At 54.8% G+C, this 115,343-nt stretch carries 104 protein-coding genes and 5 tRNA genes (2 of these 109 cut by a window edge); 61 read left to right on the top strand and 48 right to left on the bottom strand.

Annotated features, from left to right (window positions below; translation table 11 throughout):
* The 3 genes from QEN58_RS15305 to QEN58_RS15295 form a co-directional block, all read left to right on the top strand.
* On the top strand, window positions 1-513 hold the 3' portion of the coding sequence (locus QEN58_RS15305) for a SprT family zinc-dependent metalloprotease (protein WP_280104476.1). The gene continues 36 nt to the left of window position 1, outside the view; only the last 513 of its 549 coding nucleotides appear in the window; the start codon falls outside the window, past its left edge; the stop codon is at window positions 511-513.
* A 184-nt stretch (window positions 514-697) separates the two neighbouring features.
* Window positions 698-2,647 (top strand): acetate--CoA ligase, encoded by a 1,950-nt coding sequence (acs, locus tag QEN58_RS15300; RefSeq protein WP_280104475.1) that lies wholly within the window; start codon window positions 698-700, stop codon window positions 2,645-2,647.
* A 276-nt stretch (window positions 2,648-2,923) separates the two neighbouring features.
* Window positions 2,924-3,586, top strand: a complete 663-nt coding sequence (locus tag QEN58_RS15295) for a response regulator (protein ID WP_007113812.1) — start codon at window positions 2,924-2,926, stop codon at window positions 3,584-3,586.
* A 26-nt stretch (window positions 3,587-3,612) separates the two neighbouring features.
* Here QEN58_RS15295 and QEN58_RS15290 read toward each other — a convergent pair whose 3' ends face one another.
* The 4 genes from QEN58_RS15290 to QEN58_RS15275 all read right to left on the bottom strand — a co-directional run bounded on the left by QEN58_RS15290 (window position 3,613) and on the right by QEN58_RS15275 (window position 10,363).
* The gene (locus QEN58_RS15290) at window positions 3,613-7,554 is read right to left on the bottom strand and encodes a hybrid sensor histidine kinase/response regulator (protein WP_280104474.1); all 3,942 of its coding nucleotides are present in this window, start codon (window positions 7,552-7,554) and stop codon (window positions 3,613-3,615) included.
* A 127-nt stretch (window positions 7,555-7,681) separates the two neighbouring features.
* Window positions 7,682-8,191 (bottom strand): hypothetical protein, encoded by a 510-nt coding sequence (locus tag QEN58_RS15285; RefSeq protein ID WP_280104473.1) that lies wholly within the window; start codon window positions 8,189-8,191, stop codon window positions 7,682-7,684.
* Window positions 8,192-8,314: 123 nt separating this feature from the next.
* Window positions 8,315-10,096: a sodium:solute symporter family protein gene (locus QEN58_RS15280; protein WP_280104472.1), complete on the bottom strand. Its 1,782-nt coding sequence runs from the start codon at window positions 10,094-10,096 to the stop codon at window positions 8,315-8,317.
* A 6-nt stretch (window positions 10,097-10,102) separates the two neighbouring features.
* Window positions 10,103-10,363: a DUF4212 domain-containing protein gene (locus tag QEN58_RS15275; protein ID WP_280104471.1), complete on the bottom strand. Its 261-nt coding sequence runs from the start codon at window positions 10,361-10,363 to the stop codon at window positions 10,103-10,105.
* 708 nt (window positions 10,364-11,071) lie between these two features.
* Here QEN58_RS15275 and QEN58_RS15270 point away from each other — a divergent pair.
* The 3 genes from QEN58_RS15270 to ttcA all read left to right on the top strand — a co-directional run bounded on the left by QEN58_RS15270 (window position 11,072) and on the right by ttcA (window position 14,605).
* A complete protein-coding gene (locus tag QEN58_RS15270) occupies window positions 11,072-12,916 on the top strand; it encodes a DUF294 nucleotidyltransferase-like domain-containing protein (RefSeq protein ID WP_280104470.1) in 1,845 nt (614 codons plus the stop codon).
* Between the two features lie 5 nt (window positions 12,917-12,921).
* Complete coding sequence (locus QEN58_RS15265) at window positions 12,922-13,575, top strand: 3'-5' exonuclease family protein (RefSeq protein WP_280106950.1); 654 nt, start codon at window positions 12,922-12,924, stop codon at window positions 13,573-13,575.
* A 109-nt stretch (window positions 13,576-13,684) separates the two neighbouring features.
* Entirely contained in the window at window positions 13,685-14,605 is a 921-nt protein-coding gene (ttcA, locus tag QEN58_RS15260; protein ID WP_280104469.1) for a tRNA 2-thiocytidine(32) synthetase TtcA, read from the top strand.
* Here ttcA and fnr read toward each other — a convergent pair.
* The 11 genes from fnr to ccoN form a co-directional block, all read right to left on the bottom strand.
* Window positions 14,598-15,344 (bottom strand): fumarate/nitrate reduction transcriptional regulator Fnr, encoded by a 747-nt coding sequence (gene fnr / locus QEN58_RS15255; RefSeq protein ID WP_280104468.1) that lies wholly within the window; start codon window positions 15,342-15,344, stop codon window positions 14,598-14,600. The genes ttcA and fnr overlap by 8 nt on opposite strands.
* Before the next feature lie 84 nt (window positions 15,345-15,428).
* On the bottom strand, window positions 15,429-16,862 hold the full coding sequence (hemN, locus tag QEN58_RS15250; RefSeq protein WP_280104467.1) for an oxygen-independent coproporphyrinogen III oxidase: 1,434 nt from the start codon (window positions 16,860-16,862) through the stop codon (window positions 15,429-15,431).
* Between the two features lie 75 nt (window positions 16,863-16,937).
* Window positions 16,938-17,633, bottom strand: a complete 696-nt coding sequence (locus tag QEN58_RS15245) for a sulfite exporter TauE/SafE family protein (protein ID WP_280104466.1) — start codon at window positions 17,631-17,633, stop codon at window positions 16,938-16,940.
* Complete coding sequence (ccoS, locus tag QEN58_RS15240) at window positions 17,630-17,866, bottom strand: cbb3-type cytochrome oxidase assembly protein CcoS (RefSeq protein WP_280104465.1); 237 nt, start codon at window positions 17,864-17,866, stop codon at window positions 17,630-17,632. The genes QEN58_RS15245 and ccoS overlap by 4 nt, the downstream gene beginning before the upstream one ends.
* A complete protein-coding gene (locus QEN58_RS15235) occupies window positions 17,863-20,310 on the bottom strand; it encodes a heavy metal translocating P-type ATPase (RefSeq protein WP_280104464.1) in 2,448 nt (815 codons plus the stop codon). Before QEN58_RS15235 ends, ccoS begins: the two co-directional genes overlap by 4 nt.
* Window positions 20,307-20,840, bottom strand: a complete 534-nt coding sequence (locus QEN58_RS15230; RefSeq protein ID WP_280104463.1) for a FixH family protein — start codon at window positions 20,838-20,840, stop codon at window positions 20,307-20,309. Before QEN58_RS15230 ends, QEN58_RS15235 begins: the two co-directional genes overlap by 4 nt.
* Before the next feature lie 6 nt (window positions 20,841-20,846).
* Window positions 20,847-22,283, bottom strand: coding sequence for a cytochrome c oxidase accessory protein CcoG (gene ccoG, locus QEN58_RS15225; RefSeq protein ID WP_280104462.1), 1,437 nt, complete (start codon window positions 22,281-22,283; stop codon window positions 20,847-20,849).
* A gap of 218 nt (window positions 22,284-22,501) precedes the next feature.
* Complete coding sequence (gene ccoP / locus QEN58_RS15220) at window positions 22,502-23,431, bottom strand: cytochrome-c oxidase, cbb3-type subunit III (protein ID WP_280104461.1); 930 nt, start codon at window positions 23,429-23,431, stop codon at window positions 22,502-22,504.
* Entirely contained in the window at window positions 23,428-23,652 is a 225-nt protein-coding gene (locus QEN58_RS15215) for a cbb3-type cytochrome oxidase subunit 3 (RefSeq protein WP_280104460.1), read from the bottom strand. The genes ccoP and QEN58_RS15215 overlap by 4 nt, the downstream gene beginning before the upstream one ends.
* A gap of 3 nt (window positions 23,653-23,655) precedes the next feature.
* Entirely contained in the window at window positions 23,656-24,264 is a 609-nt protein-coding gene (gene ccoO, locus QEN58_RS15210) for a cytochrome-c oxidase, cbb3-type subunit II (protein WP_280104459.1), read from the bottom strand.
* A gap of 19 nt (window positions 24,265-24,283) precedes the next feature.
* A complete protein-coding gene (ccoN, locus tag QEN58_RS15205) occupies window positions 24,284-25,708 on the bottom strand; it encodes a cytochrome-c oxidase, cbb3-type subunit I (RefSeq protein ID WP_280104458.1) in 1,425 nt (474 codons plus the stop codon).
* 164 nt (window positions 25,709-25,872) lie between these two features.
* On the opposite strand from ccoN, the gene QEN58_RS15200 reads away from it, so the two are divergent.
* The 6 genes from QEN58_RS15200 (at window position 25,873) to QEN58_RS15175 (ending at window position 27,382) form a co-directional block, all read left to right on the top strand.
* Complete coding sequence (locus QEN58_RS15200; RefSeq protein ID WP_280104457.1) at window positions 25,873-26,685, top strand: alpha/beta fold hydrolase; 813 nt, start codon at window positions 25,873-25,875, stop codon at window positions 26,683-26,685.
* Window positions 26,686-26,755: 70 nt separating this feature from the next.
* A tRNA-Val gene (locus QEN58_RS15195) sits at window positions 26,756-26,831 on the top strand.
* A gap of 76 nt (window positions 26,832-26,907) precedes the next feature.
* Window positions 26,908-26,984: transfer RNA gene (locus QEN58_RS15190), tRNA-Asp, on the top strand.
* Window positions 26,985-27,024: 40 nt separating this feature from the next.
* A tRNA-Asp gene (locus tag QEN58_RS15185) sits at window positions 27,025-27,101 on the top strand.
* Window positions 27,102-27,153: 52 nt separating this feature from the next.
* Window positions 27,154-27,229: transfer RNA gene (locus QEN58_RS15180), tRNA-Val, on the top strand.
* Between the two features lie 76 nt (window positions 27,230-27,305).
* Window positions 27,306-27,382 (top strand) — tRNA-Asp (locus QEN58_RS15175).
* A 125-nt stretch (window positions 27,383-27,507) separates the two neighbouring features.
* Here QEN58_RS15175 and QEN58_RS15170 read toward each other — a convergent pair.
* From QEN58_RS15170 to glcD, 4 genes are all read right to left on the bottom strand, one after another.
* Window positions 27,508-27,912, bottom strand: a complete 405-nt coding sequence (locus tag QEN58_RS15170; protein WP_280104456.1) for a heme-binding protein — start codon at window positions 27,910-27,912, stop codon at window positions 27,508-27,510.
* A 91-nt stretch (window positions 27,913-28,003) separates the two neighbouring features.
* Window positions 28,004-29,236 (bottom strand): glycolate oxidase subunit GlcF, encoded by a 1,233-nt coding sequence (gene glcF, locus QEN58_RS15165; protein WP_280104455.1) that lies wholly within the window; start codon window positions 29,234-29,236, stop codon window positions 28,004-28,006.
* A 14-nt stretch (window positions 29,237-29,250) separates the two neighbouring features.
* On the bottom strand, window positions 29,251-30,345 hold the full coding sequence (gene glcE, locus QEN58_RS15160; RefSeq protein ID WP_280104454.1) for a glycolate oxidase subunit GlcE: 1,095 nt from the start codon (window positions 30,343-30,345) through the stop codon (window positions 29,251-29,253).
* A gap of 58 nt (window positions 30,346-30,403) precedes the next feature.
* Window positions 30,404-31,903, bottom strand: a complete 1,500-nt coding sequence (glcD, locus tag QEN58_RS15155) for a glycolate oxidase subunit GlcD (protein ID WP_280104453.1) — start codon at window positions 31,901-31,903, stop codon at window positions 30,404-30,406.
* 233 nt (window positions 31,904-32,136) lie between these two features.
* Between glcD and glcC the strand changes: the two genes are divergently transcribed.
* Window positions 32,137-32,916 carry a transcriptional regulator GlcC gene (glcC, locus tag QEN58_RS15150; RefSeq protein ID WP_280104452.1) on the top strand — a complete coding sequence of 260 codons (780 nt, stop codon included), beginning with the start codon at window positions 32,137-32,139 and terminating at the stop codon, window positions 32,914-32,916.
* Between the two features lie 4 nt (window positions 32,917-32,920).
* Here glcC and QEN58_RS15145 read toward each other — a convergent pair whose 3' ends face one another.
* Window positions 32,921-33,604 (bottom strand): GntR family transcriptional regulator, encoded by a 684-nt coding sequence (locus QEN58_RS15145; RefSeq protein WP_280104451.1) that lies wholly within the window; start codon window positions 33,602-33,604, stop codon window positions 32,921-32,923.
* 193 nt (window positions 33,605-33,797) lie between these two features.
* On the opposite strand from QEN58_RS15145, the gene QEN58_RS15140 reads away from it, so the two are divergent.
* The 9 genes from QEN58_RS15140 to QEN58_RS15100 all read left to right on the top strand — a co-directional run bounded on the left by QEN58_RS15140 (window position 33,798) and on the right by QEN58_RS15100 (window position 44,415).
* Complete coding sequence (locus QEN58_RS15140) at window positions 33,798-34,259, top strand: GlcG/HbpS family heme-binding protein (protein WP_280104450.1); 462 nt, start codon at window positions 33,798-33,800, stop codon at window positions 34,257-34,259.
* Window positions 34,260-34,572: 313 nt separating this feature from the next.
* On the top strand, window positions 34,573-35,550 hold the full coding sequence (locus QEN58_RS15135) for a TRAP transporter substrate-binding protein (RefSeq protein WP_280104449.1): 978 nt from the start codon (window positions 34,573-34,575) through the stop codon (window positions 35,548-35,550).
* 66 nt (window positions 35,551-35,616) lie between these two features.
* Window positions 35,617-36,177: a TRAP transporter small permease gene (locus tag QEN58_RS15130; RefSeq protein ID WP_280104448.1), complete on the top strand. Its 561-nt coding sequence runs from the start codon at window positions 35,617-35,619 to the stop codon at window positions 36,175-36,177.
* A gap of 9 nt (window positions 36,178-36,186) precedes the next feature.
* Complete coding sequence (locus QEN58_RS15125) at window positions 36,187-37,470, top strand: TRAP transporter large permease (RefSeq protein WP_280104447.1); 1,284 nt, start codon at window positions 36,187-36,189, stop codon at window positions 37,468-37,470.
* Between the two features lie 24 nt (window positions 37,471-37,494).
* Window positions 37,495-38,301 (top strand): enoyl-CoA hydratase/isomerase family protein, encoded by an 807-nt coding sequence (locus tag QEN58_RS15120; RefSeq protein WP_280104446.1) that lies wholly within the window; start codon window positions 37,495-37,497, stop codon window positions 38,299-38,301.
* A gap of 41 nt (window positions 38,302-38,342) precedes the next feature.
* Entirely contained in the window at window positions 38,343-39,530 is a 1,188-nt protein-coding gene (locus tag QEN58_RS15115; RefSeq protein ID WP_280104445.1) for a CaiB/BaiF CoA transferase family protein, read from the top strand.
* Window positions 39,531-39,630: 100 nt separating this feature from the next.
* Window positions 39,631-40,842 (top strand): pyridoxal-phosphate-dependent aminotransferase family protein, encoded by a 1,212-nt coding sequence (locus QEN58_RS15110; RefSeq protein WP_280104444.1) that lies wholly within the window; start codon window positions 39,631-39,633, stop codon window positions 40,840-40,842.
* Window positions 40,843-40,860: 18 nt separating this feature from the next.
* On the top strand, window positions 40,861-43,863 hold the full coding sequence (locus tag QEN58_RS15105) for an FAD-binding and (Fe-S)-binding domain-containing protein (RefSeq protein WP_280104443.1): 3,003 nt from the start codon (window positions 40,861-40,863) through the stop codon (window positions 43,861-43,863).
* A gap of 27 nt (window positions 43,864-43,890) precedes the next feature.
* A complete protein-coding gene (locus QEN58_RS15100; RefSeq protein WP_280104442.1) occupies window positions 43,891-44,415 on the top strand; it encodes a gamma carbonic anhydrase family protein in 525 nt (174 codons plus the stop codon).
* Window positions 44,416-44,511: 96 nt separating this feature from the next.
* Here the strand turns inward: QEN58_RS15100 and QEN58_RS15095 are convergent, their stop codons facing one another.
* Window positions 44,512-46,203, bottom strand: coding sequence for an L-lactate permease (locus QEN58_RS15095; RefSeq protein WP_280104441.1), 1,692 nt, complete (start codon window positions 46,201-46,203; stop codon window positions 44,512-44,514).
* Window positions 46,204-46,573: 370 nt separating this feature from the next.
* Between QEN58_RS15095 and QEN58_RS15090 the strand changes: the two genes are divergently transcribed.
* From QEN58_RS15090 to QEN58_RS15080, 3 genes are all read left to right on the top strand, one after another.
* A complete protein-coding gene (locus QEN58_RS15090) occupies window positions 46,574-47,266 on the top strand; it encodes a glutathione S-transferase family protein (protein ID WP_280104440.1) in 693 nt (230 codons plus the stop codon).
* Window positions 47,267-47,381: 115 nt separating this feature from the next.
* Window positions 47,382-48,071 carry a glutathione binding-like protein gene (locus QEN58_RS15085; protein ID WP_280104439.1) on the top strand — a complete coding sequence of 230 codons (690 nt, stop codon included), beginning with the start codon at window positions 47,382-47,384 and terminating at the stop codon, window positions 48,069-48,071.
* A gap of 181 nt (window positions 48,072-48,252) precedes the next feature.
* A complete protein-coding gene (locus QEN58_RS15080; protein WP_280104438.1) occupies window positions 48,253-48,609 on the top strand; it encodes a phasin family protein in 357 nt (118 codons plus the stop codon).
* A 92-nt stretch (window positions 48,610-48,701) separates the two neighbouring features.
* On the opposite strand, the gene uraD is transcribed toward QEN58_RS15080, so the two are convergent.
* Complete coding sequence (uraD, locus tag QEN58_RS15075) at window positions 48,702-49,241, bottom strand: 2-oxo-4-hydroxy-4-carboxy-5-ureidoimidazoline decarboxylase (protein ID WP_280104437.1); 540 nt, start codon at window positions 49,239-49,241, stop codon at window positions 48,702-48,704.
* A gap of 143 nt (window positions 49,242-49,384) precedes the next feature.
* On the opposite strand from uraD, the gene uraH reads away from it, so the two are divergent.
* From uraH to QEN58_RS15060, 3 genes are read left to right on the top strand one after another with little or no spacing between them, the layout of a single operon-like run.
* The gene (gene uraH / locus QEN58_RS15070) at window positions 49,385-49,738 is read left to right on the top strand and encodes a hydroxyisourate hydrolase (protein WP_280104436.1); all 354 of its coding nucleotides are present in this window, start codon (window positions 49,385-49,387) and stop codon (window positions 49,736-49,738) included.
* Window positions 49,739-49,753: 15 nt separating this feature from the next.
* Entirely contained in the window at window positions 49,754-50,956 is a 1,203-nt protein-coding gene (locus tag QEN58_RS15065) for a urate hydroxylase PuuD (RefSeq protein ID WP_280104435.1), read from the top strand.
* 18 nt (window positions 50,957-50,974) lie between these two features.
* Window positions 50,975-51,709, top strand: a complete 735-nt coding sequence (locus QEN58_RS15060) for a GntR family transcriptional regulator (RefSeq protein ID WP_280104434.1) — start codon at window positions 50,975-50,977, stop codon at window positions 51,707-51,709.
* Between the two features lie 88 nt (window positions 51,710-51,797).
* On the opposite strand, the gene QEN58_RS15055 is transcribed toward QEN58_RS15060, so the two are convergent.
* From QEN58_RS15055 to QEN58_RS15025, 7 genes are all read right to left on the bottom strand, one after another.
* Complete coding sequence (locus tag QEN58_RS15055; RefSeq protein WP_280104433.1) at window positions 51,798-52,094, bottom strand: type II toxin-antitoxin system RelE/ParE family toxin; 297 nt, start codon at window positions 52,092-52,094, stop codon at window positions 51,798-51,800.
* Window positions 52,094-52,348, bottom strand: a complete 255-nt coding sequence (locus QEN58_RS15050; RefSeq protein WP_280104432.1) for a type II toxin-antitoxin system ParD family antitoxin — start codon at window positions 52,346-52,348, stop codon at window positions 52,094-52,096. Before QEN58_RS15050 ends, QEN58_RS15055 begins: the two co-directional genes overlap by 1 nt.
* A gap of 112 nt (window positions 52,349-52,460) precedes the next feature.
* Window positions 52,461-52,919, bottom strand: a complete 459-nt coding sequence (locus QEN58_RS15045) for a GIY-YIG nuclease family protein (protein WP_280106949.1) — start codon at window positions 52,917-52,919, stop codon at window positions 52,461-52,463.
* A 110-nt stretch (window positions 52,920-53,029) separates the two neighbouring features.
* On the bottom strand, window positions 53,030-53,785 hold the full coding sequence (locus QEN58_RS15040; RefSeq protein ID WP_280104431.1) for an abortive infection system antitoxin AbiGi family protein: 756 nt from the start codon (window positions 53,783-53,785) through the stop codon (window positions 53,030-53,032).
* 473 nt (window positions 53,786-54,258) lie between these two features.
* Window positions 54,259-55,728, bottom strand: coding sequence for an NCS1 family nucleobase:cation symporter-1 (locus QEN58_RS15035; protein WP_280104430.1), 1,470 nt, complete (start codon window positions 55,726-55,728; stop codon window positions 54,259-54,261).
* Between the two features lie 29 nt (window positions 55,729-55,757).
* Complete coding sequence (locus tag QEN58_RS15030) at window positions 55,758-57,116, bottom strand: NCS1 family transporter (RefSeq protein ID WP_280104429.1); 1,359 nt, start codon at window positions 57,114-57,116, stop codon at window positions 55,758-55,760.
* A 153-nt stretch (window positions 57,117-57,269) separates the two neighbouring features.
* A complete protein-coding gene (locus tag QEN58_RS15025; protein ID WP_280104428.1) occupies window positions 57,270-58,025 on the bottom strand; it encodes an aspartate/glutamate racemase family protein in 756 nt (251 codons plus the stop codon).
* Window positions 58,026-58,347: 322 nt separating this feature from the next.
* Between QEN58_RS15025 and puuE the strand changes: the two genes are divergently transcribed.
* The 13 genes from puuE (at window position 58,348) to QEN58_RS14960 (ending at window position 69,704) form a co-directional block, all read left to right on the top strand.
* Entirely contained in the window at window positions 58,348-59,286 is a 939-nt protein-coding gene (gene puuE, locus QEN58_RS15020; protein ID WP_280104427.1) for an allantoinase PuuE, read from the top strand.
* Between the two features lie 22 nt (window positions 59,287-59,308).
* Window positions 59,309-60,184 carry a MurR/RpiR family transcriptional regulator gene (locus QEN58_RS15015; protein WP_280104426.1) on the top strand — a complete coding sequence of 292 codons (876 nt, stop codon included), beginning with the start codon at window positions 59,309-59,311 and terminating at the stop codon, window positions 60,182-60,184.
* Between the two features lie 309 nt (window positions 60,185-60,493).
* Window positions 60,494-61,348, top strand: coding sequence for a transporter substrate-binding domain-containing protein (locus tag QEN58_RS15010; RefSeq protein WP_280104425.1), 855 nt, complete (start codon window positions 60,494-60,496; stop codon window positions 61,346-61,348).
* Between the two features lie 8 nt (window positions 61,349-61,356).
* A complete protein-coding gene (locus tag QEN58_RS15005) occupies window positions 61,357-62,034 on the top strand; it encodes an amino acid ABC transporter permease (protein WP_280104424.1) in 678 nt (225 codons plus the stop codon).
* On the top strand, window positions 62,031-62,687 hold the full coding sequence (locus QEN58_RS15000) for an amino acid ABC transporter permease (RefSeq protein ID WP_280104423.1): 657 nt from the start codon (window positions 62,031-62,033) through the stop codon (window positions 62,685-62,687). The genes QEN58_RS15005 and QEN58_RS15000 overlap by 4 nt, the downstream gene beginning before the upstream one ends.
* Window positions 62,668-63,396, top strand: coding sequence for an amino acid ABC transporter ATP-binding protein (locus QEN58_RS14995; protein WP_280104422.1), 729 nt, complete (start codon window positions 62,668-62,670; stop codon window positions 63,394-63,396). Before QEN58_RS15000 ends, QEN58_RS14995 begins: the two co-directional genes overlap by 20 nt.
* Window positions 63,397-63,505: 109 nt before the next feature.
* Window positions 63,506-64,351, top strand: coding sequence for a bifunctional allantoicase/(S)-ureidoglycine aminohydrolase (locus QEN58_RS14990; RefSeq protein ID WP_280104421.1), 846 nt, complete (start codon window positions 63,506-63,508; stop codon window positions 64,349-64,351).
* 139 nt (window positions 64,352-64,490) lie between these two features.
* Complete coding sequence (locus QEN58_RS14985; RefSeq protein ID WP_280104420.1) at window positions 64,491-64,979, top strand: ureidoglycolate lyase; 489 nt, start codon at window positions 64,491-64,493, stop codon at window positions 64,977-64,979.
* A gap of 118 nt (window positions 64,980-65,097) precedes the next feature.
* Entirely contained in the window at window positions 65,098-66,573 is a 1,476-nt protein-coding gene (gene pyk, locus QEN58_RS14980; RefSeq protein ID WP_280104419.1) for a pyruvate kinase, read from the top strand.
* Entirely contained in the window at window positions 66,560-67,345 is a 786-nt protein-coding gene (gene modA / locus QEN58_RS14975) for a molybdate ABC transporter substrate-binding protein (protein WP_280104418.1), read from the top strand. Before pyk ends, modA begins: the two co-directional genes overlap by 14 nt.
* Before the next feature lie 13 nt (window positions 67,346-67,358).
* Window positions 67,359-68,027 carry a molybdate ABC transporter permease subunit gene (gene modB, locus QEN58_RS14970; RefSeq protein ID WP_280104417.1) on the top strand — a complete coding sequence of 223 codons (669 nt, stop codon included), beginning with the start codon at window positions 67,359-67,361 and terminating at the stop codon, window positions 68,025-68,027.
* Entirely contained in the window at window positions 68,020-69,168 is a 1,149-nt protein-coding gene (locus QEN58_RS14965; protein ID WP_280104416.1) for an ABC transporter ATP-binding protein, read from the top strand. The genes modB and QEN58_RS14965 overlap by 8 nt, the downstream gene beginning before the upstream one ends.
* Window positions 69,169-69,170: 2 nt before the next feature.
* On the top strand, window positions 69,171-69,704 hold the full coding sequence (locus QEN58_RS14960; RefSeq protein ID WP_280104415.1) for a DUF192 domain-containing protein: 534 nt from the start codon (window positions 69,171-69,173) through the stop codon (window positions 69,702-69,704).
* Window positions 69,705-69,723: 19 nt separating this feature from the next.
* Here the strand turns inward: QEN58_RS14960 and QEN58_RS14955 are convergent, their stop codons facing one another.
* Both QEN58_RS14955 and QEN58_RS14950 read right to left on the bottom strand, forming a co-directional pair.
* Window positions 69,724-70,458, bottom strand: coding sequence for a ParA family protein (locus QEN58_RS14955; RefSeq protein ID WP_280104414.1), 735 nt, complete (start codon window positions 70,456-70,458; stop codon window positions 69,724-69,726).
* A gap of 117 nt (window positions 70,459-70,575) precedes the next feature.
* Window positions 70,576-71,430: a DMT family transporter gene (locus QEN58_RS14950; RefSeq protein ID WP_280104413.1), complete on the bottom strand. Its 855-nt coding sequence runs from the start codon at window positions 71,428-71,430 to the stop codon at window positions 70,576-70,578.
* Between the two features lie 292 nt (window positions 71,431-71,722).
* Here QEN58_RS14950 and QEN58_RS14945 point away from each other — a divergent pair, with 292 nt between their 5' ends.
* The 11 genes from QEN58_RS14945 to QEN58_RS14895 all read left to right on the top strand — a co-directional run bounded on the left by QEN58_RS14945 (window position 71,723) and on the right by QEN58_RS14895 (window position 85,598).
* Window positions 71,723-72,733, top strand: a complete 1,011-nt coding sequence (locus tag QEN58_RS14945) for a DctP family TRAP transporter solute-binding subunit (RefSeq protein WP_280104412.1) — start codon at window positions 71,723-71,725, stop codon at window positions 72,731-72,733.
* 61 nt (window positions 72,734-72,794) lie between these two features.
* Window positions 72,795-73,274 (top strand): TRAP transporter small permease, encoded by a 480-nt coding sequence (locus tag QEN58_RS14940; RefSeq protein WP_280104411.1) that lies wholly within the window; start codon window positions 72,795-72,797, stop codon window positions 73,272-73,274.
* The gene (locus tag QEN58_RS14935) at window positions 73,264-74,571 is read left to right on the top strand and encodes a TRAP transporter large permease (RefSeq protein ID WP_280104410.1); all 1,308 of its coding nucleotides are present in this window, start codon (window positions 73,264-73,266) and stop codon (window positions 74,569-74,571) included. Before QEN58_RS14940 ends, QEN58_RS14935 begins: the two co-directional genes overlap by 11 nt.
* 323 nt (window positions 74,572-74,894) lie before the next feature.
* Window positions 74,895-75,875 (top strand): TAXI family TRAP transporter solute-binding subunit, encoded by a 981-nt coding sequence (locus QEN58_RS14930; RefSeq protein WP_280104409.1) that lies wholly within the window; start codon window positions 74,895-74,897, stop codon window positions 75,873-75,875.
* A gap of 137 nt (window positions 75,876-76,012) precedes the next feature.
* On the top strand, window positions 76,013-78,607 hold the full coding sequence (locus tag QEN58_RS14925; protein ID WP_280104408.1) for a TRAP transporter permease: 2,595 nt from the start codon (window positions 76,013-76,015) through the stop codon (window positions 78,605-78,607).
* Window positions 78,608-78,618: 11 nt separating this feature from the next.
* Window positions 78,619-79,047 carry a universal stress protein gene (locus QEN58_RS14920; RefSeq protein ID WP_280104407.1) on the top strand — a complete coding sequence of 143 codons (429 nt, stop codon included), beginning with the start codon at window positions 78,619-78,621 and terminating at the stop codon, window positions 79,045-79,047.
* A gap of 323 nt (window positions 79,048-79,370) precedes the next feature.
* Entirely contained in the window at window positions 79,371-80,189 is an 819-nt protein-coding gene (locus tag QEN58_RS14915) for a DUF2189 domain-containing protein (RefSeq protein WP_022522289.1), read from the top strand.
* Window positions 80,190-80,354: 165 nt separating this feature from the next.
* Window positions 80,355-80,852 (top strand): putative pterin-binding protein, encoded by a 498-nt coding sequence (locus QEN58_RS14910; RefSeq protein WP_280106948.1) that lies wholly within the window; start codon window positions 80,355-80,357, stop codon window positions 80,850-80,852.
* Window positions 80,842-83,106, top strand: a complete 2,265-nt coding sequence (locus QEN58_RS14905) for a hybrid sensor histidine kinase/response regulator (protein WP_280104406.1) — start codon at window positions 80,842-80,844, stop codon at window positions 83,104-83,106. The genes QEN58_RS14910 and QEN58_RS14905 overlap by 11 nt, the downstream gene beginning before the upstream one ends.
* Entirely contained in the window at window positions 83,087-84,253 is a 1,167-nt protein-coding gene (gene nosP / locus QEN58_RS14900; RefSeq protein WP_280104405.1) for a nitric oxide-sensing protein NosP, read from the top strand. The genes QEN58_RS14905 and nosP overlap by 20 nt, the downstream gene beginning before the upstream one ends.
* Window positions 84,222-85,598 (top strand): hybrid sensor histidine kinase/response regulator, encoded by a 1,377-nt coding sequence (locus QEN58_RS14895; protein ID WP_280104404.1) that lies wholly within the window; start codon window positions 84,222-84,224, stop codon window positions 85,596-85,598. The genes nosP and QEN58_RS14895 overlap by 32 nt, the downstream gene beginning before the upstream one ends.
* Before the next feature lie 10 nt (window positions 85,599-85,608).
* Here the strand turns inward: QEN58_RS14895 and QEN58_RS14890 are convergent, their stop codons facing one another.
* On the bottom strand, window positions 85,609-86,286 hold the full coding sequence (locus QEN58_RS14890; RefSeq protein ID WP_280104403.1) for a response regulator: 678 nt from the start codon (window positions 86,284-86,286) through the stop codon (window positions 85,609-85,611).
* A gap of 115 nt (window positions 86,287-86,401) precedes the next feature.
* On the opposite strand from QEN58_RS14890, the gene exaC reads away from it, so the two are divergent.
* Window positions 86,402-87,922, top strand: a complete 1,521-nt coding sequence (exaC, locus tag QEN58_RS14885; protein ID WP_133729813.1) for an acetaldehyde dehydrogenase ExaC — start codon at window positions 86,402-86,404, stop codon at window positions 87,920-87,922.
* A gap of 120 nt (window positions 87,923-88,042) precedes the next feature.
* Window positions 88,043-89,071, top strand: a complete 1,029-nt coding sequence (gene adhP, locus QEN58_RS14880) for an alcohol dehydrogenase AdhP (protein WP_280104402.1) — start codon at window positions 88,043-88,045, stop codon at window positions 89,069-89,071.
* 112 nt (window positions 89,072-89,183) lie between these two features.
* Here the strand turns inward: adhP and dauA are convergent, their stop codons facing one another.
* The 3 genes from dauA to QEN58_RS14865 form a co-directional block, all read right to left on the bottom strand.
* Complete coding sequence (dauA, locus tag QEN58_RS14875) at window positions 89,184-90,911, bottom strand: C4-dicarboxylic acid transporter DauA (protein ID WP_280104401.1); 1,728 nt, start codon at window positions 90,909-90,911, stop codon at window positions 89,184-89,186.
* Window positions 90,912-91,062: 151 nt separating this feature from the next.
* Window positions 91,063-93,111 (bottom strand): choline BCCT transporter BetT, encoded by a 2,049-nt coding sequence (gene betT, locus QEN58_RS14870; protein WP_280104400.1) that lies wholly within the window; start codon window positions 93,109-93,111, stop codon window positions 91,063-91,065.
* Between the two features lie 211 nt (window positions 93,112-93,322).
* Complete coding sequence (locus QEN58_RS14865; protein WP_280104399.1) at window positions 93,323-93,733, bottom strand: hypothetical protein; 411 nt, start codon at window positions 93,731-93,733, stop codon at window positions 93,323-93,325.
* 149 nt (window positions 93,734-93,882) lie between these two features.
* Here QEN58_RS14865 and QEN58_RS14860 point away from each other — a divergent pair, with 149 nt between their 5' ends.
* Window positions 93,883-94,833, top strand: a complete 951-nt coding sequence (locus QEN58_RS14860) for an alpha/beta hydrolase fold domain-containing protein (protein ID WP_280104398.1) — start codon at window positions 93,883-93,885, stop codon at window positions 94,831-94,833.
* 13 nt (window positions 94,834-94,846) lie between these two features.
* On the opposite strand, the gene QEN58_RS14855 is transcribed toward QEN58_RS14860, so the two are convergent.
* From QEN58_RS14855 to QEN58_RS14835, 5 genes are all read right to left on the bottom strand, one after another.
* The gene (locus QEN58_RS14855; RefSeq protein ID WP_280104397.1) at window positions 94,847-95,347 is read right to left on the bottom strand and encodes a hypothetical protein; all 501 of its coding nucleotides are present in this window, start codon (window positions 95,345-95,347) and stop codon (window positions 94,847-94,849) included.
* 163 nt (window positions 95,348-95,510) lie between these two features.
* A complete protein-coding gene (locus tag QEN58_RS14850; RefSeq protein ID WP_280104396.1) occupies window positions 95,511-96,206 on the bottom strand; it encodes a response regulator in 696 nt (231 codons plus the stop codon).
* An 88-nt stretch (window positions 96,207-96,294) separates the two neighbouring features.
* A complete protein-coding gene (locus tag QEN58_RS14845; RefSeq protein ID WP_280104395.1) occupies window positions 96,295-97,701 on the bottom strand; it encodes an ATP-binding protein in 1,407 nt (468 codons plus the stop codon).
* Window positions 97,701-100,823, bottom strand: coding sequence for an efflux RND transporter permease subunit (locus QEN58_RS14840; RefSeq protein ID WP_280104394.1), 3,123 nt, complete (start codon window positions 100,821-100,823; stop codon window positions 97,701-97,703). Before QEN58_RS14840 ends, QEN58_RS14845 begins: the two co-directional genes overlap by 1 nt.
* Window positions 100,820-102,034, bottom strand: a complete 1,215-nt coding sequence (locus QEN58_RS14835; protein WP_280104393.1) for an efflux RND transporter periplasmic adaptor subunit — start codon at window positions 102,032-102,034, stop codon at window positions 100,820-100,822. Before QEN58_RS14835 ends, QEN58_RS14840 begins: the two co-directional genes overlap by 4 nt.
* A 220-nt stretch (window positions 102,035-102,254) precedes the next feature.
* Here QEN58_RS14835 and QEN58_RS14830 point away from each other — a divergent pair, with 220 nt between their 5' ends.
* Window positions 102,255-102,848: a TetR/AcrR family transcriptional regulator gene (locus QEN58_RS14830; RefSeq protein ID WP_280104392.1), complete on the top strand. Its 594-nt coding sequence runs from the start codon at window positions 102,255-102,257 to the stop codon at window positions 102,846-102,848.
* Window positions 102,849-102,885: 37 nt separating this feature from the next.
* Here the strand turns inward: QEN58_RS14830 and QEN58_RS14825 are convergent, their stop codons facing one another.
* Window positions 102,886-103,896, bottom strand: a complete 1,011-nt coding sequence (locus QEN58_RS14825) for a zinc-binding alcohol dehydrogenase family protein (RefSeq protein WP_280104391.1) — start codon at window positions 103,894-103,896, stop codon at window positions 102,886-102,888.
* A 127-nt stretch (window positions 103,897-104,023) separates the two neighbouring features.
* Between QEN58_RS14825 and QEN58_RS14820 the strand changes: the two genes are divergently transcribed.
* Window positions 104,024-104,908 (top strand): alpha/beta fold hydrolase, encoded by an 885-nt coding sequence (locus QEN58_RS14820; protein WP_280104390.1) that lies wholly within the window; start codon window positions 104,024-104,026, stop codon window positions 104,906-104,908.
* 61 nt (window positions 104,909-104,969) lie between these two features.
* Here QEN58_RS14820 and fabF read toward each other — a convergent pair whose 3' ends face one another.
* Window positions 104,970-106,241, bottom strand: coding sequence for a beta-ketoacyl-ACP synthase II (gene fabF, locus QEN58_RS14815; protein ID WP_280104389.1), 1,272 nt, complete (start codon window positions 106,239-106,241; stop codon window positions 104,970-104,972).
* An 81-nt stretch (window positions 106,242-106,322) separates the two neighbouring features.
* On the opposite strand from fabF, the gene QEN58_RS14810 reads away from it, so the two are divergent.
* Together QEN58_RS14810 and QEN58_RS14805 are read left to right on the top strand one after the other, a co-directional pair.
* On the top strand, window positions 106,323-106,964 hold the full coding sequence (locus tag QEN58_RS14810; protein WP_280104388.1) for a TetR/AcrR family transcriptional regulator: 642 nt from the start codon (window positions 106,323-106,325) through the stop codon (window positions 106,962-106,964).
* 181 nt (window positions 106,965-107,145) lie between these two features.
* Complete coding sequence (locus tag QEN58_RS14805) at window positions 107,146-109,329, top strand: OsmC domain/YcaO domain-containing protein (protein WP_280104387.1); 2,184 nt, start codon at window positions 107,146-107,148, stop codon at window positions 109,327-109,329.
* An 82-nt stretch (window positions 109,330-109,411) separates the two neighbouring features.
* Here QEN58_RS14805 and QEN58_RS14800 read toward each other — a convergent pair whose 3' ends face one another.
* The gene (locus tag QEN58_RS14800; RefSeq protein WP_280104386.1) at window positions 109,412-110,317 is read right to left on the bottom strand and encodes an alpha/beta fold hydrolase; all 906 of its coding nucleotides are present in this window, start codon (window positions 110,315-110,317) and stop codon (window positions 109,412-109,414) included.
* Window positions 110,318-110,403: 86 nt separating this feature from the next.
* Between QEN58_RS14800 and QEN58_RS14795 the strand changes: the two genes are divergently transcribed.
* Window positions 110,404-110,817 carry a MerR family transcriptional regulator gene (locus QEN58_RS14795; protein WP_280104385.1) on the top strand — a complete coding sequence of 138 codons (414 nt, stop codon included), beginning with the start codon at window positions 110,404-110,406 and terminating at the stop codon, window positions 110,815-110,817.
* Window positions 110,818-110,851: 34 nt separating this feature from the next.
* On the opposite strand, the gene QEN58_RS14790 is transcribed toward QEN58_RS14795, so the two are convergent.
* Complete coding sequence (locus QEN58_RS14790) at window positions 110,852-111,754, bottom strand: LysR family transcriptional regulator (protein ID WP_280104384.1); 903 nt, start codon at window positions 111,752-111,754, stop codon at window positions 110,852-110,854.
* Window positions 111,755-111,853: 99 nt separating this feature from the next.
* Here QEN58_RS14790 and QEN58_RS14785 point away from each other — a divergent pair, with 99 nt between their 5' ends.
* Window positions 111,854-112,069 carry a DUF2798 domain-containing protein gene (locus tag QEN58_RS14785; RefSeq protein ID WP_280104383.1) on the top strand — a complete coding sequence of 72 codons (216 nt, stop codon included), beginning with the start codon at window positions 111,854-111,856 and terminating at the stop codon, window positions 112,067-112,069.
* A gap of 42 nt (window positions 112,070-112,111) precedes the next feature.
* Here QEN58_RS14785 and QEN58_RS14780 read toward each other — a convergent pair whose 3' ends face one another.
* The 4 genes from QEN58_RS14780 to QEN58_RS14765 form a co-directional block, all read right to left on the bottom strand.
* Complete coding sequence (locus QEN58_RS14780; RefSeq protein ID WP_280104382.1) at window positions 112,112-112,984, bottom strand: DMT family transporter; 873 nt, start codon at window positions 112,982-112,984, stop codon at window positions 112,112-112,114.
* A 153-nt stretch (window positions 112,985-113,137) separates the two neighbouring features.
* Window positions 113,138-114,070, bottom strand: coding sequence for a LysO family transporter (locus tag QEN58_RS14775; RefSeq protein ID WP_280104381.1), 933 nt, complete (start codon window positions 114,068-114,070; stop codon window positions 113,138-113,140).
* Window positions 114,071-114,805: a hypothetical protein gene (locus QEN58_RS14770; protein WP_280104380.1), complete on the bottom strand. Its 735-nt coding sequence runs from the start codon at window positions 114,803-114,805 to the stop codon at window positions 114,071-114,073.
* Between the two features lie 78 nt (window positions 114,806-114,883).
* Window positions 114,884-115,343 carry the 3' portion of a 2-hydroxyacid dehydrogenase gene (locus tag QEN58_RS14765; protein WP_280104379.1) on the bottom strand. The gene runs 476 nt beyond the window's last position, so only the last 460 of its 936 coding nucleotides appear in the window; the start codon falls outside the window, past its right edge; its stop codon occupies window positions 114,884-114,886.

Here is a 115,343-nt window from a genome sequence, read left to right as displayed (position 1 = left end):
GAATTGGCAGCTATGTCAGAAACAGCGTTGCACCAGGCCGCGCGTTCTCGCGTTGAGCAAGCGTGGCAGCGCTGCTGTGAAGTGTGCCCGGCGCTGCCAGCACCAAAGGTGTGGTTTAACCTGCGCGGTGCTTCGGCTGGACAGGCGCATCTTGGTCACGGCGGGTTACGCTTGAACCCGGTGCTGCTGAGTGAGAACCGGACGGCGTTTTTTGATGAGGTGATCCCCCACGAAATGGCTCACTGGCTGGTGTTTCATTTGGACAACGGCCCGCGTTTAAAACCCCACGGCCGCGAGTGGAAAACGGTGATGCGCGACCTCTTCGGCTTAGTTCCTAGTGTGACCCATCGATTTGATATTAAGCAGGCGCAGTCCGCACCTTATCGTTACCAGTGCGATTGCCGGTTTCATCAATTTACCCCGAGACGTCATGCTTTAGTGGTAAACGGGCGTCATTACCGTTGTCGACACTGTGCTAAGACATTGGTCTACAGGCCGGAAGTTGATTTGTGATTCGTTTATAAATGTCTGTTTTTTAAATAAAAAATGATAATACCAATGTCTAAAGGGAAGCCCGCGCGAGGAGGTTTATGCTAGGGGAACATTAATGGCAGTCGATACGCCCAATAAGCCCCATAAATCATCGTATCGACTACAGTTTCTTAGAGAGTGCATTTTCACGGACAGAGGCAATTTTATGAGCGATCAACAGAACGTCTATCCGGTGCGCGACGATTTCGCCGCCAATGCCTGGGCCGATAAAGCCAAATATGAGGCCATGTATCAGCAGTCGATAGACGACCCGGAAGGCTTCTGGGCTGAACAAGCCAAGCGGCTCGACTGGATCAAAGCGCCCAGCAAAATCAAAAATACCTCCTTTGCGCGTGACAATGTCGATATTCGTTGGTTTGAAGATGGCCTGCTGAACGTCAGCGCCAACTGCCTTGACCGCCATCTGGATAAGCGTGGTGATCAAACGGCGATCATCTGGGAAGGCGACAACCCCGATGAGTCCAAGCATATTACCTATCGCGAACTCTATGCCCGTACGAATCAGCTGGCTAACGCGCTGAAAGAGCTGGGCATCGGTAAAGGCGATACCGTCACGCTGTATATGCCGATGATTCCCGAAGCGGCCATGGCGATGCTTGCCTGTTCGCGCATTGGGGCCGTTCACTCGGTTGTCTTTGGCGGCTTCTCGCCGGACGCCGTTGCCCAGCGGGTGATTGGCGCCGACTCCAAACTGGTGATTACCGCCGATGAGTCGGTGCGCGGCGGCAAGCATGTGCCGCTTAAGGAGAACGTGGACGCCGCGCTGACCCGTGACGGCACCGATGTGTGCAAAAACGTCCTTGTAGTGAAGCGCACCGGAGGTGAGATTGATTGGAAAGAGGGCCGCGATGTCTGGTTTGACGAGCTGGTCGACAAGCAGTCCAGCGAGTGTGAACCAGAAGCCATGGGCGCCGAAGACCCGCTGTTTATTCTCTACACCTCGGGTTCTACCGGTGCGCCTAAAGGCTTGAAACACACCACCGGCGGCTACTTGACCTATGCCGCCATGACCCACCAGTACGTGTTTGACTATCAAGAGGGCGAAATTTACTGGTGCACCGCAGACGTTGGCTGGGTCACTGGCCATAGTTATATCGTTTATGGCCCCTTGGCCAATGGTGCAACTACCCTGATGTTTGAGGGCGTCCCCAGCTATCCCAGCCATGGCCGTTTGGGGGAGATCGTTGATAAGCACAACGTCAACATTCTCTATACTGCGCCCACCGCAGTGCGTGCTCTGATGGCCCATGGCGACAATGTTATGGACTCTAGCAAGCGCGATAGTCTGCGTCTGTTGGGCTCAGTGGGTGAACCGATTAACCCGGAAGCCTGGGAGTGGTTCTACCGCGTTATCGGCAACGAAAATTGCCCGATCGTGGATACCTGGTGGCAAACCGAAACCGGCGGCATCATGATTGCGCCGCTACCGGGTGCTACGCCGCTTAAACCTGGTTCTGCGACCGTACCGTTCTTCGGCGTGAAGCCCGCGCTGGTCGATAACGAAGGGAATAAACTGGAAGGCGCTACTGAAGGTAATCTGGTGATTCTTGACGCCTGGCCGGGTCAGGCGCGCTCAATTTGGGGTGACCACGAGCGCTATGTCCAGACCTACTTCTCGACCTACGACGGTATGTACTTCACGGGTGACGGTTGTCGCCGCGATGAGGATGGCTACTACTGGATCACGGGTCGTGTGGATGATGTTCTGAACGTGTCTGGTCACCGCATGGGCACCGCAGAGATTGAGTCCTCTCTGGTAGCACATAGCGCCGTTGCGGAAGCAGCCGTGGTTGGCTTCCCTCACGATATTAAGGGACAAGGCATCTATATCTATGTCACCCTGAATGATGGTATCGAGGCGACAGACGAACTCAAAAAAGAGCTGACCCAGTGGGTGCGCAAGGATATCGGCCCGATTGCTTCACCCGATGTCATCCAGTGGGCGCCAGGTTTGCCGAAAACCCGCTCGGGTAAAATCATGCGCCGTATCCTGCGCAAGATTGCCGCCAACGAGTGTGATGGCTTGGGCGATACCAGTACGCTGGCCGATCCTTCGGTGGTCGATGAGCTGATTGAGCATCGCGCCAACCAATAATGGCGACAACGCTTTAGGCTATTTAGCCCAATAAAGCTTGTTTGCCGACTCAAAACCGTGCCGACCTGAGTAGGTCGGCACGATTGTGTTTATATATATGGGTTTATAGATATGCGTTTATAGATACGCGTTTCACTTGTATGAACGATCTATTATAAATTGTGCATGTGATGCTTGGGCATGATGAAGCCCATGGGGTACCATGCTTCACAACCGTAAGAGCCTAGCGTCGCGGCGGCAGACAACCCCGCTGCTCGAGGAACCGGAGGAATATCCATGGCAGTAGCTCATAAGTTTATCGTCGCTGACGATCACCCGCTGTTTCGTGCAGCGCTGACCCAAGCGTTACGCCAGTTGGCCCCCCAGGCGGAAATTGTCGAAGCGGATACCATGGAAGCCACCACCGACGTGGTGAATCGCCACCCAGATGCCGATTTGATTCTGCTGGATCTGCACATGCCGGGAGCCCACGGCTTCTCAGGTTTGATCCAACTGCGTGGTCAGATGCCTGATATACCCGTCGCAGTAGTGTCTGGCAGTGATGAACCCTATGTGGTGCGTCGTGCTATTGACTACGGCGCGTCGGGTTTTATCCCTAAATCGTCCTCACTGCAGCTGATTGCCGAGGCCGTCGGCGAAATTCTGCAGGGCGAAGTGTGGCTGCCTGAGGCATTAGCCAACGTGCTGGAAGAGACCAGTGAAGAGGAGTCGCGCTTTGCCGAGGCGATCGCTTCATTAACGCCCCAGCAGTTTCGCGTGCTGAATATGCTGACCGAAGGTCTGCTGAACAAACAGATCGCTTATGAATTGAGCGTTTCTGAAGCGACCATCAAGGCCCACGTTACGGCGATTCTACGTAAGCTGGGCGTGCACTCGCGTACCCAAGCGGTTATCGCAGCTCAGAAACTTGAAGTAGAGCCACCAAAAGTCGTTTCCTAAGCACCACTAAATGAACCGCGGCGCGTTTAACGCGCCGCGCGATTGGCCTGCAGCGTGCGCGTCAATAGCGCACGCAGTGCCGCCGGTTTGACGGGCTTCAGCAGCAGTTGATAGCCTGACCGTTTGATCTCTTCGGCCACCGCTTCGGTACGGTCAGCGGTAATCACGATTCCCGGTACCGCCCCCTCAAAACGCTCGCTAAGCGCTTCTAACGCCATTAACCCCGTGACTTCGTTATCCAGGTGGTAGTCCGCCAGAATAGCGTCAGGGTCGCCATCCATATTGCGTAGGATCGATTTGGCCCCACCGATACTGGTGGCGGTAAACACCTCGCAGCCCCAGCCGCTAAGCATGGCGGTCATGCCTTCCAGAATCAGCGTCTCATTGTCGATACATACAATCCGTGTACCGCTAAGCTTATGGCTGCCGCGTCGGGCGTGTGGCTCAAGCTCGTTACTACTGGCTTCGTGGGCAGCCACAATCGGCACGTTAACCGAGAAAACGGCGCCTTTGCCTACCGTCGAGCGCACTTTGATGGGGTGATCCAGCACCCGGCTCATACGGTCGGCAATGGAGAGCCCCAGCCCTAGGCCTTTCTCACTCTCTTTGTGGCGGGAGACCTGATCCAGGCGGCGGAATTCCTGAAAAATCTCGCTCAATTTAGATTCGGGAATGCCGGGGCCGCTGTCCCACACTTCAATAGAGAGCCAGCCGTTTTGGCGGCGGCAGCCCAGCAGTACGCGCCCCTCTTGGGTGTAGCGAATGGCATTAGACAAGAAATTCTGCACGATACGGCGCAGCATCTGGGGGTCTGAGTCTACCCAAAGCCGGGTAGTCACGACTTCTAAGTCCAATCCGCGGTCGTCCGCCATGACCTCAAACTCGGCGCGTAAGGGGCGGAAGATATCGGCTAGGGCAAAGTGACTGCGGCGTGGCGTTAAGGCGCCTGCGTCCAGCTTGGAGATATCCAGCAGGGTGCTGAGCAACTCTTCGGCAGCTTGCAGCGAGTTATCGATATGGCCAACGATGCGTTGGGTATCGGTGGTGGTCACGTTTTGCATTAGCGCGGAGGTAAATAGCCGTGCCGCGTTAAGCGGCTGCAGTAAGTCGTGGCTCGCCGCGGCCAAAAAGCGAGTCTTAGACGCGTTAGCATCTTCCGCGAGCTGCTTAGCCTGGCGCAGGGCGAGCTCCGCCTCGGCGCGTACCCGGTTCTCCTGGCGCAATGCCGCGTTGGCTTCAGAGAGCGCCTGGGTGCGTTCGCGCACGCGCTCCTCCAGCGTTTCGTTGGTCTCTTTAAGGGCAATCTCGGCCTGACGGCGTTCGGTAATATCCTGATAAAGTGCAAAAAAGCCCAGGATCGCCTGACTGTCGCCAAAGTGCGGCGTGTAAGTGACCAGCATATAGCGCATGGCCCCATTCACCCGTAGTGAAACCTCAAAACTCACCCGTTCGCCTTTCAAGGCGCGCGCGACCCATGGCGCACGCTCTTCCGCCTGCTTGATTTGCAGCACATCTTCAAAGCGGCGACCAATGACGGCATTGCGGTCAATGTTGAACGCCTGCTCGTAGGCGCGGTTGGTAAATAGGTAACGGCACTCTTTGTCGAAGTAGGCAATCAACGCGGGCACATTGTCGGTATAAATACGGATATTGTTTTCCGAGCGAATCAGCGCCTCTTCGATCCGCTTTTGCTGGGTAATATCCTGATAAGTATACACAAAGCCGCCGCCGGGCATGGGGTTACCCTGAACTTCCAGCACGCTGCCATCCTGGCGATAGCGCACGTAGCGGTGGGGTTGGCCTTCGCGAATGTTGTCGAGCAGTAGCTGGACATGCTCTTCCGGATCACCCGGGCCATACTCACCGTTGTGGGCGTTGTAGCGGAAGATACGGTCTATCGGTGCACCAACGCGGATCAGGTGGTCAGGGAAGCGGAAAAGCTCCAGATAGCGCTGGTTCCAAACCACCAGGCGCAGGTTCTGGTCGACCACGCTGATGCCCTGATTGATATTCTCGATGGTGGCCTGGAGCAACGCGCGGTTGAACTCCAGCACCTGTGAGGCTTCATCGACAATCGAAATCACATCTGAGATGCCGATACCGCGCCCCTGAAGCGCCGAATTAACCACGATGCGTGCTGATGAAGCGCCCAGCACCGAGGCCAGAAAGCGTTCGGTGAACTGAATAATATCGATTGAGGCACGAGTGCCGTCGTCCAGCGGCTTACCCACTCGGCGAGCGTAGTCTTCAAAGGCACGATCTACCTGACCCGCACCGAGAAAGCGCTCGCAGAGGACTTTTAAATCGCCGACGGTGGTCGCGCCGGTCCAGGGGCGGTTCACCGAGGTTTGACGTGTCTCCACGCTGTCCACAAATAGCGAGGCCTGAATACGCTCAACCACTCGCTGCGAGGTCACCTGGGAAACGAAAATGTAGCAGAACAGGTTAACCCCGAGGGATAGCATCACGCCGTGGGTAAAGCTGTCACCCAAATTGAGGCCGAACAGCGTCGTAGGTGATAGCCAATTAAGCCCCAATGGGCCGCCGTCAAGCCAAGCGGTTGGAAGCACGCCCGCATTGATCATCGCGGGCATTAGCAGGCTATAGGCCCAGATGGCGAAGCCCGCATTCATGCCGACGATGACCCCAAGCCGGTTACCGCGCTTCCAGTAGAGCCCGCCAATCACTGCGGGGGCAAATTGGGCGGCGGCAGCAAACGAGAGCATGCCAATCGAGGCCAGCGAGGTAAATTCAGCAATCAGCTGATAGAAGCCATAAGCCATGGCCAGTACGGCGACAATCGTTAAACGCCGCGCGCGCAGCACCAAGCGACCATAATCCCGCGCCTTGGTATCAAACCAGCGTAGTCGGAACAGCGCAGGAATAACGATTTCGTTGGAGATCATGATCGACACCGCCACGGCGGCGACAATTACCATGCCCGTGGCCGCCGAGAAACCACCGATAAAGGTGAGTAGCGTTAACCACTGGTGGCCCGAGGCCATGGAAAGTGCCAGTACGTAGGTGTCGGGCTCTACGCCGCTTTCGGAAAACAGCAGCAAGCCAGCGGCGGCCAATGGCACCACGAAAAAGGCAATGGCCAGCAGGTAGAGTGGAAATAACCAGCGCGCTTTCGTGGCATCGTCAGGGTGAATGTTCTCCACCACCGCCACGTGGAACTGGCGAGGTAGACACAGAATCGCCAGCATGGCGAGCAGCGTTTGTGCCCAGAAGCTCTGGCCAAAATCTTGATTGGCCAATTGGCGCTGGAGTTCGAGCTGACTTTCGGCATGCCCCATCAGCTCACCCAGGCCATCGAACATACCCCAGGTAACAAAGACGCCAAGCACCACGAAGGCGAGCAGCTTGACTAACGATTCAAAAGCTACGGCGTGAATTAACCCTTCGTGGTGTTCTGTGGCATCGGTGTGGCGTGTGCCAAATAGAATCGCGAAAATCGCCATCACAATAGCCACATAGAAGGCCGTATCGCCAAACAGCGGCGTATGGGTCACATCGGTGGCATCGGTAAGAACGCTAAAAGTAGTGGAAACTGCTTTTAGCTGCAGGGCAATGTAGGGCAGGGTGCCGACCAGGGCGACCAGACTGGCAAAGGCAGCCAGCGACTGGGTTTTACCGTAACGGGAGGCAATAAAATCGGCAATTGAGGTGACGTTCTGATGCTTGGCAACGCGAATCATCTTGGCCAGCACCGGCCAGAACAACAAAAACGTCAAAATCGGCCCGACGAAGATGCTTGCAAACGACCAGCCCGCAGTAGCTGCCTGGCCAACCGCGCCGTAAAACGTCCACGAGGTGCAGTAGATTGCCAGCGCCAGGCTATAGATGATCGGACGTCGGCGGGTGGCGCCGTGGGTACGCGCGCGGCGGTCACCATACCAAGCGATGCCGAATAGAACGGCAATATAGAGTAACGAAACCGCTACCAGTAGCCCGCCGTGAAACATGCCTTTCTCCCCGCCAGAGTGTGCTACCCACTAAACGTGCGCTAATAAAAAAGGTTTCATTCTAGGCGAAATGGAGGGCCGTGTACGACCATTCTCTAAGCTTGTTTACACCCCAGGCTTTATTTGTCTATGTGCACACGTTGTTGAGCAGCGGAGAGGTTTCACGCAGCGTACGTATCTCTTCGAGAATAGGTTCGCGAGACTCTTCGTCCAGTGGGACCAGCTCCCGGTTCTCACAATTGAGAACGTAGGGCTGAGTTATCAAAATATCGGTGTGATGACGTTCAAACTGATAAAGAATAAATTCTGCTAAGCGGGCGCCGTCCTGCTCGCTAATGCGAATATTTTCGCTATCGACCATGCTGAACTTAGTGGTCATGGGAAAGGCAAAGGTCCATGGACGCCATACCGCCGTGCTACTTTCGGTTGAAATGACTTTGGCGGTCTCAGGAAGCTGCGCCTGCTTATGCTCAAACCAGCTGTACTCGACCTGAACTTGATAGCCCAACATTCCCAGCGCGCCAAACACCGGCACTATCCACGTGGGCAAACGTTTGCCGCTCAACTTGCGCAGTATCAGACCAATCCCGGCAGCCGCAAGGCCTGCAAAAACGGCGGCGATCAAATGCCAAATCATAAATTATCCCTTCAAAAAGCCGTCTATATAAAGCCATCGGGCCTCCCGAAGGAAGCCCGATGGTGAGGTCGATTCCAAAGCGTTATTGCCGCATGGCAATAACGCGTCAGGAACGAGTATGACTTAGTGATCTACTGCCATGCCAGCACCTTTCGGATAGCGAACGCTTTCCACCAGGTCCTGAATTTCCTGCGGCGGTGCAGCTGTCACTCTGGAGACCGCGAAGGCAACGGCGAAGTTGATCATCGCGCCTACGGCACCAAAGGAGAGCGGCGAGATACCGAAGATCCAGTTATCCGGCGTGTTGGCCAGCATATTGGTCTCAGGTACGAAGAACCAGCCCAGGTAAGTGAAGATATAAAGCAGAGTACAAATCAAGCCCGCCAGCATACCGGCAACCGCACCTGAACTGTTCATCCGCTTGGAGAATATACCCATCATCAACGCAGGGAACAGCGATGCACCGGCGATACCAAAGGCCAGCGCCACCGTTTGTGCCGCAAACCCAGGCGGATTAAGCCCCAGATAGGTGGCCAATAGAATGGCCCCACCCATGGAGATTCGCGCCGCCAACATCTCGCCTTTCTCGGTGATCTTGGGATTGATCATGGTCTTGATCAAATCGTGACTGATCGCCGACGAGATCGCCAGTAGCAAGCCTGCTGCGGTAGACAGTGCCGCCGCAATACCACCTGCTGCGATCAAACCAATAACCCAGCCGGGCAAATTGGCAATTTCGGGGTTAGCGAGTACCAGAATGTCGTTATTAACGGTTAGCTCGTTGCCTTCCCAGCCACGGTCAGAGTAGTCGGCAGAATCGTTATAGAGCTGAATGCGGCCATCGTTGTTGAGATCGTTGAAGCTGATAAGGCCTGTTTCTTCCCATGTGCGAACCCAGTCTGGACGCTCTTCGTACAGGATCGGGTTCTGCGCCGCCTCTTCATAGTTTTCAGTCTGACCAGCCATCTCTGGGTACACGGTTGTCGCCAAGTTAAGGCGTGCCATCGAACCTACCGCTGGGGCGGTGAGGTAAAGCAGTGCAATGAATACCAGTGCCCAGCCTGCAGACCAGCGCGCATCGGCGACTTTCGGTACGGTGAAGAAGCGAATGATAACGTGAGGAAGACCAGCAGTACCGACCATCAACGACAGGGTGAACAGCACCATATTGAGCTTGTTGTCCACGTCAGCAGTGTAGTCCCGGAAGCCAAGTGCATTGACCACATCATTTAACTTGGCCAGTAAAGGCATGCCGGATTCGGTGTGGGTACTGAACATACCGAACATCGGAATCGGGTTGCCGGTTAGTTGGAAGGCAATGAACACCGCAGGAATGGTGTAAGCGATGATTAGAACGATGTACTGGGCCACCTGGGTGTAGGTGATGCCTTTCATGCCGCCAAATACGGCGTAGAGGAAGACGATCAGCGCGGCTAACCAGATACCCCAAGTGTTGCTGACTTCAAGGAAGCGTGAGAACGCCACACCCGCACCGGTCATTTGACCGATAACGTAGGTAACCGACGCCACAATCAAGCACACGATCGCCACTAGGCGAGCAGTGTTGCTGTAGAAACGGTCACCGATGAAGTCGGGCACGGTGAACTTACCAAACTTACGCAGGTAAGGTGCTAGCAGCATCGCTAGAATAACGTAGCCACCGGTCCAGCCCATCAGGAAGGTGGAGTTAGCGTAGCCACCGGAGGCCAGCAAACCCGCCATGGAAATAAACGACGCCGCTGACATCCAATCTGCTGCGGTGGCCATCCCGTTGGTAATTGGGTGAACCCCACCCCCAGCGACGTAGAAGTCTTTCGTTGAGCCGGCGCGCGCCCAAATCGCAATGCCTATATACAAGGCAAAGGAAGCGCCGACGAACAGTAAGTTAATTGCAAACTGGCTCATACCGGCTTACTCCCCAAGGCCAAATTTTTGATCGAGCTTATTCATCTTCCAGGAGTAGAAGAAGATCAGCACGATAAACGTTAGGATTGAGCCCTGTTGTGCAAACCAGAAGCCAAGATCAGTGCCGCCAACAGGAATGCCAGCGAGCAGTGGGCGGAAAAGGATAGCGCATCCGTAAGAAACAAATGCCCAAACGGCCAGGCATCCGAAAATTAAGCGGACGTTTGCTTTCCAGTATTCAGCAGCATTGGTTTTGTCGTCTGCCATTGTGTTGCTCTCCACTTGTGTTTTTTAAGGTTGGGAAAGTTCACGAGGAATAGCGTGTGACCCATCAGGGCAATCGCACGTCTGAAGCCACTCAATCGTTAGGAGTGGTGAGTCAGCTTGTTTGGCACGTCACCTTATTATTCGATATGAAGTTTCGAGTTAGTTAGTGACGTGCGATTACCCTGCATGACTCATTGTTAATACTGGGCAATAAACGTCAAAAAATAAATCCCAGACTTTGGTATCAATAAACAGCTTAATGGCTTTTTGCGATCTGCATGTTGTTGAAAATTAGAGTTTTTAGACGCCATTTAAGCGAAATTTGTAGGCGTTACCAGGGCTATGGGACGATAGTCTAGTAAGCAAATAAAAGCAGTTATTGGCTACTTTAAATACATATGCTGGGTTTGATGGGTAGTGACGGTTAGTTAGTGTCGATACTTTGGTCGTGTATCAAAAGTCGCTTCGACCTTAGCGTGATAGCTAAAGGTATAACAACGTTCTACTTGCTACATGGGAAGTGAATCCTTTATACCCGTACAGCCACCTTCACATAATAATCGATAAACGTTTTTGAAGCGCTGGAGTAGGTCAGTTTATGTGGTTCAGTATTGAATCATGATATTTATTTGTTATTTCTTATGTCTGCTTGCTCGCCATTAGGCAAAATCCGGTTAGTCGCAGTCTCGTTTAATGAGGTCATACGCCATGGTCGATGTGGATCTATCCCAACTGCCGTTTACGCTCCTTGACGATGAGGGGCGTGACCACATTCGTCGTGGCATTGACCTAGCCTATTTTGATCGTGACGAAATCATTTTAGAGTCCGGTCAAGCGGGAGAGTTTGTTTTTTTGATTCATAAAGGCGAGGTCGCGGAAATCGACCCGACGCTGCCCTCATCTACCTCCCGCATTGGCCATTACACGGCGGGGGATCTATTTGGCGCGATCAGTATTCTCAATGGTAAAAGCCGCTACCGCTTTAAGGCTGAGCAGGAGTGTCTTTGTTACCTGCTACCCAAAGCACTGTTTCAACAGTTGTGTCGCCAATACCCTGATTTCAGCAATTTCTTTCGCCAGTCACTGACCCATAAGGCACGTTTGCTGACCGAAAAGCGCGCCGAAGGTGGCGTTACCATGGCGGGTTTTATGCTTGCCAAGGTGAGCGAATGCATGCGCGAGCCGTTGCTGATGTCGGCGGCGACCGATATTGCCAGCGCTGTAAAACAGCTTAACGAAAGCCACGCCGATAGCCTGCTGGTGGAGACCCAAGACACACTGGGCATAGTGACCAAAACCGATCTACTCAACGCGCTAGTGTTGGATGGCCACGCTATAACATCATCGGTGGATGAGATCGCCCATTTTAATCTAGTGACCGCCGCACCGGATCAGTATTTATTTGAAGTTCTGGTACTGATGACCCGCCATAAAGTGGCGCGAGTGGTCGTGTTGGAGCAAAACGCCTTGAAAGGCGTCGTCGAGCTCACCGACGTGCTTAGCTACTTCTCAAGCCGCAGCTATGTGGTGAGCCTGCAGGTGGAGCAGGCGAACAGCTTAGAGGCGCTTTCGGTCGCCAGCCAGCGCACCCCAGAACTGGTCAAAGCGCTGATGGCCCAGGGCGTGAAGCTACGCTTTGCAATGGATCTGCTCGCGGCACTGAACGGTCGTATCATGAGCAAAGCCTGGGATTTCACTATCAATGAGCGCTACCACGAGCAGAGCTGCATGATGGTGATGGGTAGCGAAGGGCGCGGTGAACAGATTCTAAAAACGGATCAGGATAATGGCTTGATTCTTGCCGATGACACCCAGTGGCCTGAACTTGCCAGCCACATGCAGACGCTCACCGATACCTTGATTCAGCTCGGTTACCCGCCGTGCCCCGGCAATATTATGGTGTCTAACCCCGAGTGGGTGGCTACGGTAACTCAGTGGAAAGGCAATATTGCCAAGTGGGCCAGGGAGCGTGACGGCGATAGCCTAATGAAGCTGGCAATTATGCTTGATGCCCATGCCGTAGCGGGCAATCCCAGCCTGCTTGAAAGCGTCCGCGATGAGCTTTTTGAACGCTGTTCGGGCGATGAGCTGCTGCTCTCCTATTTTGCCCGCACGGCGCTACGTTTCTCGACGCCGCTAACGTTGTTTGGTTCGTTGAAAAAGCCCCAACACGGTATTGATATTAAGAAAGGCGGTATTTTTCCTATCGTTCACGGTGTGCGCACGATGGCGCTTGAACGGAGCATCAAAGCCACCTCGACGTTTGATCGCTTGGATGCCCTGGCGGCTGATGGCCGGTTGGATCGCCGTTTTGCCGATGACCTGGGGGAAGCGTTGGCACTGTTTTCCGAGCTGCGCCTTAAGCAGCAGCTAAGTACGCTGGAAACCGCTGCGGACGCTAAAGAAGCTAATTCTCAAAACAGCAGCCGCGCTAACCGTGTTGTGGTGCAAAACCTCTCTTCCCTGGAGCGCGACCTACTGCGCGAAGCGATGCATATTGTCAAAGACTTTAAGCAGCGGCTTTCCCATCGTTACCATTTGGAGTATTCGTGAGCGGAATGCGGCTGTTAGATCGACATATGACGTTATTTAGCGGCTCGTTACGCACCTTGCTAAGACGTGAAAGTGACCGGCGCCGCTGTGCAGATTCCCCCTATGCCTGGCTGTTTCAGCCCTATATGGGCGAAGAGTTGGTGTCGCTCGCCTGTACTGTAACGCCTACTCAATCATCGCCTGTGATCAGTTTGGCGGCAGTGGTACTTAGCCAGCAACAGGTGCATACCAGTCGCGCTTTTGTGATAACCCTAAGCAGTGCGAAGCCGCCCGATAGCGCATCGCTGCGCCGCCATCACTTGCTTTGCGAGGCGGGGGCGGTGCTAACGTCAAACAGTGATAACTTAGGCGCCTTAGTAGAGTTTATCGGCAATCGACCCATCGTTGGTTGGCAGTTAGAGCAGCGGCTCGGCGCATTAAATGCACTGCTCAGTAAGCGGCTGAATTTTGCCCTGCCCAATGCCCAGGTCGATGTGGCAAAACTGCATCAGCGCCAGCTGCGGCGCCTGCATCCGGAGGTCGAAGCGCCCAGCAACTTCGCCCAAGCGTTGGCGTGCTGGCAAGTACCCGCCATGGCCGTGCAGAGTGTGCTTGGAGAGGCTACCGCCAGCGCACTGCTGTATATACGCTTGCAGCGCATTATGGCGCAGACTGCTTAGAGGGAGTGACGAGGAGTTGGGTCCAGGCGAAGAGTGTTGTTAGAATAGCGCTCAATTATTTCTGTGTAGCGCCCCTTCTCTTCACCACACCCTCGGCAGTGCTTATACCATGCAATCTCTTGATCACTTTGATCCTGCTCACCTTGACACGGTTGGAGCCCCCCCAGCTAACGCTGAGCACGACCAGCCAGAGCTGGCTGATGCGAAGCAGAAGCGTGAGTTTAACAAGCTACAAAAGCGCCTACGCCGAGAAGTGGGTAACGCGATTATTGATTACCAAATGATCAATGAAGGCGATCGCGTGATGGTTTGCCTCTCCGGCGGAAAAGACAGCTACACGATGCTAGAGATTTTGCGTAACTTACAGCGCAATGCGCCGGTCAATTTTTCGCTGGTGGCGGTCAACCTGGATCAAAAGCAGCCCGGCTTTCCCGAACACGTGCTGCCCGCGTATCTGGATAAGCAGGGCGTGGAGTACCACATTGTCGAGCGCGATACCTACTCGGTGGTGAAAGAGAAAACCCCCGAAGGCAAAACCACCTGCGCGCTATGTTCACGTCTGCGGCGCGGCTCGCTTTATGGCTTCGCCGAAGAGATTGGCGCCAATAAGATAGCTCTAGGCCATCACCGGGAAGATATTCTCGAAACGCTGTTTCTCAATATGTTCTTTGGCGGCAATCTGAAAGCGATGCCGCCAAAGCTGTTATCCGATGATGGTAAGAATATCGTCATTCGGCCGTTGGCCTACTGCAAAGAGGCTGATATCGCCGAGTTTTCGCGGCTGATGGCGTTTCCGATTATCCCCTGCAACCTGTGCGGCTCCCAGCCCAATATGCAGCGCCAGGTGGTCAAAGAGATGCTCGCTGAGTGGGACAAAAAGTTTCCAGGCCGTCTGGAAAGCATGTTCAAGGCCGTCACCAACATTGCCCCTTCCCAGTTGGCTGACCGCAGCCTGTTCGATTTTGAAGGTCTAGAGGCCAAGCAAGAAGAGCTGCTGGCGGGTCGTATCCAGGCCTTTAACGTCAGCTAACCGTTTGCTCTTCTTCTTCGGCGAGGGTAATCAAACGCTGCATATCGAGAATGTTGACCTCTCGGCCGGAGACCGCCACCACATTCTGCTGCTGAAAGCGGCTTAGTATGCGGCTGACCGTTTCCACTGCTAAGCCCAGGTAGTTGCCGATATCGGCTCTGGGCATCGAGAGGCGAAAGCTGAAAGGTGAGTAGCCTCGGCGACGAAAACGATCCGAAAGGGTAATCAAAAAGCTCGCCAGTCGCTGATCGGCGGTTTTGCGCGAGAGTAGCCGCATCATACGGCGGTCATCGCGCAACTCCTTACTCATGCTGCGATACAGCTGACCACGCAGTTCGGGCAGTTCCTCCGAGAGCAAATCCAGGCGGTCGAAAGGGATCTCGCAAACAGTGGTGGTTTCCAGGGCGATCACGCTACCGGGATACTGCTCTTCGTCAATGCCATCCAATCCCACCAGTTCACTAGGCAGGTAGAAATTGGTGAGTTGCTCACTGCCGTTACCTTCAGCGGTGATCTGTTTCAAACTACCCGAACGGACTGCGTAAACGCTGGTAAAGGCGTCACCCTGACGAAATAGGGGTTCGCCTTTTTTCAGCGGCGCCCGGCGACGAATAATGGCATCAAACTGCCCCACATCATCCAGCTCCAGGGCAAGTGGTAGGCACAGTGAGCTCAAACTGCAGGTTTGGCAGCGGGCTTCATGGAGTAGCGAGCGCCGACGGCTCATCGGTTCCAACATGCGTTGCTCCTTGAATGGGTCATGCGTATCAATTAGAAAATCCTTACTTATTGTAATTGCTTTAGCATGCCTACCGTAAGGTTATTAAACAATCTTAGAGTATCGTTGCCCTGTTTGCCCAGAAAGATGGGCGTCAAACGCCATGGCTATATGGCGAATCAGCAGGTGTCCCATCGGCGTAGCTTTAAGCTGATCACCGCTACGGGTCAATAGTCCATCCTGTTCGGCGCTCTGCAGGCGCTCAAGCGCTGGCGCAAAGTAGCGGGGGGCATCAATGTTCCAGCGTTGGCTAACGGCGGCCAGGTCAATGCCCATATCGCACATCAGCCGCTCAATCACGTCCCGGCGGATCAGGTCGTCATCATTTAAGCGAATGCCGCGCACGGTGGCAAGCTGCCCCTGGTCCAGCGCCGCTTCGTAGCGGGCCAGGTCGCTAGGATTCTGCGCATAGACATCGTCTATACGGGAAATCGCTGATACGCCAAGTCCTATTAAGTCGCACTGAGCGTGGCTGGAGTAGCCCTGGAAGTTGCGCTGCAGTGAGCCTTCGCGCTGGGCAATAGCCAGGCTATCATCAGGTCGGGCAAAGTGATCCATACCAATATGCACATAGCCTGCTGCGGTGAGCATTTCGATGGTGATACGCAGAATCGCCAGTTTCTCATCGCTACCCGGCAAGTCGTCGACATTAATACGTCGCTGTGGGGCAAAGCGCTCGGGCATATGCGCGTAATTAAACACGGAAAGGCGCGCCGGGTTGAGCTCGATCACCTGGCGTAGAGTGTCGGCAAAGCTTTTTTCAGTCTGAAAGGGCAAACCGTAAATTAGATCGAGATTGAGCGAGCGAAAGCCCAGGCGATGCGCCTCATCCATCAGCGTTTCGGTAAGCACTCGAGGTTGAATGCGATTAATCGCTTTCTGCACCAGTGGACTTACGTCCTGCACGCCCAGGCTGATGCGATTAAAGCCGAGGGATTCGAGATGGCGCAGAGTAAACACATCCGCTTCGCGAGGATCTATTTCAATCGCGTAATCGCGGTTAGCAGACGACGAAAGGCCAAAGCGTGCATCCAGTCGATCAATCAGGTCACCCATCTGGTTCAAGCTGAGAAACGTCGGTGTGCCACCGCCCCAGTGCAGTTGTTCCACCGGTCGTGATGTATCCAAATGGCGTGCGGTCAGCACCATTTCGCGGTCAAGCCGGGCTATATAGGGCTCGGCCAGGGCGGTGTTTTTGGTGGCGATTTTATTACACGCGCAGTAGAAGCAGATTTTGCGGCAGAAGGGCACGTGAACATACAGCGAGAGCGAACGCTTGCTAGCATTACTACGCTCCAGCGCCTGGGTCAGGTCGTCAGGCGTAAATTGGTTATGAAACGACAGTGCCGTGGGGTAGGAGGTATAGCGTGGGCCGCTGGTGTCGTAGCGGCGCAGTAACGCTTCATCCCACACCGGCTGCATGGGGGCTGCGGCAGCTGCGGGTGCAAGGGGCAATGCAGCGGGGGCATGAACGGGCATAAAGGAGCGCTCCGACGTTAGGAAATGCCGCTAGCCTAAACCGTGGTCGGGAGGTAAATGTTGAGCCACGTCATGCTAATAGACGTTGTGTGCGGTGAGCGTCCACAGCTGCCACAGCGCAAAAGCGATAATTGTCAGCGCTGCCACACTTCGGGTCGCGGGGTGGCGTATCAAATGGCTGAGTTGGCGGGCAGCGAGGCCAGTGGCAAGTAGTGCAGGCAGGGTGCCAAGCCCAAAGGCGCCCATGAGTAGCGCGCCCTGAAGCGGGTCGGCAATCGCCAGGCTCCAGGCCAGCATGGAGTAGACCAGCCCGCAGGGGAGCCAGCCCCAGAGTGCCCCCAGGGCGAAGGCTTGGGGAAGATGGACTACGGGCATCAAGCGACGCCCCACGGGCTCAATAAAGCGCCATAGCCGTCGACCCACGGCCTCAATTTTGAGCAGGCCTTTCCACCAGTTGGCGATATACAGTGCCATTAAGATCAGCATCAGCGCGGCAAATACCTGAAGCAACAGGCGTGCCGTAGCAGAAAGCGAAAACAGCGTGCCTAGCAGCGCAACCAGTGCGCCTGCGCTCATATAGCTAATAATACGGCCTGCGTTATAGCTGAGCAGCAGTCCTCCCATGCGTGCCGGGTGGCGCATGCTAGGGGGGACTGCAAAGGTGAGCGCACTCATAATGCCGCCACACATGCCGATACAATGGGCGCCCCCCATCAAGCCGAACACAAACGCCGCCATGAGCGGCGGCAGATCAAGCCCTGTCGGATTCATGAACGGGGCTCTGGGTCGTCGGGTGTGTCTTGATCAGTTGGCGCAGCAGATTTTTGCTTGGTTTTCTGGCGCTGCTCGGGGCTGAGGTCGTTTTCATCCTCATCAAATAGAATGCGGTATGCCGGGCCTTCTAAGTCGTCGAACTGATCATTTTTCACCGCCCAGAAAAACGCCCAGACGGCGAGGCCGAGCAAAATCAGCGAGAGTGGAATGAGCAGGTATAGAATCGTCATGCGGTTACCGGTGTTGAAGTGTCGAGCGTTGGCGCAGGCTGGGTGCGCCAGCGAGACAGTCGCAGCGCATTACCCACTACCACTAACGAACTCAGCGACATACCAATCGCGGCTAGCCAGGGCGGCACCAGCCCCATTGCTGCCAGCGGCAGCGCCGAAAAGTTGTAGCACACTGACCAAATCATATTCTGGCGCATGATACGCCGGGTGGCGCGGGAAATCTCGATGGCCTCAAAAATACGCATCAGGCGCGGGCTGAGTAGCACCGCGTCCGCGCGGGTGCGGGCCAGATCCGTTGCGCCATTCATTGCAATCGCGACATCGGCTCCGGCTAACACCGGCACGTCGTTGATGCCGTCACCAATCATCACGACGGTTTCGCCTGCGGCCTGAAGCTCCTTCATCCGTGCCAGCTTGCCTTCCGGGCTGGTGCCTGCGTGCCAAGTGGCGATGTTGAGCTGATCAGCCAGGCTTTCCACGGCATCCTGGGTGTCACCGGAGAGTAGCTCCACGCTTAAACCTTGGGCCTGGAGGGCTTTAATCGTGGCGGCAGCGTCATCGCGAATGCCGTCGTGCAGGCCAAACCAGGCACGGGGCACACCATCTTCGCTAAGCAGCAGCCACTGGCCTTTGGCAGGCGCCGCTATGCCCCCCTCCAATGCAAATTCGGGCTTGCCCAACCGCCATCGGGCGTCGTTTAAGCTGCCTTCGAGCCCCTGCCCGGTGTAGCTGTGAATGTCTTTGGCTTGCAGGGTAGCATCGCGGAACGGTCGAAAGGCTCGGGCGATCGGGTGTTCCGAGTTGGCCTCAAGAGCGGCAGCAACTGCCCGGGCTCGCTCGGCGGTGAGTTCGCCAAGAGTCTGGGTTTGGGTAAGGTACATCTCGCCGCGGGTCAGGGTGCCGGTTTTATCAAAAATCACCCGGGTAACCTTAGAGAGCGTCTCCATGGCATCGGCTCGGGTAATCAATACGCCGCGCTTTCGCAACTGGCCGTGACCAGCGGTTAGTGCCGCTGGGGTGGCCAGCGCCAGAGCGCAGGGGCAAGTCACCACTAACACCGAAAGTAGCACCCAGAGCATCCTTGAGGGGTCGATAAACCACCAGGCGATAGTCACGCAGGCTGTGACTATTAGCAGGCGTAGCACGAATAGGTGCGCCATACGTTCAGCCATCTGGGCTAGCCGCGGACGGCTGGCAAAGGCACGGTCGGTAAGGTCGACGATACCCGCTACCCGGGCATCGCGCCCGGCATGGGTCACCCTGATTACCAGAGGGTTTTCCATGTTTTGGCTACCGCCAGTAATCGGGTCGCCCACCCGGCGAGTAACCGGTAGGTATTCACCGGTCAACATCGATTCGTCCAGGCTCGATTCGCCCTCCTCGATGATGCCATCGGCGGGCACGCCATGGCCGGGCTTGATCAATACGCGATCACCGGGGGAAAGTTCGCTGGCGGGCAGAATGCGCTCGCTGCCATCGCTTTCTAACCGCGTGGCCGAAATCGGCAGTACGCCGCTCAGTGCATTGCCGCTATGCCCGCTGCGGCGTCTGGCACGGCCTTCCACGTAGCGGCCAAACAGTAAAAAGAAGGTGAACATGGCTACCGAGTCAAAATAGACCTCGCCGACGTTGAATAGCACGGCATAGCTGCTGGCAAGATAAGCGCCACCAATGGCTAACGAGACCGGTACGTCCATACCCAGTACGCCAGTGCGCAGGTCGCGCAGGGCGTTGCGGAAAAACGGCTGGGCGGAAAAAAACACCACCGGCGTGGCTAGTGCAAAGGAGAGCCAGTGAAACAGCGCGTAGAAGTCGTCGCTGATTTCACCGGGGCCGGAGACATAGATTGGGATAGAGAACATCATCACCTGCATCATGCCGACAGCGGCGATGATTAGCCGACGCACGTTCATACGCTCTTCGTGCTGCATGCGCGTCTGAGCCTGGTCTGGCTCGTAGGGCTGGGCGTCGTAGCCAATGGCGGCAAGTTCGGCCAGCAGTTGTGAGAGTTTTAACTGCTGGGGATCCCAGCTCACCCGCAGACGGTGGTGAGTTAAATTCACCGCGCTGGAGGCAACGCCGGTTAAGGCATTTAAACGGTGTTCGATCAGCCAGGCACAGGCGGCACAGGTAATGCCTTCGATGGCGAGGGTAGCTTTGACATTGCCCTCATCACCGTCGGGGTGAACAAACTGCGCCTGCAGGCCGGGGTCGTCAAACACCGACCAGGTATCGGCCTTGGCAGCCTGGCGCTCATCCGGTCGTTCGGGCAGTTCGGTGCGGTAGCGGTAGTAACTTTCTAAACCACCGTCGACGATGGCATGGGCCACCGCTTCGCAGCCGGGACAGCAGAGCGGGTGGGCATGATCATCAAGGGTAATCGACCAGGGAGCCCCAGCGGGCACCGGGTTACCGCAGTGGTAGCAGGGCGCGTCGTTGCTCATTCGCTTTCTGTACGCCCTCCTGGTAGTAGCGCGACGCTGTTTTCATCGGGGAACGTAGCCTCACCGGTAAGGCGCCATTCTGCATCTTCTTGCGCAGGCTGAATCTGTAGATACCAGCGGTAGCGAAGATTATCTGGGCCTTGGGTGATGTAGCGGCCTTCACGAACATGCTCAAGTACGAAGGATTGATCGCGATCATCTTCGGTCGGGAATATGAGATCCAAATAGAGTTTGTCTGGACGTGCATCGCCGCTTAAATCAATCACAATATCGCTGGTGAGTGGATCAAGGCGTAAATCTGCACTTAGGTTTAACTCTCGGGCACGGTCTTGCTTGGCAAGCACCATATTGATGGCTTTACCATGCCTGTAATAATCCTCCTGAACAACCATGCCATCGAAGCTCTTAACCGACATAACGGCATAGGTAATACTAAACATTATGGACGAGAGCAGAATGCCGATTAAAAACCACGGCCAAAACTGTTTATACCAAGGCGTCACCTTATCGCCAGAAGGTAGGGATGACATAGTTGCTTATCTCCTAATATTGCCCAGGAAGCTGGTTTCGCGCTCGAGGTGAATATCCGCATCCTGTTGAGCCTGCAGCGTGAATACAATGGGATGGCTGGGTTGCTGTAAATCGTCGGGATCGGCGTTCACGGTGACGGCTTCGAAGCGCGACTCCCCTGCAGGTACACTAATCGTACTGCTGTCTAGAGTGAGACTAGGCAATCCAGCAACGCTTAGCTGGTAGGTGTGGTCTTGATCATCGAGGTTACGAATGGTCAGGCTAAACACATTGCTAATCTGGCCGCCGCGAGTCATTTGGTAAAGCTGGGTACGTTCTCGCTCGGCCTCAAAGTCTAGTGGCATGCGGTCGTTAACAGCCCAGACAAAGGTGCCGATCATTACCAACAGAGCTGCGAAGTAAGCCAGTAAGCGAGGTCGCAAAATATGGCTCTTTTTACCTTCAAGAGCATTTTCGGTGGTGTAACGCACCAAGCCGCGTGGGTAGCCCATTTTATCCATCACGCTGTCGCAGGCATCAATACACGCAGCGCAGGTTATGCACTCATACTGTAGCCCGTCTCGGATATCGATACCGGTGGGGCAGACCTGCACGCAAAGGTCGCAATCGATACAGTCGCCATAGCCTGCCTCGCGGGCTTCTAAATGGCTCAGGTTTTTTTTGCGATGGCCACGGGGTTCGCCCCGTGATTCATCGTAGGAGACGATCAATGTGTCGCGGTCAAACATGACCGATTGGAAACGCGCGTAGGGGCACATGTAGATGCACACCTGCTCGCGCAGCCAACCCGCGTTGAGGTAAGTAAATACCAGGAAAAAGCCAACCCAGAAGTAGGACCAGCCATGGGCCTCAAAGGTGGGCAATTCCGCCACTAAATCACGAATGGGCGTGAAGTAACCCACAAAGGTGATGCCGGTAGCGAGGGCTATGAGCAGCCAGGCGGTGTGCTTGGCCACTTTGCGCCAAGCTTTGTCGGCACTCATCGGTTGGTTGTCGAGCTTTATGCGCCGATTGCGCGTGCCTTCAATGCGATGTTCAAGCCAAATAAACAGGAAGGTCCAAACGCTTTGCGGGCAGGTGTAGCCACACCATACCCGGCCAGCAAAAACGGTTATGAAGAACAGCCCAAAGGCGCAGATAATCAGTAACCACGACAGCAGTATGAACTCCTGTGGGTAAAACGTGGCGCTAAAAATATGAAATTCACGATTAGGTAGGTCGAAGAGAATTAACGGCCGACCACCAATGTTAATCCAGGGTAATAGGAAAAATGCCAGCATTAACGCCCAGTTGGCACTGCGCCGAAGCTTCTGGAAAACGCCTTTGATTTCGCGCACATAAATGTGGCGACGCTTGGCGTACATTTCCCGGGTAACCGTTTCAGAGGGAGTGTGATGCCCTACCGGGTTCGGCGTGACGTCTTGGCTTGGTATCTTTTCCATGGTGATATTCCCGGCTCAGAAGGCAGGAGAGACTGCACCCATTGCTCTATTGAACTGATGCTCCGTTAAGCTAGGTGCTTAATTAAATTAGACGCTTAGATAGTCTGGATGTTTCGGTAATATTGTATCGGGTTGGGTATAAAGAAAGGGTGCGGTTTGGGGCCGCACCCTTGCTTGGCTAGCGTTGCTGACGGTAATCGCTCTTCGTCAACGATCTATCATTCCGCTAAGCGCAGGCTATACACGTAGGCCGCGACCAGATGAACACGTTCTTCACCGATATAGGCCGCTTGTGCAGGCATATGGCCGTTACGGCCGTTACGCAGTGTTTGACGGATAGAGTCACCGACATCCTGGCCGGGTGCCAGATAAAGCCAGGTGTTATCTGTCAGGTTGGGTGCGCCGAGAGCCGTGTTACCCGTGCCGCTGGGGCCGTGGCAGGCTGCACATACCGCCCCGAAGGTGCTTTCGCCGCTCGCTGCGCGCTCAGCGTCGTGCTCTTCTTCAGAAAGGGACAGAACATATTGCGTCAGGTTCCCAATATTCTCCTGCCCCAACTGCTGCCAAGAAGGCATATTGCCGTTACGGCCTTGGTTGAGGGTGGTCAGAATATTTTCAGGTTCGCCGCCGTACAGCCAGTCGTCATCGGTCAGGTTAGGGAAGCCGTAACCGCCCTGTGCGTTGGAACCGTGACACACCGCACAGTTATTCTGGTAAATCCGCTCTGCGACCTGCATCGCTTCGGGATCTTCAGCAAGCTCAGGAATAGGCACTTCCTGATACTGGGCAAAAATCGGCGTAAAGCGTTCTTCCGCCTGAGCGACTTCCTCTTCCCACTGACCCTCCTGCGACCAGCCTAGTATCCCTGCGTAGTTGCCCAAGCCGGGGTAAAGCACCAAGTAGCCCAGCGCAAAAACTACCGTCAAGACGAATAGCTGGAACCACCACTTCGGCAGTGGGTTGTCATACTCTTCGATGCCATCGGCGGCGTGGCCGGTGGTTTCTACGTTGCCGTCTGCGTCAGGCGTCTTGTCGGTGCGCCGGTTAGCCAGCAGTATCCATACGCTTAGCGCAATCGTGCCAAGTGTAATGATAATGATCCAGGCGCTCCAGAAGCCGGATAGGGAGTCACCCCATAAATTATTCATATATTCTTATCTCCCCTGTCGTCGCGGGAATGCGCTTCGCTGTCGCGTTCACGCGAAGCGTGCTTGTCACTGGTCGGTTGCTCATCGTCGTCGGCAAAGGGCAAATTAGCCGCTTCGTCGAAATCTGGTTTGCGTCGCTTGGAATACGCCCAGAGGGCGATTCCGATAAAAGCGAAAATCAAGACCAGCGTGATGAGACCGCGAAAAGTTCCCGTATCCATAGCTTAACGAGTGCCCTCGAGCACGGTTCCGAGCTGCTGCAGGTAAGCGACCAAGGCGGTGATTTCCTGGGTGCCGCTTACGTCGTCAGTAGCGTTGGCGATATCTTCGTCGGTATACGGCACACCCAGTTGACGCAGCGTGCGCATCTTCTTGGGAGTGGCATCACCATCGAGGGTGTTTTCAAACAGCCAGGGGTAAGCAGGCATCACCGATTCAGGCACTACATCCCGGGGATTGTAGAGGTGAGCACGATGCCAATCATCGCTATAGCGACCGCCAACACGTGCTAGGTCTGGCCCGGTACGCTTAGAGCCCCATAGGAAGTTGTGCTCATACACTTGCTCGCCTGCCACGTTGTAGTGGCCGTAGCGCTCGGTTTCGGCGCGGAATGGCCGCACCATTTGCGAGTGACAGCCCACACAACCTTCACGGCGGTAGATGTCCCGGCCTTCCAACTCAAGCGCCGACAGCGGCTCCAGGCCTTCAACCGGCTCGGTGGTCTGCTTCTGGAAAAGCAGCGGAACGACCTCAGCCAAACCACCGAAACTGATCACGACAAGGATCAACACGGCAAGCAGGCCAACGTTCTTTTCGACAATCTCGTGTTTCATTGGTCTCAACTTCCCCGGTTTAAGCAGCTTGTGGCGCTGAATGGCTGATGGCCTCACGACGCTTAACTGTCATGTACACATTGAACGCCATGATCAGCATGCCGGTGACCCAGAAGAGGCCGCCGATTAAGCGAACAAAGTAGCCCGGCCCGCTGGCTTCAACGGCTTCGACAAAGGTGTACATCAAGGTGCCGTCAGGGTTGATCGCACGCCACATCAGGCCCTGCAGAATGCCGTTAACCCACATGGAGGCGATGTACAGTACGGTGCCGATCGTGGCTAGCCAGAAGTGCACAGCGATCAGGTTGACCGAGTACATTGCCGTGCGACCAAAGACGCGCGGGATCAGGTGGTACATCGAACCGATGGTGATCATTGCGACCCAGCCAAGCGCACCAGAGTGAACGTGACCAATGGTCCAGTCAGTGTAGTGCGACAGCGCGTTGACGGTCTTAATTGCCATCATCGGGCCTTCAAAGGTGGACATGCCGTAGAACGACAGGGCAACCACCAAGAAGCGTAGCGTCGGATCCGTACGCAGCTTATGCCAAGCCCCTGACAGGGTCATCATGCCGTTGATCATGCCGCCCCAGGAGGGAGCCAGCAGAATGATGGACATGATCATACCCAGCGACTGTGCCCAGTTAGGTAGTGCGGTGTAGTGCAGGTGGTGAGGGCCTGCCCACATGTAGATCATGATCAATGCCCAGAAATGGACGATTGATAGGCGGTAGGAGTAGATCGGACGCTCTGCCTGTTTCGGCACGAAGTAGTACATCATGCCCAGGAATCCAGCGGTCAAGAAGAAGCCTACCGCGTTGTGTCCGTACCACCACTGCACCATCGCATCCACCGCACCGGCGTAAATCGAGGTGGAGTACATGGGGGTTACAGGGATGGCCGCGTTGTTCACGATGTGTAGCACAGCAACGGTCAAAATAAACGCCGCGAAGAACCAGTTCGCCACATAGATATGCGACGTGGTGCGTTTTTTGATCGTCATTAAGAAGACAATGGCGTAGCTGATCCATACGACCGCGATCAAAATATTGATCGGCCATTCTAGCTCAGCGTACTCCTTGGTCGTGGTGTAACCCATAGGCAGTGACACGACTGCTGAGATAATGACCGCTTGCCAGCCCCAGAACGTAAAGGCCGCTAACTTGTCAGAGAAAAGCCTCGTCTGACAGGTGCGCTGGACAACGTAATACGACGTGGCAAAGAGCGCCGAACCGCCAAAGGCGAAAATTACGGCGTTAGTGTGTAACGGACGCAGGCGCCCAAAGCTAGTCCAAGGTATGCCAAGGTTCAGTTGCGGCCAAACCAGCTGCGAGGCGAGGATGACACCAATGGTCATCCCCACAATGCCCCACACAACGGTCATAATCGCGAACTGCCGAACTACCTTGTAGTTGTAGGTCGGGTGTTCAAATGCTGTGCTCATGTCATGTTCCCATCGAACGCGGTTAGGGGGTTACCCGTGGCATTTTGCACGGGTGCGGCCACCCGCTTGATGATGCAGGTCAAGATCCGACCAAGATTCTAGCGCAGCCAGGGCTTAACCTGAACACACCAATTGGTTAAAGACTGAATTATCAGGAGCAGTAAGTGTCACATTACACTTTGTCTGGATATATCGAAGTGTCTCCCAGGGGGTTGAAAGAGGCCCTTAAGCGCCAGCCAAATGTTGCTTTCCTGGTGCAGGGCATGGGGCCGTTGGCCGTCCATGGTCAAGCCAGGCTAGGTCGCTTGCTGTTTGCCCATGGTGCCGGGGCGGGCCAGCAGTCTCCTTTCATGCGTCAATTTGTCACCTCTCTGACGGCTCAAGGCGTTCAGGTTCTATGTATTGATTTCCCCTATATGCAACTGATGCAGGAAACCGGCAAACGCCGACCACCGCCACCTATTGCCCAAACTCTTGCCCAGTTTGCCGAGTGGTACGCGCTACTTGATCCCCTGTTTGACGGGCCGCTCTGGATTGGGGGTAAATCGATGGGCGGTCGCGTGGCTACCTTATTTGCCAGTACACAATTTGCCAGTACACAATCTCCCAGTGATCAGCCAGCCAGTGAACAGCCGTTTATTAGCCCGGTGCCCGGTGTGGTGGTGGCAGGTTACCCGTTTCATCCAATCAAGGCGCCTGACAAACTGCGTTTGGATCATTGGCCCGCGATTGCCTGTCCTATGCTGATTTTACAAGGCGAGCGTGATCCTTTCGGTAGTCGGGAGGAGGTTGCAGGCTATACATTGTCACCCAACGCGCAGCTCGCTTGGCTGAAAGATGGCGATCACGATTTTAAGCCGCGGCGCTTTTCTGGCGTGACACAAACGGTTTTGATTGACGAGGCCACCCAGGTTGCGGCATCCTTCGTCCGCGCTCATGGCCCAGGCCTTACGAGAGAGAGCAACGCGCTGGTTTAAATCGCAAATTTTAACCCTGTGTATTGACATCCGGTAAGCCTTCTGTAGAATGCAGCGCCACGTGACCAGCGGGTGGTTAGCTCAGTTGGGAGAGCACCAGCCTTACAAGCTGGGGGTCACTGGTTCGAACCCAGTACCACCCACCATCTTATGCTATTTAAAAAGATGGCCTGGAAATGTGAAAAGCAGTACCTAGTATGACCTGTATTTGATGCGCATAACGGACCGGTAGTTCAGTCGGTTAGAATGCCGGCCTGTCACGCCGGAGGTCGCGAGTTCGAGTCTCGTCCGGTCCGCCATCATCAAATCAACGTCTGCTAACAGTTGTTATCGCTATTCGGACCGGTAGTTCAGTCGGTTAGAATGCCGGCCTGTCACGCCGGAGGTCGCGAGTTCGAGTCTCGTCCGGTCCGCCACGATAACTGCTAAGCTGAATTGGTAAGGACAATAAGTGCTTATCAATGGATTGGGTGGTTAGCTCAGTTGGGAGAGCACCAGCCTTACAAGCTGGGGGTCACTGGTTCGAACCCAGTACCACCCACCATCATCTAACTTTAGAAGTGCCTCTGAACCACTTCGATAGCTAGTTTTTGATGGTTGTTGTAAAAGTGCTTTTACGTGGACCGGTAGTTCAGTCGGTTAGAATGCCGGCCTGTCACGCCGGAGGTCGCGAGTTCGAGTCTCGTCCGGTCCGCCATTAAGCATTTGTATTATTAGTTTTGTATTGCTAGTGAAGATATCGGCATTAGCCGAAAGAATTCCAAAAAGCCCGGATCAATGATCCGGGCTTTTTTCGTATGTCGGCGTGTTAGTTTGCAGCTTTTAGCCCGTAATCGCGGCAACACCTGCTTTGGCAACCTGCACATCCTGGTCGGGTTTTACGCCGGAAATGCCCACGGCGCCTACCACATGCCCGTCAACCGTAATCGGTACGCCGCCTGAAAGCAGGCCTTGCAGCGGGGCGGTGACAAAAGCAGTGCGGCCGCCATTAATCATTTCTTCAAATACCTGGGTCTCTTTACGACCTAGTGCCGCACTGCGCGCTTTGTGCGTAGCGACTTCGGCGCTGAAAGGGGCCGCGCCATCCAGACGGCGCAATGCCAGCAGGTGGCCGCCGTCGTCGGTCACCGCAATGGTCACCGGCCAGCTGTTGCTGTCAGCCTCTTTCTGCGCGGCGTCGAGTACGTTGGTCACATCGCTCTGAGCGAGAATAGCCTTTGTTTGCATGCTTAAATCCTTGTTAAAGGAGGGGTGAAGTAGCCGCGCTTTTAAAAGCCTGCGCGGCCTGGGGTTAAGGGTGGCACGTTAGTTTGAAGCGTTAAGTGAGCGCCGCATCGACGATCTCTACCCAGTGGCGTACCGGAGTGCGATTGGCGCCCGCCAAGTGGGTCTGACAGCCGATATTCGCCGTCACGATCACCTCTGGGTCACCGGCTTCCAGCGCATTGAGCTTATTGTCGCGCAGTTGGGTGGCCAGTTCGGGTTGGGTGATCGAATAGGTGCCTGCCGAGCCGCAGCAAAGATGCCCATCCTGCACCGGGGTTAACGCAAAACCAAGCTTGCTCAGCACGCCTTCGACCGCACCGTTGAGCTTCTGAGCGTGCTGCAGCGTACAAGGGCAGTGGAACGCCAGCCGTTGTGACGCTTTAACGTTCAATGCGTCTAACGGCTCATCGCGCAGAATTTCGACAATATCTTTGGCCAGGGTGCTGACCTTCTGCGCTTTAATAGCGTAATCGGGGTCATCTTTTAGCATGTCGCCATACTCTTTGACAAAAGCCCCGCAGCCACTGGCGGTTTGCACAATGGCTTCGGTGCCTTGTTCAATGTACGGCCACCAGGCATCGATGTTCGCGCGCATACGGGCTCGTCCGTCGTCCTGGGCGTTGAGGTGGAAATCAACGGCGCCGCAGCAGCCCGCTTCAGCCACAGGCGTTACGCTAATACCGAGCCGGTCAAGAATCCGCGCGGTGGCAGCATTGGTATTGGGTGACAGCCCCGGCTGTACGCAGCCTTCCAACATTAACACCTGCCGGGTATGGCGGTTGGTATCAGGGCGCATGCCGGCATCGACCGGGGCGGCGGGCATTTTATTGCGTAGCTTGCTGGGCACCAGCGGCTTAAAGGTTTGCCCCAGTTTTAGCAGTGCCTGGAAACGTTTAGGCTCAACCATCATTTTTCGCAGGGCATAGCGCTGGGCCCGCTCACCTGCTGGGCGGGGCACGCGGCGCTCAATTTCAGCACGGCCAATGTTGAGCAGCTTGTGGTACTCCACGCCCGAGGGGCAGGTGGTTTCACAGTTCAGGCAGGTCAAGCAGCGATCGAGATGCAGGCGTGTTTCCTCGGTGACCTGATCGTCATCGTCACGGCTCTCCAGCAGCTCCTTCATTAGATAGATACGCCCGCGGGGGCCATCGCGCTCATCGCCTAACAGCTGGTATGTCGGGCAGGTGGCGTTACAAAAACCGCAGTGAACGCAGGTACGCAAAATGCGATCTGCTTCTTGAAGATGCGGCTTCTGAAGGTCGGCATCGGTAAAGTGCGTCTGCATGTCAGCTCTCCTGATTAAAACGCCGCATAAAGACGACCGGGGTTAAAAATGCCATGGGCATCCAGCTCCGCCTTTAGATTACGATGATATTTTTCCACTACGGCATTGAGCGGTGTGAACGGCTCTGCGACGCCGCCTTGCGCCTGCGGGGTATAGCAGGTGGCATGACCACCCACTGCGCTGCAGGCATCGCGCAAAGTGCTGGCATCCAGGGTGGTTTTCACCCAGCGCTGGCTGCCCGCCCAATCGTAAAAAATATCGGCCTCGGGAATATCCAGCCCCAGCGGTGCGGTGTTGGGCGGTAGTGACAACCGCCATAGCGCTTGGCCGTCGTTACAGGCGAAGAAAGCGTGACTATGGTCGCGCAGCTCGCGCCAGAAACTAGCATCAAGCGGCTCGCCGCCTAGGCTTGCCTGGGTTGCGGCCACAGAGCTTTTGCCGCCTTCCAAGCGCAGAAACAGTTCGCCGTGGTGCCAGGCGGCGGCGGTAATCGGCAGTGGTTTTCGACCCAGCTCGGCAAGTTTTTTAAGCGCTTCATCCAGCCCAACGGCTAAGCGAAGGCTGTGAGTTGCAGTGGGGATAGGCAGCACTTTAAAGGAGATGTCGGTCAATACGCCGAGCGTTCCCTGGGCGCCTGCCATCAGTCGCGACAGGTCGTAACCGGCAACATTTTTCATCACTTCCCCGCCAAAGCGGAGCAGCTTGCCCTCTTGGGTGATGATGCGCGTGCCCAGCACAAAGTCACGGGCTGCGCCTGCCCAGGGGCGGCGTGGGCCGGAGAGGCCGGTGGCCACGGCGCCACCAATGGTGGAAGCCTCACCAAACATGGGGGGCTCAAAGCCCAGCATTTGGTGTTTCTCAGCCAGCACTTCCTGTAGGTCGCTAAGCCGCGTGCCAGCACGCACGGTCACCACCAGCTCCACCGGATCGTAGCTGACAATGCCACTGTGTTCGGCCATTTGTAGCGCTTGGCCTTCTACCGGTCGGCCATAAAAGGCGCGGGTATCTCCACCTACAATGCGTAGCGGTGTGCGTGCGTCATAGGCGCTGCGTACCTGTTCACACAGGGCATCAGCGATATCGCTGTCAGCAATCGCTCGTTCGGTCATGGTCTTTCCCACTTTTAATCTTGGCTAATTATTGTCTTAGCTTCGGCTTGGCTCACTGCTAGAAGCGCGGTAGCTCCGGGTGCGGTAGTTCGTTGTTATGCACATGCATAGCACCAAACTCGGCACAGCGCGCCAGCGTCGGAATGTTCTTGCCCGGGTTGAGCAGTCGCTGTGGATCAAACGCGGCTTTCAAGGCATGAAAAACGCCGATCTCATCCGGCTGGAACTGACTGCACATCTGGTTGATCTTTTCGCGCCCAACGCCGTGCTCACCGGTGATCGAACCGCCTGCGGCTACGCAGAGCTCAAGAATCTTGCCACCCACCTCTTCGGCAAGCGCCAGCTGTCCCTCTTTATTGGCATCAAACAGGATTAGTGGGTGCATATTGCCATCGCCGGCGTGGAACACGTTCGCCACCGCCAGGCCGCTCTCCTCGGAAAGCGCGGCAATGCCTTTAAGCACACGGGGCAGCTCGCGGCGGGGGATAGTGCCATCCATACAGTAGTAATCCGGCGACATACGACCCACCGCTGGGAAGGCGTTCTTACGCCCGGCCCAGAACTTGGCGCGCTCGGCTTCATCGCGAGCCTGCTGAATATCGGTGGCACCCGCGGCTTCCAGTACGCGACGTACGGTATCGCAGTCGTCGTCCACGTCGGCTTCAACGCCGTCCAGCTCACAGAGCAGTATCGCCTCGGCATCGAGAGGGTAGCCTGCTTTGACAAAATCTTCGGCGGCTTTGATGGCGAGTTTATCCATCATCTCCAGGCCGCCGGGAATTATGCCTGCAGCAATGATATCGCCGACGGCGCGACCGGCTTTCTCGACATCATCGAAGCTCGCCATCAGCACTTTGGCGGTTTCCGGTTTAGGCAGTAGCTTGACGGTGATTTCCGTGACGACGCCGAGCATGCCCTCTGAGCCGTTCATCAAGGCCAGCAGATCAAAGCCAGGCGCATCAAAAGACTCAGCGCCCAGGGTCATGTGCTCGCCCTCAATAGTGAGGACATCGACGCGCATGACGTTATGCACCGTTAGGCCATATTTTAAGCAGTGCACGCCACCGGCATTTTCCGCCACGTTACCGCCAATCGAACAGGCAATTTGCGAAGATGGATCCGGTGCGTAATAGAGGCCGTAAGGCGCAGCGGCTTCGGAAATCGCTAAGTTGCGCACGCCGGGTTGGACCCGCGCCAGGCGGGCATCAGGGTCGACTTTGAGGATCTGGTTAAAGCGCGACATCACTAAAAGCACGCCCTGTTCCAGTGGCAGCGCGCCGCCGGAAAGCCCGGTGCCCGCGCCACGGGTCACTATGGGGACGCTCAGGGCATGGCAGCGTCTGAGCAGCTCTTTCACTTGGTCAAAGGTTTCAGGCAGCGCCACCAGCATCGGTAGCACGCGATAGGCCGCCAGCCCATCGCACTCAAAGGGGCGTAGGTCTTCTTCGCGATGCAGCAGCGTCATGTCGGGAACGGCTTGCTGCAGGTCGGTTAAGACCTCGCTTTTATCACGCCGAACCAGCTCGCCGTCCAGGCGTTCATCAAAGAGGATATTCATCACGACATCCCATGCTTATTATCATTGAAGGTAAATGCTAAACGTTCTGTGCGCCTATGCTTCAAAGGCGTGCGTCAGAAAGCGTTGTTTACAAAACATGGCCTCAATTTGGGCTTTTTTTGCCCGTCTGTCTAGGTCGTGGTGCATTGGTCTGACCAGTAATTAGTCGACATAGATGCCTTCTTCAGCGAGTAGTGGCAAGCTGGCCAAACAGTTCAGCGAGAGTGACAGTCATGCCAGCGGAGAATCAAGCGTTGACCCCAGGGCAACGGATGCCTGAACACGTGGCCACCCGGCTTGAGCGGCTGATTCTTGATGGTGTTTTTCGGCCCGGCCAACTGCTTCCTTCAGAGCGGCGGCTTTGTGAACGGCTGGGCGTTTCCCGTGCTTCGCTGCGCGAGGGCTTGAGAATTTTGCGCAGCAAAGGAATTATCGATACCCGCCAGGGCCATGGCTCGACGGTCGCCACGCTTTTGCCCGTGGGTAACCAAAGCCCACTGATGCATCTGTTTAAAGATCATCCGCGCACACTGTTTGACCTGTTAGAAGTACGCGCCCTGCTAGAAGGGGAGTCGGCGCGGTTAGCGGCAAGCCGCGGCACCTCCGCCGACCGGGTGCTGATCACTCGGCGCTATCGCGAAATGGCTGATTACGCGGAAAGCGCAGAAACCATTGATGTCGAACGATTGGCGCGACTGGATCACGCCTTTCACCTGGCGGTGTCCCAGGCGTCCCACAACCCGGTGTTGGTGCACACGCTGCAGAGTCTGACCGATTTACTGCTCAGCTCGGTGTTTGCCTCGGTCAAACATCTTTATCACTTGCCAGCGCCCAGGACGATGATCAATCAGCAGCATGCGCAGTTGCATGATGCGGTAGTTAATGGCGAGGCGGAGCAGGCAGAGCAGGTGGCGTTGACGCACCTCTCCAGTATTAGCCAACTGCTACGCGATTTAGAGGAAGAGCATGAACGGCTAGAGCGCTCCTCCATGCGTCTTGAAGAGTGGCAGTAGTTTGTTAGCTATTGGCCACACTCTTATCGTCTTCAGTGTCAATCACACCCGCTAAGGTGGCCACTTCAATCTTGTTGCACAGATGATCACGGAGAATTTGGCCGAGCAATTGGCTATCGCGCTTCTCCAGTGCCGCCATCATGTTTTCGTGGTCTTTTACCGCCTGACGCCAGTAGCGCTCGGTCATTTTCTTGGAGTAACGAACGCGCTTAACGCGCTGGCTTAAGTTGCTATACATTTCTTGCAGTACATCGTTATTCGACGCTGCCAGAAGGCTTTCGTGAATTTGTCGGTTAACCTGGAAATAAGGCATTAAATCGCGGTTGCGGTAGTGCTCTAGCATCGTATTGTGCAGTTGCCGGATGGCCGCAATCTCTGCGTCACTAATATGCTGACAGGCAAGCTCACCTGAAAGGCCTTCCAGTGCCGCCATCAGGTCATAAGTGTCTTTAACGTTTTTCAGGGTTAGCCGAACCACGCGTGCGCCACGATTGGGTAGCAGTTCAATTAACCCTTCGGTGGCGAGCACTTTCAGTGCTTCACGCAGCGGGGTGCGCGATACCCCAAATAGGTCACACAGCTGCTTTTCAGAAATGCGCTCTCCAGGGGCAAGCTCTCCGTGCTCAATTAGGTCGCCAATTCTATCGGCCACTTCACGATACAAATTGCGTTGAAGTATCTTTGTCATGAATCAGTTCCTTTTCAGTGGTGGGCTCGGTTTGCAGCCAAGCTACCCACACCGCCTGTATCGATTTGAGCACGATGCCATATTCCTATAGTGGCTATTGTGTATATGATCTGCAAAAGTAATTATGAATTCAATATTTCTTTGGTGGTACTTTTGCCCACCATTGCCTACAACAATGACAAAGGAAAAGCTGATGGCCGGACAAGTATTTCATTGCAGCGTACAGCTCGCCAGAGAGCAGAGCAGAAAGATAATCGATGGTGCCATGCAACAAGCACGCGATTTGGAGTTGCCTCCTCTGACGATCGTTGTGCTGGACGGCGGCGGTAACGTGGTTACCGCTGAACGTGAAGATGGCTGTGCTCCGTTGCGTTTTCCCGTTGCCCAGGGTAAAGCCTACGCCGCACTGGGCATAGGCATTGCCAGCGGGGTGATTGGCGCACGTAACGCGGAACGTACAGCGTTTGTTGCCAGTGTTGCGTCAGCCTCCCAAGGACATTTTGTGGCAGTGGCAGGCGGGGTGCCCATTCTTAATGAACAAAGCCGCTTGATTGGCGCAGTGGGGGTTAGCGGCGCTTCGTCAGAAGAGGATCAACTGGCAGCCATTGCTGGTATTGAGTGTGCTGGATTGCTCTGGGGGCTTGAGCCGAGCTAGGGAATGACAGGCAGTACCGATAAAAAAACGGGCAGTTGGCTTATTTAGCCACTGCCCGTTTTTTTATTTATGGCGACGATTTAATAACCCCTTTAATAATCAGTTGCTTGAAAGGAAGACTGTGCGACGAGACGAAAGTTTAATACCTAATTTTGAATTTTGAATTCACATTGAGGTGGAGGATAACCCTAGAGTAAGCGCCGCTAATAATAAGTAGGCCTGCTCAAGCGGCTCCTTTTGCAGGTGCCATCGGGTGCCAAAGCCACGGTGGTGATATTGCTAACAACAACAAATGCTTCACCTGGAGTTCACTATGAAATTGCTCAGAACAGTACTTGCAACCGCCGTTATGACACTGGGTTTGCAGGCCGCCGCTGCTAATGCAAACACTGAAATTCGACTAGGCCATGTAGGGGGGCCTGGTTCGCTGTTCGAAATCAGTGCAAACCGCTTTGCTGAACTGGCCAACGAACGCCTGGAAGGCGTAGCGGAGGTTAGTGTCTATGGCAATAGCCAACTGGGGGGCGATGAATCGATGATGCGTCGGTTACGCTTAGGGTCCCTAGACCTATCACTGCCTTCAACGGTGATGAGCTCTGAGTCAGATAAGTTTGCGCTGTTCGAGATGCCTTACCTGATTAAAGACCGTGAACATATGAAGCGTGTGCGCGAAGAGATCGTGCGCGGCCCGCTGTATGACGCAGCCGAAGCGCGCGGTTTCAAAATTATTGGTGTATGGGAAAACGGCTTTCGTCAGATTACCAATAACGTACGCCCCATTGTTACACCTGAGGATCTCGACGGTATAAAGCTGCGCGTTCCCGGCGGTACATGGCGCATTGATATGTTCCGCAGCTATGGCGCGGCACCTTCCCCAATGTCGCTTTCGGAAGTGTTTGTTGCTCTGCAAACTGGCGCAATGGATGGTCAGGAAAACCCCTTTATTCAAACCTACTCTTCACGTTTTCATGAAGTGCAGGACTATCTCTCCATTTCCAACCACGTTTATACCCCGGCATACCTGACCGCAGGTGCTAGCTGGAATCGCCTACCCGAGGAAGTGCAGCAAGTGCTGGAAGAAGTCGCCGTCGAAATGGAGGACTTCGTGTTAGAAGAAGGTCAGCGACTGGATGATGAAACTCTCGTCAAATTGCGCGATGCAGGTATGGAAGTTAATGAAGTCGACTTCGATGCCTTTGTTGAGGCCTCTGAGACCATTTACAACAAGTTCGCTAACGAAGTGGATGGTGGCCAGGAAATGATTGATGCCGTGGCTGCTCTACGCGAGTAAGCAAAGCGTCGCTCTAACAGAGGTGCGTCGTTGTATGGCGAGGCGCCTCGACTTTCGGAGGTCTCAATGAGTACTTTTATAAAGCTCAGGAACGCGTATTTCGCGTTTCTTGAAGGCATCGTGGTCTTTCTGGTCATCGCGCTTGCCGTCGTCGTCACACTCGGTTTTGTGACCCGCTACTTAGGCTCACCGTTAAGCTGGTATGACGAGCTTGCCGCCGCTTTGCTCGCCTGGGTGACCTACTACGGAACGGCTTTAGCAGCCGCCAAAGGGGCACACATCACTTGTCCAAGTGTATTGAACATGTGCCCTCCCTCTATTCGGGTGCCGATCGCGCTGTTAGCGGAAGCTATCACTATCGGGTTCTTCGTTTTCTTGGGGCTGGCCAGCTACCAAGTCATGTTGATTCTCCAAGACGTTGGCATGGTCAGTCTCCCAGAGGTTTCCATGCAACTGGTTCACTCTGCGATTCCTGTTGCCTCCGTACTGTTCATTCTGGCTGAACTATTGCGGCTCCCTGACGTTATCAAAAGCGCCCAGGGTAGAGGCTTTATTGACCATGAGCTTGAAGAAGCCGGTATCGACGCGGAAGAAGTCGCCACCGTTAGCACGCATCAGCGAGGGTAAGTAAATAGCATGGTCATACTCTACATATTTCTAGCACTGATAGTCCTTATCCTGATTAACGTGCCGGTGGCGGTTGCCTTGGCGCTGGTAGGAACGATTGCCACCTTTATGACATACGGCAACATGGCAATGCCTACGGTGGGCATGACCATGTTTGAAGGGGCGACTAATTTTCCGCTCATCGCCATACCGCTGTTTATTTTAGCGGGTGCGATTATGAACGCCTCGAGTATATCGCGGCGCTTGATCGACCTGGCCATGGCAATGGTGGGGTTTATCAAAGGCGGCTTAGCCATGGTCACTATTGGGGCATCGGTATTTTTTGCTGAAATCTCTGGATCGGCAGTGGCGGGTGTCTCGGCAATCGGCAGTATTTTGATCCCCGCCATGCGCAAGAAAGGCTACTCAAAAGAATTTTCGGCCTCCATCTCATCCTCTGCGGCAAGCCTGGCGATCATTCTTCCGCCCTCTATACCGATGATTCTTTATGCGGTGATGTCGGGTGAATCGGTCGTACAGATGTTTGTGGCCGGTATTTTGCCAGGCTTGTTGGGCGCGATGGGTTTAGCAGCGATGTGCTACTACCTGGCACGCAAGAATGACTTCCCCTCTGAAGGCCGCTTCCGGGTTTCGCAGCTCTGGATTGCCTTTAAGGAAGCCATTTGGGCGCTGTTGATTCCAGTCATTATTCTAGGTGGGATCTTTGGTGGCTTTGTCACGGCGACCGAAGGTGCGGCATTGGCCGTGTGCGTCGCTATCTTTATCAGTGCGGTAGTTTATCGCGAATTCACTCTCAGGAATTTCATCGATTCTTGTAAAAGTGCTGGTGTGCAAACAGCGGTAGTGATGCTGCTGGTGGCTGCCTCTGCAGTGGTAGGTGGTTACCTTACCGAGACCCGAGTGCCACAAGAAATCGCTATGCAAATCAGCGAGCTAACCAACAATAAATATCTTATTTTGGCGCTCCTCAATGTCATCTTCCTGATTTTGGGTATTTTTCTGCATTCAGCAGCGGCGATTATACTGGTCGTCCCTATCGTGTTGCCGCTGGTTATAGAGGTGGGTATTGACCCTCTTCACTTTGGTTTGATCGTGACACTGAACCTGGCAATCGGTCAGCAAACGCCGCCCGTGGCCAGCGTACTCATCGCGTCTTGCTCAATCGCTAAGTCAGATGTGTGGGCCACGTCCAAAACCAATCTGTGGTTTATCGCCGTCCTGTTCGCAGTGCTAATGATCAATACCTACATTCCCGCGTTTGCGCTGGCATTAGTCAACTTTGTTTATAGCTAAACACGCGCTATTAAGGAGAAGCTGATGAGCAATACAGACAAACAACAACACGTCGACAGCGTTACTTATGACGTTCGAAATGGCGTGGCCTGGATTGGTTTTAACCGGCCTCAGAGTCGTAACGCCATGACCTGGGAGATGTACGACGCCCTGGAAAAGTACTGCGATCAGTTGGCAGAAGACGACGCCGTGTATGCCGTGGTGTTACACGGCGTCGGCGGCGAAGCCTTTGTTGCGGGCACCGATATCAGCCAGTTTGCAGGGTTCACACAACCTGACGATGCGATTGACTATGAGCGGCGCATCGATCGCGTGGTGGGCAAGCTGGAAACTTTCCCCAAGCCAACCCTGGCGCTGATTGAAGGGGCTTGCGTGGGGGGTGGGGCTGCGATTGCGCTGGTGTGCGACTTCCGTTATGCGACCCCAGCGCTGAAGTTTGGTGTGCCGATAGCCAAAACGCTGGGCAATACGCTCTCGATTAACAATGTCTCTCGTCTGATCGACATGCTAGGCGTTGCGCGCACCAAGGAAGCGCTGATGATGGCGAAGCTGTTTGGCGCTGACGAGGCTCATGCCGCAGGCCTGATCAACCAACTGTTTGACGCTGATGCCATTTACGCCGAAGTAGCCGTGCTGGCGGAAGCCTTTGCGAAGCGAGCACCATTGACGCTTCAGGCCAGCAAGGCTCTGATTGGCCGTGCGATTGAGCAGCGTCGCCTCCCTGCCGATGCCAGCGACGACTGGGTAACGACTTGCTATATGAGTCGAGATTTTGCCGCGGCGGTGGATAAATTCGTCAATAAAACGTCGTTTGAGTGGTCTGGCCACTAGTTTCGCGCACAGTTTACAACGACCAACTGGGAGGAAAGCGCATGCTTCCCCTACAAGACATAAAAGTACTGGACGTGTCGCAAATAATGGCTGGTCCATACTGCACCATGGTGCTGGCCGATATGGGCGCAGAAGTCATCAAAGTAGAGAAGCTCAATGGCGGAGACGATAGCCGCCAAATGGGCCCTTACGTCAATGGCGAATCGACCTGCTTTTCACAGATTAACCGCAATAAAAAAAGTATCTCGCTCAATCTTAAAGACGAGCAGGCGCGTCAGATCTTCTATCGTTTGGCCGCTGAGGCCGATGTCATTGTTGAGAACTATCGGCCTGGCGTGACCAAGTCGCTTGAGATCGACTATGACACCATCAAGGCAATTAATCCTGGCATCGTCTATTGCTCTATTTCAGGCTATGGCCAAACAGGGCCATATAGCCACAAAGGGGGCTTTGACCTGGTGGCACAGGGGATGACAGGCCTGATGTCGATGACGGGTGAAGAGGGTAAGCGCCCGCTGAAAACCGGTATTGCGGTTTACGATATTGGCGGTGGTCTGACGGCGGTCTACTCGATTCTCGCTGCCTGTATCCACAAGATGAAAACCGGTGCTGGCCAGCACATTGATATCGCCATTACCGAGTGTGGTTTGCCCTGGTTTACATGGGAAGCGGCGGCTTACTTCTCTGAAGGCACCGTGCCTGGACCAACGGGCTGGCGCCATCGTGTGTCCGCACCTTATCAGGCAGTCAAAGCCAGCGATGGCTATTTGATGCTCGGCTGCGCCAATCAGCGTACCTGGGAGCGCTTCTGCCAGGACGTACTTAAACGCGAAGAACTCATGCAGGACCCCCGCTTTATTACCAATCAGGATCGCGGACAGCACGTTGAAGAGCTGGAGGCGCTTCTCGAAGAGCTGATGGCGAACCAAAGCGTTGATGAGTGGCTAACCCTATGTGACAGCGCGGGTGTGCCTGCCGGGCCAATCAACGACTTTGCCCAGGCCATGCAGGATGAGCACTATTTAGCGCGCGGTATGGTGCAAGAGATGGAGCACCCGGTGATAGGCAAAATGAAAACCATCGGATTTCCGAGCAAATTCTCGGAAACGCCGTCGCAAATCCGCAGCCCGGCGCCGCTCTTCGCCCAGCACACCGACGAAGTGCTCGAGAGCTTAGGGTTCTCCGGCGCTGAGCTTGACGCTTTACGTGCTGAAGGATGTATCAAATAGCGCTTTTTTGATGTGAATAATTGCATTCATTATCCAATTTTAGCAACGCCAATCGGCCGATCCAGCCGCGAACTCTACAACAACAAACAGGAACGTCATCATGTTAAAACTTGATTTTCACCCATCCGGCCGTCACTTTTTGCAAATTCCTGGCCCTTCGCCGGTGCCAGACCGTATTTTACGGGCAATGAGCCTACCCACGATCGATCACCGCGGACCAGAGTTTGGCGCTTTGGGCCTTGAGCTGCTGAGCAAAACTCAAAAAATCTTCAAAACCGAGAACCCGGTGGTTATCTACCCGGCGTCAGGCACCGGTGCCTGGGAAGCTGCTTTGGCCAATACCATGTCACCGGGCGATAAGGTACTGATGTTCGAAACCGGGCACTTCGCCACTCTGTGGCACAAAATGGCCCTTCGATTAGATATCCAGCCAGAGTTTCTGGGGTTGCCAGGCTACGAAGGCTGGCGCCACGGCGTGCAGGCCGACATGATCGAAGCACGCCTGAAAGAGGACGCCCAGCACGAGCTTAAAGCGGTCTGCGTGGTGCATAACGAAACCTCGACCGGCGTGACCAGCGATATTGCCGCGGTGCGTAAAGCCATCGACGCGGCGGGCCACCCGGCACTGCTGATTGTCGATACCATTTCTGGGTTGGCCAGCGCTGACTACCGCCATGATGAGTGGGGCGTTGATGTCACCGTCTCCGGCTCGCAGAAAGGCCTGATGCTGCCGCCGGGCATCAGTTTTAACGCGCTTTCACCTAAAGCCATCGAAGTCAGCAAACAGGCGAAACTACCCAAAAGTTTCTGGGCCTGGGACGAAATTCTCGAAGCTAACAAGAACGGCTACTGGCCCTACACGCCCAGCACCAACCTGCTATATGGCCTGAATGAAGCACTGGATATGCTGTTGGATGAGGGCATGGACAACGTGCTGGCACGCCATCAACGCTGGGCCGTTGGCGTGCGCGCGGCGGTAGAGGCATGGGGGCTTGAAATTCAGTGTCATGATCCGTCGGTTTATTCGCCGGTGCTGACCGGCGTGGTAATGCCGGAAGGCGTCGATGCAGATGCGGTGCGCAAGATTATCTATGAGCGTTTTGACCTTTCACTGGGAATGGGGCTAGGCAAGGCCAAAGGCAAGATGTTCCGAATCGGCCATTTGGGCGACTGCAACGATTTAACGCTGATTGCCACGCTAGGCGGCTGTGAAGCGGGTATGAAGCTGTCGGGCGTTAACCTTAAAGGCAGTGGCGTAACGGCTGCTTTGGACTACTTTGCAGCCAACCCGCTTAACGCAGGCAAGCGCTAAACGACGGGGGAGAGCCACATGACGTCTCTGACAAACCAACAGCCGTCCCGCGATGCCAAGATTAAACCGCTCGGCGAACTAGCCGGGCGTTTATCCCGAGAGATGGCCGGGGAGGTGCTGTTTGACCGGGCCACTCGGGGGCGTTATTCAACCGACGCTTCTATTTATCAGGTGACGCCAGTAGGCGTGGTTATCCCACGCCATCAGGAAGACCTGAAAATTGCCCTGGATATTGCCCGTGATGCCAAGGTGCCGATTTTGGCCCGGGGCGCGGGCACCAGCCAGTGTGGGCAAACCGTCGGCGAAGCGCTGGTCATCGACACTACCCGTTGGCTCAATCAGGTGATTGAGTTTGACGCCGAGGCGCGCACCGTAGTCGTCGAGCCAGGCATTGTGCTGGATCACCTCAACGCTTGGCTCAAACCCCATGGGCTCTGGTATCCGGTGGATGTTTCCACCAGCGCCCAGTGCACCATTGGTGGTATGGCGGGCAATAACTCCTGCGGGTCGCGGTCGATCTACTACGGCAATATGGTGCACAACGTGCTGGGTGTGGACGCGCTATTGGCTGACGGCAGCGCGGCGAGTTTTGGTTTCGTCGACCGCTTCGCGGAAGGCTCGCGGGAGCAGCGTCTTGCCCAGCAGGTGAGGGCAATTGCAGAACGTGTGGGCCCGGAAATTCGCGATCACTTCCCCAAGGTGCTGCGTCGGGTGGGTGGTTACAATCTTGATCTGTTCGATTGCCAGAACCCGATGCCCTACGACCCGGATGGGCGCGACAACCTGGCCCACTTGCTGGTGGGCTCGGAAGGCACGCTCGGGGTCAGCCAGCGTATTAAGCTCAGGCTTTCACCGCTGCCCGAGCAGAAGGTGCTGGGCGTAGTGAATTTCCCGACCTTTTATCAGGCGATGGATTTCACCCAGCATATCGTCAAGCTTGGCCCCACGGCGGTGGAGCTGGTGGACCGCACCATGATTGAGCTGTCGCTGGAGAACCCAGCGTTCCGTCCGGTCATTGAGAAGGCGCTGATTGGCAAGCCGGAAGCCATTTTGCTGGTGGAGTTTGCCGGTCAGGACCACGCCGCACAGCTTGATGCGCTGCGTGGGCTTAATGAATTGATGGGCGATTTAGGTTTGCCGGGCAGCGTGGTAGATATGCCCGAGGCTGCCGAGCAGAAAGCGCTTTGGAACGTGCGTAAAGCTGGGCTCAACATCATGATGAGCATGAAGGGCGACGGTAAGCCGGTCTCTTTTATTGAAGATTGCGCGGTGCCGCTCGAACATCTGGCCGAGTACACCGAAAAACTCACCGAAGTATTTAACCGTTACGGCACCGAGGGTACTTGGTACGCCCACGCCGGTGTCGGCACGTTACACGTAAGGCCGATTCTCGATATGCGCCGGGACGGCGCAGAGAAAATGCGTGAAATTGCCGAGCTGGCCTCCGCGTTGGTGCGCGAATACAAAGGTGCTTACTCCGGTGAACATGGCGACGGTATTTGCCGTGGTGAGTGGGTGGCGTGGCAGTTTGGCGAAACGGTCAACAATGCCTTCCGCGACATTAAGCAGCTGTTTGACCCTGACAACCTGTTCAACCCCGGCAAAATCGTCGATACCCCCAAAATGGACGACGAGCGCTATTTTCGTTTTCCCAAGTCTTACACCACGATCCCGCTTACCCCGGTATTCGATTGGTCCGCCTGGAATGTGAAGCGCGACCCGCTCACCGGCGAGCAAACAGCACCGGGTACCGGCGGCGATGCGACCCATGGCTTGGCCATGGCGGTGGAGATGTGCAACAACAACGGCCACTGCCGCAAGTTTGACGCAGGCACCATGTGTCCGAGTTTCCGGGTCACTAAAGATGAGCAGCACCTGACCCGCGGCCGCGCCAACACGCTGCGCTTGGTGCTCTCCGGGCAGTTGGGCGATGAAGGGCTTGCCAGCGACGACGTAAAAGAAGCGCTGGATCTCTGTGTGTCGTGTAAGGGATGCAAGCGGGATTGCCCGACCGGCGTCGATATGGCGAAGTTCAAGATAGAAGCCCGTACTGCTCGTGCCCGCGTTAATGGCCTCTCGTTACGTGACCGCATGGTGGGTGAGATGCCGCGCTATGCGCCCTGGGCCAGTAAGTTTTCTGCCCTGGTGAATGGCGTCGAACGGGTGCCGTTTCTGGCTAAACAGATCAAGCAGGCGTTAAAGCTGGCGCCCCAGCGCTCGCTGCCGGTGTTTAACGGTAACTTCCTCGCCAGTCCCGAAGCGTCTCGGCAGCCTGTCTCCTCGGAGCGGGAAGTGCTGCTGTTTGTGGATACCTTCAATAACTATATGGAAGGCGATAACGCCAAAGCCGCCAAGCGGGTGCTGGAAGCAGCGGGCTACCGTGTACACCTCAATGTGACCAAAGGACAGAGGCCGCTTTGCTGCGGGCGTACTTACCTCTCTTCCGGTCAGTTTGATAAAGCCAAGGCGGAGGCCAAGCGTACGCTTGAACACTTGATGCCGTTTGTAGAGCGCGGGGTGGCGGTTGTGGGTCTCGAGCCCTCTTGTTTGCTTAGCATGCGCGATGAATTCCTACAGTACGGCTTTGGCGAAGAGGCGAAAGCGTTGTCGGCATCGGCCTATCTGTTTGAGGAGTTTCTGGTCAAGGCGCGTGCCGAGAATCAGCTCCCGCTCGAGCTTAAGCCGCTAAGCTACGAGCGGGCGATGCTGCACGGCCACTGCCATCAAAAAGCTTTCGATGCGCTGCGCCCCGTTGAGCAGGTGCTGGGCTGGATTCCGAACCTCACCATCGAGACTATCGAATCCTCCTGTTGCGGCATGGCGGGTAGCTTTGGCTACGAAGCGGAGCACTACGACGCCTCGCTAAAAATGGCAGAACTCTCGCTTTTACCGGCGATTCGAAAAGCAGATAGCAACGCCGTGTTGATTGCCGATGGCACCAGCTGCCGCCACCAGATTCACGATGGCAGCGGGCGCCAAGCGATTCACGTTGCTCGATTACTGGAACAAGCGCTAGCCTGAATACTCATAACAAATCAGGAGATTAACGTGGCACTTTATCAATACGGCGAGCATCGCCCCAAGGTTGATGACGATGTTTACATTGCGCAAACGGCGGATGTTATCGGCCAGGTTACGTTAAAGGCGCGCTCAAGCGTTTGGTATCAAGCCGTGTTGCGCGGTGATACCGACCATCTTGAAGTAGGCGAAGAGAGCAATATCCAGGATGGCGCCGTACTGCACGCTGACCCAGGCTTTCCGCTCAAGGTAGGTAACGGCGTAACGGTGGGGCACCAAGCGATGCTACATGGCTGCACGATCGGTGACGGCTGCTTAATCGGCATTCAAGCCGTGGTGTTAAATGGCGCGGTGATTGGCGAGAACAGCCTGGTAGGTGCCGGAGCCTTTATTAAGGAGGGCGCGGTGTTTCCGGCTAACTCGTTAATCGTTGGCTCGCCTGCCAAGGTCGTGCGCGAGCTTACCGCAGAAGTCGTGGCGGGGCTCAAGAAGAACGCTCAAAGCTATGTTGAACGCGGCAAACTCCATAGTCAGCAGCTAAAGCGTATCGATTAACGCGTAGAACCTGCTGTGCTAAATAGCAAGCCCCCAGGTCAAGGCCTGGGGGCTTGCGTTTCTAGCGTCGTTATTACAGCAACTGTTACTTCATGGTCACATTAACGGATCCGTCACGCCAATCACGTAGAACGCAATCAACGCGATGGTACCGGCAAAGATGAGGTAGTACAGCGTAGGGAGAATCGTCTTACGCAGCGTGGCGCCTTCACGGCCTAACAGACCGACCGTTGCTGACGCCGCGACCACGTTGTGAATCGCGATCATGTTGCCCGCCGCCGCACCGACTGCCTGCAGCGCTACCATCATGGCCGTAGAGAGGCCCAGGGTTTCAGCAACACTAAACTGGAATTCCGCCAGCATTAGATTAGATACCGTATTGGAACCTGCAATAAAGGCGCCCAGCGCCCCTACCGCTGGGGCAAAGAAGGGGTAAATGCCGCCTACGCTACTGGCTACCGCCTGGGCCATCATCACCGGCATCGAGACAAGATCTGCGCCGTTAACGCCCGAGTTGATCAAGATACGCACCATCGGCACGGTAAAGATCAACACGAAGCCGGCACCAAATATTGTTTTGGTTGATTCAGACACCGCTGCGCTGATCTTTTGCGGGTTCATACGGTGAAGGAAGTAGGTAATGATGACCACGGCAACAATGATCCCACCCGGTAAGTAGAGCGGCTGAACGCCACCGCTTACGCCCGCTTCGCCAAGGATATTGCTCCAGCTGAGGTTGATCGAAGTTAGTGCGTTGCGCAGTGGGTCGATGGTGCGTGAGGCCACCAAAAACAGTGCCAGCAGCACGTAGGGAACCCAGCCTTTGAAGGTGGACATCGGCGCTTTGCCTATAACGTCATCCAGCTTGATCTGTAGGTTACCGATCCACTCGTCAGGCCAAGAAGAGGACTCGGGGAAGTCCCAGGTATCTTTTGGCAACAGGAAGCCACGTTTGGCTGCAGGTACTACAATTGCCAAGCCCACCATGGCACCGATCATTGAAGGGAATTCAGGACCCAGCAGCACGCCTACCAGCATGTAAGGCACTACGAAGCAGATACCGGTAAAGATGGCGAAGGGGGTAATCGACAGCCCCTCTTTCCAGGAGCGGTTGGCACCGAAGAAGCGCACCATCACAGTGACCAGAATCAGCGGCATTAAAATGCCCACGATACCGTGAGTAATCGCCACTTCGCTGGTAATTAGCTGGAAGAAGACGTCCCAGCTAGAGCCTACTGAGTCGAGTTCGGCGCTAATACCTATACGATCCAAGCCGCTACCGACCCCGACCACAATGGGCGTACCCACTGCACCAAACGAGACCGGTGTTGATTGAATCATCATACCCACGACCACCGCCGCAAGCGCCGGGAAGCCGAGAGCAACCATCAGTGGTGCAGCTACCGCGGCGGGCGTACCGAAGCCTGAGGCCCCTTCGATAAAACAGCCGAACAGCCAGGCAACAATCAACGCCTGTACACGGCGGTCAGGGCTAATGCCTGAAAAACCATTACGGATAGCAGTAATACCGCCGGAGTGCTTAAGCGTATTAAGCAGCAGTATGGCGCCAAAGATGATCCATAGGAGACCCGCTGTTTGAATCAGGCCTTGAATAGTCGATGCCGCTACGCGGCTAAAGGACATATCCCAAGCGGTTAAGCCAATAATGGCAGCGGTCAGGAAAACAATAGGCATCGCTATCTTGGCTGGTATTTTAAACCCTATGAGCAAAATACCGGCCAGCAACAGCGGCAGAAAGGCCAGAAGTGCAAGAATCGTTTCGTTCATGGAAGGAACTGCCCCTTGTTATTGATTTGGTATGCTCCGCAATAACCGTCTGGCTGTTGTGGTGCCAGTCGGGTGTAGGTGAAAGATACGTTTAGGCTAACAGTATGACTACATTGGAAAATTGGTCTTACCACTTAAAAGCTTGTTTGATAGTTGTTTTTATATAGCTTTTATTTCCTTATGTTGATGTTTTTAAAGGATTTTTATGTTCATCAGGGCAGACCTGAAAGCGCTGGGTTATTAGACTAATAGACAGTACAGTTGCCAGCAAAAGGATCAGCACAGAACTGGCTAGTTGCGTCGTCGCTGACTAACGCTCATTGTTATCAGCTGAAGGCTTACTACGATCAACCACACGGAGGTTATGGCAGTGGCAATGACTCTTTACGATCTTTGCGGCCGTGACGAACGGCTACGCTTTTCACCTTACTGCTGGCGCGTGCGGATGGCGCTTGCCCATAAAGGGCTGGAATTCACCACCGTGGCATGGCGGTTCCTCGATAAGGAGGCGCTGGCGTTTGCCGACTACGACAAAGTGCCAGTGCTGTGCGACGGCGACCAGGTCGTTACCGACAGTTTCGAGATCATGCGCTACCTGGATAAGGCGTATCCCGAGGCACCCGTGTTGGGCGAGGGTGTAAGCTATCAGCGGGTATTACTGTTCAAATACTTCGTTGAGCGCAGCGTCAATCCGGCGTTGTTCCGCATTATTGCCATGGATTTATTCGCGGCAGTACACCCAGACGACCAAGGCTATTTCCGTGAAACCCGTGAGGCGCGGTTTGGCTGCACGCTGGAAGAGTTCCACCAGCCTGAGCAGGGTAAGCAGCAGCTTAAACAGGTGCTGGCACCGGTGCGTGATTTGCTGCGAGACAGCCGCTTTTTAGACGGCGATTCCCCCAGCGGGTCAGATTACCTGCTGTTTGGCAGTATGATGTGGGCTCACGTCGTATCGACCCAGGCAGTAGTAGAGCCTGGCGACCCAGTGGATGAGTGGTTTAAACGCATGCTCAGCGTACACGACGGGGCTGCCAGCAATGCCCTGACCGTACGCGATATATAACGCCCGCTGCGCGATAGATCTAACTATGGCGGTACACTGATGTACCGCCTGATGCATTTTGGAAGCTTGATAGGCTCATCGCGAGTGAATCAATGTTTTCATCAAGGAGATGGCAATGATTGACCTGTATTACTGGACAACCCCTAACGGCCATAAAATCTCCATTATGCTTGAAGAAGCCAATCTGGCGTACCGGGTGAAGCCGGTTAACATTGGCCTGGGCGAGCAGTTTGATCCTGAATTTCTCTCTATTGCCCCCAATAACCGTATCCCGGCCATTGTCGATCACTCCCCGCAGGATGGCGGTCAGCCGCTGTCAATGTTCGAGTCGGGCGCGATTCTGGAGTACTTGGCCGATAAGAGTGGCCTCTTCCTGCCTTCCGCAGGCCGCGAACGCTATATCGTGTTGCAGTGGCTGCATTGGCAAATGGGTGGTTTAGGCCCAATGGCAGGCCAAAACCACCACTTCTGCCACTATGCGCCGCAAAAGATGGAGTACGCCATTGAGCGCTACGTGCGTGAAACAAATCGGCTTTACAGCGTGTTAGACCAGCGTCTGGCGCACCACACTTATGTCGGTGGCGACGACTATTCGATTGCCGATATGGCGATCTATCCCTGGATAGTTCCCTGGGAAAAGCAACGTCAAACGTTAGAAGAATTTCCTGATCTAGAGCGCTGGTTTGAGATGATCAAAGCCCGTCCAGCCGTACGAAGAGCTTATGCATTGGTCGAAGATGTTAATCCTCAGGCGGGTGTAGAAATGGACGAACAGGCACGTAAGCATTTGTTCGGTAACCGCTAGTAGCAGGCTACTGTCAGCCTTTCTAGCTACCTGTGAGTGAGCATGTGCAGCATGAGGAAAAATCATATTGCGCTGCACAAAAAGCACTGCTAGCTTTAGTAATAGCAGAGGCAAACAGCCTGGCTTAGAACCGCCTAATCAAGGCGCGTTTATGTGCTAGCTCACTCTTGGAGGTACTAAGATGAATAAAACTACCGATAAAAAAACGCAACAGTTTGAGTCCGTTTTCATTTCACCGATGCGTTTCTACACGCTGACAGCGCTTGATTATTATGATCAGCTAGTTAGTGCTCAGTTGGATGCCGCCCGTGCCTACTCGGATATGGCGATTTCGCAAGCGCGCACCTGGCTTGATGTAAAAGACTCAGAAAGCTTCAAAAAGGCCATGGAGAGCCAGCAGAAAACGGCTGGCGAATTTATGGAGAGAGTGAAGGGCGACACTGAAAAAGTGTCTTCCATCGGCCAAAGCTTTGCTCAAGACAGCCAAAAAATGGCAGAAGAAACGTCTAAGAAAGCGGTAGAGACTGCCAAGCAGTGATCTAACCCGAACCACCGCTTTAAGATGCCGTGCCCAAAGGGTTCGGCATTTTTGTATACAAAAGGTAACTTTTAGGACTGCGCTTTTTAAAGCTAGGATTTGGTCGCCCGGTCAATTAAGCGAATGTGTGCAATACGAATAATCTGCTCAATGGCCGTTTGCCGTTCAGTGGCCGCATCGTTGTTCAGGCGCTCCTCAAAGGCGGCTAATATGGCATGCCGATCCAGCCCTTTAACGGCAATGACAAACGGAAAACCAAACTTCTCCTTATACGCCGCGTTAAGCGTCTCAAAGCGCGCAAATTCCTCAGGGCTGCACTGATCTAGCCCGGCGCCTGCTTGTTCGCTAGTTGAATCTTGGGTTAATTCACCTGCCATAGCGGCTTTGCCTGCCAGGTCAGGGTGCGCCTGAATCACCTTAATTTGCTGGTCGCTACTTGCCTGCTGCAACATAAGCCCCATAAGCTCGGCTAGCGCGTCGGGATTATCATGGGCTTCAGTAAGGCCTTGCTGCCAAGCGGCTTCGGCCACCCAGGGCGAATGTTCATAAACATCGCCATAGTGATGGATAAGCATTTCAAGGCTGCACTTGCTAGGTGCGGGGGAAAGCAGTAACGGGTGAGCTGTAGGCATTGGCACTCTCCTAAACGGATAATAGTAAAGCGACTATTGCTCAAATGTGCTGGAATGGAATTACTGTATACAATAAATAGCAGTAACGGTACTCTTTGACCAATAGGTCAAGCAACGTTATCAATAATCAACAAGGAGTGGCTATGGGGCGTTTAACCACCCATGTACTGGATACCGCCAAAGGCCAGCCCGGTAAGGGAATTAGCATTGAAGTGTTTCGCCTTGCAGGCAGTGAGCGCCAGCATTTAAGTACTGTGGTAACCAATAATGATGGACGCTGCGATGCGCCTATTTTAGAAGGTGATGCACTCACGCCAGGCGAGTACGAACTGGTGTTCCATGCTGGTGACTACCTGCGTGCCCAAGGCGTTGAAGCTGCAGAGCCACGCTTTTTAGACGTTATTCCGCTGCGCTTTGGCGTCGCCGATGCCAGCCAGCACTACCATGTGCCACTACTCCTCTCGCCCTATGGCTACTCAACTTACCGCGGTAGCTGATAGGGGACTTCCGTTATGCAGGCGTACCTAATCGATTTTGTTAATTTGCTGCTGCGCTGGCTGCATGTGATTGCGGCTATCGCCTGGATCGGTGAGTCGATCTATTTTGTAATGCTGGATAACAGCCTGCGCGCTCCGAAGGCTTCAGAGGATCGCGAGAAGGGCGTGTTTGGTGAAATGTGGTCGGTGCATGGCGGAGGTTTTTACCACAACCAGAAGTACGCCACGGCACCTGCCAAATTACCCAACGATCTGCACTGGTCATTCTGGAAAGCCTATACCACCTGGCTTTCTGGCTTTGCGCTGTTTGTGATTCTCTACATGGTCAATCCGGGTTTCTACTTGGTAAATCCCAATAGTCCCTGGGAGTGGGCCGCCAACATGACCGGCTGGCAGGCCAACGTGCTGGCACTGGCATTCCTGCTCGGTGGTTGGGTGGTTTATAACGAGCTGTGTAAGCGCATTAGCCCCAATATGGATCGTGATGGCCTTCTCAGCGTCGCGGTTGCCGTGATGATGGTGGTCGTTGCCTACCTGAGCACGCAAATGTTTACCGGCCGTGCCGCCTTCCTGCTCACGGGCGCCGTCATGGCGACGGCGATGTCAGCCAACGTCTTCTTCTGGATTATCCCCGGCCAGCGCCGAATGGTAAAAGCCATGAAAGCAGGCGATGCGCCCAATCCGCTGGATGGCAAACGCGGCAAGCAGCGCTCGGTACATAACACCTACTTCACGCTACCTGTCGTGTTGTTGATGGTGAGTAATCACTACTCATTTATTTACTCCCACGAGCTTGCCTGGGTGGTGATGGTGCTGTTTATCTTTGCCGGTGCTTTAATCCGTCAATTCTTTGTGTTGATGCATGCAGGCAAAACCCAGCCCGCCTATCCCGCCTTTGGGGTAGGGCTTATTCTGCTAGCGTTTTGGGTGGCCGCACCGAGTGCTTCGTCGCCGGGTAGTAATGAAGGCGCGGAAGGGCCACCAGACCAGGCGCAAATCACCGGATTAATTGAGCAGCACTGTGTTCAGTGCCACGCTCGCAACCCAGAGCATGCCGGTTTTTCAGCACCGCCCGCCGGGATTGGTTTCAATAGCTGGGATGAAATTCTAGGCCAGAAAACACAGATTCAGCAGGTCGTGGCCAGCCGCTACATGCCGTTAGGCAATATGACCAACATGAGCGATGAAGAGCGCGATATCATTGCCGCTTGGGAGTAATCATCAGAGAGGCTAGCTATGAGTGATGCGCAGGCGCCGGAAAAGCGGCGCGCTCCTGCTAAAGAAGCTAAAAATAGCAAAGAGGGCGATGAGCGCCACGAGGCCATCTATCGCTCCGTAAGCGATGCCATTGTCGAGCAGCGCTTAAAGCCCGGCGCACGGCTGCGCGAAGATGCGCTAGCGGACGTATTCGGCATTAGCCGCACCGGTATTCGGAAAATCCTCCAGCGCTTGGCCCTGGAGCAGTTAGTCACGCTAACACCACGCCGTGGCGCCAGCGTCACCCGGCCCACCGCCGATGAAGCCAAAGACGTCTTCGATGCCCGCCAGTTAATCGAGTGCGGACTGATGCCCGATGTGGCGCGGCGCATGGGCGAAAAAGAAGCGGCAGAACTGCGTGAAATGGCCCGCCAGGAGCGCCAAGCCCTGCGAAGTGGCCAGCAGAGCGTGGCTATTCGGCTATCGGCAGACTTCCATGTGCGCTTAGCGCAACTATCAGGCAACGCCACCCTGGCCGAGTTTGTCGAGCGGCTCTGCTCGCGCTCATCGCTGATACTCGCCGTCTATGGCCATCGCGGCCACTTAGGCTGTGAATCCCACGACCACGACGACCTGATCGGTTACCTGGAAACAGGCAACGGCGATCGCGCCAAAGCGTTTATGAGCCGCCACCTAAAAGCCATCGAAGCGTCGCTATCGATGGTTGAAGAGGAAGAGAATGTTCCGGATTTGCAGCAGATATTTGGGGGGTGAGGTTGATGGCTCAAGCTGCAGCTTGTTGGGCGGCAACGGCACGGGGCTTGATGGAGACCTTGAAGCCGCGCCGAAAATATAGCTCCCCCTACTCCAGAAGCCTTTCCGGTGCATCCATATCCTCGTGAAGCACACGAACAACGAGCACTTTCGAGTCATGCAGTTGATAAAAAACAGCGTGTTGCTCGACCTGTAATCTGCGATAACCAGAAAAAACATGGTCGTAGTTCGCGCCAAGTGATGGATGATCAATCAGCCGTTTCGTGCCGGTCTCAAGGCGATCCAGGTAATTATCCGCCTGATCAACGCCCCATTCCTCACAGGTATATACCCAAATTCCGATGAGATCTGATTCCGCCTTTGGCGTGACATTCAATTCAAGCACTAATCAACCGCCTTGATCCGCTTACGGCCAGCCGCCTTGATAGCCGATATATCCAGGGGGTTCGGGTTCCCGCTTGACTCACCCTCAACGAGGGCTTCCCTCAGTATGGCAAGACGTTGTTTGGCCTGCTGATCCCTTCGGATGAGATCGCGGATGTATTCACTATCGTTGCCAAAGTGGCCGCTTTCAATCTGGGCTTTCACCCAGCCGTTTTGCTGTTCAGTCAGCGTGATGGTTTTCCGGTGCATGCTCATGGCTGATACTCTTAACATGAGAGAGGTGTGACATTATCATACTCCTTCCGCCACTGAATCAATGATGCTCTTACGTTTGAGGTAAATTGCGCCGTTTTTGGCGTCAATTTTGCTACTCATAGTTTGACTCAATGATTCCGCACTTTAAGCAGCATTCAACGCCATAATTTTCATTGTACTGCAGCCCACAAGCACAGCCGCATTGTGGACAGAATTCCGAGGCATCAGCATCACCCCATTCCCAAGGCGGAACAAATTCTGGGATACCGTCACGATCACGGCCTAAGAATTCGCCGATATTTTTTTGAAGGGCTATATAGCCACTTGGGCCAGCATTTTTCAGCTCTTCAAGAACAACCTCATCATTGATTTCGAACCATTCATTCAGAGCACGTGCACCGGCGTACTTCTGATGGAGCATTTCTTCATATACTTTATCATCACTTACCTCGATCCAGCCCATCAAAGCAAGCCTTCTGGAATTACCGGTTTGTAGGGCTCGAATACGCTCCCCGGGCGTTTTACTGAAACCGATCTTGATCCTTTGGTTAAGAAAATCTTCGTTTTCAATGATGAAGTAGACGGCTATAGAATCACCTATTTGGCTCTAACGCCTCAATAACTGGCCAGCTTTGCTGCGTCCGGCGCTGAAAGCGCGAAGTTAATTGACTTGTTAGCACTTTATAAATCCCGACTAATAGTTTCTAAAGAAGTTATTCTAGATAATAGGATTTTGATATCCTTGCTGGGATACTTATCCATCTCATTTTGAATAAAGTTAACTAACAAAGGAATGTCTGAGTCTGTATTGACGAACAAATACTTAATATCAGAAGGCAATATTTTTAGGCTGGCCTGTTCTTTTGTTCTAGCGTTTTCAGCATTCAAACTGCTTTCATCCACAAATTCTGTTTCGGAAATCCATGGCCTGATATTCGAAGCCGAGTGGTTACCAGTTACAGAATACCGCCACTCATTTTCCTGATAGAATTCTTTATTAACCAATTCCGAGCCAATTCTCATTACTCCTTCAGTAGGCTTAATATTTGCCAGAAGTGTATTTATATCCGTATTGGAGTTGTTATAAAACGCTATCTCGTTGTTTTTGCTAAATAATTTCTTCAAGGCCTGATGCGGAGAACTGTTTTCTCTAAGATAGATAACAGGCGACAAACCATTTATTTGAGCCCACTCCTTTGTTACACCAATACCGTAGTTACCATAGAATGACACATGCTCATCAACCCTAGATAGCGGAATATCACAAAAGCAAACCATTGGGTAAGCTATGTAATAATTCATTCCAGAATTCGCGTACCATTTAGAGTCCTCAAGGCAGTACCTAGGCCAAAATCCTTCTACTAGGATATCTTTCAAAAAATCCAAGTTTTTTGTGAAATGGAAGAGCGTGTGCGATTTTGGTTGCAAATTATTCACCGTAACTAATTGAGTGCTAACAATTTATTAATACGCATGAGCGTTTTCTTGGAAACCAAAAATGCACCATAAATTCTCAAGTGTCTAATATGAAATAAAAAAATCACTCTATCTCACTAAGGGCCGCCAGAAAATTGCGCATGCGTATAAACATTCCAGGTCACTTTTTTAACTTGCGCATAAACACATATAACCTTTATATAACCATGTTGTTTTTGAATGTTCTAATCAAATGCCTTTCAGAAAAAATAAGCACACGATCTCTTGAGCCTACCAGAAAAACGCGCACTACAGATCGAAAATATCTCATTTCGCTGAGTTTTGATTCCGAAAAATATGCTGCTTGGTAGGGCTATGGGAGCATGCAGGCAGTTTCTAACTGGCCACGCCAGCCCGCGACCTAAAAAAAGCGCCATCGGTAAAACCGATGGCGCTTGTATGAGTTTCTAATCAGCTAGTTACGACCTGCTTGTTTACTGCTCAGCATACACAGGCGCAGCCTTAAACTGCCGCATCAAACCGTAGTAGAACAGCCCACCCAAGCCTGCACCGATCAACCAGCCGTAGCCGCCAAGGGCTGAAAGTGCGGGTACTAATACGGTAGAGAGCGAGAACATCGCCGCCACACCAAAGGCGATAAGAGCGCGAGTGTTCCAACCGTTGACGTAGTAGTAGGCGCTGCCGGGTGCTGATGAGAATAGCTCCTGCATGTTCAGGTGCTGGCGCTTAATCAGGTAGTAGTCGACCACGATAATGCCGTAGAAGGGCGCGACCACGGCGCCTAGCGCATTCACAAAGCCGGGAACGCCAATCTGGCTGATGACCGAAAGCCATAGCGCGCCGACAAAGAACGCGATGACCGCGGTAATTAGACCGCCCATCTTAAAGCTGATTTTGCTGGGAAACAGGTTGGCCAGGTCATAGGCGGGGGGAATGAAGTTGGCGACTAGGTTGATGCCCACCGTGGCGGCAAAGAAGGTCAGTGCGGCGATAATCGTCAGGGGCAGTGAATCCACACGCTCAACGATATCGGCGGGATTGGTCAGTGCCTCGCCAAACAGCACCAGCGTACCGGCAGTAATAATCAGCGCGATAAACGAGAAGAACGCCACGTTGAGTGGCAAGCCCAGCAGGTTGCCTAGCTTCATCTGGCGCTCGGTTTTTACAAAACGGGAGAAATCGCCGAAGTTGATCACCACCGCCGCGAAGTACGCCACCATGGTGCCCACAATCGCCATAAAGGCCGCGATAGAACTACCGCTGGTGTCAGTGCCACCGCTGAAGATGGTGCCAATGGCGGGGATTAGCTCACTGCCCGCCTGATACCAAACAATAACCATCAGCACCAACATCACCACGTAGACCAGCGGGCCCGCCCAGTTAAGGAAGTGCTTAATACGCTCAATGCCTTGCCAGAAGATCGCGATCTGAAACAGCCACACAATCACAAATGACACCCACGCCACGCCGGAGAGTCCCAGGAAGGTGCTGCCATTGCCTGCGCCAAAAAAGGCCGTAATCAGCAGGGTGACGGCGGTGGAGGCGAAATAGGTCTGCACGCCGTACCAGAAAATCCCCACGATGGCGCGCAGCATCGCGGGTAGGTTCGCGCCGCGTACGCCCATGCTGGCGCGTACCATGACGGGAAAAGGAATGCCGTATTTAACGCTGGGCTTACCGGTGAGGTTGACCAGGAACATCACGATCACACCGGCCAGAATAATCGCCGCCATCACCGCCCAGCCGTTCAGGCCGTAGGTTAAAAACAGTGAAGCCGCCAGGGTGTAACCAAACAGGCTCTGGATATCGTTAGACCAAACGTTAAATATTTCAAACGCGCCCCAGTTACGATCCTGGGGTTTAAGCGGCGCGAGATCCTCGTTATACAGCGTGGGATCAATGTGCTTAATATCCAGGTCACTCATGTCTTTGCTCTCTTTCATCTTATTCGCTCTTCGGTAGGCAAATGGAGTTACTGACTAAAGCGCTGGCAGGGAGCCCAGTACTTCATGAGTAGGTAGTAGGTAACACCGGCGGGGATCAGGCTGGCGTACCACGAGATCGCCGAGAAAGAGAGCGCCGCCACAATGCCAATCGCGGTAGCGATGAACGCGGCTAAGTTCACGCCCTGGTAGGGGCCGTTGGCGTCATAGAGCTTGTCGATATCCAGCGTGCGGCGGCGAATGACGTAATAATCCACCACCAGAATGGCGAAGATGGGGCCTAAAAAGGCGGAATAAGTTTGCACAAACAGCTGTAGGCCTGCTGCAGAGCCGGGCTGCACCAGTTTCCAGGGGAAGGTGGCGAAGGCCAGCAAGCCAACGATAACCGTGGCGACCGAGAACTTGATCTTGAATACGTCCATTAGCACGTAGGTCGGTGGTACCACGTTGTTGAGTACGTTGGTGGTGACCTGGGCGAAGGCGATGAACAGCAGGGTGGTCATTAACAGCGGGGTGTTGTCGACGGCGTTGGCGAACACCTGGATAGGGTCGGCGGTGCCGGTAGCTTGCGAGACCATGTAACCGATCAAGCCCATAAACAGCGTGCAGGGCAGAATCGACATGGCGTAGATGGTGGTCAGCAGGCTCTGGGCGGTGCCCTTTTTATGCTCGCGGGAGTAGTCACTGACGTTGAGCATCATGGTGCTGTAAATGCCCAGGAACAGCATGGTCGCGCCCCAGAACGGCATTCCCCAGGAGCCTTCCATGGTCAGCAAGCTGGCGGAAAGCTCATCGCCATAGCGCTGCACCGTGGCGTAAAACATATACACCAGCGAGGCGAGGATAAAGGCACTGCCGATATTCTCTAACCACTTGATGCCCTGGAAACCCATCACCGACAGGCCGATTTGCAGAAACTGAAAGGTAATAAAGTAGAAGATAAGGTTGTCGAAACCGAACAGGGTCGCCGAGACCATATTGAGTGCCCCGGCGCCAATCCAGCTTTGAAAGCCGTACCACACTACCGCCGGAACCGCGCGCACTAGGCCCGGTAAGCGCGTGCCCGTAAAGCCAAAGGCACTGCGCGCCTGCACCATAAACGGAATGCCGTATTTGTAACCCGCAGCCCCGTTAATGGCCAGGGCAATCCCGATCACAAAGCAGCCGATGGCAATCGCCAGGGTGGCTTGTAACAGGTTCAGGGTGCCGACCACGCTTGAGCCCATGGCAAAGGTGCCGATGGAAACGCAGCCGCCAAACCAGGCCAGAAAGTAGGAGCCGCGCCCCATAATCCGGGTCTGTTGAGGGGCCAGGCTTTCTGCCCCGAGTGCTTTTGATCCAGCATCGGATCGTTCTTCTGACGCAAGAGCCGAGGGTGAAGCGCTCATGATGTCGTCCTCGCAAGATTATCGGTTTTTATTAATCCCCGATTAGGTATCGGGAAACGCTTGCGGCGTGGCGTGCTAATGGACGTACTTTTTTAAATTCTATTTAAGCTATTATTATTAGATGTTGTTTAATCACTATTATTTTTGGAACTGTTACGACTTAAACGGTAGCGCAAGATCTGATAGTTCAGAAAACTTACCGGTGAAGGCTTTGGGGCGTGGGTAGGCAAGATCGCCATATTTGCTGGTATGCAGCCCCAAACTCACCAGTGATTCCGCCAGTTTCAGCGCAGCGGTGACACCTTCTACTACCGGCAGGCCGACTTCGCGGCTGATCTGCTGGGTCAAGTTGGCCATTCCTCCGCAGCCTAAAACGATGGCGCCAATGCCGTCTTCATCCCTCGCGTGGCAGCACTCTTCCACAATGCGTTTGAACGCCGCGTCAGGGTGATGCTCCAGATCCAATACCGGGATTTCCGCGGCGCGTATACGACGGCAGTGGTGGCTAAAGCCATACTGTTGAAGCAGGTGCTCGGCGATAATGCCGGTGCGGCCCAGAGTCGTGACGATGGAAAAGCGGGTGCTTACCAGTGTGGCGAGATGAAAGGCCGCTTCAGCGATGCCGATGACCGGCGCGCTGGTTAACTCCCGCGCGGCGAGCAAACCGGGGTCACCGAAACAAGCCACTATATAGGCATCGATGCCGCCTTCGCGCTCGCCCTTCAGGACTTCTTCGGCCACCCCTACCGCACTAATCACTTCGTCGAAATGGCTTTCGATTGAAACCGGCCCCGCATCCGGCTGTGAAGCGCTCACCGTGGTGCCAGGGCCTGCATGCTGCTGTGCTGCCTGATGAATAGCAGCGGTCATCGAGGCCGTGGTGTTGGGGTTAATAATTCGTATATGCACGTTAAATAATCCGCATGTAAACAATATAACTTTTCTTGTATACAAAAATAGGGCGGTTTCTAACGAGACGCAAGGGCCTAGCTACGAATACACGACCAAAGTGATAGGCGAAACGTTTGACCAATCGTTCAGGATTCAATGGCTTAACAGTTCTACCAGTGAGAAAGAGTATTGGTGTCAGAGGATTAGCGGCTGGCTGCGTTGCGGTACGCTATTAATGCCGCTATTTTGTATACAAATAATTAGCTGCCGAACGGGTGCGGTGCTCAATGCAGTAGAGGCTAACCCGTGCTGGCCAGGAATATGACCGAAGGAGATAACAATGTCGTCCTCATCCAAGGTGCATTACCCCCGTGATTTGATCGGTTACGGCCGCAATCCGCCTCACGCCAACTGGCCCAATAAAGCGAAAATTGCCGTTCAGTTTGTGCTCAACTACGAAGAGGGCGGCGAGAACTGCGTGTTGCACGGCGACTCAGGCTCCGAGCAGTTCCTATCGGAAATTATCGGCGCCCCGGCTTATCCTGATCGCCATTTGAGCATGGAGTCGATCTACGAGTATGGCTCTCGCGCTGGGGTGTGGCGTATTCTGCGCGAGTTTGAAAAGCGTGATTTACCGCTCACGGTGTTTGGCGTTGCCATGGCGCTGGAGCGCAATCCCGATGTGGCGATGGCCTTTAAAGAGCTGGGCCACGAGATTGCCTGCCACGGCTACCGCTGGATTCATTACCAGGAAGTGCCCGAGCACATTGAGCGGGAGCATCTGCAGCAGGCCATGGAAATTTTTCAGCGCCTCTACGGCGAAAAACCCCAAGGCTGGTACACCGGTCGCGATAGCCCTAATACCCGGCGCTTAGTGCTGGACGAAGGCGGCTTCCTTTACGATAGCGACTACTACGGCGATGACTTGCCTTTCTGGACCCAGGTGACGGATAGTCAAGGCGGTGACCACAACCACTTGATTGTGCCCTACACCCTGGACAGCAACGATATGCGCTTTGCCGCGCCGCAAGGTTTCAACACCGCGGACCACTTCTTTACCTACCTGCGCGATGCCTTTGATGTACTTTACGCAGAAGGGGAGGAGGCGCCCAAAATGCTCTCAATAGGCATGCACTGCCGTTTGCTGGGTCGCCCCGGACGTTTTCGCGCCCTGCAACGCTTTTTGGATTATATCGAAACCCACGACCGCGTTTGGGTGGCCCGGCGGGTTGATATTGCCCGTCACTGGGCGGAACACCACCCGGCGCCAACGCGCTAATCAAGTCGCTTAATAGGATGCTATGACGCCGCATATCGGACAGCGGATTACCGCCCAGTTTGACGCGCTAACTGCCCAGGAGCAGCGGGTGGCGAGCTTTATCCTCGATCACTTTGATGATCTAGCGGTGTACAGCGCCGCTGATTTGGCGCGCTTGACCGGGGTATCCAAATCGACGGTCAGCCGCTTGTTCAAGCGCTTGGGGTTTGAAAGCTACCGCACCGTTAAAGATCACGCCCGCCAACTGCGGAACCTGGGCGTGCCTTTGGTTATCGACGCCGACGCCATGCAGGAAGAGGCTGGCGCGCCGTTTCAGCGCCATTTGCAGCGAGAGCAGGATAATCTGCAGCGCTGCTTAAACGGCATTGCGGCGGATCAATTTGCGGCACTGGTAGAGCGGCTGGATAGCGCACGTCATGTGGTCGTGATCGGTTTTCGTAACAGCTACCCTTTAGCGCTGCATTTTCGCCAGCAGTTGATTCAGGCGCGCACCCAGGTGCGGGTGGTGCCTCATCCAAACCAGTCGTTAGCGGAAGAGATTGTCGATCTCACCGAGCAGGATGTGGTGGTCCTGTTTGGCTTTCGCCGCCGCCCTGCGGCCTTTGCCTCGCTAATTGATGCACTTGAGCGCTCACCTGCCAAAGTGGCCTTACTGGCTGACCCCACCGCGGTAAGTTTCGCCTCACAGGTAACGTGGTTTTTTGAAACGCCGCTGGAAAGCCTCTCGGCGTTTGATAGCTACGCCGCTGCCAATAGCCTGATCTGCCTGATTGCCAACGGCTTATTGCATCGGCGCCTTGCAGAAGGTCGAGAGCGCATCAGCGCCATCAGCGATGTTTACGCTGAGCTTAGTGAGTTGGAAGCGCCGACCATGAGCGTAGATTGGAGCGCTCAATAAGCTAGACCTCCTTTCATGGTGCATTCTGTCCCGTTGAGGGATAAAAACTGCACCAACACATTGCATCTCTCTTCTTTTTTTACCTTCCTCTTAACGCGGCAATCGCTACGTTGTGCCTTCGTGCGTCCGCTAAGCGGCTGTTCTGAAAAACGTTCATCAATTTTGGTATCGCTGTTGCAGCTAGTTGGATGGGTGAAACGAAAGTTTCTTTATAAGGCTTTATGCAACAAAGCTTTCACTCGCTCTGCATCCCTTGCTCATTGCATTACGGCTATTCACTGAACAACACGCCCTTGTTAGGAGAACACCATGAAATCGCTATCGCGACGCCTCAATCACTCTTTCTCTAACCAATTCAAACGACTACAGTCCGGTGTTTTAGCCGCAGGGCTGAGTGCTGTCGTTGCCCTCGGTGCTATTGCCGCTAGCCCAAACGTTCAGGCGGATGCGCTAGAGGATATCGAATCACGCGGCACCATCCGGGTAGCTGTCCCGCAAGATTTTCCACCGTTTGGCTCGGTAGGCACCGACCTGCAGCCCCGCGGCTACGATATTGATATGGCCCAATACCTCGCTGATGAAATGGGCGTGGAGCTGGAAATTATCCCCGTCACCAGCGCTAACCGTATTCCCTATTTGCAGACCGGTCAGGCGGATCTGGTGATCTCCAGCCTGGGTAAAAATCCTGAGCGCGAAGCGGCGATTGATTTTTCTGATGCCTACGCGCCGTTCTTCCTAGGGGTGTTCAGCGCCAATGCGGATGAAAGCGTGGAAGGTCCAGAAGGCTTGGCCGATAAAACCATCGGGGTAACCCGCGGTGCCGTGGAAGATATGGAGCTTTCCAATATTGCCCCGGACTCCACGACAGTGCAGCGCTTTGAAGACAACGCCACCACCATTTCGGCCTTTCTTTCCGGCCAGGTCGATTACGTCGCCACCGGTAACGTCGTCGCCGCCGAAATCGCCGAGCGAAACAGCGACCGTGCGCCCTCATTGGTTTACCAGCTCAAAGATTCACCCTGCTATGTAGGTATGAATAAAAACGAGCCAGCGTTAATGGAAGAAGTGAATCGCTTGATTGCCCAGGGCCTGGAAGATGGCACCTTGAATGAAATGTCCCAGCGCTGGTTCAGTGCCGACCTGCCTGAAAACTTCGGTAGCTGAGGGTCGACATGGGGCCAACACTCGATTTTCTCACCCTGTTGCCCTACGTCAGTGAGCTTCTCAAAGGATTTACCACCACGGTCATTTTGACCGTGATGACAACCTTAACGGGATTGTCGCTGGCAGTGGCGGTAGCATATTTACGCGTGAATGCGCAGCCATGGGTGCGCTGGGGGCTAGGCGGCTACGTCGAGGTAACCCGCAACACACCCTTCATCGTGCAACTGTTCTTTATCTTCTTCGGGCTACCGGGGCTCGGCATCAAAATTGATGCCATCACTGCGGCGTTCATTGCCATGACGCTCAACCTGGCCGCTTACAGCGCCGAGATTCTACGCGCTGGGATTAGCGCCACGGCCAAGGGGCAGTTGGAAGCCGGGCGGGCATTGGGCATGACCACGTTGCAAAGCTTTCGCCATGTCGTGTTGGTGCCTGCCTTTGCGCGCGTTTACCCCGCGCTCATTAGTCAGTCGATCATTGTGATGCTGGGTTCTGCGGTGGTGTCGCAGATTTCGGTTTTTGATCTGACCTACGCCGCTAACTTTATCCAGTCCCGCAACTTTCGCAGCTTTGAAGTCTACCTGCTGATCACGCTGGTCTATTTGCTCCTCGCCTTCGGCATGCGGCGTAGCTTTATGCTGGTGGGCAAGCGCGTATTCGCCTATCAGCAAGGAGAACAACGATGATTGAGTTCACCTTTTGGGACATTCTGCGCAACCTGCTGCTGGCAGCCCGCTGGACCATTGTTCTTTCACTGATTGCCTTTGCAGGCGGTGCGACGGTGGGGCTGTTACTGACTTTTATGCGTCTCTCCAGCAATCGCTGGCTGCAGCGCTTAACGTCACTTTATGTTGACTTGTTCCAGGGCACGCCGCTGTTGATGCAGCTGTTCTTGATCTTCTTTGGCGCTGCCGCCATGGGCCATCCGATCTCTGCCTGGCTGGCGGCTTCCATCGCACTGACGCTGTTCACCAGTGCTTTCCTATGTGACATCTGGCGCGGTTGTTTAGAGGCGGTGGCCAAAGGGCAGTGGCACGCATCGAGGGTGCTGGGCATGAACTACTTCCAGACCATGCGCCATGTCATTCTGCCTCAGGCGCTGCGGCTTTCGATTCCGCCTACGGTAGGTTTCTCGGTACAGGTCATCAAAGGCACGGCGTTGGCCTCCATCATTGGCTTTGTCGAGCTGACCAAGGCGGGCACCATGCTCAATAACGCCACCTTCGAACCCTTCACCATCTTTGCCCTTGTGGCTCTGCTTTACTTCGCGCTGTGCTACCCACTTTCCTGCTATGCGCGCTATCTGGAGAAAAAGCTCTATGACGCTGGTTTACGTTAATAACGTTCATAAAGCCTTTGGCGACCTGGAAGTGCTTAAAGGTATCAGCCTGTCGGTTGCGGAAGGCGAAGTGGTGGCGATTATTGGCCGCAGTGGCTCGGGTAAAAGTACCCTGCTGCGCTGCCTGAATCAGCTGGAAAAACACGACAGCGGCGAGATCACCATTGCCGATAAGCAGCTCGATGCGGCGTCGATGTCGCCCAAAGAGCTGAGTGAAAACGTCGGCATGGTATTCCAAAGCTTTAACCTGTTTCCCCATAAAACCGTGGGTGAAAACGTCTGTTTGGCGCCGCTGGTAGTGCGTGGTGAAGAGAAGGCTGACGTTGATAAAATTGCCCGCGAAGTGCTTGAGAAAGTCGGCCTCTCGGACAAATACGATGCCTATCCGGCGCAGCTGTCCGGTGGGCAGCAGCAGCGGGTCGCCATCGCTCGGGCATTGGCCATGCGCCCTAAAGTGATGCTCTGCGATGAGGTGACGTCTGCCCTTGACCCAGAGTTGGTTGGGGAGGTGCTGCGCGTATTAGAAGCGTTGGCGGCAGAGGGCATGACGCTGATTTTGGTCACCCACGAAATGAGTTTTGCCCGTGATGTGGCCGACCGCGTGGTGTTTATGCACCAGGGGCGCATCCATGAAGAGGGCGTTCCCAGCGAACTATTCAGCAACCCACAAACGCCCGAGTTGAAACAGTTTATTTCTGCCGTGCTCTAGTCTTTTTAGACGACAAAGCCTAGCGTAATATTGTATACAAGAGTGAATACATAGAGCTGTGGTAAAGACAGCCGACCAACACGCTACGCTTAACTAAAAGGGAGAAATAATGCCAACCAATAGTCGCTCGGCTAACTACTATGCCCCCACCGGTGGACACCCACCGCAAACCCAAATTACCGCTGACCGTGCTGTATTCACTGAAGCGTACGCGCTGATTCCCAAAGGTGTGATGCGCGATATCGTCACCAGCAATCTGCCGTTTTGGGAAGGCACTCGGCTGTGGGTGCTGGCGCGGCCACTGTCGGGGTTTGCCGAGACGTTCTCCCAGTACATTATGGAAGTCCAGCCCCAGGGTGGCAGTGACAAGCCTGAGCCAGACCCCCAGGCGGAAGGCGTGCTGTTTATTGTGGAGGGTGAGTTAACGCTTACTTTGTCAGGCGAGCGCCACACTATGCAGCCCGGCGGCTATGCGTTTATTCCCCCTGGCAGTTCGTGGCAGGTGCGCAACGAATCAAACGCGCCGGTGCGTTTCCACTGGGTACGCAAGGCGTATGAGTTTGTGGAAGGACTCGAGGTGCCAAAGGCGTTTGTGACCAACGAGCAGGATATTGCGCCTATCGAAATGCCGGGCACAGAAGGGCGCTGGGCCACTACGCGTTTTGTCGACCCTGCGGACGTCCGCCACGATATGCACGTCAATATCGTGACCTTTCAGCCCGGCGGCGTGATTCCTTTCGATGAAACTCATGTCATGGAGCACGGTCTCTACGTGCTTGAAGGCAAAGCTGTTTATCACCTGAATCAAAATTGGGTAGAGGTAGAAGCCGGGGACTTCATGTGGCTACGCGCCTTCTGCCCCCAGGCCTGCTACGCCGCTGGCCCTGGGCCGTTCCGGTACCTGTTGTATAAAGATGTTAATCGCCATGCCTCTCTTCGCCTAAGTGCACGATAAGAAAGGCGAGGGCAGGCCGAAGAGGAGGTCCTATGCCATGGATGGCATAGGTAGCGCCCAAGGATGGGTTCACAGCGCCTCCTCGTAGGCCTGCCCTCGACTGAGATATATCTCAAGGGCAGCTTTCAAGGATAACTCTATGCTAGAACTAAAAGCCGAGCCGCTAACGGCTGAAGCCTTCGCTCCTTTTGGCGATGTGATGGATGCACGTACATCGAAGTCGTTTCCCATTAACGCCGGGCGCACCCAGCGTCACCATGATCTGGCCAAGGTAGAAACCTTGGGTGAAAACGCCCATACGCTGATTAATATCTTCGTGAGCCAGCCGATTACACTGCCGCTGGAGCTAACGTTCCTGGAGCGTCACCCCCAGGGCAGTCAGGCCTTTATGCCGCTTCATCAGGAGCGTTTTATTGTGGTGGTGGCGCCGCCTGGTGAGCACATCAACCCTGACGATGTGCGCGCCTTTGTTACCGATGGCCGCCAAGGTGTGAACTACCGCGCGGGTACATGGCATGCTATTCAGTCGGTGCTGGAGCGTGAAGGCGAGTTTTTAGTGGTGGATCGGGGCGGTGATGGCAATAACTGCGATGAGTTTCCCTTGGCGATCACGGTGACGTTGAAGTAATCCGCGCTTGATGTGTTGCACTGCTGTCATATCGCACGCGTTAAACTGATAAGCTAGGGTGATGAAATAAGGTCACTCTAACGAGTCACTACACGTTAATTCGCATGGTTGGAACATAATGAACGCACTGCACTTCTCCTCGATCCGTCGTACCAAAATTGTCGCCACTCTTGGGCCTGCCAGCGACCGGAAGGGCATGTTGGAAGCCATGCTCAAGGCGGGTGTGGATGTGGTGCGTCTTAATTTCTCCCATGGTACCGCAGATGATCACCGCCGCCGGTTAACCGAGGTACGTGAAATCGCCGCCACGCTAGGTCGCAGCGTAGCGGTTCTGGGCGATCTGCAAGGTCCGAAAATTCGTATTGCGCGGTTTAGGGATGGTGCCGTAGTACTCAAAGAGGGCCAGCCGTTTATTCTCGATATGGCGCTCGATGGCGATGCGGGCGATATACATCAAGTAGGCTGCGACTACAAAACCTTGTCGCAGGACGTCACCGCCGGTGACCGCCTGCTGTTAGACGATGGGCGCTTGGTGCTTGACGTGGCCCGCGTTGAAGGCCAACAGGTGCATACCACGGTGGTCGTGGGTGGCAAGCTCTCCAACCATAAGGGCATCAACAAGCAGGGCGGCGGGCTCTCCGCTCCAGCATTGACCGAGAAAGATAAGGAAGACCTGAAAACCGCTGTTGAAATTGGCGTCGACTACCTGGCCATTTCCTTCCCCCGTCATGCGGAAGACATGCTCGAAGCACGCCGTTTACTGGGCGAGGCGGGTAAGGAGATTGGCCTGGTCGCCAAGGTCGAACGCGCAGAAGCGGTTGCTGATGACGCTACCCTGGATGGCATTATCGAAGCGTCTGAAGCGGTCATGGTAGCGCGGGGCGATCTCGGCGTAGAAATTGGCGATGCCAAGCTGGTTGGTGTGCAAAAGCGCATGATCAAGCGCGCCCGCTCGCTCAACCGTGCCGTCATTACTGCCACGCAGATGATGGAAAGCATGATTTCGGCACCGCTACCTACCCGTGCCGAAGTCTTTGACGTCGCTAACGCTGTATTGGATGGCAGCGATGCGGTCATGCTCTCGGCGGAAACCGCGGCGGGCGACTACCCGCTGGAAACCGTAGAAGCCATGTCACGTGTTTGCCTGGGAGCTGAACGGGAAAAGACCGCCCAGGAGTCCGGTCACCGAATTCATGAAGGCTTTACCCGCCCTGACGAGACCATTGCGCTCTCCGCCATGTACGCAGCCAACCACATGACCGGCGTCACTGCCATTGCCTGCATGACCTCGTCGGGCTATACGCCGCTGATCGCGTCGCGCATTCGTTCCGGCCTGCCGATTGTGGGCTTGGCGCATAACCCTATCGCCCAGCGCCGCATGGCACTTTATCGCGGTGTGGTTTCGCTGCCGTTCGATACCTCCGAAATGAGCGCTACAGAGCTGAATGACCGTGCGCTGGAACTGCTGGTGAAGACCGGTATCTCCAAGCCCGGTGATCACGTGATCCTAACCCGCGGTGATCACATGAATGCTCACGGCGGCACCAATACCATGAAGGTTATGGAGATTGCTGACGAGCATGCTAAAAGCTAAATTAGCGCATGGGCTGCTGCTCGCCTGCTTGCTATTAACAAGCGCCCCCGCCATAGCGGCGGCGCCTATCGTCGCCGCCGCTTCTGATTTGCAGTTTGCGCTGACCGAGGCCGCCGAGCAGTTTCAGCAGGAAACCGGCCACGATCTGCGCTTGAACTTTGGTTCATCCGGCAACTTCCGCCGCCAAATTGCCCAGGGCGCGCCCTTTGAACTCTATCTTTCTGCTGACGAACGCTACGTTCAAGCGCTCTATGAAGAGGGGCACACCCAGGACGAGGGCGTGAACTACGCCATTGGCCGATTAGTGTGGATGCAGCAAGCGGGGCGCGGTGATTTACCCAGTGACGATGCGCCGCTTGCTGGAGTCGCCGCTGCACTTGAAGCACAAGAGAGCGGTACCACTGAACGAATCGCCCTGGCGAACCCAGAGCACGCGCCTTACGGCGTAGCGGCGCAGCAGACGCTTGAGCACGCCGGGCTGTGGGAGCAAACAGAATCGCTGCGCGTGCTGGGCGAAAATGTCTCCCAAGCTACGCAGTTTGCGCTTTCCGACGATGCGCGTGGTGGTCTGGTGGCTTACTCCTTGGCACTGGCCCCCGGTTTGAATGAGCGAAGTGAGTACGTACTTATCCCCGAAGCTTGGCATAACCCGCTTCGACAACGCATGGTGTTGACGAACCAGGCTGGAGATGTCGCCACTGCCTTCTATCAGTGGCTGCAAGAGGAAGAGGGCCAATCCATTTTGCGCACCTACGGCTTTAGCGTCGAATAATGGATGACTCTTAATGGATTGGTCGGCGCTTTCAGTCTCGCTTCGCCTCGCTGGGTTCACCTGCTTGATTCTTATCCCCTTTGCTATTTGGCTAGGCCGTGCCCTGGCCTACGCGCGTTTCCGGGGTAAAGGCCTATGCGAGGCATTCGTTGCGCTGCCGCTGGTATTGCCGCCTACCGTACTGGGCTTTTATCTGTTGATGAGCTTTGGCCGTGATGCACCGGTGGGGGCGCTTTGGGCGAACCTGACCGGCGGCGGGCTGAACTTCACGTTCACGGGTATATTGCTGGCCTCGCTTATTGCCAACCTGCCATTTGCCGTTCAGCCTATTCAGCGCGCCTTTGAGCACGTGCCCCACAACCTGAGGGAAGCGGCCTGGTGCAGCGGGTTGAGCCCCTGGCAAACGCTGCTGCGCATCGAGCTGCCCTTGGTGTGGCCTGGGATTATGTCGGCGGGAGCGCTCACCTTTGCCCATACGCTGGGCGAATTTGGTGTGATCTTGATGGTGGGGGGCGCTATCGATGGCGAAACCCGCACCCTCGCGATTGCTATCTATGATCGCGTCCAAGCCTTCGATGAGCAGGGCGCTGCGCAGATGTCGGCGCTGCTGCTGCTGGTGTCGTTTATTACCTTGGGGCTCGTCTATGGGCTAGCCGGGCGCAGGCGGTGGGCACGTGGCTGAATCACGCATCGGCGGGCCGATCGAAGGACTAAGCGTAGCGGTCCACCAAACGGGGCCGATTCCGCTGGCCGCCGAGTTTATCTGCCAACCCGGCGAACTGCTGGCGCTGGTAGGGCCGTCTGGCAGCGGAAAAACCACGCTGCTGCGCACCATTGCCGGGCTCTATCGCCCTCAAAGTGGGCGTGTGGAATGCGCTGGCGACGTTTGGTTTGATGCTGAACGTAAGCATTCACTTCCGCCCCAGCGTAGGCAAGTTGGCATGGTGTTTCAGGATTACGCCCTGTTCCCCCACTTAACCGCCTCGCAAAATATTCAACTCCCACTGCGCCACTTGCCCCAACCGCAGCGCCATGAACAGGCCGAGCAGTGGCTGGCCAAGGTGCGTCTAGACGGGTTGGGCAAGCGCTATCCTCATGCGCTTTCAGGTGGCCAGCGCCAGCGCGTAGCGCTGGCCCGAGCGTTGGCCCGCGACCCCAAAGTACTGTTACTCGATGAGCCGTTTTCGGCGGTGGATCAAGTGACTCGGCGGCGGTTACAGCGCGAGCTGGCGCTGCTACGCGAACAGATACAGATTCCCATTGTACTGGTGACTCACGATCTGGAGGAAGCTGCCGCACTTGCCGACCAAATCTGCGTGCTGCATAACGGTGCAAGCTTGCAGCAAGCCGCTCCCGGGGCGCTGTTTAGACACCCTACATCGCCCCTGATTGCTCGCCTGTTAGACAGGCATAATCTGTTTGAAGGCACCGTTGTAGAGGTAGAGGGGCAGCGGCGGCTGCAGTGGGGGGGAACTTACTTGGAAGTCGTCGAAGGGCTCGCCAATCTGCCACTGGGAGAAAAGGTGGCCTGGTATCTGCCACCATCAGATATTGTGCTTCACCGCCGTGACCGGCCTTCGCAAGGCGAGCGGGAGAACCCGCTTGCTGCCTCGGTTGAAGAGTTGGTGGTGCTTGGTGGCATTACGTCAGTTTCACTGCGCGCCAATCATGGCGATATGTTACGTTTCGATATTGCCACCCATGCCGCGCGGCGTAACCAGTTAACCCGCGGTGCAATGGTGAACGTTTCGTTGCTGGCGGCAGGCATTCACCTGATGCCAGGCCACCGAGTTCGCGCAGATGCGCATGACAAAAGGAAGTAAGCATGGATCCAACGCGTCGCACGCTGCTCAAAGCGTCGTTACTGTTACCGCTGGCGGCACTGCTGCCGATGTCGCTAATCAGCTCGTTTGCCTGGGGGCAGGCGGCGGCGAAAGAGATGCAGACGCTGGCGCTGGCTATTCACAGCGAGGGTGGTCCACATCGTTTAGAGGTGGAAGTGGCCGAAACGGTTTCTCAGCGCCAGCGGGGATTAATGGGGCGTGAGAACTTGCCTGAAGCGCGCGGCATGCTGTTCCGCTTTGAGAGCGAGCAGTCCGCTAACAATGCTTTTTGGATGTATCGCACGCTGATTCCTCTCGATATTGCTTTTATCGATAGCGACGGGCGGATCGTGGCGATTAATACCATGCCGCCCTGTGAATCCTCGTCGCCAAGTGACTGCCCCTCTTATCCGGCGGGTGCGGCTTACCATTCGGCGCTAGAGGTCAACGGTGGCTATTTTGCCGAGCGTGGTATCAAAGTAGGCGACTGCGTTTCCATTCCCGCCGAAGCCGGCTTTTGCCAACCCGCAGATTAAGCCGGGTTGATGCAGACGGTCATTGCATACGCTGCGAGATCTCTCGCCATAGCGCGGCATAGGCGCGACCACCCGGACTGCTGCGGGCGAAATGCCCGACCGGAGCGCGCTCAATACCCATGCGCTCGATCGCACTGGCGTTAGGCACGGCCGTCGACAGGCGCCTCGGCCAGCGTTCGCTAAGACTCTCCATCACCTCGCGGTGTAGGGTCTTGCGGCGGTCGGCGAGGGTTACGAAAGGCCAGATCGGGCAGGCCTGTTCGACCGCGTCGAGATGACCGTCTAGTTGTTCGAGGGTGCGCAATGACAGAGTCGTCGGCACCACCGGCACCAGCAGGGCATCGACGCTGGAGAAGATCTGCTCGGAGAGTGCGGACAGGCTTGGCGGGCAGTCGAGTATCACTAAGTCGTAACTGGCCATCACCGGCTTGAGGATCTTGCGCAGCCTACTGGGCTTGCGGGTTTCCATTGACGCTTCAAGGTCGCGCGATCCCAGTGCCGCAGGCAGCAGGTCGAGCCCCTCGATGTCGGTCTCGCGGATCGCCCGATCAAGATCAGCCTTGCCCTTGACCAGTTTGTCGACGCCACCACGCACTTTGGGTTTGCTGCGCAGGTAGAAGGTGGTAGCGGCCTGCGGATCGAGATCCCAGAGCAATACTCGACTGCCATCGCGGGCCGCTTCGGCGGCGAGATTGACGGCGGAGGCGGTCTTGCCCACTCCACCCTTGATACTGTAAAGCGCCAGCATCTGCATAGGGAACTCCCAGCTTGATAACGGTACAGCCTAACTGATTGGCCCGTGCGAATATGTGACGTTTCGATGACGGCGCTGCTGCCGATGCCGCTTCGCTGATTCCCCTCTATATTGCGTTTATCGATTGCGACGGCGAAATCTGATCACAATCAGGGCAATACCTGCGATCACTAAGCCACCGCCTACCAGCTTATGCACGCCTAAGCTGTCGCCCATTAACAGTGCGCCTAGGCCGACTGCTAGTACCGGTACGAGTAGCGTCATGGGTACCACGCGATTAACCGGGTGACGGCGCAAAAGGGCGTACCAAATCCCGTAAGCGACGATCGATGACATTACGGCGGTGTAAATCATCGCCCCCCAGCCTAACCAGGTTGCTTGCTGTATCGCCTGCCACTGACCGCTCTCAAATAGCCATGAACCCAGCGCTACCTGTGGCACCGCAAACAGTGCCACCCAGCCTGCCAGCGCCATCGGCGCAATGGGCGGGCCACGCTTGATCAACAGCTGCGACACCGCCCAGCCCATGGCACTGCACAACAGAATTGCCAGTGGTAACGGAGAGGGCAGTGTTGGCCCACCGGCCAGCACGACTACCCCCGCAAAAGAGAGCAGCAGCCCGACAATACGTTTGGGGCCCAGCTTCTCTTTTAGAAATATCACTGCTAACAATGTGGCAAAGGGCGTTCCCATTTGCACCAAGAGCGCGCCGGTACCCGCTTCTGCATGCTCTAAACCAATGAACAATAGAGCGAAGTGTAGGCTGCCGAAGGTGATGGATAACAGAAGCAAAAACGGCAGTTGCGCCCGCGCCACCGGGTAGAAGGGCACCAACAGCACAGCGACCAGCGTAAAACGTAGGGTCATCATTAATAGCGGCGGTAGCTCTGCTACACCGACCTTGATAACAATGATGTTTAGCGCCCATATGACGATAACAAAGAGGCCGAGCAGCAGGTCGCGTATTGGCACGTTGATGTCCATGTTTAAATGAAAAGAGGGCTATTGTACCAGCTTGGGTGAAGGCAAAAATAACAGTGCTCTGAGTGGCTGCAGGACGGGGTTATTCGATGATGGACGCTCTCCAAACGCACGGCCAAGAAATTTATGGCCAAGACTCAGTGAGATTCAGAAGAGAGTTAGTCATGCCGACCTTAGGTGTCTTTCTTTCGTGCGTTAAGTGCATACAATAAGTGGGGCTTTATCGAAAAGCTTCACGACTGCTATCTGCGCACTTCATAAAAATAGCTAAAAAGGATCTACCATGACGCTGACACGCTCAATGGCTCGTTTAACTGCCGGCTTGGCCGGGGCAGCACTGCTCTCTGCCTCCCTTTCTGCTCAAGCTCGCGAACTCTCGGTTTCCACCGTTTTGTCTGATGCTTTCCCGTGGGGGCAGGCAGCGGAGAAGTGGGCAGAATTAGTGGAAGAACGCAGCGATGGTGAGTTAACGCTGCGTGTTTACCCCAATTCACAACTGGTTTCCGGCGATCAAACCCGTGAGTTTTCTGCGATGCGCTCTGGGTTGATCGATGCCGCTGTGGGTTCCACCATCAACTGGTCGCCCCAGGTGCCGGAGCTCAATCTGTTCTCTTTACCGTTTTTTATTCCCGATGAAGCCGCCGTTGATGCGGTCACCGGTGGTGAGGCAGGAGAGTTGGTCTTTGAAGCAATCGAATCTCGCGGCGTTATCCCGCTGGCCTGGGGTGAAAACGGATTCCGCCAGGTTTCCAATTCTCGTGGACCGATTAGCCAGCCAGATGACTTGGACGGCCTTAAAATCCGTGTTGTGGGTTCGCCGCTGTTCCAGGATACCTTCTCAGCATTAGGCGCTGACCCCACTCAAATGAGCTGGACCGACGCTCAGCCTGCGCTGACCACCGGCGCCGTTGATGGCCAGGAGAACCCGCTCTCTGTGTTTGACGTCGCGCGCATCGATCAAGTCGGCCAGGAGCATCTAACACTCTGGAACTACATGAATGACCCGCTGATTTTTGCCGTCAATCAGCAGGTATGGCAAACATTGAGCGAAGAGCAGCAAACCCTGCTGCGCGAAACCGCTGTAGAAGCCGGTGAGTGGGAAATCGCCATGACCCGTGAAGATGAGGCCGAGCGTCTTGCGGCGATTCAAGAGCGCGGTGTGACCGTGACTGAATTAACTGATGAGCAGTACCAAGTCTTTGTTGATGCCACCCAGTCTGTTTACGAAAAATGGGCGCCGCGGATTGGTGAAGAGGTGGTAGAGGCCGCACAAGCCGATATCGACGCGCGCTAATTATCTTTGATGTTCAAACTCCCGGCCTTTATGGCTGGGATTTTTTTGCTGTGAGGCTGCCATGAAAGGCTTTCCTGATGCGCGCCCAGAACGCTGGCTGGGCGCGCTGGCATTAATCATTATCTCGTTGATTAGTTTGGGCAATGTTATTACCCGCTATTTAACCGGCGGCTCATTTTCGTTCACCGAAGAGTTTTCCGTATTTCTGCTGGTGGTGCTGACTTTTGCGGGTGCCTCGGTGGCTCTGCGGCGTAACCGGCATATTCGTATTGGCTTTCTGGAACGGGCATTGCCGCTCAAGTACCGCCGCGCACTGATACTTTTTCAAGCGCTATGCGGTGTCACCGTACTTGGCTTGATTACCTGGTACGGCGGCAAGTTAGCCTGGCAAGAGTATCAATGGGAGTCGCTGTCTCCAGGACTTGGCCTGCCCCAATGGTGGTATTTAGTCTGGTTACCCGTGCTTTCTGCGGCCATGTTATGGCGCTTGTTTCAGCAAACCGCTGACCGTTTAACTGGGAGGCTCACCGATGAGCCCTGATGTGTGGATGATTCTGGCCTTTGCAGGCTTGCTGATAGCGGGAGTGCCGGTAGCGTTCTCGCTGGCGCTCTCCGGAGCCGTCGGCATCGTGCTGGGTTTGTCGCCGGATATGCTCGCGACGATGGGTACCAACACTTATAACAGCATTGCCAAGTACCCCTTGATTGCGATTCCGCTATTTATCTTAACCGGGCTTATTTTCGAGCGCTCGGGTGTGGCGTTGCGCTTGGTGCGTTTTGCCCAGGCGTTAATTGGCCCGCGCCACGGTGGCTTGGCGTTGGTGGCAGTGCTGGTATGTATGATTATGGGCGGTATGAGCGGCTCAGGCCCTGCCGATGCAGCGGCGGTAGCGATGGTCATGCTGCCCAGCATGACCAAAGCGGGCTATCCCAAGCCGTTTTCCGCCACGTTGATTGCCGCCTCTGCCTCGACGGCAATACTCATACCCCCTTCAGTGGCGCTGATTCTTTACTCAATTGTGGTGCCGGGCGTCGATTTACGCGCACTTTTCGCGGCAGGCTTATTTCCCGGTATTTTGGCAGGGCTGGCGCTACTGGCTCCCGCTATGATCGTTTCCAAACGCTACGGTTGGGAGGGCGGTACCCCTAAAGAGGGGGCAGAGCGACTAAGTGTACGCACCACCTTTAGACAGGCGATACCGGCGCTGTTCGCCCCGGTGCTGATATTGGGCGGTTTGCGTTCGGGCCTGTTTACGCCCACCGAAGCGGCCGTGGTGGCGGTGGCTTATGGTGCGATTGTGGGGCTCTTTTTAACCCGCGAGCTGTCACTGCGCGATTTATGGGAGCTATTGGGTGAGGCGGCGATTATCTCCGGCGTGGTGATGCTGATTATCGCTCTGGCAGGTATTTTTGCCTGGGCGGGTACCATGTTGGGCACCTTCCGCCACTTGGCTGAATGGATTATTAGCCTGACCGATAATGGCGTGCTGCTGCTAATCCTAGTGATGCTGGCCGTGCTGGTCGCAGGGATGCTTTTGGATGCGATCTCGATTTATCTAATCATGATGCCGATCTTGATCCCCGTAATGCAGCACTTTGAATGGAACCCGGTGTGGTTTGGGATTCTATTGGCGATGAACATTGCCATTGGTCAGTTTACCCCGCCGGTAGCGGTGAATTTGATGGTGACAACCGAAGTGGCCAAAATTCGCTTGGAACAGACCCTCGGCTGGGCGCTGCTATTTGTCGTTGCGATGGGCTGTGCGCTAGCACTGGTGGCAATCTTCCCCGCTATCGCGTTATGGCTGCCGCGCGTTTTGGGCTATAACGTTGATTAATTTTGCTTACCCTTTTGGTTACCCTATGCAAAAGCGGTATAGCAGTTAACGCTCCCTAAACGATGAAGACCGCTACACTGAGTATTAGACGACAGCGAAATTCATTATTTAGCGTATTACATTTCGCTAATTAGGTTTTTTTCGCTAAAGTAGTGTTAGCAGGCAGCTATGGCTCGCCTGTAACCGTTTGTCTTAAAAACAGAATGTCTCGAAAACGTTTTGGAGCGAGTCCACCTGAGGGAACGGTTCATTAGGTGAGACCAAAACGCACGATGTTTGTAACATCAAATACGCTCATAACATCAATATAAAGAGGTGTGTTCATGAAACGCCATGTATTTTCCACTACTGCCTTCTCGGGTGCGCTACTTGCCGCCACTGCTTTTGGATCACCGGCAATGGCACAGGGTGACGAGCAATTCATCACCATCGGCACCGGTGGCCAAACCGGCGTCTACTACGTCGTGGGTCAGTCGATCTGCCGCTTGGTTAATCGCCTCGAAGACGCAGATATTAAGTGTAATGCACCTTCCACCGGTGGTTCTGTCGCCAACATCAATGGCATTAAATCCGGCGAATTGGACATGGGTGTCGCGCAATCCGATGTCCAGTATCAAGCTTACAACGGCACGGGAAATTTCGAAGGCGAACCCTATGAAGAGCTGCGGGCTGTATTCCGCGTTCATGGTGAGCCCCTGACCCTGCTAGCGCGTGCTGATTCAGGCATCGAGACTCTCGATGATTTGGAAGGCAAGCGCGTCAACATTGGTAATCCCGGCTCCGGCCAGCGCAACACCATGGAAGTGGTGATGGACGCCAAGGGCTGGACTGAAGATACATTCTCTCTGGCATCTCAGCTGGATGCTGCCGAGCAAGCGGCGGCATTGGCCGATAATAACGTCGATGCCATGGTTTATGTGGTAGGTCACCCTAATGGCTCCATTCAGGAAGCGACCACCACCGTTGATGCTCGTCTGATACCGCTGAACGACGAAGACATTCAAGGTATCGTCGATGAATACCCCTACTACTCCTCCTCGGTAATCCCAGGCGGTTTGTATCGCGGCAATGACGAAGATGTCGAAACCTTCGGGGTGGCGGCGACCTTTGTCACCACTGCTGAAGCTGACGAAGAAGTTATCTATCAGACCGTTAAGGCGGTTTTTGACAACTTTGATCGTTTCAAGCGTTTGCATCCTGCCTTCGAGAACCTTGTGCCGGAAGAGATGGTGACTCAAGGGCTTTCCGCACCGTTGCATGAAGGTGCGGCGCGTTACTACCGTGAACAAGGCTGGATCGAGTAATCCAGAAGCCTAAGGTGTTACTGCCTTAGTAAGAAATGCGCGGTTACCCCAGGGTGCCGCGCATTTTGGTTTAGAATGTTAATAGGGCATTTCGATATGGCAATGATGAGTCAATCGACTCGGAGCGGGGCAGGCAGATGACAGATGATCAAAATAGGCCTTCGGGAGCCGGAGTAGACTTGGAGGATATGGTCGCCTCCAGCGATACGGGAGCCCGCAAGCCAGCCGGCATGCCCGGGAAACTCTTGGTAAGCATTGCGGCTGTGTGGTCTCTTTTTCAATTATGGATAGCATCGCCAGTGCCCTTCATTCTAGGGTTTGGTGTATTTAGTGCCACCGAATCCCGTTCTATTCACTTGGCCTTTGCGCTTTTTCTAGCGTATATGGCCTATCCGGCGCTCAAGCGCTCGCCGCGCGACCGTATTCCGATTCAGGATTGGGTCCTTGCATCTGCAGCGGCCTTTTGTGGCGCTTACATGTTTATGTTTTACGAGCAGTTATCCCAGCGCCCCGGCGCACCGATACTGCAGGACGTCATCATAGGCATCGCCGGTATACTGCTGCTACTTGAGGCGACGCGTCGAGCGCTTGGCCCGCCGCTAATGATTGTGGCGTCTATTTTTCTTCTCTATAGCCTAGCTGGCCCTTGGATGCCGGGTATTCTTTCCCATGGTGGGGTGAGCCTCTTTGGCTTGATTAATCACCAGTGGTTGACCACACAGGGTGTGTTCGGTATCGCTCTCGGGGTATCGACCAGCTTTGTGTTCCTGTTTGTGTTGTTCGGTGCCCTGCTCGATAAAGCGGGTGCTGGTAATTATTTTATCAAAGTGGCGTTTTCGCTACTGGGTCACTATCGCGGTGGACCAGCAAAAGCCGCCGTGGTCGCGTCGGCCATGACCGGCCTGATTTCCGGCTCCTCAATTGCCAATGTCGTAACCACCGGTACCTTTACGGTGCCGATGATGAAACGCGTTGGATTTTCCGCGGAAAAGGCGGGTGCTGTCGAAGTGGCGTCATCGGTTAATGGACAGATTATGCCTCCTGTAATGGGGGCTGCCGCTTTTTTGATGGTTGAGTATGTGGGTATCTCTTATGTCGAGGTGATTAAGCATGCCTTCCTGCCCGCGCTGATTTCGTATATCGCGCTGGTCTACATTGTTCACCTTGAGGCCCTCAAGGCCAATATGAAGGGGCTCAAGAGCAGCAATCCTCCTAAGCCACTGGTCAATAAAGTGATCGGTTTCCTGGGTGGGCTGCTACTCATGATGGTGACCGCGTTGGCGGTCTATTACGGTCTTGGCTGGCTCAAGCCGGTGTTGGGCGAGGCAACACCCTGGGTAGTAGGCGTAGGGCTAACGGTCATTTATGTTGCACTGCTCAAGCTGGCGTCAGGTTACCCCGAGCTTGAACTCGATGATCCTAATGAACCGATCTATTCGCTGCCGCAAACCAAACCCACGGTGTTGGTGGGCTTGCAGTATATCCTGCCCGTCATCGTGCTGGTTTGGTGTCTGATGGTGGAACGTTTGTCGCCAGGACTGTCGGCTTTCTGGGCCACTGTTTTCATGATTTTCATTATTCTTACCCAGCGCCCTATCACGTCAATCTTTCGCGGACGCAGCGATATGAAGGCGGATCTGCGTGAAGGCGCTATGGATCTTTGGGATGGCCTGGTCACTGGTGCCCGCAACATGATCGGTATCGGTATTGCCACGGCCACCGCTGGTATTATCGTCGGTGCCGTATCCCAGACCGGGGTAGGCTTGGTGCTGGCCGAGGTGGTGGAAACGCTTGCCATGGGCAACTTGATGCTCATCTTGCTGCTTACCGCAGTGCTTAGTTTGATTCTCGGCATGGGTTTACCTACGACAGCAAACTACATCGTCGTGTCGGCACTATTGGCACCGGTCATCGTCAACTTGGGTGCTGAAAATGGCTTGCTGGTGCCATTGATTGCGGTACACCTGTTCGTGTTCTACTTCGGTATCATGGCCGACGTTACCCCGCCGGTGGGGCTGGCATCCTTTGCGGCGGCAGCCGTATCAGGTGGTGATCCCATTCGAACCGGCTTCCAGGCGTTCTATTACAGCCTTCGTACCGCGGCGCTACCGTTCCTGTTCATCTTCAATACTGATCTGCTCCTCATCGATGTGACCTTCCTCCAGGGGGTACTGATCTTTGTGGTGTCGACCATCGCCATGTTGATCTTCGCCGCCGCGACCCAGGGCTTTATGATTACCCGCAACCGCTGGTATGAGTCCATCGTGCTGCTGCTGATTGCGTTCACGCTGTTCCGTCCCGGTTTCTGGATGGATATGATTCATGATCCCTACGAGTCCATTCCGCCCGCGCAATTCGTCGAAGCGTTAGGCAATGTGGACGAAGATTCCACTCTGCGCTTGCAGATTGCCGGTCTGGATGATTATGGCGATCCCATGACCACTTATATGACCCTGCCGGTACCTGAAGGAGAAACAGGCCAGGAGCGACTCGATAACCTGGGCATGGAGCTCTTTATTGAGGATGGCACGGCAACCGTTGATATGGTGACCTACGGCAGTCAAGCGGCAGAGCTCGGTTTCGACTTCGATCAAGAAATCATCGAGGTGTTGGCCCCCGTCGACCGCTGGACCAAGGAGCTAATGTGGATCCCGGCCTTCTTGCTCTTCGGGTTGATTGTTTTGATGCAGCGTCGACGTCGTGATAACACCTCAGCCACTGCCACCGCATGAAGGAGAGTGCCATGTATAGCAAGATCATGTTGCCGGTGGACCTTAACGAGGAGTCTTCCTGGTCCAAGGCGCTGCCCACCGCCCTGACGCTATGTCGAACTTTCGGCGCCTCGCTCCATGTGGTCACGGTACTGCCAGACTATCGCATGCCCATGGTGGGCTCCTACTTCCCTAAGGACTTCGCCAAAAAAGCGCATGCAGCGGTCGGTGATGCGCTTCACGAGTTCATCAAAACAAATGTACCCGACGACATTCATGCGCAAAGCGTCATTGTGGATGGTTCACCTTGGGAGGCCATTATCAAAGCGGGTAAGAAACTGGACGTGGATCTCATCGTCATGGCCTCACACAATAAGCGTAAGTTTGTCGACTATGTGCTCGGGCCCAATGCAGAGCACGTTGTGCACCATGCCAAAATGTCGGTGATGATTGTGCGCTAGATGTTCAGGGCATATGTAAGGAAAAATCAAACTCCAGGCAGTTGCCTGGAGTTTTTTATGGCTGCTCATAGTGCGTTTTGACTATATCTACTCTTGCTAACGCAGCAATTTAATTGGCGCTTTAAGGTCTTCTCGTGGATTTTTTGTACGCATAACCTTTCAGTCAAAGCCTCGGCTCTTCAGGTCAGCTACATTAAAAGGGTATTAACAAATAATATTAAGCCATTAAATTGGCATTAATATATTAATGGGTAACGAGTGTTGATGCGTTAGAGGTAAATCCTGAATCCAGGATCTATATCAGGAACAACAGGAGTGATGCCATGAATGCGGCTACAACAAAAACAAATCACCATGCGGATCAGCCCAGCGTTAAAATTACTATTAATAAGGTTGGATTGGATCGACCCAGGGCGTGGCTGGCTGCAGGCGTAGAGGATTTTCGCCGGGCGACCGTAGTGAGCCTCTCTTATGGCATGTTTTGGGTGGGTTTGAGTATTGCTATTACCCTAGGTGCGTTCACGATGGGGTACTGGTACTGGTTGCTGCCCATGATTGCCGGGTTTATGTTTATTGGCCCGCTAGTGGCAGTAGGCTCCTATGGTATCAGCCGGGCGCTGGAGCGCGGCCAAGTGCCTAACCTGGGTGATGCGTTCGGCAGTTGGAAGCCCCATGCTGGCCAGTTAGCGATGATGGGCGTCATGATGATGATCTTCTTCCTCGCTTGGATCCGTTTAGCCACGCTGCTGTTTGCGCTATTTTTCGGTTTTGAAGTGCCCAGCCCCGCTTCGCTCTACACTGCGCTGCTGACTACCTCAGAAGGCTTGGGTATGCTGGCGGTGGGTACTGTGGCGGGCGGCATTCTTGCCTTTGGCGCCTTCGCTATCAGCGTTGTAGCGATTCCTACACTAATGGATCAAGACCTAACCTTTATGGAGGGGATTGAAGCCAGTGTACGCTGTGTAGCACGTAATTTCCGCGTGATGCTGTTATGGGCGGTAATTCTTACCCTGTGTGTTCTGGTCGGCGTCATGACGTTTTATATTGGCCTCGCTCTTATTTTGCCTGTGCTAGGACATGCCAGCTGGCACGCCTATGAAGATTTGGTGCGCTTTGAACCCTTCGAGAAAATCAAATCGTAACGCCAGTGTGAACAGTTAATAACGCTTCAGTGACGAAAAAAACAGTATTTGCCCTGACCTGCTCAAGGAGATGGCGTAACCTTTACGCTGTCTTCTTTTGTTGCTCCTGGGTGCTGTAGCCGGCGAGTGATCTTGCGTGAGGTGTTTACTGTGAAAGCGTTGTTGATGGGGTGGGTCGTGTTGATGTTCAGCACTCCCCTGGCGGGGCTTGCTGAATCAGCCGATGAACTTAACATGCCCGACGGTCCCGTTATTCTGACCGTTAGCGGTAATATTGACCATACGAATGTTGGGAGTGATGCTCAATTTGACCGTGCCATGTTAGCGGCTTTACCGCAGCATGAGTTTGATACCAGCACGCCGTGGACCGAGGGCAGCAGCCATTATAGCGGCCCATTAATGCGTGATTTGCTGGCGCTATTAAGCTCTGAGTATGATGTGGTTCACGTCTCAGCGCTGAACGGCTACGAAGCCGAAATTCCGGCCAGTGACTTTAAAGATCACGATGTCATCTTAGCCATGGAAAAGAATGGTGAGGCGATACCCATTCGCGAATATGGCCCTTTGTGGGTGCTCTATCCCTTTGATCAAGATGAAACGCTGCTAAGCGAGAAAATACGCTTTAGAGCGGTATGGCAGGTTATGCATATTAATGTTCTCTAGCGCTCGTAGTGCGCAGCCATCAAGCCTACTGCGTTATCCTCGTCGTTTTAAGCTCGTTGCCATTGTTGCGGTGTTACTGTTTGCTGCGGCGCTGGTTGTTGCCACCTTGGCCGCTTGGCGGCAGGAAAATCTCACTCAAAGCCTGCGGGAAGATACCGCTTGGGTTGTGTATAAGCTGGATCGCGATGCGGTACAGCTACTCAACCATTTGCTGGCAGTGACTCGGGAGCCGTTATCACCTCGGGCACATGAGGAGCTAAATCTTCGCTTTGAGTTGCTCTATAGCCGCATAACGCTGCTTAACGACGGCGAAGTCAGCAACCTCATGCAACAGATCGATGCCGCCCGCGAGCTACTAGGCCAAATCCAGAAGCAGCTTGATGTGCTCGATATCTTATTTGAGCCCTACGCCGTGGTGGATCAACTGCCGGTAGCAGCGCTGGAAGATGAGCTACAGGCACTAACGCGGCTAACGGAACGTTTGGTTATTGCTATTAACGGCTACTTAGCCGAATCGGCGACGGAAGAGCGTGCTCAGCTTAGCCTACTCTACAAGCTGCTCATGACACTGATTGTGGGTATGAGCTTAGCGGCTTTTTTAGTGATTGCTTTTTTGGTGCGTGAAATGCGCGAGAGCACGGCGATAAGGCGGAATCAGGAGCAGCTTGGCCGACAGCTAGAAGTCACCGCCAAACAGGCTCAGGCGGCGAATCAAGCAAAGTCAGACTTTTTAGCCATGGTCAGTCATGAAATTCGCACGCCACTGAACGGTGTTATCGGCATGAGTGAGCTGCTGCGCGAATCCGCAAGCCCCGCTCAGGTAAAAGATTACGCTTATACAATCCACGACAGCGCCAACCAATTGCTGGCGATGATCAATGAAATTCTCGATTTCTCAAAAATCGAAGCAGGGCACTTAACCCTTGAAACATCGCCCACGGAACTCAAACCGCTGGTTGATAGTGTGGTCGTGCTATTTGCGCCCCGAGCAAAAATGAAAGGGTTGACGCTATCGGTTAATGTCGACGTACTGGTACCGACCTGGGTGCTTGTGGATGCAGGTCGGCTGCGGCAAATTCTGCTTAACCTTATTGCCAATGCGATTAAATTCACCGATTACGGTGACGTCAGCGTACGAGTTTCTTCAACGGTGGAGCAGTTACTGTTTGAAGTCAGTGATACGGGTTGTGGTCTAAGCGAACAGCAGCAGCAGCGTCTATTTGAGCCTTTTCAACAGGCCGATGCGTCGGTGGCGCGTCGGTTTGGTGGTACAGGTCTAGGGCTGGCAATTTGCAAACGGTTAAGCGAAGCCATGCAGGGGCGGTTAGGGGTAAAAAGCCAGTTAGGCCAAGGCAGCACCTTCTGGTGCGAATTGCCCTTGGTCGCTGCTGACCCTGGAGCCAGACCACTACCGTCATCCCCCAACCGCGATTTTACCGGCACAACACTTCTATTGGTGGAGGATAATGCCGTTAATCGCAAAGTTGCGAGGGGCTTATTGGCGCGCTTGGGTTGCGAGGTCATCTGGGCCGAGAACGGCCGTGATGCCTTGCCCATGGCCCAATCCCAACAGGTGCATCTGATCTTTATGGATATTCAGTTGCCCGACATCGATGGCCTGACGGTCACCCAGCGTTTGCGCGAACAGGGTGGCTGGCTGGCCAGTGTGCCGATTATTGCCATGACGGCTGGTGGCGCTGAAGATGACCGTCAACGCTGCCTGGCGGCGGGTATGGATGATTACATCACCAAACCGTTGTCGCTCTCAGCGTTGACTAACGTTCTGGCCCAGCACTTGGCACCGCAGCTTTCTACGACCACTGACTCGCCACCTTTAAGGGCACAGGCACTAGCGGTTTCTCCCCCGTTCACCGAGGAGCAATCACTGCTTAACAGCGACACACTTAGCATGCTGAAAACGATGCTAGGGGAGGCGAGCATGGCGCAACTGATCATGCTATACCATCAGCAGGTAAGCGATTACTCCGCCCAGTTGACTGCTTGCTTGGCCGCTACCCCCCTAACGTCAGAGCGGACACAGCAGGTCGTGCGGCTTGCCCATCAACTGCGTGGCGAATCATTGAGTATGGGGGCCGAGCGGCTTGCCGAATTAGCGAAGCAGCTTGAGATCTTAGCCGAAACGCAACGCGCCACAGCCAAGCAGCTTGATGAAGCGTTCAGCACATTAAGGCTTGCGGCGGCGCATACGCATTCCGCGCTAGAGAGGTGGAGCCGTGAACACTTATCAGGTTGAGCAGGCTATTCTCACTGCGGCCAGTCAGCAGACTAATGCTTGCCGGGCAGCGGCGGAGTTAGCCGACGTGTTACAGCACGAACACTTGGGGTTCGTGCTGTTCTTCTGCAGCGCGGAGTATGATTTAGCCGCACTTGCAGACGCGTTGGAAAGTAGCTTCCCCACCACGCCGCTAAGTGGCTGTACGACGGCGGGTGAAATAACCCCTGAAGGCTACGACCGCGGCTCTATTGTGGCGATTGGGTTTGATCGCCGCCTGTTTGCCATTGAAACGGCGCTGATCGATGATCTGGATCATTTTGAACTGGCCAACGCTCAGCCGCTGGTCGATACGCTATTGGAGCGTTGCCGCCAACAATCCATCGCACCGATCAACGAGCACAGCTTTGCGCTGACCTTGTTGGATGGCCTATCCAGCCGCGAAGAGCAGGTGCTCGCTACCTTGGATGCCGCGCTAGGACGTATTCCCAGTTTTGGCGGCTCGGCTGGCGACGATAATCACCTTAGCCATACCCATGTGTATACCGCTGGGCGCTTTCATACCCGCGCGGCGGTGGTGGTGATGATCAACACCCGGCTGCCTTTTGAAGTGTTTTCAACCCACCACTTAATGCCATTGGCCCACAAGCTTGTGGTGACCGAGGCGGACCGCGAACAGCGGCGAGTGATTGAAATCAATGGTTTGCCCGCCGCCCAGGTGTATGCCGAGCTGGTAGGCGTTGCGTCTGCGCAGCTCAACGCTGGCGTTTTTGCCCGTCATCCATTAGCCGTACGCATCGGCGGGCAGCACTATGTGCGCTCTATTCAGCGTGTTAATAGCGACAGTAGCTTGAGCTTTTACTGCGCGGTGGAAAACGGCATTGTGCTGACCGCCATGCAGCCAACACCGCTACTGGATGATCTCAAAGTAATGCTTGCTGGCGTGAGCGGAAGGCTTGAGGCGCCTAGTATGATTATTGGCTGCGACTGTTTTCTGCGCCGCATGGAGCTCGAGGCGTTACAACAGCTGGAGCCGGCGTCGCAGCTGCTGCGTCAAGCTGGCGTGGTGGGTTTCAATACGTATGGCGAACAGCATCACGGCATGCATGTGAATCAGACGTTTACGGGGGTGGCATTTGGGTCTCTTCCAGCTAACCACGAACACTGACACGGCGGATATCGCGGCGCTGCGGGAAGAGAACCGTCGCCTGCGTAAAGTATGCCAAGCGCTCATGGAGCGGGTGGAAACCGGGGGTGACATTGATCCTGCGCCCTATGCAGCGTTTGAGCGCTCAGTGTTACTTGCCGAACAGGTGCGTGAACGCACCGACGCGCTGCACCGTACCTTAGACGAACTAAGCCAAGTCAATACGCGCTTACTGGCCGCGAAAGCCGAAGCCGAAGCGGCCAACCTATCCAAAACGAAATTTCTGGCGGCGGTCAGCCACGACCTACTTCAGCCACTCAACGCCGCTCGGCTGTTTGCCAGTGCGTTAGAAACCCACTCGCTTCCTGACGCCTCACAAGCCCTGGTCGGCCATATTGGCCGCTCGCTGAAGGATGTCGAAGGCTTGATAGGAACGCTGGTGGATATCTCGCGCTTGGATGCTGGCGTACTCCACGCCGATAAAGCGCCGTTCGCGGTCAGTACGTTATTGGATGTGCTAGCCGAAGAGTACCGCCAAGTGGCGGGGGTGCGGGGTCTGGCACTGCACTACGTGCCCTCCAGTGCGGTGGTCGAATCGGATCTGGCGCTGCTGGCGCGGGTGGTCCGCAACTTTTTAAGCAATGCTGTGCGTTATACCGAGCAAGGGCGAGTACTGCTGGGCTGTCGGCGGCGGCAGAATGGTCTGGAAATTATAGTGGGCGATACTGGCCCTGGTATTCCCGAGCAACAGCGGGAAGCGATCTTTTTGGAGTTTCGCCGCGCTAACCAATCAAGGGGTGCCCACAGCCGAGGCTTGGGGTTGGGGCTAGCCATCGTTGACCGGATTAGCGCCATGCTGGGACAGCCGATCTCACTCACCTCTCGCCCTGGCGTGGGTGCGCTATTTTCGATCACCGTGCCTTATGCAACGGTCGCGCCCCCTGCAGTGACGAGCACTCGTTTCACTCCGCTGCCTGACGTTGCAGCGGACCCGTTAAGCGGCTGTGTCATTTGGGTGATTGATGATGACTTGGCAATTATTGAAGGCATGCAGGCGCTGCTGGGCAGTTGGGGATGCCGAGTGCGCGCCGCCTCCACGGTGAGTGCATTGGAGGCCGCCAGTGACGGTGAGCGCCCAGGGGTGCTGTTGGTGGATTACCACTTGGGCGACCACCGTGAAACCGGTATCGATCTGGCCGCGCGACTGCAGCACCGTTATCCAGGCTTGGCAGCGGTGGTGATTACAGCCAATCACGAGGCGGAGATTAAGCGCGCAACCCGCGAAGCGGGCATGCACTGCTTGCTCAAACCCCTAAAGCCCCTGCGGCTGCGCATGCTGCTGGCCACGCTGCTCAATAAAGCCTAATGGGTGCCGCCTAACGAGTGCGGTTAGCCCGGTAAAAACTCAGATCCTCTTCACCAGCGATAACAATCGCGTGAACTCGGCTAGTGGCATTCAGTTTGCGCAAAATCGCCGAAACATGGGTCTTAACGGTGGTTTCGGCAATTAACATCTCCCGGGCAATATGCTTGTTCGACATACCTGTTGTCATACAAGCCAGCACCTCGAGCTGCTTATCGGTCAAACGCGCCAATCGCTCACTGGTTGATGAAGTGGTGGTCACCGACGGCGACGAAGAGGCGCGCGGTGCAGGGCGACGCATGACATCGGGCGGCAAATAAAGCTGGCCTTCAAGAATCTGCGTTAACGCGGCCAGCAGCCTTTCCCGGGGGGTGGATTTGGGAATATAACCCACCGCGCCCAGGGTAATGGCATCGAGTACCAGCTGGCGCTCTTGATGCGCAGACACAATTGCCACCGGCAACCAGGGGAATGTCTCCCGCAGTTTGGTCAGCCCTTCTAGCCCCTCGGCATCCGGCAGGCTTAAATCCAACAGCAGTAGATCTAACTCTGTGTGCGCTTCAATCAGCGTCATCGCATCAGCGAGGCTCTCCGCTTCCAATAGCTGGCTGCCTGCCAGGCCCCCGCTAATCACGGTTTGTAGTGCGTCGCGGAACAGCGGATGGTCATCCGCTACCAACAGGGAATACATGGCGTCTCCTACCAAGGGATGAGGGCTAATCCTGCCATCGGGCTATATCGCCATTTGCTTTAGTGAACAACACTGTCAATGCACCTAAATAATCATAATACTCAGGAGCAATACAATGATCTACGCCAACCCTGGTGATACCGGTTCTGTGGTGTCATTTGAAAAACGTTACGGCAACTATATCGGCGGCGAATTCGTTGCCCCGGTGAAAGGCCAATACTTCGATAATATTAGTCCCGTGAATGGTCACGTCTTCTGTGAAATCCCTCGCTCAACGGCAGAAGATATCGATAAAGCACTAGATGCGGCCCACAAAGCGGCACCTGCCTGGGGGAAAACCTCCGTTCAAGAGCGTAGCAATATTCTGCTGAAAATTGCCGACCGCATTGAGCAAAACCTTGAAGCCCTTGCTGTCGCTGAAACCTGGGATAACGGCAAAGCCGTACGCGAAACCCTGAACGCCGATATTCCACTAGCCGTTGACCATTTCCGCTACTTTGCGGGCTGCTTGCGTTCCCAGGAAGGCACCGCGGCAGATATCGACGCCAACACCGTCTCTTATCACTTCCACGAACCGCTGGGCGTGGTGGGACAGATTATCCCCTGGAACTTCCCGATCCTTATGGCCGCCTGGAAGCTGGCGCCTGCACTGGCGGCCGGTAACTGCGTGGTCTTGAAGCCTGCGGAACAAACCCCTGCGTCGATTTTGAAAGTGATGGAAGTGATTGGTGATCTGCTGCCACCTGGCGTGCTCAATATTGTCAACGGCTTTGGTGCCGAAGCAGGGCAAGCGCTGGCGAGCAGCAAGCGCATTGCCAAAATCGCCTTTACCGGCTCTACCCCCGTGGGCTCGCATATTCTGAAATGCGCGGCGGAAAATATTATCCCCTCCACCGTAGAGCTAGGCGGCAAGTCCCCCAACATCTACTTCGCCGACATCATGAACGCTGAACCGACCTTTATTGATAAAGCGGTCGAAGGCTTGGTGCTGGCGTTCTTTAACCAAGGCGAAGTGTGTACCTGTCCCTCTCGCGCGCTTATTCAAGAGAGCATGTACGACCAATTCATGGCCAAGGTGATCGAGCGCACCCAAACCATCAAGCGTGGTAACCCGCTGGATACCGATGTTCAGGTGGGTGCCCAGGCTTCCCAAGAGCAGTTCGATAAGATCATGTCGTACATGGATATCGCCCGGGATGAAGGTGCGGAGTTCCTCACTGGCGGCAATAAAGAGACCATGGACGACAGCATCAACGATGGTTACTACATACAGCCCACGCTGCTGAAGGGTAACAACCAGATGCGTGTCTTCCAGGAAGAAATCTTTGGCCCGGTGGTGGCAGTCACTACCTTCAAGGATGAAGAGGAAGCACTGGCGATTGCCAACGACACCGAGTTTGGTTTGGGCGCAGGTGTGTGGAGCCGTGATATCAACGTCGCCTTCCGCATGGGCCGTGGCATTCAAGCCGGGCGTGTATGGACCAACTGCTACCACCAGTACCCCGCCCACGCGGCGTTTGGTGGCTATAAGAAGTCCGGCGTTGGCCGTGAAACCCACAAAGTCGCGCTCGAACACTACCAGCAAACCAAAAACCTGCTGGTCAGCTACGACATCAATCCGCTGGGTTTCTTCTAACCTGCTTTAGTCACACCGCCCGGCATCAGCCGGGCGGGATTGTCAGGCCCCCCTGACGCTGACTCTACCGACAAGAGCCGTTCTTAAATGGCCGTATCGAAAACTGTTAGGAGTTACATCATGGATAGCACAATGCGCGCGGCGGTCGTTCGTGAGTTTGGCCAGCCGTTGGTTATCGAAGAAGTCGACGTACCTCGCCCTAAGCAGGGCGAAGTATTGATGAAAGTGGCGGCCTCTGGGGTTTGCCATACCGATTTACATGCTGCCCACGGTGATTGGCCGGTAAAACCCTCACCGCCATTTATTCCTGGGCACGAAGGCGTTGGCCATATCGTGGCGGTGGGTGAAGGTGTCTCCCATGTCAAAGAGGGTGATCGTATTGGTGTGCCCTGGCTTTACTCGGCCTGCGGCTACTGTGAGCACTGTTTAGGCGGTTGGGAGACGCTTTGCGAGTCCCAGCAGAATACCGGCTACAGCGTTAACGGTGGGTTCGCGGACTACACCTTAGCTGATGCAGGCTATGTCGGGCGCTTGCCGGATGCCGTTGATTTCATCGAAATAGCCCCGGTGCTTTGTGCAGGGGTAACGGTTTATAAAGGCTTGAAAATGACCGATACCCGCCCCGGGCAGTGGGTGGTGATTTCGGGCATAGGTGGCCTGGGTCATATGGCGGTGCAGTACGCCAAGGCCATGGGCCTGAACGTGGCGGCTGTTGATATCGATGACGGTAAGCTAGCCCTGGCCGAGCGTTTAGGCGCAACGGTAACCGTTAACGCCATGAAGACCGACCCAGCGGACTACTTGAAGAAAACCATTGGTGGCGCTCACGGTGCCTTGGTGACAGCGGTCTCGCCGAAGGCGTTTGATCAAGCGCAGAATATGCTACGCCGTGGCGGCACACTGGTGCTTAATGGCCTACCACCCGGTGACTTCCCGCTGCCAATCTTTAGCACGGTGCTCAACGGTATTACCATACGCGGCTCTATCGTTGGCACGCGCAGTGACCTGCAGGAAGCGCTGGACTTCGCTGCCGAAGGCAAGGTTAAGGCCACGGTAGCGACTGATACGCTGGATAATATCAACGACGTTTTCCAGCGCATGATCGATGGCAAGATCGAAGGCCGCATCGTGTTGGACATGGCGAGCTAACAGCCAACTAGTGGGTGTCACACCAGGGGGATAAAACTCCCCCTTTTTAATGTCGAAATGTCACTGCACAGCCGCTATTTAATCCTCTCCTCGCTCGATTCGGCTAAACCAGTCAACTCAGCCAACGGCGCGCCATACGCTCAGCGTGGGCAAGGTTGCTCACTACCGCTAACTTGCCCGCTACGCGTTGAATGCCCGCGCGCTTTATTTTTAGCGCCATGCGCGGCGGTAGCCCCACAAACATCAGCCCGACGTCTTGCTCTCGCAGCTCGTGACGCAACGTATCCAGCGCCACCATGGCGGTGGTATCCAGGCTGGGCACATCACGCATATCCAGGACGACAACCCGTACGCTGTGATCAATCACTCTAAGTGTGGCAATGGCCTTTTCTGCCGCGCCAAAAAACAGCGGGCCACTGATTTTATAAAGTGCCACTTCCGGCGGGAAGTGTTCGCCGCTGTCGGGTGAGGCTAGGCGTTGAGTATGCGTCAGCTGTGCCATACGACGAATAAACAGCGCGGCGGCTAGGCCAATACCCACCGCCACGGCGATGACCATGTCGAACACAACCGTGAGTGCGAAGCAGATCACCAGCACCCAAACATCGCTGGCGGGGGCGCTTTTCAGCGTATGCACAAAGTGGCGCGCCTCGCTCATGTTCCAGGCGATGATAAAGAGCAGGGCGGCCAGAGCTGCCATGGGTACATATCCCAGTACTCCTGCCAGCACGACCACTGCAAGTAGTACCACAACTGAATGAACCACCGCAGCGACAGGTGAAAAAGCCCCGCTTTTGATATTGGTCGCGGTGCGGGCAAGGGCCGCCGTAGCGGTAATGCCGCCGAAGAAGGGCACCACCATATTGCCCAGCCCCTGGCCAACCAACTCAGCGTTGGGGTTATGGCGGGTGCGGGTCAGGCCATCTGCCACCACGGCACACAGCAACGATTCAATCGCCGCCAGAAGCGCAATTGCCAGCGCTGGCCCGAGTAGATCCTGAATCAGCGCAAAGTTGATCTCAAGTGGGGTGCCATCTGCGCCAGAGAAATGCCACGGTGCGTTAAAACTAGGCGCAAAGGGAGGAATGCCACTGCCGCTTTCGCCTTGAAACTCCCAGTTAAACCGTGACGCGATGGTGTCGACCTCGACACCGCCCAATAGCAGCAGCGCAGCGGCCAGGGTACCCACAGTCAAACCAACCAGCGGGGCAGGTACAGGCGTATTCAGTCGTGGCCAGATTAACAGCGTTACCAGGGTGATAAGCCCGACACTGATCTCTGCTGGTGAAAGAGTAGACAAAGACTGACCAATCAGCATGAGGTTTTTTAGGGTGCTATCGCCAAGTTCTACCCCAGATAAACCCAGAAAGTCTGGCAACTGTAATAGTGCAATCACCACACCAATGCCCGCCGTAAAGCCGAGAATGACCGGGTAGGGCACGTACTGAATCAGGCTGCCCAGCCGCGAAATCCCCAGCGCGACCAAAATAGCGCCTGCCATAAAGGTAGCAATGAGCAGCCCACCCAGACCGTGATTGGCCACAATAGGAAAAAGGATGACCACAAAGGCGGCGGTAGGGCCGGAGATGTTAAACCGTGAGCCGCCGGTTAAGGCGATTACCGCGCCCGCCACAATAGCAGTATAAAGCCCGTGCTGCGGCGGCACGCCGGTGGCGATTGCCAGCGCCATGGAAAGCGGTACAGCCACCACGCCAATCGTTAGCCCGGCCATCACATCGCGCTTTAATTTGGCCAACGTATACCCTTCACGCCAGGCGTTGACTAACGCACTCCCAGGCATCGGGAAAACGTATCCCGAAGATTGATGGTCACGGGACATGGAGCCAGCCTCCTAAAAATAGAGAAAACAAGCCATTACGCTACGCCTACACTGAAATTTGCACAACAAGGCGTTAGTCGCGAGGGCGTTTGCGCATAAAAATCCCGGCGCGCAGGCCGGGATTCGTCTTTTGGGTTAAACACTAACGCCGTTACATTTGGGAATCTTCCGGCGGTTCGCCGATAGTGCCAGGCATTGCCTGCACATGGCCCATCTGTTGACCGGCCAAGGTGAGGAAGTGTAGATGGCGTTCATACTCGGCTACCAGGTCACCAATCACCTGACCACGGGTATAGCCGTTAAGATCTTTATCTTGTCCACCTTCCGCCAGGTAGACATCCAAACGCACGTAGAAATCATCATCGGCGGGGATGAAGCTTGGTGTACGCATGCGGTGCGGGCATACCTGATAGACAAAGCTGGTGGCTTCACCGAAATCGACTTGTAGCGTCAGGTTGGCTAGCGTTTCACCTTCAACGTGTTCTTCGGTCACATTGGCGGTTTGGCCACGGCTTTCAAGCTCCTGGGCAAACTGGGTCATCGCTGGGCGAATAGAGTGCTCAATCGTCGCAGCGGCACCCGCACGGTTAGAGGTGTCCAGGGCGCGATCCAAACGCTCCTTCCAGTCGCCACCTGGGGCGCTACCGGCAATCATGCGGCGCGCATCGGCCTTGCTGCCTTCCATTTTCAGCGCTTTATACATGCCTATCATGACCGCGAAAATAACCAGCGAGAAGGGCAGTGCAGTGATGACCACGGCACTCTGCAGTGCATTTAAGCCACCGGCCATCAGTAGGGCAATGGTGATCAAACCGATCATTACCGACCAGAAGATACGTAGCTTCACCGGCGCATCATGGTTCACATCGCTCAAAATAGAGGTAAAGTTGGCCAGTACCAGTGCACCGGAATCCGCTGAGGTAATAAAGAACACAATACCCAATACGGTGACAACCGCCGCGGTAAGGCCAACGTAAGGGTAGTACTCTAGCAGCGTGTAAAGCGTGGTTTGCGGGGTGTTGAGCGCCTGCTCGCCTAGCTCCACAACGCCTTGATTAGCGACCAATTCAATACCGCTGTTACCAAATACCGACATCCACACCATCATAAAGGCCAGCGGAATAAACAAGGCGCCTGCGACAAATTCACGAATGGTGCGGCCGCGGGAAATACGCGCCAGGAAAAGACCGACGAACGGCGTCCAGGCAATCCACCAGCCCCAGAAGAAGATCGTCCACCACATCTTCCACTCTTGAGCACCTTCATCGGCAAAGGCGTAGGTGTCAAAGCTGGCACCGACAAAGCCCGAGAAGTAATCGCCGGCGTTATTGACCACTTTATCCAGCAGTACCAGGGTGTCACCTGAAAAGAGGACAAACAGCATCAGCGCCAATGCCAGTAGCATGTTGAACTCTGATAGGCGGCGAATACCTTTCTCAACGCCGGTCACCACAGAAATCGTCGCTAATACAACCACCAGTACAATCAAAATCACCTGCACCGTGAGCGTTTCCGGCACGCCAAACATATAGGTGAGACCATAGTTGAGCTGCATCACCCCAATACCCAGGCTAGTAGCTATGCCGAACACGGTGGAAATCACCGCAGTAATGTCCACCGCGTTACCAATGGGGCCGTGGATACGCTTGCCCAGAATCGGGTATAGCGCGCTTCGGATTGCCAGCGGCAAACGGTGACGATAGCTAAAGTAGGCCAGCGCCATACCCATCAACACGTACAGCCCCCAGCCAGAGAGCCCCCAGTGCAGATAGGTTTGAACGACGGCGTTACGCATCGCTTCCTGGCTTTCCGGGGTTAAATCCGGTGGTGCCAAATAGTGGGCAACTGGCTCGGCAACGCTGAAGAACAGCAGGTCGATACCGATACCCGCGGCAAACAGCATGGCCGACCAGGAGAGTAGCGAAAACTCGGGCCGAGAGTGATCGGGACCCAGGCGGATGCTGCCAAAGCGTGACATACCAATAGCGATCACGAATACCAAGTAGGCAACAATGGCCAGCATGTAATACCAGCCAAAGGTTTTGCTTACCCAGGCGAGCCCGGCATCAAAAAAAGCGCCTGCCTGTTCGGTGAACAGCATGGTGAGCACAAGAAAGATAACGATACCCGCCACACTACCGTGGAAAACCACGGGATTGAGACGGTCGCGGGAGGGGAGGATGGGGTTGTCTTTCGCCATGCAGGCGGACTCCTGTTGTTGAAAGATGAAGACAAGATTTTATTTTGAATGAACGTTCAAATAAAATACGCGATTGAGCGTCCCCCTTCAAGTTAACCTCCCCTCATGTATGTTGAATTAGTATGGCGTTATTAATGTACGGATGAACGTGCAGACGCAAAAATGCCCGGAAAACCGGGCATTGAATCTAGGTTTGACGTATTGCCTGCGTTTATTCGCTATCGGTATTTTCATCACTATTATTGTGGTAGCCGCGTTTGCCACGATACTCTTCATGGGCTTCTAGCATGGCATTGCGCAGCGCTTCCTGTTCTTCTTCTGTGAGAATCCCAGCTACTCGCTCGTGGTGCTCATCACGCAGTGTTTGCATGGCGTCGCGATGCTCGGCGTGTACTTCATTGAGCTGAGCCTGCTTATCTGCGGAGATATCGGCGCGCTCGTATACTTCTTGGCGACGCTCCTCCATGCGTTCTTCCATACGTTCGCGATCAGGGCCTTGGCCTTCATGGTCTCCGTGGCTATACGCCTGAGCGGTAAACGCTAATGGCGCAAGGGCGATAGCCAGCAGGGCAGGGGCAAACAGGTGGCGAATTGACATTTTCCTAGCACTTGAAACGTCCATAAGTTCTCTCCTGGTGAGTTGACGATGACAGTATCGCTAGGTGGCGTGCAAACCGTTTGCAGATAGTGTGCAACAATCATGATCTTATCGGCTTGTTGCAGGTCGTAGTCGGTAGGTGAGGGGTCACCTAATCATCAAGGAGAAGCAGAATGCCGCGAACCGAGCAACTTCGCGTGTGGCAGCAGTGTTGCGCGTTTACCACTCTACGCCGAGTTACCGGCCTGGGGGCCATTGCCTTAATGCTGAGTGGCTGTAGCGCTTCCCAACACATTAGCCAAGGCGAGCCCGCTATTGAAAGCAGTACGCTGCGTGAACCCCAGCCTTTTACGCGCTTGGCACCAAGCGTCTATACGCCCGACGAGTGGCCTCAGGCGTTAATAGCTAACGTTTATCTACCTGACGAGCCGGGCGACGCTTTGCGACCCGCTGCCCTAGTCGTGCATGGCGGCGGTTGGCGTAATCGCACGCCGGAAGATATGCAGGGCATTGCTGAACAGTTAGCGGGTCAGGGCTACGTAGCGGTGAATATTGAGTACCGTTTTGCGCCTGAATATCGCTTCCCTAGCCAGCTGCATGATTTGCAACAGGCGATGGCCTGGATTCACGCTAATGCCGACGAGTGGCAAGTGGATACCAACCGCATTGTCGGTGTTGGGTTCTCATCCGGTGCGCATCTAGTCAGTTTATTGGCAGTGGCGGGAGCAGAAGGGCCGCTGGCCGAGCCCTACGGCGGCGAGCAGAGCCGTTTAGCCGCGGTATTGGCTGGAGGGCTACCCAGTGATTTGCTCAAATTTGATGACGGGCGTTTGGTTGTCGACTTTATCGGCGGTACCCGCGCTGAAGAAAACGAAGCATATCGCCTAGCCTCACCCGCGCGGCAAATTACCCCGAAGGCGCCGCCGTTTTTTCTGTTCCACGGCAAGTGGGATCAACTGGTGCCGGTGGATCATGCCACGGACTTCTATCAAGCCCTGCAGGACAACAATATCGAGAGTGAGCTATACCTGCAGCGGTGGCGTGGCCATATTACTAGCTTCCTGCTGCGTGGCGGCGCCATAGATGCGGGCATTGCGTTTCTCAATCGGCAGGTCAATCCTTAACGCCTATGCGTCATCAAGACATGGCCAATGACATCATTCCGACAACAGCGCCATCATCAATATCCATCTGAGTGACGAGTTTGCTTAGTTGGCTCATAGCCTCCTGAAGTGAATTATTGAGGCTACTGATTTCCTGTTGCAGGGCGTCGAGTTTTGCTTGGCGTTGTTCATCGTTTAGGGACTGGTCGCGCATAACCTCTTCCAGTTCCTGCTCTTTCTCCCTTAATTTTTCTCTATATTCAGCAACTCGCTTTAGTAACTCTTTGATCTCCTGTGGGAGATCGCTTTCATCGATTTTGGTGTTCTTCGCTTCCTGTGTGTTACCAGCTTTTTCTGAAGCTGAGGCTATGCCTCTAGCCACGGGCGAAAGATCCAAATGAATGCTGGTATTGGAATCCGTCGTTGCGGCGTTGGAAGTGACCGATGTTGTTGTTACTTGCTGGGCATTTGACGGCTCACTACGTAAAGGATGTGCGTCTAAAGGGGCAATCCCGGTAGGTAAAGAGATGGTCATGGCAATCTCTCGATAGAGTTAAGGGCTATTTTAAGCAGGCGCAACAGCGACTACGCAGGCCTGCTTAGAGAAATAGGTCCTAAGCAGGCTAATAGTACTATCGACAGTCTGAGACAATACTTTAGCTTACGCTTATGAGGGGCATCTCGCCTAGCTAACAGCCTTACCCCTCTGGCTGGTACTTATAGCCGACGCCATATACCGAACGGATGATTTCCAGTTCAGGCAGCGCTTCGTGGATTTTCTTGCGCAGCTTTTTGATGTGACTGTCCACGGTGCGTTCTGACACGATGCGGTTGTCACGGTACATATGATCCATTAGCTGCTCGCGGCTAAAAATGCGCCCCGGCGCCTGCATCATCACCCGCAATAGCTGAAACTCAACTGCCGTTAGGCCTAAATCCTGCCCGTGGGCGAGCGCCTGCCAGCCATCTTCGTTTAATACCACCGCTGCGTTTTGCACCTCGGCTGGGGCATCGGTCGCCGCTTGGCTACGACGTAGTACCGCTTTGACGCGGGCGACGACTTCCCGGGGGCTAAACGGCTTGCAGATATAGTCATCGGCGCCTAGCTCAAGTCCCAGCAAGCGGTCGACCTCTTCTACCTTGGCAGTCACCATGATGATGGCAATGGCAGGCCATTGCTGGCGAATTTCCCGGCTTAGGGTGAGGCCATCTTTACCCGGCAGCATGATATCGAGCAGTACCAACGCAGGGGAGTGCTGTTCCAGCCACGGCATTACTTCATCACCGTGGCCCAGGGTCGTTACCTCAAAACCGTGGGTAGTTAAGTAGTCCGCCATTAGGCGGGCAATCTTCGGTTCATCCTCAACAATCAGTAAAGAGGCAGCATGGGACATATAAGGTAGACTCGCTTAACAGTGAATGTGAAAGCAGGGCTTAACGGTTATTGTCATATCAGTTCTTGAAATATTAATCCTGGAAATATTAATCAGCAGCCAACAGCGGGAAACGCAGCGTCCAGCGTAGCCCATCTAGCGTTGAGATAGAGGGCGTCAGCGTTGCGCCGTGAGCATTGACCAAGGCGCTGGCAATGGAGAGGCCCAAGCCGCTGCCGCCGCTAGCGCGGCTACGCGATCCTTCCACGCGATACAAACGCTCGGTTAAGCGTGCTAGCTCTCCCTCCGGCACCCCCGGCGTACTATCTTCCCAGGTGACCACTGCCACCCCCTGCTGTGCGGTGAGCGTAACACGCAGCTCACCCGGCGGTTGGGTGTAGGCGCAGCTGTTATCCAGCAGGTTATTCCACAATTGGCGAAGGCGTTGTGCATCACCACGAATCATAATGCCAGGCTCGATCTGCTTGGTCAGCGTTAAACCGCTGTCGACTAACCAGCGGTCGGCGTCGTTCAGCCGGCTGGCAAGGCAGTCGCTAAGATCCATCGGCGCTAACTGAATATCCAACGCGCCCGCGTCGCTTTGCGATAGCAAGCGCAAATCTGCCACTAAGCGCTCTAGCTGGCCTACTTCCTGGGCAAGCGAGCTAAGGTTCTCCTGGTTCAACGGACGAATGCCATCCTGCATGGCTTCGATCTCGCCGCGCAGCACCGCCAGCGGCGTGCGCAGTTCGTGGGCGGTGTCAGACACCCAACGAGCGCGGGCATCGCGGCTGGCTTCCAGGGTTGCCGCCAATACGTTGAAGTCGCGTGCCAAGCGCGATAGCTCATCGCGGCCGCGTTCAGGCAGTCGGGTGCGGTAGTCGCCCTCGGTAAGCCGCAGCGTAGCGCCCGCCAGTGCTCGGGTGCGTCGCCCCAGCCACCAGGAGAGCCCGCCCGCCAAGAGCAGCGAAGCAACGCAGAGCGATACCACGATAAGCACCAGATTACGCTGCTGGCGCTCTAGGAAGCGGCTCTCCATGCGCTCCATCATTTCACGGGGCGGCCGAAAACCCAGCGAGCCGATATGGGTATCGCCGCTACGTAGCGTTAGCCAATGCCAACTCCCCGAGTTTTCGCGCCCGCCGTGAGGCGGCACTACATAGCGGTCATCCGCTGCGCGCAGGGTGAAGTCCCGCGCTTCACCGAGTGGAGAGGGGCGGTCACGGTGCTCCTGACCCAGCTCAAAGCGGACAATGAACGGCCAGCGTTCCGGTGACTGCTCCAGCCACTCCCAGCTCTGCTGGGTTTCCCAGCGAGTTACGAGGCCATCGGCCAGCAGGGTGGCACGGCGCTCCTGGGCCTGGTTGAGGTAGTCGAGAAAACCGCGGTCGATACTGTACGAGACGGCAAGAAACATACTGGCTGAGATCGCGACATTGACGCTGAGGATAATAACGAACAGCTTGAGCCCCAGCCGAGAGGGCCGCCATTGACGTATGGCTGTGAGCAAGGCCATCAGTGGGCTCCTTCTTCTTGGTTCGGCTTTTTATCTAGTGCCGGTTGGCGCGGCGCGCTGAGCCGCTCGCGAACATTCTCCATGCCTAGATAGAGACAGGGCACCAGGATCAGCAGTATCACGGTGGCGAAAAGCATACCGAAGCCGAGGGAGATTGCCATGGGGATCATAAAGCGCGCTTGCCGCGAGGTTTCCAGGATCATCGGTGCCAGGCCTAGAAAGGTCGTCAGCGTGGTCATCATGATCGGCCGTAAGCGGCGGGTGGCTGCAGCCACAATAGCTTCACGGGCGGCCATGCCCTCGCGGCGTTTGCGGTTGGCGTAGTCAATCAGCACCAGGGCGTCGTTAATCACCACGCCTGAAAGCGCCAGCATACCCAGCAGGCTAATGATGGATAACCCGAAGCCCATGATCATATGCCCAGCGACGGCGCCCACAATGCCAAAGGGGATCGCGGCCAGCACCAGCAGTGGCTGTAGGTAGCTTCTAAACGGGATCGCCAGCAACGCATAGAGCGCGGCAATCATTAACCACATGGAGGTTTTCAGCGTGGCTAAGTTGTCAGCGGTGTCCTGCTGACGGCCACCCATGCTTACTTCCAGCCCCGGCCAGGTCGCTTCCAGATTGGGAAACTCTTCTTCCTGGAGCGTGGCGAGCACTTGATTGATGGCCAGATCACTTTCCGAGTCAGCGGTAACAGTAATAATCCGCCGCCCGTTAATGCGTTCAAGGCTGCTAGAGGCTTGGCTGATGGTAATATCGGCCACCCGTGATAGCGGCACACTTAGCCCGTCAGGTGTGCGCACCGGCATGCGGTAGAGCTCATTCAAACTGTCGCGGTTGTCGTTGGGTAAACGTACTTCAACGCTGATTTCGCTACGCCCTACGTACTGTTCAAGGGCGGTGGCGCCCTGGAGTGGCCCGCGCAGGGCTTGGGCCAGATTATTACCCGTTAGCCCCAAGGCGCGGCCCTCGGCAGAAAGGCGCATCTCTAACTGCGGTTTGCCGTCGCCAAGGCCGCTATCGATATCCGTGAGGCCGTAGCCACCCAATGTTTCTGCCAAGCGTTCGGCGGCGGCTTCCAGCACCTGAGTATCCGGGTGCGAAAGGCGCAGGCTTAGCGCCGCGCCGCTGCCGGGCCCACCAACATCGGCTTCAAAACGCACCGACTGGGCGCCGAGCAGATCGCCCGTGAGATCACGCCACTCCCGGGCGATACGCGAGGGTGGCCACGCTTCCAGACTCTCGCTGGCAATATCCAAACGCACTTCCAGGCTTTCGCCGTCCAGGCGGCTGCGTGAGCTGCTGAAGCTTAGCGTCTCTTCGCGTTCGCTGAGAACATCGGCGGCGTCGAGCAATTGTTGGCTAAGCTCGCGGCTAACGCTGATGTTGCTGCCAATGGGCAACGTAACCGTGGCCTGTACCTGATCCGATTCGACCCGCGGCATCAGCGAAAAGCCCAAACGCCCACTCATCGCCCAGGAGAGCGCTATCAGCAGAATCGCGATGCCCACTGAAATACTCAGCAGGCGCTGATTGAGGGCGCGCTGCAGGAACGGTTCGAACTGGCGATAAGTGAAGTGGTGTAGGCCACCCTGAAGACGTTGGCGCAGCGCTTCAAGGGGGCGCTGCCAAGCCGGGGTTTGGCGCGGCTTGCGACTATGAGCCAAGTGGGCAGGCAGAATCACCAAGGCTTCCAGCCAGGAGATTAAAAAGACGGTTACCACTACAACTGGCACGGTGGCAAAAATTAGCCCCAAAAAGCCGGGTAAAAATAGCAGCGGCAGGAAGGCGACGATATTGGACAGAATGGCAAACGTGAGCGGGGTAGCAATTTCGCTGGCGCCTTTGACCGCCGCATCGCGCAGTGAGTAACCTTCTTCCCGGTAGCTGTAGATATTCTCACCCACGATAATGGCGTCATCTACCACGATCCCCAGGGCGATAATAAAGGCGAACATCGACATCATGTTGAGCGAGACGCCGATCCAGGGCAGAAACAGCATGGCACCCAGAAACGCCGTTGGGATGCCCAGGGTGACCCAGAATGCCAACCGCGCTTCCAAAAACAGCGCCATGAGCACCAATACCAGCGCTAGGCCCATCCAGGCGTTTTTTAACAGCAGGCTAAGACGATCTTCGTAAATTTCTGAGCTATCGCGGGAAATAGCCAGACTGACGCCTTCCGGCATACCTGCGCGCAGGTGCTCAAGCTCACCATTGACCGCTTCTGAGATACTGGTCGGGGTTTGATCACCAATCTGATAAACGTCCACTGAGAGGCCGGGCTCGCCGTTATAAAACTCCTCGCGGTCAGTTTCGGCAAAGCCATCGCTGACCCTGGCGATCTCGCCTAGGGTAATTGGCGCCCCTTGGGTGCTGGTCAGAATTGGCAGCTCGGCAAAGGCCTCGGCGCTGTTACGCCGCCCCTGATAGCGAATCAGCCACTCACCTTCTTGCGTTGTGAGCTGGCCACTAGCGAGATCTAGCGCTTCTTCGGCAATGCGGCTGGCAAGTTCCTGATGATCGAGGCCATAGCGCTCAATGCCCTCTTCGTCCAAGTGGACTTGAATCTCTCGCTCGCGGTTGCCGGATAGCTCAGCACGGGAGATGCCGGAAGTGGCTTGCAGTACACCGCGTACCTCTTCTGCCGCGTTGTGTAGCGCCTCCAGACCGACGTCGCCGTAAACCTGCAGGCTCAACACACTGCGGGAGCGCCCCGCGAGGGTAAAGCGCGGTGGGTCGGCAGCGCTGGGTAGGGTTGTGATGGCGTTCACCGCTTGCTGGATATCCTGATAGGCGCGCATCACATCCACACCATCAATCAGCGTTGCGTTGACGCTGGCAATGCCTTCGCTGGCGGTGGCGGTCAGCTCGTCGATGCCCTCTACATCGGCAATCGCCGCTTCCATCGGTAGCAGCAGGCTCTGCTCCACATCCTCAGGCGTGGCGCCAGGGTAGCTGATAGTGACTTGCACGACTTCGATGTCGAATTCAGGAAACACTTCCTTTTTAATCGCAAGCGAGGCCATTAGGCCGCCGACGATAAACAGCACCATCAGTAAATTGGGGGCTACCCCGTGATCCACCATCCAAGCCAATGGGCCGCGTGGCACCTTCATGATTCATCTCCCGGTTCATCTCCTGCTTGAGCCGGGGTGTCGTTGGGGCGGCGGATACGCACTAATTGGCCCTCTCTTGGCTGGGCCAAGCCGGCAGTAACAACCTGCTGGCCAGTTTCCAAGCCGCTTCGAATCAAAGCGTCATCTTCGCCGCGATAAGCCAGGGTGACCGACGTCCGGCGTAAGCGATTGTCTTCATCTACCCGCCACGCTACGTCACCTGGACGAAGAGCCGCAGAAGGCAGTGAGATAAGCTGCTCCTGAATAGCCGGTTGAAAAGAGGCGCGTAGCACATCGCCCAGGCGCAGGGCAGGGCCGTCGGTCTCTAGGACGAGCGGGTCGTTAACCGCAATCAACAGCTGTGCCTGCAGGCCATTCTCTTCAAGGCTGGGTAGCATCGAGACGAGAGTCCCTTCGCGTGTCGCACCTTCGGGCCAGCCGCGGCTGGTTAACGTAACGCTGCTGCCCGCTTCCAGCCACTCCGTCCATTCACCGGGTAGCGAGGCGCGCACCCAAAACTGCTCAACGCCCACCAAATGCACTACTTCTGTACCCTGGCTGAGCAGGCTGCCGGCGCCTACCAAGCGCTCTTGCACCATAGCTCGCCAGGGGGCTTTTAGAGTGGCACGCTCTACATTTAATGCAGCCTGATCGCGCGCTACACGTGCCTGGGTGAGCTCGGCTTGCGCTTGGCGCAGCTGTGGCTCACGCAACACCAGGGCTTGGCGTTCGGCGGAAAGCTGGCGGCCAAAGGATTCGTACTCACTGCGGGCGCGCTGCTGCTCTGCCTGCTCTAAAGCAAGCAGCGCCTGGGCATTGGCCAGTTGTGCTTGGGCATCTTCAAGCGTCAGCGCTAAGTCGGCTTGATCAATAAAGGCCACAGCCGTATCTTGCTCAACCACCTGGCCGGGCACAACGCCCTCGGCAAAACGCTCCAACTGGCCCGCCACGCGGCTGGCCAGCATTGTTTCCTGCTCCGCCTCAACGCGCCCAAAAGCGTACAGATTAGGCGCCTGAGAGCTAGCGTTCACCGTAACGACGTCTACCATAGTAGGCAGAGGCTCTGGCGGTGGGGTACGCTCTATACGAGGCGGTTGGGTAATAATCCACCAGGCAAGCGCCAATGTGGTAACAAGAATCAATAATGCAAAGATGGCACCGAAGCGAATGCGGCCTTGTTGTTTCGTAGCGCTATAGCGAGAAAGAGTCATTACCGCACTTCATCCATTGGGAGCGAAAATTCCAGAAAAATAAGCGTATGATGCTAGCATCGCGCATTGTTAAGCAGCCATTAGTCAAGCAATGTGCAAATAACATGCAATTGCCACTTAACTTAGCTTTCTTGCAGCTTAGCTTTCTTACAAATTGGCTTTCATTCACTTGGCTTTCTCTCACTTGAAAGCAATAGACTGACTGGTCTACTTTAGGCATATGAAAAATACCTCAACGCGCGACAAATTAATCGATAGTGGCGCCCAGCTGATTAGTCAGCAAGGTTACAATGCGACGGGCATAAATGCCGTTTTAAAAACGTGCGGTGTGCCTAAAGGCTCTTTTTATCACTACTTTTCCAGCAAAGAGGATTTCGGGCTGGCGGTGATCGAGCGCTTTGCCACCACCTATGATGAAACGCTGGTGGCGTTGCTAGAAGATAGTGACACGCCGCCGCTTGAACGCCTAAAACGCTACTTTGCAACTGGCCGTGAGCATATGTATGAGTGCGACCACGCCACAGGCTGTTTGATCGGCAACCTTGGTCAAGAGCTTTCAGGCCAGAGTGATACCTTCCGCGATGCGCTAAACTTGGTGTTTCAGCGCTGGGAGCAGCGCTTTGTTCGCTGCTTGCAAGATGCTCAATCGCGAGGAGATATTGCCACCCACACGTCGCCAGAAGCGCTTGCCAGCTTTATTCTTACCGGCTGGGAAGGCGCTATTCTGCGCGCCAAGACGTTAAAATCTGTCGAGCCCATGGAGCAATTTGAAACGATTCTGTTCCAGCAAGTGTTAGCCCGCCCATCGCCATAATTTGGCGATGGACGATACGGTTAAAGCCTTCCTAGAATTAAAAGCCTTCCAAGACCAGTTTGCCGATCGTGCGGTTGCTCTCGATAAGTGCGTGCGCGCGTTTTAGGTTCTCGGCATTGATAGGGCCTAACACCTCACCTACTGTGGTTTTTAGTCGGCCATCATCGACCAGGGCCGCTACCTCTGTGAGTAGATCATGCTGCTTGGCGAGATCGTCAGTGGTGAATAACGGGCGGGTAAACATCAGTTCCCAATGCAGCGACAGGCTTTTCATTTTGAGCTTACGCACATCGATCAGCTCCGGATCATCAATAAGAGCCAGTTTCCCTTGGGGCTTGAGAGCTTCAATAATGGCCTCAAAGTGGTGGCCCGTCTGGTTAAGGCTGATCACCATATCCACCCCGTCAAAGCCCGCCGCTTTAAGTTCTTGATCAAGTGGCTGGTGGTGATCAATCACTGCGTCGGCGCCAAGCGATTTGACCCAGGCTTGGCTTTCGGGCCGAGACGCCGTACCAATGACGGTAATATCGGTGAGCTGTTTAGCAAGTTGCACCAGGATTGAGCCCACTCCCCCCGCGGCGCCAATCACTAACAGGCTTTTGCCTTTAGTGTCGCGCATGTCTAACTCCAGCCGGTCAAACAGCAGCTCCCAAGCTGTAATCGCGGTCAGCGGAAGCGCAGCGGCCTCCGTGTCAGAAAGGCTTTTCGGTGCTAGGCTGGCGATACGCTCATCGACCAACTGAAACTCGGCATTAGAGCCTTGACGGGCAATATTGCCCGCATACCACACCCGGTCCCCTGGCTGAAAACGCGTAACGGCGCTACCAACGGCATCTACAATGCCCACCGCGTCGTAACCCAATACGCGCGGCTCACCGGTTTCTGGTAGGGCGCTATTACGCACTTTGGCATCAACGGGGTTAACGGAAATGGCGCTGACCGCAACGCGAATATCGTGGGCTTCCGGGGTTGGGGTGGGTAGCTCGATAGTTTGCAGCGCATCAGGGTGATCGATGGGCAGGCTTTGGGTAAAGGCGACAGCTTTCATAACGGTTGCTCCCGTGAATTTAAGTAGCGCCATCATGCCTGGATGCTGTTTTATTAAAAAGGATTATGGCGCGTAATATACGTAGGATGCTGCATTGATACGTAATGAGATATGCCAGGAGAACACCATGTTTCATGGGTTTGAAAAACAGACGCGTCACGTTAACGGTGTAGAGATTACGTTTAGAATGGGAGGTAGCGGCCCAGCCCTGTTACTGCTCCACGGCCACCCGCAGACCCACGTGATTTGGCACAAAGTAGCGGAAGCGCTTGCCCAGCATTTCACCGTTATCGCAGCGGATCTGCGCGGCTACGGCGATAGCAGTAAACCCGACGACGACCCCGAGCACCTTAATTATGCCAAGCGCGCTATGGCGAAGGACATGGCTGAGCTAATGCGCTCGCTGGGGTTTGAGCGATTTAAAGTGTTGGCCCATGATCGAGGCGCGCGTGTCGCCCACCGATTAGGGGTTGACCACGCTGAGCGAGTAGAGCGCATGGTGTTGTTGGATATCGCCCCCACGCTTGCCATGTATCGAGGTACCAACGAGGCCTTTGCACGCAGCTACTGGCACTGGTTCTTCCTGATTCGCCCCCAGCCGCTGCCGGAAATGCTGATCCAGAGCGATCCTGCCCAATACCTAAAAAGCGTGATGGGTGCCCGTAGTGCCGGTATGGCGCCTTTCTCTACAGAAGCGCTGGCCGAATATGAGCGCTGCCTGTCGCTTTCCGGTGCCGCTACCGGTATTTGCGGCGATTATCGCGCCAGCGCTTCGATCGATTTAGTTCACGATCAGGCAGATATCGACGCTGGGGTAAAACTCACCTGCCCGGTAAAAGTGATGTGGGGCGCGGAAGGCGCCATTGAAGCCTGCTTTGATGCTTTAGGCGAGTGGCAAAAAGTCGCCATTGATATAGAAGGCAAGGCGCTTCCTTGCGGCCACTACATCGCCGAAGAAAGCCCCGAAACACTACTTGAGGAAGCGCTGCCATTTCTATGCAAGAAAGGATGACAATGGGGTTTAGATAAACCGATCATAGCCTGGCGTCAGTTCGGTTAATTTATTTGCGTCTTTAACGCTCAATACTGCTAACAATAAGCGCTGCATTGACGCCACCAAAACCAAACCCGTTGCACAATACATGCTTGGTGACGTGCTTCTGATGAGTCGCCGTGACGAAGGTTAAATCCTGCATATCATCGTCGCAATGCTCAAGATTGATGGTAGGCGGAAGTTGCTGCGTATTGGCTGCCAATACAGAAAAAATACTCTCTATGCCTCCCGCTGCGCCTAAGAGATGGCCTGTGGCGGCTTTGGTTGCCGAAATAGGGATGGCGGGCAAGCGCTCGCCGAACACAGTACGCAGCGAGGCAATTTCAGCCCGGTCGCCAACGGGCGTCGAGGTGGCGTGGGCATTGATATGACCAATAGCATCAGTGGTTAGGTTCGCCATGCCTAGCGCCGCTTGAATCGCAGCTGCTGCGCCTGCCCCATCTTTTGGGCCTGCCGTTAGATGATAGGCATCCGCGCTGGTGCCGTAGCCACTAATTACCGCTAATGGCGTTGCGCCCCGCGCGACCGCATGCTCAAGCGTTTCGATCACCATAACGCCAGCGCCTTCTCCCATCACAAAACCGTTACGGGCTTTATCAAAGGGCCTGGACGCGCGTTCAGGGTTGTCTGCTTCTGTGGAAACGGCCTTTAGAGCGTTAAAGCTGGCCAGTGAAAGCGGGTCAATACATGCCTCGGCGCCGCCGACGAGGGCTACATCGGCTTCTCCATTGCGTATGATGCGCATACCGTCGCCAATCGCCTGTAGACCTGCCGCGCAAGCCGTTACTGGGCACCCCAGTGGGCCTTGAAAACCATAGCGAATGGACAGATTGCCAGCAGCCAAATTGGCTAGAAAGGCGGGCACCGTGAAGGGGGATAGTTTGCGATAGCCGCGCTCAGCAAGGGTTTTTTGGGCTTGCGTAATGGTGGGGAAGCCGCCAATGCCAGAGCCAATAATGGTGGCCGTTCTGCGTTTTTGAGCCTGCTCAACGGGGAACCAGTTGGCCTGTGACAGTGCCTCTCTAGCTGCCGCTAACGCGTAAAGGCTGAACAAGTCCATTTTGCGCTGCTCTTTGGGGTCAGCTATCTCATCCAGGTCAATACCGCCAGTGGGGTCATGGCTAATGCTCGGCACCACCCCGGCAATTTTGATCGGGATATTGCTTGTGTCAAAGCGGTCGATGGTGCTGATGCCAGACTGACAGTTAACCAGTCGCTGCCAACTTGTGTTGACGCTGTTGCCTAGCGGGCTGACCATACCCATGCCAGTAATCACGATAGGTGAGTGCATAGTGACTCCTGAGTTATTGATATGGTCACCCTAGCAATGGGCAATATATGATCAAGATAATATTTAGCTGACGAGGTAGATATGCCTTATCCCAAGAGCCATAAATCGAAAACCAAAGAGCGCATTTTGGCTTCGGCGACAGAGCTATTCAGCCGCAATGGGTTTCAAAAGGTGTCGATTGGCCAGATCATGAAGCTAGCCAAGATGACACACGGCGCTTTTTATGCACATTTCGCTTCAAAAGAGGCTCTTTACAATGAGTCGGTCCGCCTGACCATTGATAACAGCCGGGCGGCTAGACTGGTAAAAGGCCCACTTTCGTTACAACACCTAACCGAATTAGTCGCCAACTACTGCAATCTCCAAGAGTTGGAAGCTAAGCATAGGCCGGGGCCTGAAGCGGTACTGTTCAATGAAATAGGCAGCGAAAAAGCCGAAATCCGCACCCTGTTTGAAGCGTCGTATATGAGTATGAAAAAGATGCTTGAAACGCGATTGATAGCGCTGAGTAAGCTGAAACAACTCCCCTTTGCCCATGACAGAAAGGCGATTGCGGATAAGTCCCGCGTGATATTGGCCTCTCTGGTAGGGGCCGTCGCCATTGCCAAAAGTTTGCCGGGAGAGGCGGAACGTAAGCAGGTGTTGATGGCAACACAACGCCAGATTTTACTGATGCTCGGGGTCAGCGAAACTGAGGCTGAGCACATGATGCAATCACATTAATTTGGCCATCTTCAAATGGGGCTTCCGAGATATTGTCAGAGCAAGCGTTGCCGTTTCTTCTCGACGCCGGATAGGCGATTCGGGAGACTGACCAAGACGAAGCGGGTAAAAAACTGGATAATGGGCCGCAATTCGCCTACTGCCGACGGTTAGGCACACTCATTGCCCCGGATGCCCGCTCATGGAAATCAAAGTTAACTATCTCGATAACCTCCGTCTGGAGGCCAAATTCGACGATTTTACGGTTATCTCCGACCAGCCGATTCGCTATAAAGGTGACGGCTCGGCACCGGGGCCGTTCGACTACTTCCTGGCGTCGTCTGCCATGTGCGCGGCCTACTTCGTGAAGGTGTATTGCAACGCCCGCGATATTCCTACCGAGAATATTCGTCTTTCCCAGAATAATATCGTCGACCCGGAAGATCGCTATAAGCAGATCTTCAAAATCCAGGTTGAGCTGCCGGAAGATATTTCTGAAAAAGACCGCCAGGGCATTCTGCGCTCCATCGACCGCTGCACGGTCAAGAAGGTGGTTCAGACCGGCCCTGATTTCCAGATCGAGACGGTTGAAAACATCGACGAGGATGCCCAAGCGCTGTTGATGGGCGCACCCGAAGGCGGTAGCACCTATATTGAAGGCAAGGACCTGCCGCTGGAGCAGACCATCGCCAACATGAGCGCGATCCTTGCTGACCTGGGCATGAAGATCGAGATCGCCTCCTGGCGAAATATTGTGCCCCACGTCTGGTCGCTGCATATTCGCGATGCGGCTTCGCCCATGTGCTTTACCAACGGCAAAGGCGCGACCAAAGAGAGCGCACTCTGCTCGGCGCTGGGCGAGTTTATCGAGCGTTTGAGCTGCAACTTCTTCTACAACGACCAGTTCTTCGGTGAAGAGATTGCTAACAGTGAATTTGTTCACTACCCCAATGAGAAGTGGTTCAAGCCGGGGCCGAATGACGAGCTCCCCGAAGGTATTCTCGATGAGCACTGCCTGCATATTTACAACCCAGAAGGTGAACTGTGCGGCTCGAACCTGATTGATACCAACTCTGGCCGCGAAGATCGAGGCATTGTATCGCTGCCCTTTGTACGTCAATCCGACGGCGAGACGGTCTACTTTCCCTCCAATCTGATTGAAAACCTGTTCCTAAGTAACGGCATGAGCGCGGGCAACACTCTGGTGGAAGCCCAGGTGCAGTGCTTGTCGGAAATTTTCGAGCGAGCGGTAAAGCGTGAAATCCTCGAACAGGAGTTAACCCTGCCGGATGTACCGCAGGAGGTGCTGTCAAAATACCCCAACATTGTCGAAGGCATTAACGCCCTGGAAGCACAGGGTTTCCCGGTGCTGGTAAAAGATGCCTCCATGGGCGGGCAGTTCCCGGTGATGTGCGTCACCTTAATGAACCCCCGCACCGGCGGCGTGTTTGCCTCCTTTGGCGCCCACCCGAGCTTTGAAGTGGCACTGGAGCGAAGCTTGACTGAACTGCTGCAGGGCCGCAGCTTCGAAGGGCTGAACGATCTGCCGCTGCCCACCTTTAACTCACAGACGGTTTCCGAGCCGAATAATTTCGTTGAGCACTTTATCGACTCGGTAGGCGTTGTATCCTGGCGTTTCTTTAGTGCCAAGCCTGACTTCGAATTCAGCGAGTGGGACTTTTCTGGCAGCAATGATGAAGAAGCCGAGACGCTGTTTGGCATCTTTGAGGAACTGGGTGCCGAAGTCTATATGGCGGTACACGAAGACCTGGGCGCGCCGGTATGCCGCATTCTGGTGCCGGGCTACTCCGAGGTGTATCCCATTGAAGATCTTATTTGGGATAACACCAATAAAGCGCTGGATTACCGCGAGGATATCCTCAACCTGCACCGCCTCGACGATAACCAACTGACTGACTTGGTCGAGCGGCTGGAAGAGAGCCAGATGGATGACCACACCGATATCATCACGCTAATCGGTATTGAGTTTGATGAAAACACCGAGTGGGGTCAGTTGACGATCCTGGAACTGAAGCTACTGGTCTACCTGGCGCTGCAGCGTCATGAAGAAGCGCTGGACTGTGTGCAGATGTTCCTGCAGTACAACGACAACACCATCGAGCGCGGCCTGTTCTACCAAGCGGTCAATGCGGTGCTTGAAATAGTGTTGGATGACGAGCTGGAACTAGACGATTACCTGTACAACTTCCAGCGTATGTTCGGCGAAGAAACCATGGCGGCGGTGGTTGGCTCGGTCAGTGGTGAGGTACGTTTCCACGGCCTAACGCCAACGAACATGCAGTTAGAAGGCCTTGAGCGCCACCAGCGCCTGATTGAAAGCTATAAGAAGCTTCATACCGCTCGGGCGGCTAAAGCGGGTTTGTAAAATCAGCTGTATGGTTGGCTGGGCCATTAACATAGTGATTAAAGCTACTATTTAATGGCCCGGACATAGTTGTGCGAGGTATTTAGTGGGAGGTGCCTTCAATAAACGTTGTCAGATCCTGATTGAAACGCGTGCTCTCTTCTATAAACGGCGCATGTCCTGAGTTTTCATAGAGTAGCGTTTCAACATTGGGATTCACTTCTTTTGCGCGGCTGATCGACGCATCCACCTGCACCAACGCATCTTTTTTACCATACAGCATCAGAATGGGTTGATCCGTTTTGCTAAGTCCTGCCAATGAGATGCTCATGGATTGAACATTTTCCTGCATATCCCAGGAGGCTAGCGCTGCATTAGCCAGTAGAAGCTGAAAAGTGGCGCTTTCCGGTTGCTGGTTAAAACATAGGCGCAGGAAATCACGAGTTGCCTCTAAGTGGGTTTTCAGGTTTTCTGAGACCAGTTCCTGATAGATTTCAGGATGAGAAGTGATCTGTTCAGAATTAAGCTCGACGACACCATCGACATACACTGCACCGCTGATGTTGCGATCATCGTAATAGTTCAGGTAGTTAGAGATAACTGCGCCTCCCAATGACCAGCCTACCAGTATGGGCTGCTGGGCATTTGATGCGCTAACGACCGCGGCAAGATCATCCGCCCACCGGCGTCCGTCGCTGTACGCGATAGCTTCTTCTGGCTTGTCAGACAAACCGTGCCCGCGAAGATCATAGGTAATGAGTCGATATTTTTGCAAAAGCGGACTGTTAACCTGTGGCTCCCAATTTAGGTGGCTGCCCAGGTATCCATGAATAAAGACAATAGGTTGGCCTTCAGGGTCGCCAGACTCTTGCACAGCAATAGAAACGCCGTCGCTTGAAGCGACCTCATAATGGGTTGTTTCTGCAAGAGCCGCTAGTGAAAAAGCTAACAAAAAACCAGCGGTAATAAATGCAAAAAACGAGCGATAAAACTTGGACACAGACATCATTAGCACCTCATGGTTATATGGAAGTGGTCAGCGTAAACTGTGACATTGGTGTTAGGGTCAAGCGCTAAATGCAAGAGGAGATGATCGTGGCTAAAAGTAGTGCCAAACCGCCGCTCAGAATCGGACGGCTCTCTCGGGAAACGGGTGCCAGTATCCGCTCGATACGGCACTATGACGCGCATGATCTGCTTGATTCTTCGCGTTCAGAAAACGGCTATCGAGTGTTTTCGGTTATAGCGATTACCCAGGTCAAGCAGATACAGCGGCTGATTACTAGCGGGTTCAATCTCGATGAAATCAGTACGTTTCCGGAATGCATGCGGTTGAAAGAGGGGGCGGCTTTTTGTCCGGAAACCCTGGCTACTCAGCGTGAAAGGTTAGCCAAAATCGAAAACAGAATCGCTGACCTGCAAGCTATCAGAAAGGAGCTTCTAGGCTCTATTCAAGCCAGTGAACTTAATAGGCCATCTGTAACAAGAGGTACCAAAGCAGAAATCTGAGCGTTGTTGAGTGTGTCTTCTTCGTACAGAAAGCCTAATCAGCAGAGTGAAACCAGGATTGGTGGCTAAGAAATTCAATTAACTCGCTGCGAAATAGCTTGGCCCGCGCTGAAAGGCTACGCCGATAGGGCCATACCAAAAAGATCTCTCTGTGACGCCCCCGCCACTCAGGGAGCACCCGTATTAACTCTCCCGCTTGTAAGCTGTTCGCTACCATACTGGCGGGCATCAATGAGATGCCTGCCCCCGATAGAGTGAGATTAAGCACAATATTCATATCGTTACTAATATGAAAATGGCTCTTGTGACAAGCGTGCTGAGTACCCTCTTGATGGAACAGCTGCCACTCGCTAAACATCTTTGCTGCCACGCTGGGGCACGCCTGTAGTCCCTTTACCATACTGGGAATAGGGTGCTTCATCGTCGGTGAAGCCACCAAAATCGGCTCTATATAGCCCAGGTATTTCTGTATCAGCGTCGAATCTTTTTGTGGCCCAGAGCGAAGCGCAATATCCGCTTGGTGATCGCGAATATCGACCACGTTGTTATCCAACTCAATAGTGAGTGCAATCTCAGGATAGCGGTGGATAAAGTGACGCCAAAACGCATCCAGCGGCCCGCTGCCCAAATTGACGGGCGCCATAATCTTCAACGGCCCGCTCAGGCTATGCAGCGTCTGATCGAGATCTAAAATACGCTGATCCAGCGCGCGTACCAGCTCCTCGCACTCGCGGTAGTAGGACTCACCGTGAGGCGTCAACGTTAACCCCTTGGTTGAGCGATAGAGCAACTCAACGCCTAACGTGGCCTCTAGTGCGCTTATGCGCCGCGACACGGTAGCAATCGTCATTTTTAGCGTTGCCGCCGCAGCCGTGAGACTGCGTTGATTGGCCGCCACGATAAAGATATTTAGGTCATCTAAGGAGGGTTTACGCATTTTGCAATTCTGTAAAATGAGTTCTCATATATTGGCATATATTACCATTATGGATGTTTGCTAATCTGCCTGCACTCATCACCGCCCTCAGGGACTGCCATGAAACACAGAATTATCTTCGCTATTCTCATGTCGTTTACGCTATCGCTGATTATGTCTGCCTGGGTGACCTACGTGAATATCGGGACGCATGCTGATTTTGTTGGCATCTGGATGCATGCCTGGCTGCTTGCTTGGCCTGCTGCGGGAATCATCGCGTTTATCAGCGGGCCCTTTATTCATAAGCTAGCCCATCGCATTGCCGAGAAGATCTGACGGCTTGCCTGATGCGCTATGATGTACCCGCTGATTAACCGGTTAATGGCGACTGGATGTGACGCTGAGCGCTGTTACTGTCACTAATATCAACCCCATGCCTACCATTTGAATAACACCCAGGCTTTCGTTTAACACCGCTACTCCAAACAGGGTAGCGGTGATTGGCTCGACCATGGCAATCATGGAGGCCAGCGCAGGCGCCGCATGCTTGATACCCACCACGTAGAGCAGAAAAGATAGCCCAGCGCCGAGAATGCCCAGCGCTACAAACAGCGGCAGCTCCGGTGCGTTGATGACGCTGACAGCCTGGTTAACATCGGTTGGCAACAGCAGTGCGATGGCCAGCACGGTGAAGGCAACCGAAAGAATTGCCTGGGGACTGCCATGGGGCGCGGCATATTTGAAACCAAAAATGAACGCGGCGTATGAGAGCCCGGCAAGCAGCCCGGTGCCTACGCCAAGTAACGAAAGGCCACTAGCGCTAATGGCATACAGCTTGGTTAACAGCACGATACCCACCATGACCAGCGCTATGGCCAGCCACTTGGCAACCGTGGGACGTTCAAGTTTGAGGGTAAATGAGACGAGATAGACAAAAACAGGGGCGCAATACATCAAGGTGGCAGCGACCGCCACATTGCCATACTCAATACTAAGAAAATAGAACGTAAAGTTGCCAGCGACGCCCAGGCCTGCAACCACCGACCAGAACCAAAGCCGCGTGCTGTTCAGGCCGCTATGCCGACGTTGAAGCAGCAGCCACATAAGTGCAAAAAGAAGCCCTACAAACCCGCGATAAAATGACACGACTGCTGCATCCCAGCCGTCGTCTAACAAAATGCCTGCGATTCCTCCGGATATCCCCCAGCAAAAGGCCGCTAGCGCTATCAATATACTGCTTGCGCCTGCCATATTTCACCTGTCGTCCTTGAACGGTAAACACCCAGGAGCAACGAATGTTTAAACGTATTTCTACTGCTTAGCGATGGCTCCTGACCTACTGCCTGTAGATCTCAGTGTGGCTCCCATGAAAGGTAGACGCTGGGCCCTTTGAGCGAAAGCCCGCTAACCCGAAAGCGAAAGAAAGAACAGAATTAGCGGTGGGGAGAGCAGTGAAAGGATAAACCCACTGACCACGGCAATGGGCACGCAGGCCACGCCGCCGTGCTGCTGAATCACCGGCAGGGTGAAATCCATGGAGGTGGCCCCGCCGTAGCCAATCGCCAGTGCAGTATGGCGGTGGATCACCAGCGGAATCAGGATAAACGCCAGCAGTTCCCGGGTCAGGTCGTTGAAGAACGCCACACCGCCCATCAGCGGGCCTAGCTGGTCACCAATTAGAATCGCTGAAAGCGAGTACCAGCCAAAGCCTGACGCCATCGCCAGGCCTTCGTTCCAGCTTAGCGAGAGCAGCGGGGCGGCTACTAGACCTGCGAGCAGGGAACTGATAGCCAACGTCACCGCAATCGACAGCCCCATGCGGTTGAGTAAGATTTGCCTGAGTGGCATGCCGGAGTTACGCAACTGGCAACCAATCAGAGCCAGCAGCAGGTAGAGCACCCATTCAGCCAGTAAATCCGCGGTATTGAAAAGTCTTTCACCCAGGAGTGGCCCCAGCAGTAGGCCAGCGGTAACGCCCCCAGCCACCACGGCGACCAATAACAGCGACCCCTGCATGGCCGCCAGCTTGCTGGTAGGAGCATTCTTTACCACCGGTGAGTTGCCTGCTTTAAGGGATAGCCGACGCGATAGCCACCATAGTGCTGCTAAGTTAAACAGCGTGGTAATGCTAAATAACAGCAAGGCGTTACCGCCCAAGCGCGAAAGCTGGCTGGTAAGGTTTTCAAGCCCGGCCAGACCTACTCCCATGAACAGAAGAATCAGATAAACCGAGCTATTAACAGCTCGGTTGATCAAGTTCTGTAACCGTTTGGAGCGAACGCGAACCAGATAGCCAAGAAAAAGCGGGAGTAGAACAATTAATAAACCGGAAAGCATTTAAGGCGTCGCGCCACCGTTTGGGTTGAAGTTAGTTAAAGTCAGCTGCGTTTCGCGGCGTCCCTCTTTTTGGTACACCGCGGAGAGGATCAGCCCAGGCCAGTCTGGGTGAAAGTTTATCTGTAGCATGCGATCAGGCTTCTCTGTATCGATCAGCGATACACTCAGCGTTTCAAACTCACCAGCAGGTACGCTGATGGTCGCTGGGACATCAACATTCTGTTCACTGACATAGTATTGAAAGTGCTCATCGCGCCCTTTTTGATCGACAAACTCAATCGCGCAGGGAGCGCTCTCTGTGCAGTTCTCGTGACCGGCCCGGCGCGAGAGGTCAAACAGCGCCGTTTGACGATCCAGGGTTGGAATATCGTTCTCGTTTAGTTGGTAGCTATCACCCACGCCCAGCACTGAATAGCTGCTGTTAAAGAGCAGTGCGTGAGTCTCATCGCCATCAATCGAAAAACGGCTGAACTCCTGGCCGCGCGCCACGGTGATTGAAAAGCGCATATCGCTTAGCCAGTGATTCCCTTCGTTAGAGAGGTTATGGGTAATGGTAGCCCCCGGCCAATCACGAACCTCAAGCCGGTACTGGGCTTCAAAGGGCTGCGGCTCTTTGAGTGTGTCTGCTGCTAACACCATGTCACTAAAACAGAGGGCGGCGAGACTCAATCCCATACCTGCAAGCACGCGGCTTGGCAGTCTTGCTATTACATTGACCAAGGGCTCTTCCTCCATAAGCGGTATCTTCCTAAGAGCCTTTAATGAGCACTTGGTTCTCCAAGCCACCCAGTATAACCGGGGCAGGGTGTGGCGTCAGTAGCCAGCCTCCGGGTTGATCGTGGAGAGTTTTTCACCCGATTCAAAGGCATGCAGGTAAGAGATCACCTGGTCGATGGCATCGTTTAGCGGGGTAGGCGCCGCCATATGTGGTGTAACAATTACCTTGGGGTGCTGCCAAAGCGGATTGTCAGCAGGTAACGGCTCTTCATGGAATACATCCAGCAGGGCACCCCGTAAGTGGCCAGACTGATTGCCGCTCCCTAGTGCGTCCAGAAGCGCCTGTTCATCGATCAAACTTCCCCGTCCTGGGTTAATCACGCTAGCCCCTTGGGGCAGTTGAGCCAGCCGCTCGGCGTTGAGAATATGTTGAGTCGCCGCCGTATCGGGGAGAATAGTGATAAGACTTCGCACTTGGCCGAGCAGCTCGGTTAGCCCGTCATCGCCATGAAAACAGTCCACGCCGCTGATCTGCTTTGGGGAGCGGCTCCATCCC

Source organism: Halomonas alkaliantarctica (assembly GCF_029854215.1).
GTDB classification, from domain to species: domain Bacteria; phylum Pseudomonadota; class Gammaproteobacteria; order Pseudomonadales; family Halomonadaceae; genus Vreelandella; species Vreelandella alkaliantarctica_A.
The sequence above is the reverse complement of the archived record's forward strand: the minus strand, read 5'-3'. Positions and strand labels throughout refer to the sequence as shown.

What these genes read in the sequence shown, in the direction of transcription:
- acs (WP_280104475.1), top strand. Translation starts at nt 698, where the DNA reads ATGAGCGATCAACAGAACGTCTATCCGGTGCGCGACGATTTCGCCGCC.
- QEN58_RS15295 (WP_007113812.1), top strand. Translation starts at nt 2,924, where the DNA reads ATGGCAGTAGCTCATAAGTTTATCGTCGCTGACGATCACCCGCTGTTT.
- QEN58_RS15290 (WP_280104474.1), bottom strand. Translation starts at nt 7,554, where the DNA reads ATGTTTCACGGCGGGCTACTGGTAGCGGTTTCGTTACTCTATATTGCC.
- QEN58_RS15285 (WP_280104473.1), bottom strand. Translation starts at nt 8,191, where the DNA reads ATGATTTGGCATTTGATCGCCGCCGTTTTTGCAGGCCTTGCGGCTGCC.
- QEN58_RS15280 (WP_280104472.1), bottom strand. Translation starts at nt 10,096, where the DNA reads ATGAGCCAGTTTGCAATTAACTTACTGTTCGTCGGCGCTTCCTTTGCC.
- QEN58_RS15275 (WP_280104471.1), bottom strand. Translation starts at nt 10,363, where the DNA reads ATGGCAGACGACAAAACCAATGCTGCTGAATACTGGAAAGCAAACGTC.
- QEN58_RS15270 (WP_280104470.1), top strand. Translation starts at nt 11,072, where the DNA reads ATGGTCGATGTGGATCTATCCCAACTGCCGTTTACGCTCCTTGACGAT.
- QEN58_RS15265 (WP_280106950.1), top strand. Translation starts at nt 12,922, where the DNA reads ATGCGGCTGTTAGATCGACATATGACGTTATTTAGCGGCTCGTTACGC.
- ttcA (WP_280104469.1), top strand. Translation starts at nt 13,685, where the DNA reads ATGCAATCTCTTGATCACTTTGATCCTGCTCACCTTGACACGGTTGGA.
- fnr (WP_280104468.1), bottom strand. Translation starts at nt 15,344, where the DNA reads ATGTTGGAACCGATGAGCCGTCGGCGCTCGCTACTCCATGAAGCCCGC.
- hemN (WP_280104467.1), bottom strand. Translation starts at nt 16,862, where the DNA reads ATGCCCGTTCATGCCCCCGCTGCATTGCCCCTTGCACCCGCAGCTGCC.
- QEN58_RS15245 (WP_280104466.1), bottom strand. Translation starts at nt 17,633, where the DNA reads ATGAATCCGACAGGGCTTGATCTGCCGCCGCTCATGGCGGCGTTTGTG.
- ccoS (WP_280104465.1), bottom strand. Translation starts at nt 17,866, where the DNA reads ATGACGATTCTATACCTGCTCATTCCACTCTCGCTGATTTTGCTCGGC.
- QEN58_RS15235 (WP_280104464.1), bottom strand. Translation starts at nt 20,310, where the DNA reads ATGAGCAACGACGCGCCCTGCTACCACTGCGGTAACCCGGTGCCCGCT.
- QEN58_RS15230 (WP_280104463.1), bottom strand. Translation starts at nt 20,840, where the DNA reads ATGTCATCCCTACCTTCTGGCGATAAGGTGACGCCTTGGTATAAACAG.
- ccoG (WP_280104462.1), bottom strand. Translation starts at nt 22,283, where the DNA reads ATGGAAAAGATACCAAGCCAAGACGTCACGCCGAACCCGGTAGGGCAT.
- ccoP (WP_280104461.1), bottom strand. Translation starts at nt 23,431, where the DNA reads ATGAATAATTTATGGGGTGACTCCCTATCCGGCTTCTGGAGCGCCTGG.
- QEN58_RS15215 (WP_280104460.1), bottom strand. Translation starts at nt 23,652, where the DNA reads ATGGATACGGGAACTTTTCGCGGTCTCATCACGCTGGTCTTGATTTTC.
- ccoO (WP_280104459.1), bottom strand. Translation starts at nt 24,264, where the DNA reads ATGAAACACGAGATTGTCGAAAAGAACGTTGGCCTGCTTGCCGTGTTG.
- ccoN (WP_280104458.1), bottom strand. Translation starts at nt 25,708, where the DNA reads ATGAGCACAGCATTTGAACACCCGACCTACAACTACAAGGTAGTTCGG.
- QEN58_RS15170 (WP_280104456.1), bottom strand. Translation starts at nt 27,912, where the DNA reads ATGCAAACAAAGGCTATTCTCGCTCAGAGCGATGTGACCAACGTACTC.
- glcF (WP_280104455.1), bottom strand. Translation starts at nt 29,236, where the DNA reads ATGCAGACGCACTTTACCGATGCCGACCTTCAGAAGCCGCATCTTCAA.
- glcE (WP_280104454.1), bottom strand. Translation starts at nt 30,345, where the DNA reads ATGACCGAACGAGCGATTGCTGACAGCGATATCGCTGATGCCCTGTGT.
- glcD (WP_280104453.1), bottom strand. Translation starts at nt 31,903, where the DNA reads ATGAATATCCTCTTTGATGAACGCCTGGACGGCGAGCTGGTTCGGCGT.
- glcC (WP_280104452.1), top strand. Translation starts at nt 32,137, where the DNA reads ATGCCAGCGGAGAATCAAGCGTTGACCCCAGGGCAACGGATGCCTGAA.
- QEN58_RS15145 (WP_280104451.1), bottom strand. Translation starts at nt 33,604, where the DNA reads ATGACAAAGATACTTCAACGCAATTTGTATCGTGAAGTGGCCGATAGA.
- QEN58_RS15140 (WP_280104450.1), top strand. Translation starts at nt 33,798, where the DNA reads ATGGCCGGACAAGTATTTCATTGCAGCGTACAGCTCGCCAGAGAGCAG.
- QEN58_RS15135 (WP_280104449.1), top strand. Translation starts at nt 34,573, where the DNA reads ATGAAATTGCTCAGAACAGTACTTGCAACCGCCGTTATGACACTGGGT.
- QEN58_RS15130 (WP_280104448.1), top strand. Translation starts at nt 35,617, where the DNA reads ATGAGTACTTTTATAAAGCTCAGGAACGCGTATTTCGCGTTTCTTGAA.
- QEN58_RS15125 (WP_280104447.1), top strand. Translation starts at nt 36,187, where the DNA reads ATGGTCATACTCTACATATTTCTAGCACTGATAGTCCTTATCCTGATT.
- QEN58_RS15120 (WP_280104446.1), top strand. Translation starts at nt 37,495, where the DNA reads ATGAGCAATACAGACAAACAACAACACGTCGACAGCGTTACTTATGAC.
- QEN58_RS15115 (WP_280104445.1), top strand. Translation starts at nt 38,343, where the DNA reads ATGCTTCCCCTACAAGACATAAAAGTACTGGACGTGTCGCAAATAATG.
- QEN58_RS15110 (WP_280104444.1), top strand. Translation starts at nt 39,631, where the DNA reads ATGTTAAAACTTGATTTTCACCCATCCGGCCGTCACTTTTTGCAAATT.
- QEN58_RS15105 (WP_280104443.1), top strand. Translation starts at nt 40,861, where the DNA reads ATGACGTCTCTGACAAACCAACAGCCGTCCCGCGATGCCAAGATTAAA.
- QEN58_RS15095 (WP_280104441.1), bottom strand. Translation starts at nt 46,203, where the DNA reads ATGAACGAAACGATTCTTGCACTTCTGGCCTTTCTGCCGCTGTTGCTG.
- QEN58_RS15085 (WP_280104439.1), top strand. Translation starts at nt 47,382, where the DNA reads ATGATTGACCTGTATTACTGGACAACCCCTAACGGCCATAAAATCTCC.
- QEN58_RS15080 (WP_280104438.1), top strand. Translation starts at nt 48,253, where the DNA reads ATGAATAAAACTACCGATAAAAAAACGCAACAGTTTGAGTCCGTTTTC.
- uraD (WP_280104437.1), bottom strand. Translation starts at nt 49,241, where the DNA reads ATGCCTACAGCTCACCCGTTACTGCTTTCCCCCGCACCTAGCAAGTGC.
- uraH (WP_280104436.1), top strand. Translation starts at nt 49,385, where the DNA reads ATGGGGCGTTTAACCACCCATGTACTGGATACCGCCAAAGGCCAGCCC.
- QEN58_RS15065 (WP_280104435.1), top strand. Translation starts at nt 49,754, where the DNA reads ATGCAGGCGTACCTAATCGATTTTGTTAATTTGCTGCTGCGCTGGCTG.
- QEN58_RS15060 (WP_280104434.1), top strand. Translation starts at nt 50,975, where the DNA reads ATGAGTGATGCGCAGGCGCCGGAAAAGCGGCGCGCTCCTGCTAAAGAA.
- QEN58_RS15050 (WP_280104432.1), bottom strand. Translation starts at nt 52,348, where the DNA reads ATGAGCATGCACCGGAAAACCATCACGCTGACTGAACAGCAAAACGGC.
- QEN58_RS15035 (WP_280104430.1), bottom strand. Translation starts at nt 55,728, where the DNA reads ATGAAAGAGAGCAAAGACATGAGTGACCTGGATATTAAGCACATTGAT.
- QEN58_RS15030 (WP_280104429.1), bottom strand. Translation starts at nt 57,116, where the DNA reads ATGAGCGCTTCACCCTCGGCTCTTGCGTCAGAAGAACGATCCGATGCT.
- puuE (WP_280104427.1), top strand. Translation starts at nt 58,348, where the DNA reads ATGTCGTCCTCATCCAAGGTGCATTACCCCCGTGATTTGATCGGTTAC.
- QEN58_RS15015 (WP_280104426.1), top strand. Translation starts at nt 59,309, where the DNA reads ATGACGCCGCATATCGGACAGCGGATTACCGCCCAGTTTGACGCGCTA.
- QEN58_RS15010 (WP_280104425.1), top strand. Translation starts at nt 60,494, where the DNA reads ATGAAATCGCTATCGCGACGCCTCAATCACTCTTTCTCTAACCAATTC.
- QEN58_RS15005 (WP_280104424.1), top strand. Translation starts at nt 61,357, where the DNA reads ATGGGGCCAACACTCGATTTTCTCACCCTGTTGCCCTACGTCAGTGAG.
- QEN58_RS15000 (WP_280104423.1), top strand. Translation starts at nt 62,031, where the DNA reads ATGATTGAGTTCACCTTTTGGGACATTCTGCGCAACCTGCTGCTGGCA.
- QEN58_RS14995 (WP_280104422.1), top strand. Translation starts at nt 62,668, where the DNA reads ATGACGCTGGTTTACGTTAATAACGTTCATAAAGCCTTTGGCGACCTG.
- QEN58_RS14990 (WP_280104421.1), top strand. Translation starts at nt 63,506, where the DNA reads ATGCCAACCAATAGTCGCTCGGCTAACTACTATGCCCCCACCGGTGGA.
- QEN58_RS14985 (WP_280104420.1), top strand. Translation starts at nt 64,491, where the DNA reads ATGCTAGAACTAAAAGCCGAGCCGCTAACGGCTGAAGCCTTCGCTCCT.
- pyk (WP_280104419.1), top strand. Translation starts at nt 65,098, where the DNA reads ATGAACGCACTGCACTTCTCCTCGATCCGTCGTACCAAAATTGTCGCC.
- modA (WP_280104418.1), top strand. Translation starts at nt 66,560, where the DNA reads ATGCTAAAAGCTAAATTAGCGCATGGGCTGCTGCTCGCCTGCTTGCTA.
- modB (WP_280104417.1), top strand. Translation starts at nt 67,359, where the DNA reads ATGGATTGGTCGGCGCTTTCAGTCTCGCTTCGCCTCGCTGGGTTCACC.
- QEN58_RS14960 (WP_280104415.1), top strand. Translation starts at nt 69,171, where the DNA reads ATGGATCCAACGCGTCGCACGCTGCTCAAAGCGTCGTTACTGTTACCG.
- QEN58_RS14955 (WP_280104414.1), bottom strand. Translation starts at nt 70,458, where the DNA reads ATGCAGATGCTGGCGCTTTACAGTATCAAGGGTGGAGTGGGCAAGACC.
- QEN58_RS14945 (WP_280104412.1), top strand. Translation starts at nt 71,723, where the DNA reads ATGACGCTGACACGCTCAATGGCTCGTTTAACTGCCGGCTTGGCCGGG.
- QEN58_RS14940 (WP_280104411.1), top strand. Translation starts at nt 72,795, where the DNA reads ATGAAAGGCTTTCCTGATGCGCGCCCAGAACGCTGGCTGGGCGCGCTG.
- QEN58_RS14935 (WP_280104410.1), top strand. Translation starts at nt 73,264, where the DNA reads ATGAGCCCTGATGTGTGGATGATTCTGGCCTTTGCAGGCTTGCTGATA.
- QEN58_RS14930 (WP_280104409.1), top strand. Translation starts at nt 74,895, where the DNA reads ATGAAACGCCATGTATTTTCCACTACTGCCTTCTCGGGTGCGCTACTT.
- QEN58_RS14925 (WP_280104408.1), top strand. Translation starts at nt 76,013, where the DNA reads ATGACAGATGATCAAAATAGGCCTTCGGGAGCCGGAGTAGACTTGGAG.
- QEN58_RS14920 (WP_280104407.1), top strand. Translation starts at nt 78,619, where the DNA reads ATGTATAGCAAGATCATGTTGCCGGTGGACCTTAACGAGGAGTCTTCC.
- QEN58_RS14915 (WP_022522289.1), top strand. Translation starts at nt 79,371, where the DNA reads ATGAATGCGGCTACAACAAAAACAAATCACCATGCGGATCAGCCCAGC.
- QEN58_RS14910 (WP_280106948.1), top strand. Translation starts at nt 80,355, where the DNA reads ATGGGGTGGGTCGTGTTGATGTTCAGCACTCCCCTGGCGGGGCTTGCT.
- QEN58_RS14905 (WP_280104406.1), top strand. Translation starts at nt 80,842, where the DNA reads ATGTTCTCTAGCGCTCGTAGTGCGCAGCCATCAAGCCTACTGCGTTAT.
- QEN58_RS14890 (WP_280104403.1), bottom strand. Translation starts at nt 86,286, where the DNA reads ATGTATTCCCTGTTGGTAGCGGATGACCATCCGCTGTTCCGCGACGCA.
- exaC (WP_133729813.1), top strand. Translation starts at nt 86,402, where the DNA reads ATGATCTACGCCAACCCTGGTGATACCGGTTCTGTGGTGTCATTTGAA.
- adhP (WP_280104402.1), top strand. Translation starts at nt 88,043, where the DNA reads ATGGATAGCACAATGCGCGCGGCGGTCGTTCGTGAGTTTGGCCAGCCG.
- dauA (WP_280104401.1), bottom strand. Translation starts at nt 90,911, where the DNA reads ATGTCCCGTGACCATCAATCTTCGGGATACGTTTTCCCGATGCCTGGG.
- betT (WP_280104400.1), bottom strand. Translation starts at nt 93,111, where the DNA reads ATGGCGAAAGACAACCCCATCCTCCCCTCCCGCGACCGTCTCAATCCC.
- QEN58_RS14865 (WP_280104399.1), bottom strand. Translation starts at nt 93,733, where the DNA reads ATGGACGTTTCAAGTGCTAGGAAAATGTCAATTCGCCACCTGTTTGCC.
- QEN58_RS14860 (WP_280104398.1), top strand. Translation starts at nt 93,883, where the DNA reads ATGCCGCGAACCGAGCAACTTCGCGTGTGGCAGCAGTGTTGCGCGTTT.
- QEN58_RS14855 (WP_280104397.1), bottom strand. Translation starts at nt 95,347, where the DNA reads ATGACCATCTCTTTACCTACCGGGATTGCCCCTTTAGACGCACATCCT.
- QEN58_RS14850 (WP_280104396.1), bottom strand. Translation starts at nt 96,206, where the DNA reads ATGTCCCATGCTGCCTCTTTACTGATTGTTGAGGATGAACCGAAGATT.
- QEN58_RS14845 (WP_280104395.1), bottom strand. Translation starts at nt 97,701, where the DNA reads ATGGCCTTGCTCACAGCCATACGTCAATGGCGGCCCTCTCGGCTGGGG.
- QEN58_RS14840 (WP_280104394.1), bottom strand. Translation starts at nt 100,823, where the DNA reads ATGAAGGTGCCACGCGGCCCATTGGCTTGGATGGTGGATCACGGGGTA.
- QEN58_RS14835 (WP_280104393.1), bottom strand. Translation starts at nt 102,034, where the DNA reads ATGACTCTTTCTCGCTATAGCGCTACGAAACAACAAGGCCGCATTCGC.
- QEN58_RS14830 (WP_280104392.1), top strand. Translation starts at nt 102,255, where the DNA reads ATGAAAAATACCTCAACGCGCGACAAATTAATCGATAGTGGCGCCCAG.
- QEN58_RS14825 (WP_280104391.1), bottom strand. Translation starts at nt 103,896, where the DNA reads ATGAAAGCTGTCGCCTTTACCCAAAGCCTGCCCATCGATCACCCTGAT.
- QEN58_RS14820 (WP_280104390.1), top strand. Translation starts at nt 104,024, where the DNA reads ATGTTTCATGGGTTTGAAAAACAGACGCGTCACGTTAACGGTGTAGAG.
- fabF (WP_280104389.1), bottom strand. Translation starts at nt 106,241, where the DNA reads ATGCACTCACCTATCGTGATTACTGGCATGGGTATGGTCAGCCCGCTA.
- QEN58_RS14810 (WP_280104388.1), top strand. Translation starts at nt 106,323, where the DNA reads ATGCCTTATCCCAAGAGCCATAAATCGAAAACCAAAGAGCGCATTTTG.
- QEN58_RS14805 (WP_280104387.1), top strand. Translation starts at nt 107,146, where the DNA reads ATGGAAATCAAAGTTAACTATCTCGATAACCTCCGTCTGGAGGCCAAA.
- QEN58_RS14800 (WP_280104386.1), bottom strand. Translation starts at nt 110,317, where the DNA reads ATGATGTCTGTGTCCAAGTTTTATCGCTCGTTTTTTGCATTTATTACC.
- QEN58_RS14790 (WP_280104384.1), bottom strand. Translation starts at nt 111,754, where the DNA reads ATGCGTAAACCCTCCTTAGATGACCTAAATATCTTTATCGTGGCGGCC.
- QEN58_RS14785 (WP_280104383.1), top strand. Translation starts at nt 111,854, where the DNA reads ATGAAACACAGAATTATCTTCGCTATTCTCATGTCGTTTACGCTATCG.
- QEN58_RS14780 (WP_280104382.1), bottom strand. Translation starts at nt 112,984, where the DNA reads ATGGCAGGCGCAAGCAGTATATTGATAGCGCTAGCGGCCTTTTGCTGG.
- QEN58_RS14775 (WP_280104381.1), bottom strand. Translation starts at nt 114,070, where the DNA reads ATGCTTTCCGGTTTATTAATTGTTCTACTCCCGCTTTTTCTTGGCTAT.
- QEN58_RS14770 (WP_280104380.1), bottom strand. Translation starts at nt 114,805, where the DNA reads ATGGAGGAAGAGCCCTTGGTCAATGTAATAGCAAGACTGCCAAGCCGC.